107 protein-coding genes are annotated in these 115343 nt (G+C 37.3%); 39 read left to right on the top strand and 68 right to left on the bottom strand.

Annotation, left to right across the window (positions count from 1 at the left end; genetic code table 11):
• Window positions 1–81: 81 nt before the first annotated feature.
• Genes GQO80_RS00525 through mnmA form a run of 3 tightly spaced genes read right to left on the bottom strand, consistent with a single transcriptional unit; the run spans window position 82 to window position 3853 of the window.
• A complete protein-coding gene (locus tag GQO80_RS00525; protein ID WP_157206248.1) occupies window positions 82–1023 on the bottom strand; it encodes an NAD(P)H-dependent flavin oxidoreductase in 942 nt (313 codons plus the stop codon).
• Window positions 1024–2640, bottom strand: a complete 1617-nt coding sequence (locus GQO80_RS00520; protein ID WP_157206247.1) for a S8 family serine peptidase — start codon at window positions 2638–2640, stop codon at window positions 1024–1026.
• 25 nt (window positions 2641–2665) lie between these two features.
• A complete protein-coding gene (gene mnmA / locus GQO80_RS00515) occupies window positions 2666–3853 on the bottom strand; it encodes a tRNA 2-thiouridine(34) synthase MnmA (protein ID WP_157206246.1) in 1188 nt (395 codons plus the stop codon).
• A 178-nt stretch (window positions 3854–4031) separates the two neighbouring features.
• Here mnmA and GQO80_RS00510 point away from each other — a divergent pair, with 178 nt between their 5' ends.
• Window positions 4032–4994, top strand: coding sequence for a fasciclin domain-containing protein (locus GQO80_RS00510; protein WP_157206245.1), 963 nt, complete (start codon window positions 4032–4034; stop codon window positions 4992–4994).
• 78 nt (window positions 4995–5072) lie between these two features.
• On the opposite strand, the gene GQO80_RS00505 is transcribed toward GQO80_RS00510, so the two are convergent.
• From GQO80_RS00505 to GQO80_RS00475, 7 genes are all read right to left on the bottom strand, one after another.
• Entirely contained in the window at window positions 5073–5774 is a 702-nt protein-coding gene (locus GQO80_RS00505; protein ID WP_232333083.1) for a toxin-antitoxin system YwqK family antitoxin, read from the bottom strand.
• Window positions 5775–5879: 105 nt separating this feature from the next.
• A complete protein-coding gene (gene yidC / locus GQO80_RS00500; protein ID WP_157206244.1) occupies window positions 5880–7778 on the bottom strand; it encodes a membrane protein insertase YidC in 1899 nt (632 codons plus the stop codon).
• A gap of 79 nt (window positions 7779–7857) precedes the next feature.
• A complete protein-coding gene (locus GQO80_RS00495) occupies window positions 7858–9498 on the bottom strand; it encodes a CTP synthase (protein WP_157206243.1) in 1641 nt (546 codons plus the stop codon).
• Window positions 9499–9761: 263 nt separating this feature from the next.
• A complete protein-coding gene (locus GQO80_RS00490; RefSeq protein ID WP_157206242.1) occupies window positions 9762–10511 on the bottom strand; it encodes a phosphatase PAP2 family protein in 750 nt (249 codons plus the stop codon).
• Between the two features lie 224 nt (window positions 10512–10735).
• Complete coding sequence (locus GQO80_RS00485; RefSeq protein ID WP_157206241.1) at window positions 10736–11563, bottom strand: mechanosensitive ion channel family protein; 828 nt, start codon at window positions 11561–11563, stop codon at window positions 10736–10738.
• A gap of 12 nt (window positions 11564–11575) precedes the next feature.
• Window positions 11576–11764 carry a hypothetical protein gene (locus GQO80_RS00480; RefSeq protein ID WP_157206240.1) on the bottom strand — a complete coding sequence of 63 codons (189 nt, stop codon included), beginning with the start codon at window positions 11762–11764 and terminating at the stop codon, window positions 11576–11578.
• On the bottom strand, window positions 11764–12336 hold the full coding sequence (locus GQO80_RS00475) for an RNA polymerase sigma factor (protein WP_157206239.1): 573 nt from the start codon (window positions 12334–12336) through the stop codon (window positions 11764–11766). The genes GQO80_RS00480 and GQO80_RS00475 overlap by 1 nt, the downstream gene beginning before the upstream one ends.
• Window positions 12337–12511: 175 nt before the next feature.
• Here GQO80_RS00475 and GQO80_RS00470 point away from each other — a divergent pair, with 175 nt between their 5' ends.
• Genes GQO80_RS00470 through GQO80_RS00460 form a run of 3 tightly spaced genes read left to right on the top strand, consistent with a single transcriptional unit; the run spans window position 12512 to window position 14573 of the window.
• Window positions 12512–13279 carry a threonine/serine exporter family protein gene (locus GQO80_RS00470; protein ID WP_157206238.1) on the top strand — a complete coding sequence of 256 codons (768 nt, stop codon included), beginning with the start codon at window positions 12512–12514 and terminating at the stop codon, window positions 13277–13279.
• Window positions 13280–13281: 2 nt separating this feature from the next.
• Window positions 13282–13764, top strand: a complete 483-nt coding sequence (locus GQO80_RS00465) for a threonine/serine exporter family protein (protein WP_157206237.1) — start codon at window positions 13282–13284, stop codon at window positions 13762–13764.
• Between the two features lie 29 nt (window positions 13765–13793).
• Window positions 13794–14573, top strand: coding sequence for a S1/P1 nuclease (locus GQO80_RS00460; protein ID WP_157206236.1), 780 nt, complete (start codon window positions 13794–13796; stop codon window positions 14571–14573).
• Window positions 14574–14737: 164 nt separating this feature from the next.
• Here GQO80_RS00460 and GQO80_RS00455 read toward each other — a convergent pair whose 3' ends face one another.
• From GQO80_RS00455 to lpdA, 3 genes are all read right to left on the bottom strand, one after another.
• Window positions 14738–15067, bottom strand: coding sequence for a HepT-like ribonuclease domain-containing protein (locus GQO80_RS00455; RefSeq protein ID WP_157206235.1), 330 nt, complete (start codon window positions 15065–15067; stop codon window positions 14738–14740).
• On the bottom strand, window positions 15036–15371 hold the full coding sequence (locus GQO80_RS00450; RefSeq protein ID WP_232333082.1) for a nucleotidyltransferase family protein: 336 nt from the start codon (window positions 15369–15371) through the stop codon (window positions 15036–15038). The genes GQO80_RS00455 and GQO80_RS00450 overlap by 32 nt, the downstream gene beginning before the upstream one ends.
• 67 nt (window positions 15372–15438) lie before the next feature.
• Window positions 15439–16839 carry a dihydrolipoyl dehydrogenase gene (gene lpdA / locus GQO80_RS00445; RefSeq protein ID WP_157206234.1) on the bottom strand — a complete coding sequence of 467 codons (1401 nt, stop codon included), beginning with the start codon at window positions 16837–16839 and terminating at the stop codon, window positions 15439–15441.
• Between the two features lie 149 nt (window positions 16840–16988).
• Between lpdA and smpB the strand changes: the two genes are divergently transcribed.
• Together smpB and GQO80_RS00435 are read left to right on the top strand one after the other, a co-directional pair.
• Complete coding sequence (gene smpB, locus GQO80_RS00440; protein WP_157206233.1) at window positions 16989–17447, top strand: SsrA-binding protein SmpB; 459 nt, start codon at window positions 16989–16991, stop codon at window positions 17445–17447.
• A 19-nt stretch (window positions 17448–17466) separates the two neighbouring features.
• Entirely contained in the window at window positions 17467–18021 is a 555-nt protein-coding gene (locus GQO80_RS00435; protein WP_157206232.1) for a hypothetical protein, read from the top strand.
• A gap of 118 nt (window positions 18022–18139) precedes the next feature.
• Here GQO80_RS00435 and GQO80_RS00430 read toward each other — a convergent pair whose 3' ends face one another.
• Window positions 18140–18781, bottom strand: a complete 642-nt coding sequence (locus GQO80_RS00430) for a protein-L-isoaspartate(D-aspartate) O-methyltransferase (RefSeq protein ID WP_157206231.1) — start codon at window positions 18779–18781, stop codon at window positions 18140–18142.
• 193 nt (window positions 18782–18974) lie between these two features.
• On the opposite strand from GQO80_RS00430, the gene GQO80_RS00425 reads away from it, so the two are divergent.
• From GQO80_RS00425 to GQO80_RS00385, 9 genes are all read left to right on the top strand, one after another.
• Window positions 18975–19937, top strand: coding sequence for a Gfo/Idh/MocA family protein (locus GQO80_RS00425; RefSeq protein ID WP_157206230.1), 963 nt, complete (start codon window positions 18975–18977; stop codon window positions 19935–19937).
• Between the two features lie 146 nt (window positions 19938–20083).
• On the top strand, window positions 20084–20974 hold the full coding sequence (locus GQO80_RS00420) for a 3-hydroxyacyl-CoA dehydrogenase family protein (RefSeq protein WP_157206229.1): 891 nt from the start codon (window positions 20084–20086) through the stop codon (window positions 20972–20974).
• Between the two features lie 57 nt (window positions 20975–21031).
• Window positions 21032–21700 carry a YggS family pyridoxal phosphate-dependent enzyme gene (locus GQO80_RS00415; RefSeq protein WP_157206228.1) on the top strand — a complete coding sequence of 223 codons (669 nt, stop codon included), beginning with the start codon at window positions 21032–21034 and terminating at the stop codon, window positions 21698–21700.
• Window positions 21701–21840: 140 nt separating this feature from the next.
• Window positions 21841–23205, top strand: a complete 1365-nt coding sequence (locus GQO80_RS00410; RefSeq protein WP_157206227.1) for an exonuclease domain-containing protein — start codon at window positions 21841–21843, stop codon at window positions 23203–23205.
• Between the two features lie 43 nt (window positions 23206–23248).
• On the top strand, window positions 23249–24079 hold the full coding sequence (locus GQO80_RS00405) for an ion transporter (protein ID WP_157206226.1): 831 nt from the start codon (window positions 23249–23251) through the stop codon (window positions 24077–24079).
• Entirely contained in the window at window positions 24079–24993 is a 915-nt protein-coding gene (gene miaA, locus GQO80_RS00400; protein WP_157206786.1) for a tRNA (adenosine(37)-N6)-dimethylallyltransferase MiaA, read from the top strand. Before GQO80_RS00405 ends, miaA begins: the two co-directional genes overlap by 1 nt.
• Before the next feature lie 178 nt (window positions 24994–25171).
• Window positions 25172–25726, top strand: a complete 555-nt coding sequence (locus tag GQO80_RS00395; RefSeq protein WP_157206225.1) for a DUF2911 domain-containing protein — start codon at window positions 25172–25174, stop codon at window positions 25724–25726.
• Window positions 25727–25815: 89 nt separating this feature from the next.
• A complete protein-coding gene (locus GQO80_RS00390; RefSeq protein ID WP_157206224.1) occupies window positions 25816–27795 on the top strand; it encodes an LTA synthase family protein in 1980 nt (659 codons plus the stop codon).
• Between the two features lie 3 nt (window positions 27796–27798).
• Entirely contained in the window at window positions 27799–28692 is an 894-nt protein-coding gene (locus GQO80_RS00385) for a diacylglycerol/lipid kinase family protein (RefSeq protein ID WP_157206223.1), read from the top strand.
• On the opposite strand, the gene GQO80_RS00380 is transcribed toward GQO80_RS00385, so the two are convergent.
• Window positions 28689–29258 (bottom strand): phosphatase PAP2 family protein, encoded by a 570-nt coding sequence (locus GQO80_RS00380; protein WP_157206222.1) that lies wholly within the window; start codon window positions 29256–29258, stop codon window positions 28689–28691. The two genes, GQO80_RS00385 and GQO80_RS00380, sit on opposite strands and share 4 nt — an antisense overlap.
• 160 nt (window positions 29259–29418) lie before the next feature.
• The gene (locus tag GQO80_RS00375) at window positions 29419–31494 is read right to left on the bottom strand and encodes a hypothetical protein (RefSeq protein ID WP_157206221.1); all 2076 of its coding nucleotides are present in this window, start codon (window positions 31492–31494) and stop codon (window positions 29419–29421) included.
• Between the two features lie 360 nt (window positions 31495–31854).
• Between GQO80_RS00375 and cas1 the strand changes: the two genes are divergently transcribed.
• Window positions 31855–32739, top strand: a complete 885-nt coding sequence (cas1, locus tag GQO80_RS00370; protein WP_157206220.1) for a type II CRISPR-associated endonuclease Cas1 — start codon at window positions 31855–31857, stop codon at window positions 32737–32739.
• Window positions 32730–33059: a CRISPR-associated endonuclease Cas2 gene (cas2, locus tag GQO80_RS00365; RefSeq protein ID WP_157206219.1), complete on the top strand. Its 330-nt coding sequence runs from the start codon at window positions 32730–32732 to the stop codon at window positions 33057–33059. Before cas1 ends, cas2 begins: the two co-directional genes overlap by 10 nt.
• A 5-nt stretch (window positions 33060–33064) precedes the next feature.
• Here the strand turns inward: cas2 and GQO80_RS00360 are convergent, their stop codons facing one another.
• The 7 genes from GQO80_RS00360 to GQO80_RS00335 all read right to left on the bottom strand — a co-directional run bounded on the left by GQO80_RS00360 (window position 33065) and on the right by GQO80_RS00335 (window position 42400).
• Window positions 33065–33616 (bottom strand): transposase, encoded by a 552-nt coding sequence (locus tag GQO80_RS00360; RefSeq protein WP_157206218.1) that lies wholly within the window; start codon window positions 33614–33616, stop codon window positions 33065–33067.
• 820 nt (window positions 33617–34436) lie between these two features.
• The gene (gene cas9 / locus GQO80_RS00355; RefSeq protein WP_157206217.1) at window positions 34437–38750 is read right to left on the bottom strand and encodes a type II CRISPR RNA-guided endonuclease Cas9; all 4314 of its coding nucleotides are present in this window, start codon (window positions 38748–38750) and stop codon (window positions 34437–34439) included.
• A 477-nt stretch (window positions 38751–39227) separates the two neighbouring features.
• On the bottom strand, window positions 39228–39968 hold the full coding sequence (locus GQO80_RS00350) for a hypothetical protein (RefSeq protein WP_157206216.1): 741 nt from the start codon (window positions 39966–39968) through the stop codon (window positions 39228–39230).
• Between the two features lie 457 nt (window positions 39969–40425).
• Window positions 40426–40602: a hypothetical protein gene (locus GQO80_RS15725; protein ID WP_198037700.1), complete on the bottom strand. Its 177-nt coding sequence runs from the start codon at window positions 40600–40602 to the stop codon at window positions 40426–40428.
• Window positions 40603–41031: 429 nt separating this feature from the next.
• The gene (locus tag GQO80_RS00345; RefSeq protein WP_157206215.1) at window positions 41032–41472 is read right to left on the bottom strand and encodes an SRPBCC family protein; all 441 of its coding nucleotides are present in this window, start codon (window positions 41470–41472) and stop codon (window positions 41032–41034) included.
• Between the two features lie 48 nt (window positions 41473–41520).
• Window positions 41521–41964, bottom strand: a complete 444-nt coding sequence (locus tag GQO80_RS00340) for a VOC family protein (protein ID WP_157206214.1) — start codon at window positions 41962–41964, stop codon at window positions 41521–41523.
• Between the two features lie 19 nt (window positions 41965–41983).
• Complete coding sequence (locus GQO80_RS00335; RefSeq protein WP_157206213.1) at window positions 41984–42400, bottom strand: VOC family protein; 417 nt, start codon at window positions 42398–42400, stop codon at window positions 41984–41986.
• 207 nt (window positions 42401–42607) lie between these two features.
• Here GQO80_RS00335 and GQO80_RS00330 point away from each other — a divergent pair, with 207 nt between their 5' ends.
• On the top strand, window positions 42608–43579 hold the full coding sequence (locus GQO80_RS00330) for a GlxA family transcriptional regulator (RefSeq protein WP_157206212.1): 972 nt from the start codon (window positions 42608–42610) through the stop codon (window positions 43577–43579).
• Between the two features lie 60 nt (window positions 43580–43639).
• Here the strand turns inward: GQO80_RS00330 and GQO80_RS00325 are convergent, their stop codons facing one another.
• Complete coding sequence (locus tag GQO80_RS00325; RefSeq protein WP_157206211.1) at window positions 43640–44275, bottom strand: peroxiredoxin; 636 nt, start codon at window positions 44273–44275, stop codon at window positions 43640–43642.
• 241 nt (window positions 44276–44516) lie between these two features.
• On the opposite strand from GQO80_RS00325, the gene fumC reads away from it, so the two are divergent.
• The gene (fumC, locus tag GQO80_RS00320; protein WP_157206210.1) at window positions 44517–45914 is read left to right on the top strand and encodes a class II fumarate hydratase; all 1398 of its coding nucleotides are present in this window, start codon (window positions 44517–44519) and stop codon (window positions 45912–45914) included.
• A 152-nt stretch (window positions 45915–46066) separates the two neighbouring features.
• On the opposite strand, the gene GQO80_RS00315 is transcribed toward fumC, so the two are convergent.
• Together GQO80_RS00315 and GQO80_RS00310 are read right to left on the bottom strand one after the other, a co-directional pair.
• Window positions 46067–46651, bottom strand: a complete 585-nt coding sequence (locus tag GQO80_RS00315; RefSeq protein WP_157206209.1) for a Crp/Fnr family transcriptional regulator — start codon at window positions 46649–46651, stop codon at window positions 46067–46069.
• Between the two features lie 229 nt (window positions 46652–46880).
• Window positions 46881–47765 carry a chromosome partitioning protein ParA gene (locus tag GQO80_RS00310; protein ID WP_157206208.1) on the bottom strand — a complete coding sequence of 295 codons (885 nt, stop codon included), beginning with the start codon at window positions 47763–47765 and terminating at the stop codon, window positions 46881–46883.
• A 116-nt stretch (window positions 47766–47881) separates the two neighbouring features.
• Between GQO80_RS00310 and GQO80_RS00305 the strand changes: the two genes are divergently transcribed.
• Complete coding sequence (locus tag GQO80_RS00305) at window positions 47882–48901, top strand: formimidoylglutamase (RefSeq protein ID WP_157206207.1); 1020 nt, start codon at window positions 47882–47884, stop codon at window positions 48899–48901.
• A 12-nt stretch (window positions 48902–48913) separates the two neighbouring features.
• Here GQO80_RS00305 and GQO80_RS00300 read toward each other — a convergent pair whose 3' ends face one another.
• On the bottom strand, window positions 48914–49498 hold the full coding sequence (locus tag GQO80_RS00300) for an NUDIX domain-containing protein (RefSeq protein ID WP_157206206.1): 585 nt from the start codon (window positions 49496–49498) through the stop codon (window positions 48914–48916).
• 241 nt (window positions 49499–49739) lie between these two features.
• Here GQO80_RS00300 and GQO80_RS00295 point away from each other — a divergent pair, with 241 nt between their 5' ends.
• The gene (locus GQO80_RS00295) at window positions 49740–49985 is read left to right on the top strand and encodes a hypothetical protein (protein WP_232333081.1); all 246 of its coding nucleotides are present in this window, start codon (window positions 49740–49742) and stop codon (window positions 49983–49985) included.
• 60 nt (window positions 49986–50045) lie between these two features.
• On the opposite strand, the gene ettA is transcribed toward GQO80_RS00295, so the two are convergent.
• Together ettA and GQO80_RS15720 are read right to left on the bottom strand one after the other, a co-directional pair.
• Window positions 50046–51737 carry an energy-dependent translational throttle protein EttA gene (ettA, locus tag GQO80_RS00290; RefSeq protein WP_157206205.1) on the bottom strand — a complete coding sequence of 564 codons (1692 nt, stop codon included), beginning with the start codon at window positions 51735–51737 and terminating at the stop codon, window positions 50046–50048.
• A gap of 50 nt (window positions 51738–51787) precedes the next feature.
• Window positions 51788–51964 carry a CAL67264 family membrane protein gene (locus GQO80_RS15720; RefSeq protein ID WP_198037699.1) on the bottom strand — a complete coding sequence of 59 codons (177 nt, stop codon included), beginning with the start codon at window positions 51962–51964 and terminating at the stop codon, window positions 51788–51790.
• Between the two features lie 469 nt (window positions 51965–52433).
• Between GQO80_RS15720 and GQO80_RS00285 the strand changes: the two genes are divergently transcribed.
• Entirely contained in the window at window positions 52434–54161 is a 1728-nt protein-coding gene (locus GQO80_RS00285) for a glycoside hydrolase family 10 protein (RefSeq protein WP_157206204.1), read from the top strand.
• 118 nt (window positions 54162–54279) lie between these two features.
• Here the strand turns inward: GQO80_RS00285 and GQO80_RS00280 are convergent, their stop codons facing one another.
• The 4 genes from GQO80_RS00280 to GQO80_RS00265 are packed head-to-tail and all read right to left on the bottom strand — an operon-like array spanning window position 54280 to window position 56297.
• Window positions 54280–55002 carry a pirin family protein gene (locus GQO80_RS00280; protein WP_157206203.1) on the bottom strand — a complete coding sequence of 241 codons (723 nt, stop codon included), beginning with the start codon at window positions 55000–55002 and terminating at the stop codon, window positions 54280–54282.
• Between the two features lie 28 nt (window positions 55003–55030).
• Complete coding sequence (locus tag GQO80_RS00275) at window positions 55031–55468, bottom strand: MarR family winged helix-turn-helix transcriptional regulator (RefSeq protein ID WP_157206202.1); 438 nt, start codon at window positions 55466–55468, stop codon at window positions 55031–55033.
• Between the two features lie 9 nt (window positions 55469–55477).
• Window positions 55478–55765, bottom strand: a complete 288-nt coding sequence (locus GQO80_RS00270) for a GNAT family N-acetyltransferase (protein WP_157206201.1) — start codon at window positions 55763–55765, stop codon at window positions 55478–55480.
• A 1-nt stretch (window position 55766) separates the two neighbouring features.
• Window positions 55767–56297, bottom strand: a complete 531-nt coding sequence (locus GQO80_RS00265; protein ID WP_157206200.1) for an NADPH-dependent FMN reductase — start codon at window positions 56295–56297, stop codon at window positions 55767–55769.
• A 146-nt stretch (window positions 56298–56443) separates the two neighbouring features.
• Here GQO80_RS00265 and GQO80_RS00260 point away from each other — a divergent pair, with 146 nt between their 5' ends.
• Window positions 56444–58072, top strand: a complete 1629-nt coding sequence (locus GQO80_RS00260) for an acyl-CoA carboxylase subunit beta (RefSeq protein ID WP_157206199.1) — start codon at window positions 56444–56446, stop codon at window positions 58070–58072.
• Between the two features lie 71 nt (window positions 58073–58143).
• The gene (locus GQO80_RS00255; protein ID WP_157206198.1) at window positions 58144–59010 is read left to right on the top strand and encodes a hypothetical protein; all 867 of its coding nucleotides are present in this window, start codon (window positions 58144–58146) and stop codon (window positions 59008–59010) included.
• 37 nt (window positions 59011–59047) lie between these two features.
• Here the strand turns inward: GQO80_RS00255 and GQO80_RS00250 are convergent, their stop codons facing one another.
• The 10 genes from GQO80_RS00250 to tilS form a co-directional block, all read right to left on the bottom strand.
• Window positions 59048–61360, bottom strand: coding sequence for a VWA domain-containing protein (locus GQO80_RS00250; protein WP_157206197.1), 2313 nt, complete (start codon window positions 61358–61360; stop codon window positions 59048–59050).
• 87 nt (window positions 61361–61447) lie between these two features.
• Window positions 61448–62545 (bottom strand): AMP-binding protein, encoded by a 1098-nt coding sequence (locus GQO80_RS00245; RefSeq protein WP_232333080.1) that lies wholly within the window; start codon window positions 62543–62545, stop codon window positions 61448–61450.
• On the bottom strand, window positions 62529–63485 hold the full coding sequence (locus GQO80_RS00240) for a CPBP family intramembrane glutamic endopeptidase (RefSeq protein WP_157206196.1): 957 nt from the start codon (window positions 63483–63485) through the stop codon (window positions 62529–62531). The genes GQO80_RS00245 and GQO80_RS00240 overlap by 17 nt, the downstream gene beginning before the upstream one ends.
• Window positions 63486–63489: 4 nt before the next feature.
• On the bottom strand, window positions 63490–64527 hold the full coding sequence (locus GQO80_RS00235) for an o-succinylbenzoate synthase (protein ID WP_157206195.1): 1038 nt from the start codon (window positions 64525–64527) through the stop codon (window positions 63490–63492).
• Complete coding sequence (locus GQO80_RS00230; protein ID WP_157206194.1) at window positions 64528–65205, bottom strand: metal-dependent hydrolase; 678 nt, start codon at window positions 65203–65205, stop codon at window positions 64528–64530.
• A gap of 41 nt (window positions 65206–65246) precedes the next feature.
• A complete protein-coding gene (menA, locus tag GQO80_RS00225; protein WP_157206193.1) occupies window positions 65247–66149 on the bottom strand; it encodes a 1,4-dihydroxy-2-naphthoate octaprenyltransferase in 903 nt (300 codons plus the stop codon).
• An 86-nt stretch (window positions 66150–66235) separates the two neighbouring features.
• On the bottom strand, window positions 66236–67075 hold the full coding sequence (locus tag GQO80_RS00220) for a 1,4-dihydroxy-2-naphthoyl-CoA synthase (protein WP_157206192.1): 840 nt from the start codon (window positions 67073–67075) through the stop codon (window positions 66236–66238).
• A 99-nt stretch (window positions 67076–67174) separates the two neighbouring features.
• A complete protein-coding gene (locus GQO80_RS00215) occupies window positions 67175–68134 on the bottom strand; it encodes a YheT family hydrolase (protein ID WP_157206191.1) in 960 nt (319 codons plus the stop codon).
• Window positions 68135–68228: 94 nt separating this feature from the next.
• Complete coding sequence (gene ade / locus GQO80_RS00210) at window positions 68229–69854, bottom strand: adenine deaminase (protein ID WP_157206190.1); 1626 nt, start codon at window positions 69852–69854, stop codon at window positions 68229–68231.
• A 49-nt stretch (window positions 69855–69903) separates the two neighbouring features.
• The gene (gene tilS / locus GQO80_RS00205; protein WP_157206189.1) at window positions 69904–71214 is read right to left on the bottom strand and encodes a tRNA lysidine(34) synthetase TilS; all 1311 of its coding nucleotides are present in this window, start codon (window positions 71212–71214) and stop codon (window positions 69904–69906) included.
• 236 nt (window positions 71215–71450) lie between these two features.
• On the opposite strand from tilS, the gene GQO80_RS00200 reads away from it, so the two are divergent.
• A complete protein-coding gene (locus GQO80_RS00200) occupies window positions 71451–72143 on the top strand; it encodes a hypothetical protein (RefSeq protein ID WP_157206188.1) in 693 nt (230 codons plus the stop codon).
• Here the strand turns inward: GQO80_RS00200 and GQO80_RS00195 are convergent.
• Window positions 72140–73453, bottom strand: a complete 1314-nt coding sequence (locus GQO80_RS00195) for an anthranilate synthase component I family protein (RefSeq protein WP_157206187.1) — start codon at window positions 73451–73453, stop codon at window positions 72140–72142. The two genes, GQO80_RS00200 and GQO80_RS00195, sit on opposite strands and share 4 nt — an antisense overlap.
• 74 nt (window positions 73454–73527) lie before the next feature.
• Between GQO80_RS00195 and GQO80_RS00190 the strand changes: the two genes are divergently transcribed.
• Both GQO80_RS00190 and GQO80_RS00185 read left to right on the top strand, forming a co-directional pair.
• Window positions 73528–74415, top strand: coding sequence for an aldose 1-epimerase family protein (locus GQO80_RS00190; protein WP_157206186.1), 888 nt, complete (start codon window positions 73528–73530; stop codon window positions 74413–74415).
• Between the two features lie 41 nt (window positions 74416–74456).
• A complete protein-coding gene (locus tag GQO80_RS00185; RefSeq protein ID WP_157206185.1) occupies window positions 74457–75800 on the top strand; it encodes a DEAD/DEAH box helicase in 1344 nt (447 codons plus the stop codon).
• 44 nt (window positions 75801–75844) lie between these two features.
• Here GQO80_RS00185 and GQO80_RS00180 read toward each other — a convergent pair whose 3' ends face one another.
• The 6 genes from GQO80_RS00180 to bshC form a co-directional block, all read right to left on the bottom strand.
• A complete protein-coding gene (locus tag GQO80_RS00180; protein WP_157206184.1) occupies window positions 75845–76657 on the bottom strand; it encodes an alpha/beta hydrolase in 813 nt (270 codons plus the stop codon).
• 127 nt (window positions 76658–76784) lie between these two features.
• Window positions 76785–77012, bottom strand: a complete 228-nt coding sequence (locus tag GQO80_RS00175; RefSeq protein WP_157206183.1) for a DUF3820 family protein — start codon at window positions 77010–77012, stop codon at window positions 76785–76787.
• Window positions 77012–78940 carry a LysM peptidoglycan-binding domain-containing protein gene (locus tag GQO80_RS00170; protein WP_157206182.1) on the bottom strand — a complete coding sequence of 643 codons (1929 nt, stop codon included), beginning with the start codon at window positions 78938–78940 and terminating at the stop codon, window positions 77012–77014. Before GQO80_RS00170 ends, GQO80_RS00175 begins: the two co-directional genes overlap by 1 nt.
• Window positions 78941–79181: 241 nt before the next feature.
• A complete protein-coding gene (guaA, locus tag GQO80_RS00165) occupies window positions 79182–80717 on the bottom strand; it encodes a glutamine-hydrolyzing GMP synthase (RefSeq protein WP_157206181.1) in 1536 nt (511 codons plus the stop codon).
• 62 nt (window positions 80718–80779) lie between these two features.
• Entirely contained in the window at window positions 80780–82150 is a 1371-nt protein-coding gene (locus GQO80_RS00160; protein WP_157206180.1) for a pyridoxal phosphate-dependent decarboxylase family protein, read from the bottom strand.
• A 4-nt stretch (window positions 82151–82154) separates the two neighbouring features.
• Entirely contained in the window at window positions 82155–83747 is a 1593-nt protein-coding gene (bshC, locus tag GQO80_RS00155) for a bacillithiol biosynthesis cysteine-adding enzyme BshC (RefSeq protein ID WP_157206179.1), read from the bottom strand.
• 184 nt (window positions 83748–83931) lie between these two features.
• On the opposite strand from bshC, the gene GQO80_RS00150 reads away from it, so the two are divergent.
• Window positions 83932–85191 carry a carboxypeptidase-like regulatory domain-containing protein gene (locus GQO80_RS00150; RefSeq protein WP_157206178.1) on the top strand — a complete coding sequence of 420 codons (1260 nt, stop codon included), beginning with the start codon at window positions 83932–83934 and terminating at the stop codon, window positions 85189–85191.
• A 53-nt stretch (window positions 85192–85244) separates the two neighbouring features.
• Here GQO80_RS00150 and GQO80_RS00145 read toward each other — a convergent pair whose 3' ends face one another.
• The 5 genes from GQO80_RS00145 to ychF form a co-directional block, all read right to left on the bottom strand.
• On the bottom strand, window positions 85245–87899 hold the full coding sequence (locus tag GQO80_RS00145) for a DNA gyrase/topoisomerase IV subunit A (RefSeq protein ID WP_157206177.1): 2655 nt from the start codon (window positions 87897–87899) through the stop codon (window positions 85245–85247).
• Between the two features lie 188 nt (window positions 87900–88087).
• Window positions 88088–89950: a DNA topoisomerase IV subunit B gene (locus GQO80_RS00140; protein ID WP_157206176.1), complete on the bottom strand. Its 1863-nt coding sequence runs from the start codon at window positions 89948–89950 to the stop codon at window positions 88088–88090.
• 167 nt (window positions 89951–90117) lie between these two features.
• A complete protein-coding gene (locus GQO80_RS00135) occupies window positions 90118–91017 on the bottom strand; it encodes a DMT family transporter (protein WP_157206175.1) in 900 nt (299 codons plus the stop codon).
• A gap of 352 nt (window positions 91018–91369) precedes the next feature.
• Complete coding sequence (locus tag GQO80_RS15825; RefSeq protein ID WP_232333079.1) at window positions 91370–91567, bottom strand: SRPBCC family protein; 198 nt, start codon at window positions 91565–91567, stop codon at window positions 91370–91372.
• 152 nt (window positions 91568–91719) lie between these two features.
• Window positions 91720–92814 (bottom strand): redox-regulated ATPase YchF, encoded by a 1095-nt coding sequence (gene ychF, locus GQO80_RS00125; RefSeq protein ID WP_157206174.1) that lies wholly within the window; start codon window positions 92812–92814, stop codon window positions 91720–91722.
• A gap of 230 nt (window positions 92815–93044) precedes the next feature.
• Between ychF and GQO80_RS00120 the strand changes: the two genes are divergently transcribed.
• The gene (locus GQO80_RS00120) at window positions 93045–93998 is read left to right on the top strand and encodes a phosphatase domain-containing protein (protein WP_157206173.1); all 954 of its coding nucleotides are present in this window, start codon (window positions 93045–93047) and stop codon (window positions 93996–93998) included.
• Window position 93999: 1 nt separating this feature from the next.
• Window positions 94000–94896, top strand: coding sequence for a diacylglycerol/lipid kinase family protein (locus GQO80_RS00115; RefSeq protein WP_157206172.1), 897 nt, complete (start codon window positions 94000–94002; stop codon window positions 94894–94896).
• 131 nt (window positions 94897–95027) lie between these two features.
• Here the strand turns inward: GQO80_RS00115 and GQO80_RS00110 are convergent, their stop codons facing one another.
• From GQO80_RS00110 to rpsF, 7 genes are all read right to left on the bottom strand, one after another.
• Complete coding sequence (locus GQO80_RS00110; RefSeq protein WP_157206171.1) at window positions 95028–95285, bottom strand: DUF6952 family protein; 258 nt, start codon at window positions 95283–95285, stop codon at window positions 95028–95030.
• Window positions 95266–95580 carry a thioredoxin family protein gene (locus tag GQO80_RS00105; RefSeq protein WP_157206170.1) on the bottom strand — a complete coding sequence of 105 codons (315 nt, stop codon included), beginning with the start codon at window positions 95578–95580 and terminating at the stop codon, window positions 95266–95268. The genes GQO80_RS00110 and GQO80_RS00105 overlap by 20 nt, the downstream gene beginning before the upstream one ends.
• A 6-nt stretch (window positions 95581–95586) precedes the next feature.
• Window positions 95587–96231 carry a peroxiredoxin gene (locus GQO80_RS00100; protein WP_157206169.1) on the bottom strand — a complete coding sequence of 215 codons (645 nt, stop codon included), beginning with the start codon at window positions 96229–96231 and terminating at the stop codon, window positions 95587–95589.
• 225 nt (window positions 96232–96456) lie between these two features.
• Complete coding sequence (locus GQO80_RS00095; RefSeq protein ID WP_232333078.1) at window positions 96457–97704, bottom strand: glycosyltransferase; 1248 nt, start codon at window positions 97702–97704, stop codon at window positions 96457–96459.
• A 206-nt stretch (window positions 97705–97910) separates the two neighbouring features.
• Window positions 97911–98357: a 50S ribosomal protein L9 gene (gene rplI / locus GQO80_RS00090; RefSeq protein ID WP_157206168.1), complete on the bottom strand. Its 447-nt coding sequence runs from the start codon at window positions 98355–98357 to the stop codon at window positions 97911–97913.
• A gap of 15 nt (window positions 98358–98372) precedes the next feature.
• Window positions 98373–98669 (bottom strand): 30S ribosomal protein S18, encoded by a 297-nt coding sequence (gene rpsR / locus GQO80_RS00085; protein WP_157206167.1) that lies wholly within the window; start codon window positions 98667–98669, stop codon window positions 98373–98375.
• A gap of 2 nt (window positions 98670–98671) precedes the next feature.
• Window positions 98672–99010: a 30S ribosomal protein S6 gene (gene rpsF / locus GQO80_RS00080; protein WP_157206166.1), complete on the bottom strand. Its 339-nt coding sequence runs from the start codon at window positions 99008–99010 to the stop codon at window positions 98672–98674.
• Window positions 99011–99219: 209 nt separating this feature from the next.
• On the opposite strand from rpsF, the gene GQO80_RS00075 reads away from it, so the two are divergent.
• Complete coding sequence (locus tag GQO80_RS00075; RefSeq protein ID WP_157206165.1) at window positions 99220–99915, top strand: LytR/AlgR family response regulator transcription factor; 696 nt, start codon at window positions 99220–99222, stop codon at window positions 99913–99915.
• A gap of 77 nt (window positions 99916–99992) precedes the next feature.
• On the opposite strand, the gene priA is transcribed toward GQO80_RS00075, so the two are convergent.
• The 3 genes from priA to nadC form a co-directional block, all read right to left on the bottom strand.
• The gene (gene priA, locus GQO80_RS00070; RefSeq protein ID WP_157206164.1) at window positions 99993–102443 is read right to left on the bottom strand and encodes a replication restart helicase PriA; all 2451 of its coding nucleotides are present in this window, start codon (window positions 102441–102443) and stop codon (window positions 99993–99995) included.
• 3 nt (window positions 102444–102446) lie between these two features.
• Complete coding sequence (locus tag GQO80_RS00065) at window positions 102447–103388, bottom strand: YihY/virulence factor BrkB family protein (RefSeq protein ID WP_157206163.1); 942 nt, start codon at window positions 103386–103388, stop codon at window positions 102447–102449.
• 105 nt (window positions 103389–103493) lie between these two features.
• Window positions 103494–104351: a carboxylating nicotinate-nucleotide diphosphorylase gene (gene nadC / locus GQO80_RS00060; protein WP_157206162.1), complete on the bottom strand. Its 858-nt coding sequence runs from the start codon at window positions 104349–104351 to the stop codon at window positions 103494–103496.
• Window positions 104352–104479: 128 nt separating this feature from the next.
• Between nadC and rlmH the strand changes: the two genes are divergently transcribed.
• Complete coding sequence (rlmH, locus tag GQO80_RS00055; protein ID WP_157206161.1) at window positions 104480–104953, top strand: 23S rRNA (pseudouridine(1915)-N(3))-methyltransferase RlmH; 474 nt, start codon at window positions 104480–104482, stop codon at window positions 104951–104953.
• Window positions 104954–104974: 21 nt separating this feature from the next.
• Here rlmH and hpf read toward each other — a convergent pair whose 3' ends face one another.
• Complete coding sequence (gene hpf, locus GQO80_RS00050) at window positions 104975–105274, bottom strand: ribosome hibernation-promoting factor, HPF/YfiA family (protein ID WP_157206160.1); 300 nt, start codon at window positions 105272–105274, stop codon at window positions 104975–104977.
• Between the two features lie 257 nt (window positions 105275–105531).
• On the opposite strand from hpf, the gene GQO80_RS00045 reads away from it, so the two are divergent.
• Window positions 105532–107433 carry an Eco57I restriction-modification methylase domain-containing protein gene (locus tag GQO80_RS00045; protein WP_157206159.1) on the top strand — a complete coding sequence of 634 codons (1902 nt, stop codon included), beginning with the start codon at window positions 105532–105534 and terminating at the stop codon, window positions 107431–107433.
• On the opposite strand, the gene GQO80_RS00040 is transcribed toward GQO80_RS00045, so the two are convergent.
• Together GQO80_RS00040 and GQO80_RS00035 are read right to left on the bottom strand one after the other, a co-directional pair.
• A complete protein-coding gene (locus GQO80_RS00040) occupies window positions 107367–108275 on the bottom strand; it encodes a hypothetical protein (protein ID WP_232333077.1) in 909 nt (302 codons plus the stop codon). The two genes, GQO80_RS00045 and GQO80_RS00040, sit on opposite strands and share 67 nt — an antisense overlap.
• Window positions 108244–108477 (bottom strand): helix-turn-helix domain-containing protein, encoded by a 234-nt coding sequence (locus GQO80_RS00035; protein ID WP_157206157.1) that lies wholly within the window; start codon window positions 108475–108477, stop codon window positions 108244–108246. Before GQO80_RS00035 ends, GQO80_RS00040 begins: the two co-directional genes overlap by 32 nt.
• Window positions 108478–108761: 284 nt before the next feature.
• On the opposite strand from GQO80_RS00035, the gene GQO80_RS00030 reads away from it, so the two are divergent.
• The 6 genes from GQO80_RS00030 to GQO80_RS00005 all read left to right on the top strand — a co-directional run bounded on the left by GQO80_RS00030 (window position 108762) and on the right by GQO80_RS00005 (window position 114947).
• A complete protein-coding gene (locus GQO80_RS00030) occupies window positions 108762–109334 on the top strand; it encodes a non-canonical purine NTP diphosphatase (RefSeq protein ID WP_157206156.1) in 573 nt (190 codons plus the stop codon).
• A 71-nt stretch (window positions 109335–109405) separates the two neighbouring features.
• A complete protein-coding gene (locus GQO80_RS00025) occupies window positions 109406–111625 on the top strand; it encodes a RelA/SpoT family protein (protein ID WP_157206155.1) in 2220 nt (739 codons plus the stop codon).
• A 26-nt stretch (window positions 111626–111651) separates the two neighbouring features.
• Entirely contained in the window at window positions 111652–112104 is a 453-nt protein-coding gene (locus GQO80_RS00020; protein ID WP_157206154.1) for a Fur family transcriptional regulator, read from the top strand.
• A 12-nt stretch (window positions 112105–112116) separates the two neighbouring features.
• Complete coding sequence (locus GQO80_RS00015; RefSeq protein WP_157206153.1) at window positions 112117–113394, top strand: adenylosuccinate synthase; 1278 nt, start codon at window positions 112117–112119, stop codon at window positions 113392–113394.
• A gap of 360 nt (window positions 113395–113754) precedes the next feature.
• Window positions 113755–114567, top strand: a complete 813-nt coding sequence (locus GQO80_RS00010) for a helix-turn-helix domain-containing protein (RefSeq protein WP_232333076.1) — start codon at window positions 113755–113757, stop codon at window positions 114565–114567.
• Window positions 114568–114641: 74 nt separating this feature from the next.
• Window positions 114642–114947 carry a hypothetical protein gene (locus GQO80_RS00005; RefSeq protein WP_157206151.1) on the top strand — a complete coding sequence of 102 codons (306 nt, stop codon included), beginning with the start codon at window positions 114642–114644 and terminating at the stop codon, window positions 114945–114947.
• The last annotated feature ends 396 nt before the right edge of the window (window positions 114948–115343 follow it).

Genomic DNA, 115343 nt, shown 5'->3' with positions numbered 1-115343 from the left:
TCTTCCATACTAGTTATTCCAATGGGTAACGAAATCTGGTTATGGAAGTTTCATATTATGCAAAACCAGATAAGTAACTGTTTATATTTTAGAAATTTGTTGTTTTGCCATTTCAAACTCCTGTACCATATCCGCAACAATTTGAGCAACTGGTTTAATATCGTGTATTAACCCTGAAATTTGTCCTATTTCCAGCTCTCCTTCAACCAAATCACCTTCAAACATCCCTTTTTTGGCACGTCCCCTACCCAACAGCTCCTTTAATTGCTCGGGCGTTGGTGTTTGTTTATAAAGTTCCTGCACATCATTATAAAATTTGTTTTTCAATAATCGTACTGGCGCTAATTCTTTTAAAGTAAGTTGCGTATCGCCTTCTTTGGCTGCAACCACCATTTTTTTAAATGCTTCGTGTGCCGAACTTTCTTCACTAGCCACAAACCTACTTCCCACTTGTACCCCATCTGCTCCCAACACCATGGCTGCCAACATGGCTTTTCCGGTAGCAATACCACCCGCTGCAATTAACGGAATATGTATGTGCTCCCTCACCATAGGTATCAAGGTTAAGGTCGTAGTTTCATCGCGCCCATTATGGCCACCGGCCTCAAACCCTTCGGCAACAACGGCATCAACGCCCGCTTCTTGGGCTTTTAGGGCAAATGCAACACTACTAACAACATGAACCACGGTAATACCGCGCTGTTGCAACCACGTTGTCCACGTTTTAGGATTTCCTGCGGAAGTGAACACAATCTTAACGCCTTCTTCAACAATAATATCCATAAGTTCCTGAACGTTTGGATACAGCATAGGTACATTTACCCCAAACGGGTTCTCGGTAGCTTTTTTACATTTTTGGATGTGCTCGCGCAGTACTTCCGGATACATGGAACCGGCACCTAATAATCCTAAAATGCCCGAATTGCTTGCTGCCGACGCCAATTTCCAACCACTATTCCAAACCATACCTGCTTGGATAATGGGATATTTTATATTGAATAACTCCGTAATTCTATTGGGCATTTACTGTTTGATGATTTTAAACGTTGCTGCGTTGTTTTTTGAATGAATTTTTAAAAGATAGAGTCCTTTTGAAAGGGATGAAACATCTAATTGATTGGTAACGGCATCCACAGAATGATGCAGAACCTGTTTCCCAAGCATATCAAATACCATAACTTTTAAGAACGTTTCATTTGAAGGCATTTTAAAATACAGATGCTCTTTTACTGGGTTTGGAAACACCTTTACACTGGTGTTGAAATCATCGCCCGCAACGCCTAATGTTAAATTGAGTGCCAATTGCAAATTTGGAATACCATAACCCAAAGCATAAGTGGGATAGCTAAATATTGAAGCCGACTGACGTACCAACTGCATGATTTCGGCATTTGTTTTATTGGGTAGGGCTTGCCATAAACAAACCATACCTCCAGCCATAATTGGCGCACTAAATGAAGTACCGCTGCGTGTTTCGATAGCGCCATTTTCTAAAATAACGTAACTTCCCTCCCCTTGGGCTACCACATCGGGCTTGTGTACAGATTGAAAGGCACTTCCAATTGAACTAAAGGTTGCATAATTACCGGCTGCCGTTACTGCGCCTACTGTAAAAACTCCCGCTGCATCGGCAGGCGCACCTACTATTTGCCAAGGTTTATTGCCATCATTCCCTGCCGAATTTACCAACAACATCCCTTTTTCAAAAGCAATGTTAGCGCCTTTGGTTATAAAGGTGGTATTGCCATCCATATCGGCAGTTGTGTGGTTATAATTTTCATTGTCAAAAGTAGTATAGCCCAAAGAGGTGTTAATAACATCTACGCCCAAACTATCGGCACGTTCAGCGGCTTCAACCCAATAACTCTCCTCTACGGGGTTTTCGCTATCATCATCCTCGGTTACAAATAAATAATACGATGCATCTGGAGCGGTGCCAACGTATTGATTTTCAATGTAACCTGCCATGGTGCTTAAAACCAAAGTACCATGACTGCTGGTAGTATTGGTATAAACATCTTCATCTTTACCAACAAAATCGTAGGTGCCCATTACCTGTCCAACCGTTCGCAATCTTTCAAAAGCACTTAGGGTGTTTACCCCGGGAAAGCCACTGTCCATCACAGCAACCGTCATGCCCGCACCTGTGTAATTTGACAAATGCAACTGGTTGGCATGAATCATTTCCACTTGATTGGCAGCAGTACCATAATTAAATGTTTCGAGGGTGCTTTCTGTTTTTGTTGGCGTTTTTTGCTTAACGGGTTTATTAAGGTTTAAACTTTTGTTGGCAAAATCGATGCGCTCTATAAACGGAAAACTGCTGGGTAAATTTTTAATATCGGTTTCGCTGCCCCTAACGTGTACCGCATTGAACCATTTCGATTTCGCCATTACGGTAATGCCAGTTGCAGATTTTAGTTGTGAAATGTACGCAGGATTTACTGGAATATCGCGATCGTCAATAGGGACATTATGGGCATTTTTTCTCGCTATTGCTTTTGCGGTTAATATATCTGTTAAACTAGAAATATTGGCAATGGTTGTTGCTTTATCTTTTAAATAAACCCAGGCATCTTCTTGCGCTAAAAGTGTGAAATGAGAGCACACGAGCATAACTAATAATAATCTTTTCTTCATATTATAGCAATTTTAATGGCCTAAGTTAGTAAATTACACCAGATCCAACTAATTCATCCTCTAAATACCATGCCACGAACTGTCCTTCGGTTATGGCAGATTGTAAAGTTTCAAATTCTACATATAATCCTGAAGCTACTTTATGCAACAGGGCTTTTTGCAGGGGTTGCCGATAGCGGATTCTTGCCATAACATCCATGGTTTCGCCTATTTGTAAAGCCAAATCCTCACGAATCCAATGTAATTCTTCGTTGGCAACAAACAGGGCTTTTTTTAACAATCCAGGATGTTCCTTACCTTGGCCCGTGTAAATAACGTTTTCCTCAACATCGGTATCAATCACAAAAAGCGGTTCTAAAGTGCCGCCAACCGCCAACCCTTTGCGTTGCCCTTTTGTAAAATAGTGGGCACCTTGATGCTTTCCTACGATGGTTCCGTATTCCATTTTGTAGTCTAATTTGCGCGACAAATAGGCAAGCTCATCTTCTTTGGAACTGAACTTGATTGAAACCTTGTTGTATATAGGATGGTTTTTGGGTATTTCAACAATATCGCCCGTTTTTGGTTTTAATTGCTGTTGAAGGAAATCGGGCAACTTTACCTTACCAATAAAGCATAGGCCCTGTGAGTCTTTCTTCCCTGCCGTAACCAAATCCAGTTCCAGTGCAATGTCGCGGACTTGAGGTTTGGTTAATGCGCCTATTGGAAATAAGGATTTAGCCAATTGTGATTGCGATAATTGACATAAAAAATAAGATTGATCTTTATTGTCATCAACGCCAGCAAGCAATTGGTAGAATACTTTCCCTTCTTTTTGGATGATGCCCTTTCTACAGTAATGGCCCGTAGCCACATAATCGGCTCCAAGTTCAAGGGCAATATCCATAAACACATCAAACTTTATTTCCCTGTTACAGAGCACATCGGGGTTTGGCGTTCTGCCCTTTTCATATTCCTTAAACATATAATCGACAATGCGCTCTTTATAAGCTTCGCTTAAATCGACTGTTTGAAACGGAATTCCCAACTTTTCCGCAACCAGCATGGCATCGTTACTGTCTTCCAACCACGGACATTCATTTGAAATAGTAACCGTATCATCGTGCCAGTTTTTCATAAACAAACCAATCACCTCGTACCCTTGCTGCTTTAATAAATAAGCTGCTACACTCGAATCAACCCCTCCTGAAAGTCCTATTATTACCCGTTTCATTATATAATTTATTGTGCAAATATATAAATTATATAGGATGAAATAGGTTAAGTTTCAAAGGGTTTTAAGTATAGGATTTTATATTGTTTAATTTTTTTAACAAAACTTTAAACAAAAATTTGATATTTTGTTTAAAGTTTTTGTATTTTTGTTAAACAAATTTATAAAACTATATAAAATGAAAAAGATCAAATTTATCAGTAAGCTCTCATTAATTGCATTTGCTTTGTTTGCAACAGTATCATGTAGTGATGATGACGACCCCGTAAAACAACCAGAAACCATTGCAGAAATTGCTGCTGCAACCCCTGGATTTGAAACCTTAGTAGCGGCCTTAGATCGTGCAGGATTGGTAGAAACTTTGGATAGCCCTGGTGCCTATACCGTATTTGCGCCTACCAATGCAGCATTTCAAGCATTTTTAACAGCAAACAATTTTGCAAACTTGAATGCTGTACCGGTAAATGTTTTAAAACAAGTATTGTTAAACCATGTGGTTGCTGGTAAAAACATGTCTGCTGGTTTAACCACTGGTTATGTAAATACCCTGGCCACTTATGGCGATACCCAATTAAATTTAAGTATGTTTATTAATACAACAGGTGGTGTAAATTTGAATGGTGTTTCAAAAGTAACAACTCCAGATATTAATGCTACAAACGGTGTAATACATGTTGTTGATGCCGTAATAGGTTTACCAACCGTAGTAACCTTTGCAACCGCCGATCCATCGTTCTCTACACTAGTTGCGGCTTTAACCAGGGAATCCTCATTTACTTATGTTAGTACCTTGTCTAAATCTGTCGCTCCTGCGCCGTTTACAGTGTTCGCGCCAACCAATGCAGCGTTTGGAAGTTTATTAACCGAACTAGGTGTTGCTAATTTGGCCGCCATACCAACGGCTACTTTATCGGCTACTTTAAATATGCACGTTGTTGCAGGGGCCAATGTACAGTCAACTGCCTTAACAAACAATATGGCCATTACAACTTTGGGTGGCGTAATAACCGCTAAAACTACCGGAGGTGCTACTTTAACCGATGCCAACAATAGGGTGAGCAAAATAGTTGCAGTAAACGTGCAGGCAGCTAATGGCGTGATACACGTAATTGATAAAGTAATCCTTCCTAAATTGAATTAATTTGTTTTGTTTAGATAGATTAATAGCAGTAGTCAATTTCTAATAAAAATTGTCTATGAAAAAGGGCTCCTTAAGAAATTAAGGAGTTTTTTTTATGTATTTGGGCATATTTGAAAAGTTTTTTTCTTCGGTGGGCCGGCCATTTTCATAATATTTCCAAACACCTTCTTTCTTACCGTTTTTATAAAGACCTTCCGCAACCAATTCACCTTTTGGTGAGAAGTATTTTGAATATCCATGCAATTCATCATTTGCATACACTACTTCACTTAGCAACACTTTTTTATCAGAAAACACTACGGAAACCCCATCCAATTTGCCCGCTTTATAAAATTGTTTCTCGGCTATTTCACCGTTTGGATAATACACCAACCGTTCGCCATGTAAGTTTCCAAAGGCATCATAATGCTCGAGCGTTAATAGTGCATCACTGTCTTTTTGGTAGTATTTCCAGGTGCCAATATATTTTTTACCATCCATGGTTCCTTCACTGATAAGTTTTCCCGTAGAGGCAAAAAACTTAACATAGGCCTTGGAATTTTTTTGGTCAAACTCTTTTGTAGCCGTTAAAACCGCTTTATTGTTTAGGTTTTTATAAAATTTAAAAAGCCCTATTTCCTTTCCGTGAAAAAATGTGCCTTCATATCTTAAAATAGGACTGTTGTCGAAGGTTTTTTTCCAGATACCATGGCGTTTACCGTTGGCATCTATTTGATTGGTCTCTTGTGAAAAAACCATTGTAGAAACGACTAGCAACAAAAAGGTACTTACAGTTTTCATAAAAAACGTTTGTTTAAATTGATTTCTTTTGATCATGACTATATAAACGTCATTAAAAGCTTCAAATTGTATATAAAAAAAGCTGCCAGTTACGGCAGCTTCAAACTATTTTTTCTTTTTTTGTTGGGCTTGTTTTTGTAGTTCTGCCTGTTCCATCATTTCAGCCATTTTTTTCTGGAAACGGTTTTCCTTTTTGGGCTTCTTCTTATTTTCTTGAATTTGGGCATGGATTTTATCTTCGTCAAGAATATAATTTTTAATCACTAAGATGATTCCAATGCTAATTAAGTTTGAAATAAAGTAATACAAACTCAATCCAGAGGCATAATTATTAAAGAAAAACAACATCATAATTGGCGAAAAGTACATCATGTACTTCATCATTTTAGCCATATCGGGCATGCCATCTGCTGTTGGTTGCGAAGCCATTTGGTCGCCTGTTGTTAAGCGCATGTAAAAGAAAATGGCCACCGATGCCAATATGGGGAACAAACTTACGTGGTCGCCATAGAATGGGATTTTGAACGGTAATTCCGCAATAGTGTCATAGGACGACAAATCCTTAACCCATAGGAAGCTTTTTTGGCGCAAATCGAACGCCGATGGGAAAAACTGGAACAGCGCATAAAATACGGGCAATTGTACCAATGCAGGGATGCAACCTGCCATTGGGCTTGCGCCCGCTTTTGTTTGAAGCGCCAAGGTTTCTTGTTGCGCTTTCATTTTATTGTCTTTATGCTTCTCGCGAATGGCATCCAATTCTGGCTTTAAAATTTTCATTTTCGCTTGCGATAAAAACTGCTTGTATTGCACAAACGACATTAATAATTTGATCAATATCGTCATAACAATAATGGCGATGCCGTAAGGTAAAAAGCTTCCTAGGAAAGCGAACAAGGGAATGAACATGTATTTGTTTATCCATCCAAAAATACCCCAACCCAAAGGCACTACTTCATCTAAATTTCTATCGTATTTGTTTAAAATCTTAAAATCACTGGGGCCATAGTACCAATCCATTGATTTGTTAATTTCACCACCTGCAAGCTCTAACGGGAACTTGGCCGAAAATGCCTTGGTAAAAAGTGTATCGACATCTTCATTCTGTACTAAGTTCTTCGACTTAAACGTTCCTGTTTTAAATGGGGTGTCGGCCAATAAAATAGAGGTGAAAAAATGCTGTTTAAAGGCAACATAGGTTACCTCATTTCCGGTATCTTCAGATTCGGCACGTTGCCCCAAATAATCGTCCTTACCACCCTCATATTCAAAAACCACTTCGGTATATCGGTTTTCATACGAAATGCTTTGGGCATGACGGTAGGTTTTCAGGTCCCAGTCTAAATTAATGGGCTGCGAACTGTTTAAAACATCGCTCAATCCTTGGGACCGCACGGTGAAGCCCATCATATAATCGCCCTGTTTCAATTCATAACGGTATTCCAAAAATTTGGTTTCAGACACTTTCAATTTCATTGAAACCACCGTTAAATCGCCATTTTTGGTTACGGTTGGTTCAAAATATAAATCCTTGGTATTGAGAATCCTGCTATCGGTTGTTCCGAAATTAATGTTGAAGGAAGCATTGTTATCTTTAATAAGATAGATGGGGTTATCATTAAAATCGGTATGTTTTTTTAGTTTTACTTCTGAAAGATACCCGCCTTTGTTATTAAATGTAAGCTTTAGCAAATCGCTTTCAACCACGGTCTGGTTTGGCGATGCTTTGGATGCAGCATAAGCAAAGGCGCCCCATTTGTTTTTTAAATTTGCTAATTTCAATGAATCGGTCAAGCCAGTTGCAGAAAGGTCTTCTGGAGTAACAACCTTGGTTTGGTCTTGTTTAGTAGCTTTACTTTCTTTTGCAACCTGTTCCTGTTTGGCCTTTTCTTGCGCTTTTAGCTGTTCGGGCGTGGGTTGGTTTTGCCAGAGCATGTACATTAAAATACCGAAAATAAGCACAAAACCTATTACCGAATTGATGTCTAATTTTTTTTCTTCCATAGTTTATTTATTAAGACCCCACCGGTTTATAAACCAGTGAGGTCTGGGTCGTGTTAGTAATCAATTAATTGTCCAAAGTTTAATTTTGTGCCATTCTGACACTTGTTTTCTTTTTTTTGAAATTTAGGGCCGCTTTTACAAACGCCACAAATAACGGGTGCGGGTTGGCCACCGTACTTTTATATTCTGGGTGAAATTGCACACCAATAAACCACGGATGAGATGGCACTTCAACAATTTCAACCAACCCCGTTTCTGGGTTCAAACCAGTAGCCACCATGCCGGCAGCTTCCATTTGGGCTTTGTATTTACCGTTAAATTCGTAACGGTGCCTGTGGCGTTCCTTGATGCTTTCGGCTTTGTAAATATCGCGAACGGCACTTCCTAATTTCAAATCGCAATCCCAAGACCCTAAGCGCATGGTACCGCCTTTATCGGTTATGGTTTTTTGGTCTGCCATCAAATCGATAACAGGATTACTGGTATTCGGATTCATTTCGGTTGAATTGGCATCCTTGATATTAAGCACGTTTCTTGCAAATTCTATAACCGCCATTTGCATACCTAAACAGATACCAAAAAATGGCATGTTGTTTTCGCGCACATATTGAACCGCATCAATTTTCCCTTCAATACCGCGCTCACCAAAACCTGGGGCCACCAAAACACCGTCTAAATGACCCAGTTTTAGTTTTACGTTATCGGCATTTATATATTCGGAATGAATGGACTCTATAGTTACCTTCACCTCATTAGCAGCTCCTGCATGGATAAAGGCTTCCAATATGGATTTATAGGAATCCTGCAACTCGACATACTTCCCAATCAACCCAATGGTTATTTCGCTTTTTGGGTTTTTATGTCGGGTTAAAAACTGGTTCCATTTGGTAATATCGGGCTGTGAACTTTTAAGCCCCAATTTTTTAAGCACTACTTTATCCAAACCTTCTTCAAGCATCAAATTTGGCACATCGTATATGGTGGATGCGTCGATGGATTGAATAACGGCCTCTTCCCGTACGTTGCAGAATAGGGCTAGTTTTCGGCGTAGATCTTTTGGCAAATCGTGCTCGGTTCTGCACACTAAAATATCGGCCTGCACACCACTTTCCATGAGGGTTTTTACGCTGTGCTGTGTGGGTTTTGTTTTAAGTTCGCCAGCGGCCGATAGATACGGCACTAAGGTTAAATGGATAACCAAACCGTTTTTTTCGCCCAAATCCCAACGCAGTTGACGTACCGCCTCGATATACGGTAACGATTCTATATCGCCCACAGTACCACCAATTTCGGTAATGATAATGTCGTAATCGCCAGATTTACCAAGCAGTTGTACGCGGTGTTTAATTTCGTCGGTAATGTGTGGCACCACCTGCACCGTTTTGCCCAAAAACTCGCCACGGCGTTCTTTTTGTATCACGCTTTGGTAAATACGCCCCGTGGTTACGTTGTTGGCTTGACTGGTTGGCACGTTTAAAAAACGCTCGTAATGGCCTAGATCCAAATCGGTTTCCGCGCCATCCTCGGTTACATAACATTCGCCATGTTCATAAGGGTTTAACGTACCTGGATCGACATTGATATAAGGATCTAATTTTTGAATGGTAACCCTGTAACCTTGAGCTTGGAGTAATTTTGCAAGGGATGCGGCAATAATGCCTTTTCCTAAAGATGATGTAACGCCTCCGGTTACAAATATGTATTTTGCTTTTGCTGTCATTGTTGCGCTTATAAACGCAGGCAAATTTACAAAATTAAAATAGTTATTACAGAATAAGTTTTTAGTTATTTAAACGGAGTTTTTAACAAGATGTTGGTAAGGCTTTAGGTTGTTTTATGAATGACTATTTTTTTTCTTATAACGTTTCCAAAAAGCGAACCACCGTTAAAAAAAAATCATCTTAAATGCCAACATTAACACCCAAAACCCAAATTAGCATAAAACATTTAAAAAAACAGTTCCGTTAACGCAGAAGTTGCCACTTAAAAGGCAACGACAACACCCAAACCACTTTGCTTACCGTTATAAAAAGGCATGACCATTCCGTTTACGGATGCTTTATCCTTAAAAATATGCTTTGCAATAAACGGATGTACCCAATAAGCAATTTTGGTGCTTAATATCCCTATACCCGCACCGGCTGCCACATCGGTAAGCCAATGCCTATCGTTATACATTCTGAAAAAACCGGTACCGGTTGCAATAACATACCCCGTTATACCATATAAAATGGAGACCTCTTTATATTCCTGATATAAAAATTCGGCACCCATAAATGCCGTGGCCGTATGCCCCGATGGAAATGAGTTTGTTGATGTACCATCGGGCCGTTCTACTGGGGCGGTATGTTTTAAAACATTCACAGTTCCTGCCATTAAAAGGTAAGCGCTACCTAAAATAATGGTGCGATCCTTAAAATTGTGCTTACCTTGGATACCCAATGAATTTAGGGCATAGACACTTAAAAAAGGGGTGTACTGCGCTATATCATCAATCGTAAATTTATCGTCAATATGTTCGTGCACTTCTTCACTTATTTCCGCATTTGCACTTTTAAGGGCATGACTTTCAAGCCCAACTACGCCATAACCTATCAATAGGGTTGGTATGATGAAATCTTTGGTCTTGATTGCTGGGTTTTTAACATGTTGAAGAGAATCTGATGTGGTATTTTGACTGTTTGAAAAAAACGTGGCTAGCAGAATAATGCTTAATAAACAGGGGTATCTCATTTAGTTGGATTGGTTGGCAACATTGTGCGTGTTATGGCATTTATTAACGCTTAAACGAAACTATTGTTTTTTTATTTGAAAATAACTTAACTATGCGCTTTTTATGGGCAATAAAAAAAATCCCTGTTTCATCCAGAAAACTATCAAGATGGAAAAGGGATGATAAGATGTAGAGAGCGGTTCGAGATGCAAGGTAACCAACCAAATTTAACCCTAACTTAAAGTTAATCCTGCACACGTACTTGGCTCTCTACAATATCTTTAATAGGTACAATAAATTTACCTTTTTCGGTTTTTAAGGTTACAGTAATCCCATCAATAGATTCCACTTCACCCTTTACACCATTGAATTCAATTATCTGTCCAATTTCGTAGGTTTTACGGGCATAAAATGTTCTTAATAAATCGCCTACCACTTTTTGGGCACCAAAACCAAATGCCAGTGCAAATGCCAAAAGAAAGGCTGCCAGAATCATGGTTACATTGCTTGTTATAATCTGGGTATCTATTCCTGCCTGATTTAGGGCGGTTATAGAAATAAAAATCAGAAGTATAAAAAACACAATTTGGCTAATGATTTTTGAACCCGACAATTCCATCGATTCAAAAAATGATTTTAAGCTTTTCTTAATGAAATTGGCTGCCAATAACCCAATGGTAAATATTACAAAAGCAGCGAACAACTTAGGCAAATACCCTAAAAAGTCGCTTATTTGCTGTGATATTATTTTTAAGCCCAAGATATCGGATGCCATAATTAATAGCATGATATAAATAAGCCACTTTACAAAAAGTGAAACTATTTTAATGGTGTTGAAGTTTAGTTTTTTGCCTTCAACAATCTCAATGTCGTTAATTTTTTCATCCAGTTTATCGGCCTTGGCTAGGGTAAGCACCTTTTTAATAAGCCGTACCGCCAATTTTGCAAATAACCATCCAAAAAATAAAACAACAAGCGTTCCTATAATATTTGGGAATATGCTTGATATTTCAAACCATACTTTGGTTAAGGATTCCATTGCTATTGCTTTCCACTGCGTTGCTTTTTCCATGTTAATGTAATGTTAGGGTTGGTTGTTTTTATTTTTTCTACTATTAATAACTGAATCAATAACGTGGCCGATGTTGTATGAAAATAACGTCGCCAAATCCATAAGCAACTTAGCCATGGCAATATCGTGCATGACCTTAGCCTTAAGTTCTGGTGGAACCTCTTTAAGGGGCTGGTTTATATGTTTAAACGGATTTTCCATTAGTTATACATCTCGTTATATACAGCAATAAGCTTGTCTTTGGCACGCTTAAGCCTCATTTTAACAGCACTTTCGCCAATACCCAAAACACTCTCAATGTCTTTTACCGAAAGAAAATCTTGGTATTTCAACAATAAAATCATTTTATCGTCGGGCGGTATCAGTTCTAAAGCTGCCTGTAATTTATCTACTTTCATGGTTAGAAAATTACTTTCGTCCTCTACATCCGAAAGGTCTTCTATGTCGGTATAGTCAACCGATTGCTTCTCAATTTTTTTAGCGGTGTTCCTTGTAACATAATTTACACAATGGTTATAGGTAAAGGCATACAACCAAGTAGAAAATTTAGCGGTTCCCTTAAAGCTTGCCAACTTAACAAATAGTTTTAAAAACACATCTTGCGTTAAATCTTTGGCTTCGTCTTCATCTTTTGCAAACCCATAACATTTATTAAACACCAATGTGGCATACCTATCGTACAAAGTCTCGAAAAGCAAGGTATCGTTCGTGCTTACGATCGCTTTTACCAAGTCTTCATCGGTCAACCTGTTGTTGTTATTGAGGGTTTTCAAAGGTAGCTTGCGCTAGTTTAGTTGTTAATATTATTTATGACCCTAAATTTTGTAAGAAGTCACAAATAGTTAGCAAAAATAGCAAAGTTTTTCACTTATAAATTTTTATGTTGAAATGTATGGGTTTTAAACGTTGAAAGGGTTAAATTTGCGGCTATCATTTGCGTTTAAAATTATGGATTCTTCAAAAGAATTAATAAAGGCCACCAACCTGCTTTTAGAAACGGCTTCGCTGCTTATGGTTTCTGGCGCCAATACCATTCGGGTAAACTTAACCATCAATCGTTTTGCTTCTGTACTTAACTTTAAAACATCCTGTTTCATAAGCCATAAAAGCATTATCATGACCTTGTATGAAGAAGACACCACCCGAACCTGTACACGGGTTAAGAACATTCCGCCACATGCCATAAACTTTTCCATCATTTCTGCCATTAGCAAAATAAGTTGGGATGCCGTAACCGAAGATTGGACCCTGGAACATATTGAAAAAGAACTGGAGGCCATTAAAAACCAAAAACGCTATTCAAAAATAACGGTACTGATAGCCGTAAGTTTAGCGGGTGCTGGTTTTTGCAATATTTTTAAAGGCGATTATATAAACATGTTGGTAGCGTTTATAAGCACATTTATTGGGTTGTTGATTTTTCAATTAACCCACAAAGAAAAATTCAATGTTTATATGCGCATTGTTTTGGGGTCGTTTATTGCCTCATTAATTGCTGGTTTTGGCGTGCTGTTCCAAATTGGTTCGCACCCGCAATCGGCCTTGGCTACCTCCATTTTGTATTTGGTGCCCGGTGTGGCCTTAATAAATTCGTTCACCGATTTGTTGGACAACAACATTATAAACGGCATGGTTAGGTTTACAACGGGCCTTATGACGGTTCTTGCCATTGCCTTGGGGCTATTTGTAACCATGCTTATTTTTAAATTAAATTAATAATGATGTACGTGCATTTAATAGAAGTTGCCATTTGGTCGGGTATCGCCGCTTTAGGGTTTGGCATTTTGTTCAACATTCCAAAAAGCACCATAGTTACCGTATTTGTTTTGGGGTTTTTGGCTGGTTTAATAAAATTCAGTTTAATAAAATTGGAGGTGCACATTGTATTGGCAACGTTAATAGCCGTACTTTTTGTGGCCGTGGTTAGCATGCCTACTGCCCATAAAATACACCATCCGCCCGTGGTATTCTGTATTCCGCCGGTTATCCCCATGATTCCCGGATATTTTGCCTATGAAACCGTGTTATCGGTCATGAATTTTATTTTCATTGAAAAGGACCCCGCAAAAAAATTACTGCTTATCGATTCCATATTTTCAAACGGTTTTACCATGTTTTTTATATTAATTTCCATAGCCATAGGCATTTCACTGCCCATGTTGGTATTACGAAAAAGCACTGTAAAGAAACTGGATAATTAGCTCAAACCATAAATTCAATATTTTTTAAAATGAAACGATTATTTGTTATTGCCATGATCCTTTTGGTATCATCCCCTTTACAGTTACAGGCTTCGGAAGATTGGAGCGCAACCGGACACCGTGTGGTTGGAAAAATTGCTTCCCAATATTTAAAATCGAGTACCAAAAGAAAAATAAAGAAACTACTCAACAACCAATCGCTCGATTTTGTTTCCACGTATGGTGATGAAATAAAATCGGATAAACGTTATAACAAATTCTACACCTGGCACTATATAAACATACCTTTAGAATCGGACTATGAAACTTCTGAAAAAAACCCTAATGGCGATTTGGTAACGGGCATAAACCATTGTTTGGAGGTTATTAAAAATGATGCGTCGAGCGATGATGATAAGGCATTTTACCTAAAATTACTGATTCATTTTATGGGCGATTTACACCAGCCCATGCACGTTGGTCTAGCAGAAGACAAAGGCGGAAACGACTTTAAGGTGCAGTGGTTTTATAAGGATTCCAACTTGCACGCTGTATGGGATGGCGACATGATTGATAGCTATGGCATGAGTTACAGCGAACTTGCAAACAATGCCAATGCACTAAACAAAAACCAAGTAAAAGCCATACAAAAAGGCACCTTGGTTGATTGGGTGAACGATACCCACCAACTAACCCGAAATGTATATGCCAACGTTAAACCTAACGAAAATTTACGTTATAACTACAACTACGACAACTTTGAAAATCTTCGCACCCAACTGCAAAAAGCAGGCATACGTTTAGCTAAGGTTTTGAATGAGTTGTTTTGAAAGCGGCAAGCGGTTTTTCTACTACGAATGAAGCTCTCGACGACGTTACAGGCAGAACAGTGGTTATTACTATTTTCAGCCTATTTTTGTAAACTTTAAGAAGATTTCCCTAAGAAGCCAAAAAAATCAATTGATTATTCAGGGGTTTGATGACTTTAGGTTTTTTATTCCCATGCTTTTATTTCTTCTTTTAGCTTTTTCAAATGGCGATATATAATTGCCCAAACTATTGAATTATCGATGCTATCGTATGCATGAATCAATCTATTTCTAAATCCAATTATTTGTTTGTCATTGGCAATTTCTAAATCTGTTTCGGTTTTTTTAAGTTGATTTAAAGCTTCTCCAATAATTGCTAATTGTCTTTCTACAGCGCTTTGGGTTTTTAAATCCGTTTGGTACGTGTCAAAATCTGGAATGTCAACTGTGAAGTGTTCTATCAAGTCGATAGCCATTAAAATATCAGATAGATATTTTTTGCTCTTTTCCATCATAAATTAAAATTTTTGTAGAATCAATACTTTTTCTTAGAATAGGATTCTTAATGGAAGTAGTCGTCAATAAATCTACTTTTCTTTGAAAGAACTGCTCAAACTTATCCCAAATATTCATAAGATTTTCCCCGCGTTCAATGGGGTCGTCATAATCTATTTCAATCAGTAAATCTATATCGCTAGACTGTTCATTGAACTTATCGGTTATGGAAGACCCAAAAGCATATAATTTACTGACATTGTGCGATTTACATAGCATCAAAAAATCTGCCATTTTATGTTTTATGGAGTCCTTTAAATTCATAATGCTAATGTAAGTTTTTTTTTTGAATTTAGCTTTTACGTTCAATTCCCGTCGCCGCAATAATTAATCAAACATGCAACGCCCGATCGCCTGTGGCCGCTAAAGCAGCTTCTTTAATAGCTTCCGTAAATGTTGGATGTGCATGACTTATACGCGATACATCTTCGGCAGAGGCTCTAAACTCCATGGCAACAACAGCTTCTGCAATCATATCGGCAGCTCGTGCGCCAATCATGTGTACGCCCAAAATCTCATCGGTTTGTTTGTCTGCCAAAATTTTAACAAAGCCATCCAAATCCATACTGGCACGACTCCTGCCCAAAGCGCGCATGGGAAAAGAGCCTACCTTGTACTCTATTTTTGCTTCTTGAAGTTGTTCTTCGGTTTTACCTACGGCAGCCACTTCTGGCCACGTGTAAACCACACCCGGAATTAAATTATAATCGATATGGGGTTTTTGTCCCGCCAAGGTTTCGGCAACAAATACGCCTTCTTCTTCAGCTTTGTGGGCCAACATCGCGCCTTTCACCACATCGCCAATAGCGTAAATGTTTTTGGCCGTGGTTTTTAAATGGTCGTTCACCTCAATTTGGCCTCTTTCAGTTATTTTTACACCCGCAGCTTCAGCGTTTAAACCATCGGTAAACGGTTTTCTGCCAACGGATACTAGACAGTAATCACCCTTAAATTCGATTTCATTGCCTTTTTTATCATCTGCCTTTACGATAACTTCATCGCCTTTGCGCTCAACAGATTTTACTTTATGCGATGTATTGATGCTGAACTTTTGTTTCTTTAATACTTTGGTAAGTTCTTTTGAAAGTCCGCTATCCATCGTTGGAATGATGCGATCCATAAACTCGATAACCGATACCTCGGCGCCCAAACGTTTGTAAACCTGCCCCAATTCCAAACCAATAACGCCACCACCAATAACGATGAGGTGCTTGGGGATTTCGGTTAGTTTTAAGGCTTCGGTTGAAGTGATAACCCGTTCTTTATCAAGCTTAATGAACGGCAGGCTTGAAGGTTTGCTTCCAGTAGCGATAATGGTGTTTTTTGCTTCAATTTCTATGGTCTTTTCACCAGAAATGCTTATGTGTGTAGCATCTTTAAAGCTTCCCAAACCTTGATAGACATCGATGTTATTCTTCTTCATTAAAAAATCGATACCGCCAGTGGTTTGGTCCACTACGGCCTGTTTACGGGCAATCATTTTCTCTAGGTTCACTTTTATATCCCCAGGAATTTCAATACCGTGTTCCTCAAAATGCTTTACCGCATCTTCATAATGGTGCGACGAATCTAAAAGTGCTTTACTAGGGATACAGCCCACGTTTAAACAGGTACCGCCAAGGGTGCTGTACTTTTCTATAATGGCCGTTTTCATGCCTAATTGTGCGCAACGAATGGCTGCAACATAACCCCCAGGGCCCGAGCCTATTACGGCTACATCGTATGAATTCATAATATATTTTTGAGATTCGTTTATCAATTTTGAACCTCAAAAATACAAATGTTTTGTTTGAAGTCAATAAAAACACTGTTTTAAATTGGCAAGGAGCAATTGTTAATTATTATTGTTAATTGATAATTGTTGTTGTAATTTTGTGCGGCATGCAAAAAAACATCAACATACAGAATAAAAAAGCGCGCTTTCTATTTGAGATTTTAGATAAGTACACCGCTGGCATCGTGCTAACGGGTACCGAAATAAAATCGATACGAAGCAGTAAAGCCTCCATTGCCGAGAGCTTTTGTGAATTTAACGAAAAAGGCGAGCTTTTTGTTATTAACGCCACCATCGAGGAATATGCGTTTGGCAATTATTACAACCACCGCCCAAAGGCAGAGCGCAAGTTGTTGTTAAGCAAACGAGAGCTTAAAAAGCTGCATAAAGAAGTTCAGAGTTCTGGGCTTACCATTATTCCGTTGCGGCTGTTCATAAACGAAAAAGGCTTTGCTAAATTGGATATTGCCTTGGCAAAAGGCAAGAAATTGTTCGATAAACGCGAAACCATAAAAGACCGCGACAACAAACGCGATTTGGACCGCGTTAAAAAAAACTTCAAATAAATTTCAGCATCAATACATTATGAAGAAAACCTTGTTGGCCATTTTAATTGCTCTTATAAGCATCTCGAACCAATCGCAAGAAAAGAAAAAAGATAATGAACCCGCAAAAGACTATTCGGAAAACGTAGCGAGTATAGACGCTACCATCCAATCGTTTTACACAGCAATTTCGGGCGAAAAAGGCAAAAAAAGAGATTGGGCACTATTCAAGTTGTTGTTTCATCCTGAAGCCAAATTGATTACGTCTGGAAAAGATGATGAATATAAGTTCCAGGTTCGCTATATGAAACCAGACGATTATATTAAAAGTTCCGGAAAATGGATGACCGATATGGGGTTTATTGAAAACGAAATACATAGAACGGTGGATGCGTTTGGTAACATTGCCCATGTATTTAGTACGTTTGAAGCGGTCCATAATAAAACCGACGCCGAACCTACCATGCGCGGTATTAATAGCTTTCAGCTGCTTAACGATGGCAAACGCTGGTGGATTATATCCATTATTTGGGACAATGAAACCTGGAGGAACCCCATTCCAAGAGCCTATTTACCACATGGAAATAAGCAGTAGGGATTGATTGACGATTTATGGTTAACGATTAACGAACTCAGAAATTTGAACTTGAAACCTTAACTTCTAACCTCTAACTTCTAACTTCTAACCTCTAACTTTCAACTTCAAAAGTTCCCTAATTCTTATCCTCAAGTAGTGGCACAAACCTAAATTCGCCAAATTCATGTTGCTCAAATTCCTTGTCGCCGTTCCTAATAAAAAGCGTCATAATTTGCACCTCCTCGCCTACCGGAATCACCAACCTACCCCCAATTTTCAACTGGCTCAACAGCGGTTTTGGCACATAAGGTGCGCCCGCGGTAACAATAATACCATCAAAAGGGGCTTCTTCCTTTAAACCTTTATAACCATCGCCAAAAATAAGTTTCTTGGCCCGATACCCTAATTTTGGCAAAAACACGCTCGTTTTTTTAAACAGCTCCAGTTGCCGTTCAATGCTATAAACCTTAGCCCCTAACTCACACAACACGGCCGTTTGATAGCCACTTCCCGTGCCTATTTCAAGAATTTTATCTTCTTTTTTAACCTTTAGCAGTTCGGTTTGAAACGCTACGGTATAAGGTTGTGAAATGGTTTGGTCGGCAGCAATAGGAAAGGCCTTGTCTTGGTACGCATGGTCCAAAAATCCCGAATCCATAAACAAATGCCGTGGCACGTTGCCAATGGCGCTTAACACATGGCTATCGGTTATTCCCTTGTTTTTCAATATGCTAACTAACTGTTGCCGTAATCCTTTATGTTTAAACGTGTCTTTCAATGGTGGTGTGGTTTGTATGGCTAAAATTAGTCAAACTATATGAAGTACAAAATGAAGTGGTTTAAACTTTTTTCATTTGTTGAAACATTCCTGTTTTTCATCACATTTAGTCCTTTGCTATTTTCTATTTTCTTAGGTCTAATTTCTTAAATCTAAAACTAAAATCTTATTTTTGTTGAAAACAGAAACAATTATGTTAAAAGCTGGTGTACTTGGTGCTGGCCACCTTGGTAAAATTCATTTAAAACTCCTTAAACAATCGGAAAATTACAATCTCATAGGTTTTTACGATGCCGATGAAGCCAACGGAAAAAAGGTGGAGGCAGAATTTGGCTATAAATTTTTCAATTCCATTGATGCCCTTATTGATGCGGTTGATGTGGTTGATATTGTAACGCCCACCCTATCGCATTACGAGTGCGCAAAAAAAGCCATCGCAAAAGGAAAACATATATTTATTGAAAAGCCCATTACCAATACCGTTGAAGAAGCAGAACACATACGCGAACTGTTGGCCAAACACAATTTACGCGGTCAAGTAGGTCATGTTGAACGTTTTAACCCGGCATATTTGGCAGTAAAGGATGAAATAAAAAGCCCGATGTTTATCGAATCGCACCGATTGGCAGAATTCAACCCGCGCGGTACCGATGTGCCCGTGGTTCTGGATTTAATGATACACGACATCGACATTATTTTAAGCGTCGTAAAGTCGAAAGTAAAAAACATCAGTGCCAGTGGGGTCGCTGTTATAAGCAATTCACCCGATATTGCCAACGCCCGAATCGAGTTTGAAAACGGCTGTGTGGCCAACCTAACGGCCAGCAGGATTTCACTTAAAAAAATGCGCAAAGCCCGTTTTTTTCAAAAAGATGCTTACATCTCGGTAGATTTTCTGGATAAAAAATGCGAAGTGGTTAAAATGAAAGATGCCCCAGAAAACCCGGGCGATTTTGATATGGTGCTGCAAAATGCCGAAGGCGTGAAAAAGCAAATCTATTTTGACAACCCCGATGTGGCAAACAATAATTCCATTTTAGATGAATTAAACGCCTTTGCCGATGCCATAAACAACAATCGAGCACCCGTGGTAACACTTCACGATGGCACTGAAGCATTACGCGTTGCCACACAAATTATCGCTTGCTTTAAATAAGAATAACGAACAACGATAAATGAACAACGAATTTGTAAAACTTTGAACTTGAAACCTAAAACTTTTAATTTAATACTTTTTACTTCAAACTTTTAACTTCGTACTTCTAACTTCTAACTTCTAACTTTTAACTTTAATCTTATCACATGAAAAACATCGCAGTTATTGGTGCAGGCACTATGGGAAATGGTATAGCGCATACTTTTGCCCAAAACGGATTTAAAGTAAATCTTATTGATGTTAGCGAGGTTTCACTAAAAAAAGGCATTGAAACCATCACAAAAAACCTAGACAGAATGGTTGCCAAAGAAACCATTTCCGAAGTACAAAAAAAAAATACGCTTAAAAACATTTCAACGTTTATCAAGCTAGATGATGGCATAAAACATGCCGATTTGGTCGTGGAAGCAGCTACCGAAAACAGCGATTTAAAACTAAAAATTTTTAAGCAACTTGATGATGTTTGTGTTAAAAACACCATTTTAGCCAGTAATACTTCCTCCATTTCAATTACCCAAATAGCAAGTGCAACAAAAAGGCCAGAACGAGTTATTGGCATGCATTTTATGAACCCCGTTCCCATAATGCCATTGGTTGAAATTATACGGGGTTATAATACCAGTGATGAGGTAACCAAAACCATCATGGAACTATCAAAAACATTAGGCAAAACGCCTGTTGAAGTGAACGACTACCCTGGGTTTGTGGCCAACCGCATATTAATGCCCATGATAAACGAATCGATTGAAACGCTTTACAATGGCGTTGCAGGGGTTGCTGAAATTGATGCTGTTATGAAATTAGGAATGGCACACCCCATGGGCCCATTGCAACTGGCCGATTTTATTGGGCTGGACGTATGTTTATCCATTTTAAATGTGATGTACACTGGTTTTAAAAACCCAAAATATGCCCCCTGCCCCTTGTTGGTAAACATGGTAACTGCCGGTAAATTAGGCATAAAATCGGGGGAAGGTTTTTATGATTATTCTGAAAGCCGAAAAGCGGAAAAAATGGCGAATCAATTTATTAAGTAAACAGTAGCGGTCGCAATTTTTAGCTTTGCGATTACTACTACGATTGAAAACGAAACTATGAGTATAGCACAAAACCTTCAACATATAAAATCGACCTTACCTAAGCACGTTACACTGGTTGCCGTTTCAAAAACCAAACCCATTAGTGCCATATTAGAAGCCTACCATGCGGGTCAGCGTGTTTTTGGTGAAAATAAAATACAGGAAATGGTCGATAAATATGATGTGCTGCCAAACAACATAGAATGGCACATGATTGGGCACGTACAAAAAAACAAGGTAAAGTACATGGCATCGTTTGTAAGCCTTATCCATGGGGTTGATGACTATAAACTGTTGGAAGAAATAAACAAACAAGCAAAAAAAAACGAACGCATTATTAATTGCTTGCTTCAAATAAAAATAGCTTCGGAAGATTCTAAATTTGGAATGACTGCTGAAGAAGCTTCAGGGATTATTCAATCGAAAGCCTTTTCAGAATTAAAACATGTCAAGATTGTAGGCGTCATGGGCATGGCAACCTTTACCGATGACCAGGTTCAAATTAAAAAAGAATTTACCCTGTTAAAATTCATTTTCGATGGTTTAAAACCTTTAAAAACTTTTAACTTTCAACCAGAAACCATTAGTATGGGCATGAGTGGCGATTACCAGTTGGCCATTGCAAGCGGAAGTACCATGGTGCGGTTAGGAAGCAGTATTTTTGGCGAACGGAATTACAATTAAAAACGTTGGGACAATTGTCGCGGAATTGTTAAGTTAAAAAAACAAACAACCCAACAACAAACACCTTAACAACAAACAACTCTACAACAAACACCTCAACAACAAACACCTCAACAACAAACACCTTAACAACAAACACCATTTACGCAATACTAGACATAGAAACCACGGGCGGAAAGTACAATGAAGAAGGTATTACTGAAATTGCCATCTATAAATTTGACGGACATCAAGTTATCGATCAGTTTATCAGCCTTATCAATCCGGAGCGCGACATACAGCCCTTCGTGGTAAACTTAACGGGCATTAACAACAGCATGCTTCGCCATGCGCCAAAATTTTATGAGGTTGCAAAACGAATTGTTGAGATTACCGAAGATTGTATTTTAGTGGCCCACAACGCCCAATTTGATTACCGTATTTTATGTACGGAATTTAGGCGTTTGGGGTTTGAATACGTGCGTCCGTCGCTTTGTACGGTCGAACTATCAAAAGATTTAATTCCCGGACAAGATTCCTACAGTTTGGGCAAGTTGGTACGCGCACTTGGTATTCCCGTATCCGACAGGCACCGTGCTTCGGGCGATGCCTTGGCAACCGTAAAGCTGTTCCAAATGCTGTTGGCAAAAGATACTTCAAAAAACATCATTAAAGAATCCATCAGGTTAAATCCGAAGCTTCAAATGGAACCTAAACATTTGGACATTATTGCTGGTTTGCCTTCCATAACAGGCGTTTATTACATTCATAAAGAAGATGGCGAGATTATTTATATTGGCAAAAGCAACAACATAAAAAAACGCATCAACCAACATTTTACGAGTACCAATCAAAAATCAAAAAAAATACAAGCGCTCGTTTCAGCCGTAACCTATGAAGCAACGGGCAGTGAATTGGTAGCACTACTAAAAGAAAGCGAGGAAATAAAGAAGATAAAACCCATTTATAACAGGGCGTTGCGCCGCACTGTTTTCACCCATGCTTTGTATAGTTTTATGGATGAAAAGGGCTATATAAACCTAAAAATGGATGTGGCCGATTTACGCAAAAACCCCATAACCACCTTTACCACCAGGGACAGCGGAAAAAGTTTTATAATAAAAGCTGTGGAAGATTACAAGTTATGCCAAAAATTAGCAGGTTTGTATAAAACCAAAACAAGTTGTTTTAATTACGATATAAAAACCTGCGATGGGGCCTGTATTGAAAAAGAAGCACCTGAATCGTACAACGGCCGTGTTCAAACATTAATCAATAAACATAGTTTCAGAAATAAAAACATGGTTATTATTGATAGAGGGCGCGATATTGACGAGCGCAGTGCCATTTTAATAGAAAACGGCGTGTTTAAAGGCTTGGGATTTTTCAATTTGAATTATCAAATAAATAATATCGAGGTTTTGGAATCCATCATCACGCCCATGCAAAACAATAGGGATACACAACACATCATCCAAAGTTATTTAAGGCGAAACAAACAGGTAAAAGTTATCAGTTTCAATTAATTAAAGCCATTGGATAGTAAATCTTTCACTATTTTTGCAACTTATGAAATCACCAAAAAAATTAAGCTCATGGCGAGCTAAAATACACGAAATCATTTATGGCACCCATACGCCAGCAGGAAAACTATTTGATATCATCCTGTTGTTCGCCATCATTTACAGTATTGTTATTGTGATGCTTGAAAGTGTAAAATCACTGGATAATAAGTATCATGATTTTTTTAATATTTCAGAATGGGTCATAACCATCTTGTTTACAATTGAATACATTTTAAGAATTATAAGCGTTAGCAAACCAAGAAAGTACATCTTTAGCTTTTATGGCATTGTCGATTTACTTTCTACACTTCCAAAATACATTTCTTATTTCATTGTAGATACTCATTTTTTATCGGTTTTTAGGGCGCTAAGGCTTTTACGGGTTTTTAGAATCCTGAAACTTATTCGGTTTGTTGGCGAATCGAACAACCTTGTTAGAGCACTCAAAAACAGTCGTTCAAAAATATTCATTTTTATATTTTTCATATTTATTATTTCCATTATACTGGGCACGGTTATGTACCTTATTGAAGGGCCAGAAAACGGGTTCAAGAGCATTCCGCAAAGTATATATTGGTGTATCGTAACACTAACAACGGTTGGTTTTGGCGATATTACACCACAAACCACCCTAGGGCAAATACTCGCAACGTTTATTATGATTATTGGTTATGGCATCATTGCGGTGCCAACGGGTATTGTTTCGGCAGAATACACGGCTTCAAAAGAAAAAACACCCAATTTAACAAACAGTGCCTGCGAAAATTGTGGTGCCGATATTATTTTGAGCGATGCGGAATATTGCCGAAAATGCGGCCATAAATTACATAAATGATGCCTGAAAATATCCTTATTTCCATTGTAGGCCCAACATCTATCGGGAAAACGGCACTAAGCATCAAATTGGCGCATTATTTTAATACGGAAATCATTTCGGCCGATTCCAGACAGTTTTTTAAGGAAATGCACATTGGAACAGCGGCTCCAACAGCCGAAGAACTAGCGGCAGCAAAGCACCATTTCATCCACCATAAATCCATCCAGGAACTTTACAGTGTAGGTGCTTTTGAAAAAGATGCCTTGGATATTTTAAAAGAACTGTTCAAAAAACACCCAATAGTCATCATGGTTGGCGGTTCAGGACTGTATGTTGATGCGGTTACGAAAGGATTGGACGATTTTCCTGAAATTGATGCATCCATTCGTGAAAATTTAAACACGCAATTAGAAACCGAAGGCCTTCTTCACCTACAAAACCAATTGAAGATTTTAGATAAAACCTCGTTTAAAAACATCGAAATTGCGAATCCGCATCGGGTTATCCGTGCTTTGGAAATTTGCTTAGGAACGGGAAAACCGTATTCATCCTTTTTAAACAAAAAAAGTACATCACGAAATTTTAAAACCATTACCGTAGGATTAACCGCCGAAAGGGAAACCATTTACAAGCGCATCAACCAACGTGTTGATTTGATGATGGAAGCAGGTTTGCTGGATGAAGTCAAAAAATTATTACCCCACAAAAACCTAAATGCCTTAAATACCGTTGGTTACAAAGAATTATTCAATTATTTAGAAGGTGAATGGACTCTCGATTTTGCAATTTCAGAAATAAAAAAGAATTCGAGGCGCTTTGCAAAACGCCAACTCACCTGGTTTAAAAGAGATGAAAACACACTTTGGTTTGATTATGAAACGCCCCTAAACCAAATAATTGAAGCGATTACGGAAGAAATAAACACAGCCTAACATTAATTAACCCATTGGCATTAAATTTAATAAATGCAAAAAAAGCGTTATATAAAGAAAGATGTTGCAAAAAATATATTTATTTTGAGCCAATAAAACAAAACGATGCAAATGTTCGTTTGCATTTTTAGAAATTATTACTTTTAAAGTATCTTTATACCCTAATAACCTCGAATTTATGAACACCTTTTTAAAACGTACCTTAATTCTTTTGTCCATTTTTGCTTTAGGCTTGTTTTTATACTCTACGTTTGTTGAAAATATTTTTGAAACACGGTTAAGTCCAAAAGACACCGTAAAATTTGAACTTAACGATTTAAAAATGAAGGTGTTCTATAACCGGCCCTTCAAAAAAGGACGCGTAATTTTTGGTGGTTTAGTGCCTTACAACCAGGTATGGCGTACCGGTGCCAACGAAGCCACCACTTTTGAGACCAACAAACCGCTTTCCATAGAAGGCAACCCCCTGCCCGCTGGAAAATACACCTTATGGACAGTGCCCAAAGACAGCGTATGGACCGTAATCTTCAATTCAAAACAATATCCGTGGGGGGTAAATTCGGAAATGAAGCCCATGTGGGACCCCAACTACGACGTGATAGACATTGATGTTCCTGTAAAAAAATTGGATACCCATGTGGAACAGTTTACCATAGCTTTTGATAATTCAACCGACAGTTTAAAATTAACCATGGCTTGGGACAACGTAAAAATTGCTGTACCCCTTAAATAATTTTCACACTAAATTTACAAGTTTTAACAAGGAAGCCTAGTAAATTTGTGATGTGCTCATAAAAACCCAACAACACTAAACCCACGACCATGCGGAACAAAATTTTCCCTAAGCGTTTCAAATTACTCAGGGCCTTTATTTTAACATTTCTCCTGTTTTCATTCATAATCAGGATATACTTTTTACAATCAAGCTTCCACGAAACAGACAATTCCTTGTTCGTTTTGGCAAACACCTTCATCATTGGGCTCTTGTTCGATTTAGGTACGGTTTCTTTTTTTGCACTGCCCTACGTTATTTATTTATTGCTCGTTCCAAAAAAACTTTATGGGTCTCTTTTCGATAGGCTCATCACCTATTTTGGTTATGCGCTGGGGTTGCTTATTTTCTTGTTTTCGTTCTTTGCCGAAATTACCTTTTGGGACGAATTCCAAAGACGCTTCAACTTTATAGCAGTCGATTATTTAATCTATACCTTTGAAGTGGTTAAAAACATTAATGAATCGTACCCCATTCCTTTATTGTTAAGCGCTATTTTGGTGGTGCTTTCATTATTGCTCTTTATTACCCACAAACAACATATTTTTAAGGACACGTTCAATAATGAAACTGTTTTCAAGGAAAAACTAATCCCTTCAGCCTTCATTATTGTTATTGCTGCCATTTTTGCCCTATTTGTAAAAAACGAAGATGCCGAACAGTTTAAAAACCGATACAACGACGAAATTGCAAAAACGGGCATTTATTCTTTTTTTGCGGCTTTTAGAAGCAACCAACTATCGTACACCGAATTTTATAAAACCATCGATACCAACAAGGCCTTTACCCTAGTTAAACAAAAACTGGAAACCCCAAATAGCGAATTTATAAATCCTGAAAACAAGGATCTTTTTAGAACCATCACCCATTCCGATAGCATTTTGCGCCCCACAAAAAAACCCAATGTTATTTTTATTTGCATTGAAAGTTTAAGTGCCTCTTTTCTTAATTCGTTGGGGGGCGATTTGAATGTAACGCCCACACTCGATTCCTTGTCCAATAAAAGTCTGTTTTTCACCAATTTGTACGCAACGGGCACACGCACCGTACGGGGCATGGAAGCCATAACCCTTTCCATTCCACCAACCCCGGGAAGAAGCATTGTAAAACGCGACAACAACACCAATTTATTTACCATTGGCGAAATATTCAAGGAACAAGGCTACGAACGCAACTTTTTTTATGGGGGCGATGGTTATTTTGACAATATGAATACCTATTTTGGCGGCAACGGCTTTAATATAATCGATAGAGGCAGAGGTTTTTTATTGGATTCCAGAATTAAAACGAAACGTACCAATATCAATGATGATGAAGTAACCTTTGAAAACGCTTGGGGCGTTTGCGATGAAGATATTTACAATAAAGTGCTGAAAGAAGCCGATAAGGCCGCTCTTAACGAAGCGCCGTTTTTCAACTTTATTATGACCACTTCAAACCACCGACCTTTTACCTACCCCGAAGGCAAAATTGACATTCCATCGGGCTCGGGCAGAAACGGTGGCATTAAATATACCGATTACGCCATTGGCAACTTTTTAAAGCAAGCCAAAACAAAACCTTGGTACAACAATACCGTTTTTGTGATCATGGCCGACCACTGTGCCAGTAGCGCAGGGCGATGGAGCCTGAACATTGATAAATACCGTATTCCTGCCATGATCGTGAACCTACAAAATGTGGCACCACAAAAAATAGAAAAGCTAAGTTCGCAAATAGACATGTTCCCCACTCTTTTTGGCCTTTTAAATTGGGATTATACCTCTAATTTGTTTGGCAAGGATATTATGCAAATGCAAAAAGAAGACGAACGCGCCTTTATTGGCAATTACAGAAATCTGGGACTCTTAAAGGATAAAAAATTAATGGTACTTAGCGACCAGTTTATTGCCAATTATTTTGTGTGGGAAACAGATAACGACAACTTAATATCCAAAGACATCGATACAAAAATGCTTGAAGAAACCATTTCTTTTTACCAAGTGGCCGATTATATGTATCGAAACGGAGGACTTAAATTAAAAAGATAACTATTGAAACAAATACATTTCATTTTAAATCCTATTGCTGGTAAAGGCAATAATAGCCTCGATTTATCCATACTAAACAAGTATTTTAACAAAGAAGATTACACTTTTGTTATTAAACCAACCTGCTATAAAAAACACGCTATTGTACTCACAAAAGAGTCCATTCTTGAAAAGGCCGATGTTATTGTGGCCTGTGGTGGCGATGGTACCATAAACGAAGTGGCATCTTGTTTGGTAAATAGTACGATTCCTTTAGGGATTATCCCCATTGGTTCTGGAAACGGACTGGCATCCAATTTGAACATCCCTAAAAACATCGATAAAGCCATCGAATTAATAAAAAAACAGGACACCAAACAAATTGATGTAGGTAAGTTAAACCAGCACTATTTTTTCAGCAATACCGGCATTGGTTTTGATGCCCAGGTAATAAAAAACTATGAAGCTTCCAACGAACGAAACATTGCAAGCTATATTAAAGCCACAATAAAATCACTTAAAAACGCAAATAGCAAACTTACTGAAGTGGAAACCAACCTAAACGGTAAAACCTTTATACACAAGCCTTTTTTAATTTTTATTTCAAATTCAAATGAAATGGGCTACCATGTAAGTTTAACGCCAAAAGCACTACTGGATGATGGTAAACTGGACATTCTAATCGTGCCGAAACTAAGCAGTCTTAAAATTGTGCTATTCACATTGTTAATGTTTATAAAACGCCATACCTTCTTAAAAGAGGTTAAAACCTATCAATCAAACCATGTGAAAATATCAAAAGACAAACCTGTATTCCAAGTTCAGATTGACGGTGAATTTTTAATTATAAAAAATAAAATTATTGATATTTCGGTATTAGAAAAAGCCTTATCGGTAATCTGTTTAGCGGCCATTTAAGCCCTAGCATAACGCCCATTAAAATAGTTGGCCACTCTGTAAAACAAATAGCCCGATAATGCCCCGAACATAAAACCGCATAAAATATCCAACGGATAATGCACCCCTACATAAATTCTGCTGTATGCTACCATAGCACTCCAAAAAAGCAAGATAAATATCAGGTTCTTATAGTAAGGGCGCAACATTAAACCCGCAAAAACAGCCGTAGCCATAGAGTTTGAAGCATGCCCGGAAAAGAATCCGTACTTTCCACAATGCCCAACCACAAACCGTATGTTATCGGCCAACTCGTTAACGCCGCAAGGGCGGGTTCTTTCAAAAGCACGCTTAAAAACATTGGTTATTTGGTCGGTAAACGTAATCATAACCGCAATAACCACTACAAAAATAAGCAAGCTTTTTAGGCCATATTTTTTGTATAGCAAGTACAATAAAAAAACATATAGCGGAATAAACGTAAACCGGTACGTTACCACCAACCAAAAAGCATCCCAGGTGGGCGAACCCAAGTTGTTTAAAAACAAAAACAATTTTGTGTCGTACTGTAAAAGTTGTTCTATCATTTTTACTAAATAGGTGTTAAGGTATTGATTGATGATGCTCCAAATTTAAGCGGTTTTTGCAGGCATCCTGAAAATTTCCATATAAATCAGGGGTTTCATGTGCTTCAGTATTTTGTACTGCGTATTGTTTTTAATTAGGAACTGGCTTTCGGAAAATCGCTTAGTTATTCAATAATTTGGGATGACCGAGAATCAATTCTATCTTTTTAATGATGATGGTAATTTGGTTCATTTGAGTTTCAATATTTCTAAAAAACAGGCTTATATCGCGGTTTACCCAACTTTCGGAAATAACCCTCGCACCCAAACTTATTCTTAAAATAGCACTTTCAACAGCATTATTGTATTTTACGTTTACCGCCTGACCAATATGGCATTTTTGGGCAGCAAGCCTCACGATTTCTAAAGGAGCATCCTGAAAATGTTCGGATAAATCGGAATTTAACAGTGTATAGAGCTTTTTTACTTCGTCAACCGAAAGTACTTTGTTGTTCTTTAGGATAAAAAAAGGGAAAATGGTACGGATGTTCCTTAATCCAAATTCTTTACTATGATAGTTATCCGTTTTTGCTTCATCAGCATAAATAGGTTCTAAAAAAGTGGCATCGTTTATGGAATCCTCAACAAAATTACAGAACATTTCAATGCCCATGTTTCTATATAAAATAGGTGTTCTAAAATACCGTTCCATTTCAACAATGGCCGCGTTCCAACGCATATAGGAGCCAAAATTATAGCCTTCGGATAAATTATTTGAACAGCACCACGAGGTTGGCCAATCGGAATGATTGTAATATTGGGTTAAACCTTCTGGCAAGGTATTTTTTGCCGAACGGATTAATTTACTAACACTTTTGGGCAAAATTAATGCTCCCGAATATGGAGGCCCTGTAAAATATTTGCTTCCCGTAATGCTTACAATATAGCCTTTGTTCAAATACTTTTGTATGTCGGCCGGGTCCAGTCTAAGTTGTGCGGCATCAACAATAACTTGTATGGATGCGTTTTTTTGTTTGCCTAAAGTTTGCATCAATTGTTCGCTGGGAGATTGATAGCCTAACTTCGATTGATCCATGGTATGCAGCACCACGTGCCTACCCAAGGCATACGTTTTTGAAATGGCATTAAAAACCTCATCATCCAATTGACGGGTGGTTTTTAAAGCACCGTTTTCATCCCTAAAAGGAATTTTTATCAAATCGATATCCCGAAAGCCCTCAATTTTATCGCCCTTTTTAACCGGATAATTTAAAGCCGTTGTGTTTTCAAAATGACAGCCTTTTAATGCTGCGGGCACACCGCTACCCGTTTCATCGGAAGCAACTAAAACGTGCGTAATGTCCTTTTTTGAAATTATTTGGGTAATGGCCGCAATTTGAAGGGAAGAATCGGTGCCGGATGGTGAAAAGATAATTTCACACTCATCATTCAACCTCAATATTTTTTTTAGGGTATCTTTTAGTAACTCCGAAAATTCGATAGTAGCATTTTTAAAACCGTTTTTTAGGCTGTTTCTAATTAATATGCTTCTTACTTTATCAGTTTTATCGAACGCGAAATTGGACACGCTGGTGGCTGTTGATGAGGCGAAGGTAAAAGCATCGGGCCTAGGGAACGGCCTGCATCCATATTTGTTCAACAGTTCAATTTCATCAATATTCAACCTCAAATCGCCCCCAGACATAAGTAAGTATTCGGTTGGTTTTGCCAAATTTTCAATAATGGGTTTCCAAGCGTCGTTAAACACATTGTGGGCACTGTTTAACCCATGGAAAGCCTGCAGGTCGTTGTGCTTTAATACATATTCCGCAGTAAAATCGTTGTTATTTTTTATTAAATCAATTAAAAAATAATGGAGGTTTTCCAGCTTTTCTTTATCGGTTTTAGGCAACAATCTATAAAAAATACGGGTTACCTCAAGGGCAGCCAAATCGCATAAAACCGTATGCTGTTTTTCGTTGTTTAAAGCTTTGTACCACAGTTGCCATTCTATACCATACCGAAGATAAACCAAGGCCAATACCGGTTGCGCCAAAAATAACGAACCAATTACAATCGATTTATTTGGCACGATTTTAAACACATTAGGCTCGCTGGTTGACGTAATAATATTGATGTTGTTTACCTTAGGAACCGTATTGAATCGTTTTAAAACACGCACTAAATAATTAACGTTTTCTTTTTCGAACAAGCTGGTTCTTCTATATTGATTTTCAATAAGTGCGTTATTTGTCATTGGTTTGCTATTTAAAATGTTCGTTGGTAGGTGGTTCTTTTGAAGTAAAAATATTATTTACCAACGAAGTTCCAAATTTAAGGATTTAGTAAATACTCAGTCCATTTTTTATGGTAAACTGTTCATTTTTTCAATAAAAAACCCGTTTGTTATCCTTCTTAATTGTGTGCAAAACCCATTCAATTGCCATATTACACGCATTTTAAATACAAATTGAGGTAAAAATGTAGGTGCTTCTGATTACTTTATATTAAAAACATTTCATTTTTCAACTTATATAGCAAGAATTTTATTATATTTAAGTGTTCCTGCTGCATTTATATTCATTGGGAAATCCATACCTAAATTTAAGAATTAACCATGATCAAAAAGACACTCTTTTTCACGAATAAGTGCGCTATAACCACTTCCAACGAGCAACTTGTAATTTCTTCTGAAACCAAAAACAGAACCATCCCCATAGAAGATATTGGATATGTTATAATCGACCATCACGAGGTTTATATAAGCATGCCGGCACTCAACAAATTAATCAATAATAATTGCGCTTGTATTTTTTGCGATGAAAAACACCTTCCCAATGGCATGTTATTAAATTTAAACAGCCACCACATCCAACAGGAAATTTTTAAGTACCAAATTGATGCCAGTGTTCCTTTAAAAAAACAATTATGGCAACAAACGGTTATAGAAAAAATAACAAATCAAGGCTTGCTTCTTAAAACCATTACAGGTACCGAAAATAAATTTGAGTATCTGGCCAGTAAAGTATTAAGTGGCGATTCCTCAAATATGGAAGGGGTTGCTGCCAGTTTTTATTGGAAATCGTTTTTTGAAACAGACTTCAAAAGAGAGCGCCTTGGCGATTATCCAAATAATTTCCTAAACTACGGCTATGCCATATTAAGGGCTGCAACCGCCCGTGCCCTATCGGGCAGTGGTTTGTTAAACACCTTGGGCATTCACCATAAAAGCAAATATAATGCCTTTGCCTTGGCCGACGACATTATGGAACCCTTTAGGCCCCTGGTTGATGAAGCGGTTTATACCATCATGCAGCATTATGACGAACAAGAATTAACAACCGAAATAAAATCTATGTTGTTGGAAGTACTTACCAGAACCGTATATTTTAAAACAGAAAAAAGTCCGTTGATGGTAGCGCTACAAAAAACGGCTAGTTCACTGCAACAATGCTACAGTGGCGAGCGCAAAAAAATCAAGTATCCAAAACTATGGAACTAAATGGGTATAGGATTATGTGGTTATTTGTTTTTTTTGACTTGCCAACCGATACCGCCAAAGATAGAAAAACGGCTTCAGGCTTTAGAAAAAACCTGTTAAAGGATGGTTTTGCCATGATGCAATATTCTGTTTACATACGGCATTGTGCAAGTGGCGAAAGTGCCGATGTACATGAAAAGCGCATTAAAAAATTATTGCCTCCTCTGGGAAAAGTGAGCGTTTTGCGCATAACCGACAAACAATTTGGACACATCATGAATTTTTGGGGTCGTGCAGAAGTGCCCAAAGAAGCGCCACCAACCCAATTGGAATTGTTTTAATAAATTCAATTTTGATTAAAAAAAACATCTTTATACCAGTTTTTGGCGTTTAGGCTTATGTAATTATCTATATTTAAGTAGGATGGTTCGTTTTTTACAATATGATCGTGAAAGGAACGCTGCCAGCTGAAATCATTTAAACCCTTCAAATGAATTTCCTTTGAAGAAGTGGTTTTTAATGCGCCAATTATGCTTGATAGCGATTTAATTTTCACATCTAAACCACTAATTTTTGTGCTGTTAATTTCCAATAGAATGTGAATATGATTTGGCATAACAACATAATTATGGATTTCAACGTACAGATAGTGCTGTTCTAACCAATTTATTTTTTCTTCAACAATTAATCCGAATTGATTTAATTGCATTTTATAATTTTGTGGCAAATCATGGGGATTTTTATCATGGGGATTTTGTACGGACAGGTCGCGACCTGCCCCTTCGGAAATTACGGAACCAAAACAACATAACCTGTTCTGAACACAAACCGTAACGAAATAAACATGATTGCTGGTATAATCAAAACCTGCCATTCGATTTCTTTTCCTGTTTTTCATTATTTATTCAAAAAATTATAATGATTGATTCTGTACGGACAGATCGCGACCTGTCCACCCACCCGAATCACATAAACAAAACATCAATCAATCCTGTACGGACAGGTCGCGACCTGTCCACCTACCCGAATCACAAAAACAAAACATCTAATATCCACGTACGGACAGGTCGCGACCTGTCCCTACAAACACAAAAATTAACGAAAAAATTTAATATTAAAATAATTTAAAAATAAAAAATGCCTCAATCTTGCCTTATCATTGCAAAAAAGAAGCATTTTTATCACGATATTTTGACAATAAACACCTAAATATCAGAAGGTAACACACCAACTAATATCGTGTTTTCTAATCTTTAATCAAACCACAACGCCTTTCTGCTGGTTGTGTAGTCCATAGTTAATATCGTGTTTTCTAATCTTTAATCAAACCACAACGATTATTATTGATTTTTTTGTTTTAAGATGAATATCGTGTTTTCTAATCTTTAATCAAACCACAACAGGACATTAATACAGTACCATGGACGGTATAATATCGTGTTTTCTAATCTTTAATCAAACCACAACGGAAAATCCGTTGTCAGAAAATCGGAAGATTTTCCGTTGTGGTTTGGTTGTTTAAGATTATGAAAATTTTATGTCAAAGAACTTTTTCAAAATTTATTTCAATCCTAATTTTCTTTTTATCTCAATTAAAAGTTACTCTTTAGTTTTAGTACTAAAACCAATTTTCTCAACCTTATCCAATTTTGTTAGGATTTTTTATATTTGTCCTTTTGCCAGTTTTGATTCATTCATAATTTACAAATGTAAGTTTTTTAATTATTTCTTGAATTTATAAAATCTTTACTAAAAGTTACATCTAATTTACCTAAGGCATCGATTTTTGCAGGTATAACTCGTAAAGAAGATACACTTTTTCTTAATACAACACCTGATAAGTTATACAACTCATTTTCAGATGTAGAAATTGCAGAATCTACATCACCTAATGCATAATTATGTCTTGAAAAAATTATTTGTTTTATTTCTCCTTTTTCTTTGTCTTCTGTAAACTTAACAACTTTAAATAGCCTATGTTGTAAATCTATATTATTATTCCATTCAATTTCTTCAGGATTATTATTAAAAACTATAAACATATCACCTTGATGCAATGTGAAAATTGGCTTATTTAATTCTACTGGGAAATCATTTTTTACAATATTATAGTTATTTATAAGATTTGAATTTCTATTTGTAAATGGTGTCTTTTTTCCGGGCTTATCAGGAATTAAATCACCATAAATTCTTGCTTCATAATTTGTATAAGAATCCTTGTCGAAATAAAAGTCAAATTTATGACCATATTTCAACTTACCATATTTATCTATAGTTTGATTTCTATCTATTTTCCTTACTTCTTTATAATTTTTTAAATTTGATTTTGATGATTTTAATCTCAATCTTTTAATAATCATTTCACTAATATCTTTATTCTTTTCTTCATCATAATACTTTGGAAGAATTATATAACCCAACTTATTACTTTCTTTAACAAATTCCTCTATATTAAAATCTTTTGTAAAATTCAAGATTCGTTTTTTTATTCCTTCATCAACTATATTTTCTTGAATATCTTTAACTGTTATATTTGAAACCTTTTCTCTTTGTGCAAAAATTAACTCACCATCCTTCTTAATATGTGCATATGGGTTTTGACTATTGAGTCTTCCTCTTAAATTTAATTTTTTTGTATTTTCTTTTTGAGCGTTTATTAAGAGTGGTTTAATTCTATCGGTTTGTTTGTGATAAACCAAAACTTCTTTGTGCAAATTCTTCATTCGCTCAACAAAATTTTTCATTGGTTCCTTTGAGCTAATTCTGGGATTAGAATTTCCCCTAAAATAATCATTTTCATATTTGTGATATAATTCAGAAATTCTATTTGAAGTCCCTTTCTCTACACAAGCTACCACAATTGCGTCAATACAATGATGGATATGATTACTCCTATCTTTAACATCTTCTTCTCCTTGAAGTCCCCAAATTTTTCGCAGAGTGTCTGTTATTTTTCCATTAACTACATTTACTTTATTGAAATAGGAGTTCAAATATGCTCTAGAGTATTTTGTGATTATTCTTGTATCAACAAGGTTCGCATTTGTAAATTGATTATTGATTTCTTCAATTTCAAAATTTCTATATTTTTCTCGTAAATAATCTAATTTCATTTTGGTGTAATGAGCCATTTTCATTACCTCATCATGAGCAACTGCATCAGTTATAGCTTTTGCTGCATTTTTGAATTTTTTATATTCAAATTTTAAATCACTTAATGAAACATTCCATACAATATTCATGTTTGGTTTTTTCCCAACAAAAGAATATGATTTTAAATGCTCGTTTCTGTTTAATAAAATAGTTTCTTTATAAATTTGCTCACCTTTATAATTTACATTTATCAAACCTGGAAGAATTGCTTTTTTATAATTCCTGTTGAAATCATAATTTGCTAAGGTTTTATTTTTTAAAGAATTATCATTGTTTTTGCTTCTTGGAATTGTGTGCTCAATATCATAAATGGTTTGTTTATTCAAAAAATCTCTTGGTGTAATTGTTTCAGAAGTATATAAACATCTTCCATTTTGCTCACTATATAAAATATATTTAGCTACTTCAGTATCTGTTGGTATTTTATTTTTTCTATCTTCTTCTGGATAACATTCAATAATTTTTTCTCTAGCCCAAGTTCTTATTTCTTCTTGTTCTTTTTGCCAAATAGTCAAAGCTCTTCTGTAACTTGCACTATTAATTTCTCCTGCAACTTCAAGATTAACTTCGGTTTCTTTATCTACCAAACCTTTTCTGATTAATTCATTGCATAGTCGCTTAACTTGATGCATTGCTCTATCAAAAACAGGATTTTTTATTGAGGTTATTTCAGGATTACCTAATTTTTTTTCTGCTTTTGGATATGCTTCCATTGCTGATGGATGATATAATTTAGTAACATCAATTTTATCGTTTGGAAAAACTCGTCTTAATCCTTCTTCAATAAAAATTGGAATTGTTTTCGCTGTGAGATAGTTTACATCTTTAGGTAATTTATCGCATGCAGCTTCAAAAAACAAGTTCCAACAAGTTTCCGTAATTTTTGAAACTTCTTCTTTTTTCATTGAACCTAATTGAACTTCTCCAATCCAATTAGCAATTTCATAATCTAATTCCTTTTTAAAAGCATTAATGCTTAATTCATTGTTTCCTAATGAATTTTCTCGATTATCTTTAAATTTGGAAATGTAATTATTTACAATTCCTTTATTTTGTTTTTCTATTCTGAAATTCTCTAATGATTTTTTAATGATTTCAGAAACTTGATTTTGTTCAACTTCTGAAATTTTTCTTCCTAAAACTTCTGTAATATTAGCCAAGAAAACCGCATTTGTATAAATTTCACCTTTTTCCAAAAAAGGAATTATTTTCTTTATAGCAGATTTGCTTAAACTTCCATAACCTTTGACTAATTTTATCTTTACAAGATTTTCAATTCCTTTTTCATCAAGTTGCAAATGATTTTTTGCAAACTCTTCTCTAACAGTTTTCTTATCTTTTGAACCAAAACTATCCATTTGTAAACAATGCCAAACATCTTCAATACTTATTTGCTTCTTTCCTTTTTCATCTTTATGTCCAGAATTTAAAAGTGGCATTGTGCTATATTTTTCGGCACCAATAATTTTCTTTAAAGCTGAAATAGTTGGACAAGCAGAAAATTTCTTATCCATCGGAAAATTAAAACTTATAACAGCTTCTATTTCTGAATCTTTGTCGGTTTTTCCTTTTATAAAAACTTCTTCTGGTCGTTTAATATAATTATAAGGCAGTCCATTGCTTAATTTATTTGCAATTTTACCAAACTCAAAATCGGTTATTTGTGAAAACTCATTTTTTATTAGTTCTTTTTCTTCTTTATTTAGAAAATCTAATTTATCATCAAATTCTCTTTTAATCTTGATTCTATTAATGGATTCCCACATTCTAAACTCTTCGAATAATGGATGCGATAAAGCAATTCTTTTTCGTTTGGGTTCTAGTGTACATTTTGCTACTAATCCTTTTTGACTTTTTAATGGTCTTTGATAAAAAATAGCATTATGTAATTTATCTTTTAAATCTCCTATAATTTTTTGAATTTCACATATATAATTAAATTCTGCTTCGTAATGATCTTCTCTATGTGTATATCTTCCTCTAATTCTATTTATTAATCCCGTATCTTTATTTATTCTATTGTAAATTGAATAAAAATAACACCCCATTGTTGGAAATCCTTTCATCTCTTTTGAAAGTTCTCCAATTCCTGCCATTACTTTTCCTAAATTTTCAGGTTTTTCAAATTCTGATTTGACAAATGATTTTATATTTTCAAAAACAATTTCTTTTTTTAGTTCTTTATTAATAACGTTGTTTAAACTCTTTACTTTTTTATCATTCTTATATTGGTCAAATATAACTTCTAACTCTTCTTTAAATGATACAGAATTAGCAACTTTTTCAAGTAAGTTTAAAACACCTGATTTAAACAAATCAATTTTATCGTCAGATTGTTCTTCTTCTGAATTGGATAAATAACCTCTTCTTTGAGATAAATGATAAAAAGCTCTGCCAAGTTGCGATTTTCCATCATTTGTATCCATCATTCCTGGTTTAGTAGCAGCTAAATACCTTAAATAATAAGGTTGTCTTAGTTTCTCTGTTTGGCTGTTTCCATTCTTTTTTCCAGTTCGTTGCCAATCAATAAAATCACCATTTTCACAAGGATAAATTTTCTTATTTTTCCATCTATTTAATTCACCAGACTTAAATTTTGGACACAAACCAAATTCGTCAAGAACTTTCAAAGTGGCAATTTTCCTCAAACGAATTCTATCAATTCTTCGTCTTGCACCTCTGAATCCTCGCCTTTCAGAGGCTTTTGAGTTTTCATTTGCGTCAACGCTTTTTGAAAAAATATAACTGCCTTTAGATGGGATTAATTCTCCATTTTCGTCTTCTTTTTTAAAAAAATCATATACTCCTTCTTGTTTTTCTAAAACTGACCAACCAATACTATTGGTTCCTAAATCTAAACCAAGTTTTATTCTATTCATTTTTATATTTGTATCAATTATTTTTTTACATTTGCTTTAATCAAATCACAATAAGGTCCTTGTTATCAAGTGAACCGTGGGATTGAACCGAAAGGTGACCTAATTAGAGCCTCCAATTTTATTGGAGGTTCGTTGTTTTAAGGAATGGTTTAACCTTAAATCCTTGTCAATTTTGTCAATTTTTCAACAGACATAAACTTACAAAAAAGCAAATTATTTTCTTACTTTTTTGTTGTATTTATTCAAATTTTATTATATTTGTTTTGTGAAAATTTTATTCTAATCTTTAATCTTATCACAATAAGGCTATATGCCGTAGATGAAAATCTTTAGTCCTGCTTCGGTGGGACTTTTCATTTTATATAACTCAGAAACCAGAAAATGAGCAGTAGATCATCATCATTTTTGTTTGGATAACTTTATAAACCCAACAGCAGTAAAAAATGGATACGGACTGGTTAAAAAATTTAGAGAAGCCTACACCACCACAAACCCTAGGGCATTTTTAGCTTGTAAATCATACAAAACCCCATCAATGGCTTGATAAAAGCGCACGCCCAAAACGCTAAGAGGCGTCCCAATACCAAGGGGCAAGCTGTTGGGTGTTAATAATACATTGCTAATATTGGCGTCTTTATCAAGTACCACCGGTGTAGCCAAATGCAAATCAAAAGCTAGTGTGTCGAAATTAAAGTCCAAAACACCATACATGAGTTTTATATGGGTAGCGCCTGCAATAAATTTAACGCGCTTACCATCAAATTCAGAAATGCTTAAAGCAAAGGTATTTGCGGCTACGGCAAAATTAAAAGGCAAAACCTGGCGCACATCGCAATCGGGCGTATAATGAAACTGTTTTAACACGATCGCACCCTCAGCAGTGTTTAGCCCCATCGCTACCACACGGTTTCCACGTTCATGTATAAGGTCCAAATCCTTTAATGTGGTAAACAAGCCCATCAGCCTACTATGGAAATGTGTAAAGGTATATCCTATATAAAAAGGTCTTAAAGCCTGTCTAAAAACCTTATTGACTCCAGAACAATGTCCAAACTCACGCCCGTTTTCGCGTACACGTTGCATACTGGCTTTTGTTTTTATGGCCTTACCACTAAAGCCACCTCCTGATTTTCTGGCAACAGGTTTTCCATTCAAATAATAGAAATTAATGCCTCCAAGGGTTCCCACCAATGGTAAAATGCCTTTTTGCTTTGCCATAATAAATAATTTTATACCTGTTTAACATCATGCATGACTACAACCGTAACTCGCTTTAAGATACTTGCTAATATATAAAAAATTGATAAGGTTATAGCGTGGTTATAACATGTATGTACCATGGTTATAATATGGTTAACAAATACATACAGCGATGGTAAATTATCCCTACCAATAGGGCGTTAAATAAATAGTGTGTTAGCAACAAAAAAGTTGGACAATTAAATGCGAGATTTAAGCGGCTGGAATTTAGCTACACATTTCTGTTTCTAATTCGTTAATGGTTTGATGCCCCAAAGTAAAAACTGTTCTTTCCATAATCCTGGGATTCCAGTTGCCAACGATGAATTATAAAATGTTTTTGAAAAAAACCGGCAACCATTTTCAACCAGATTACCATAAAAAAAAAGGGAAACTAAATTTTAGCTTCCCTTTTTTAAATATCTATTTATTTTCTTTATGAATTTTGACGTTTGGCCTTTTTTTCTGCCCTAATCTCTTTTAAACGCTCCATCAAAGCACCTCCAATCCAATAAGGTATTACAAAGGTTATTAAAAAAATCATTAACCAAAACCCAATGGTCAAGATGGTTAAAAAAGCTAAGAATCCTAAATATTGGTCAAAATCAAACATTGTTGTAAGTATCTGTTAAAAATATTAAGCAAATATAATGCAAAGCTTCTTGTTACACAATATCAAATTAAAATTTATTAACATAGTTTTTAAGATTTATTAGGGCAAGGGCTCGCAATAACATCCTTTATTGTTAACTATACCTATCACCAAATCGAGGTTTACCTTGTTATTTTCAATGCGCAAAATACTATCGCAATCTTCTAAATCAAAATTGATTTTCGAGTGGGGCATATACAATGTTAACTCATATAACACTGCATTGGCCAATAATTCGTTATCAATATTAGTTTTAAAAACCTCAACCATAGCATGTTATTCGCTTGGAAATTTACGTTCATCCATAAAAAAAACTTCACATTGGTGGCCGTCTAAATCTTCAACCCCAAGATTAACAAAAAGTTGGTGTACCATTTTCTTAGTTTTATGTTATTGTTCTGCTAATTGTTTAACCAATTGAAGGGCTTTCGGGAAGGTGTTACTAAAATAGTGTTCAAATTCTTCATCCGAATCCAAAAGAACCTCAAGAATGGTAACACCGTCCTTTTCGGTTAGCGTATAATCTTCCCGAGCTCCAGCCCAGGTTTTGGTGAATTCATCTTGTGGTTGTTCTTCGTTATTTTTAATAATTCCCAGGTGCTCAAACCCCATAAAGGCATGTGGTATGAGTTTGTGGATTTTACTGAACATCCCACTACCGTTACCATCTAAAAACAATACTTTGCTTCCTTCTTTCCAATTTGAAACCGCATGTGAACCTTCGCTAAAAGCACTGGTCCAAGCACGATAGGTCGCATCGTCCCAAAGAATATTCCATGTTTTTTCTGCTGAAGCCTTAATACTTACTTTGAAGTGGATTTTTTTTAACATCTGCTGAAGGTTTTAATTCTTTATTGTAATTCCTCGTATATAAGGTTATTACGCTGGTATTTGATAGTCTTTATTGTAGCTTATCATCCACTCAATTCCAAATTGGTCTTCGGTCATACCAAAGTAATCTCCCCAAAAGGTATCTTGCATGGGCATGGTTACTTTTCCTTTTTCAGAAAGGCCCGCAAACAACCTATCGGCTTCTGCCTTGGTATCGGTTGTAATGGAAATATTTACGTTTTGTCCAACAATGGCTTCACCCATACTTGGGTTGCTGTCGCTTCCCATAAGACTATTTTTCCCTATTGGCAGAGATACATGCATAATGCGGTTTCCAAATTCGTCTGGCATTGGTTCAGCGCAACCGTCTTCTTTTGGCATCTCGCTAAAACGCCCGATATGGGTAAAATCGCCCCCAAAAACAGATTTGTAGAAAAGAAATGCGGTTTCGCAATTTCCATTAAAGATAAGGTACGGATTGATAAATAACATAGTTTTAAAGTTTTAAGGTTTATTGTTTTGGCATTTTTGTTATATCCATGTGCAGCATGACCCAACGGTGTCCATCTGGATCCATAAATCCTAAACCGTACATCCAGCCATCAACCTCGTTGGGTTGGGTATAAACCGTTCCGCCTGCGCTTTCTACGGTTTTTACCATGGCATCTACTTCTTCTTTGGTTTGTGCATCAATGTTAAGCAATACTTCAGTGCTTTTGGTGGTATCGGTAACGGGGTTTGCTGCGTAATGCTGTATATCGGCTTCAGGAAACAACATCATTACGGTTTTGTTATCATCTACATAAAAACTAGCCAAATGGTTTGCATCTTTGTGCATCTCGTTTTCCTTAAAACCAATACCTCTATAAAATTGCTTGGAACGGTTAATATCCTTTACTGGAAGGTTGAACCAAAATTGTCGTGCCATAATGATTTATTTTTTGTTGTAACTATTTTAATTTATTGTTCTAACCTGAAAAAAGGCGAGATGTTTTTCAATGAAACGTCTTCACCAACTGCTTACTTACACAAAGTTAGCAATATACCTTTTAGACCGAATGTGTAAATGCGACAATATAAAGGGTTGATTGCGACAATTAAAAAGATTAGTTTTGATAAAAAACAAATCGCTATTATGAAACATATTTCAATTTATGTTCCTAAAGGACATTATAGTATGGTAAATATTGAAGGCGCCTACCAAATGTTCAACTGGGTAAACAGTTATTACCAGCAATTGGGCAAAACACCGCTATTTGATGTAGAACTTGTGGGCATTGAACAAACTTCCACCCAAACAAACGGACTGTTTAGTATAAAGCCGCAACGTTTAATTAAAGATGTTGAACATACCCATTTAATTATTATTCCTGCTATTCATGGCGATTTGGAAGCGAATTTAAAAACAAACGCCGAACTATTGCCGTGGCTAATAAACCACTACAACAAAGGTACCGAACTGGTTAGTTTTTGCATTGGTACGTTTTATTTAGCCGCATCTGGTTTACTTAACGGAAAACCTTGCTCGACACATTGGCAGTATGCGAATGAATTTAGGGCAATGTTTCCGGAAGTACTATTGATGGACGATAAGATTATAACCGAATCTAACGGTATCTATACCAGTGGTGGCGCCTATTCATTTACCAATTTAATGGTGTATTTAATTGAAAAATATGCGGGTAGGGAAACCGCCATTATGGCATCGAAAGGGTTTATGATTGATATTGATAGAGAAAGCCAATCGCCTTTTATGATGTTTAAAGGACAAAAAGCACACGAGGATTTAGAAATTCTTGAGGCCCAAAACTACATTGAAAAACATTTTAATACAAAAATAACCGTTGATGCGCTTTGTGAAAAGTGCAACCTTGCACGACGCACGTTTGAACGTCGCTTTAAAAAAGCAACATCAAACACTATTTTAGAGTACATTCAGCGCGTAAAAATTGAAGCGGCCAAAAAAGCATTGGAACATGGCAGAAAAACCGTAAACGAAGTAATGTATGATGTTGGTTACAACGACACGAAATCGTTTAGGGATGTTTTCAAAAAAGTAACCGATATGACACCTGTCGATTACAGAAACAAATTTTTATCTGCATAAAAAAAAGCATCATAGCAATAACTGCTACCATGCTTTTAATTGTCTTAAATATAAACCTATTTAATTAGGTTGTGGCGTCATTCGTAAATAGGGTTTTATTTCTTTATGCCCTTTTGGGAATAACGATGGGATTTGCTCGTTGGTAACCGCAGGAGCGATCACAACATCGTCACCGTTTTTCCAGTTTGCGGGAGTTGCTACCTTGTGGTAGGCCGTAAGCTGTAAAGAATCGATAACCCGCAATAGTTCATCAAAATTCCTGCCTGTTGAAGCGGGATAGGTAATTATTAGCTTTACTTTTTTATCATCACCAATTACAAAAACAGAGCGAACGGTAAATTTATCGCTGGCGTTTGGATGAATCATATCATAAAGTTCGGAAACCTTTTTATCTTCATCGGCAATTATCGGGAAATTAACCGTTGTATGCTGTGTTTCATTAATATCCTTAACCCATCCGTGGTGCGAATCAACCCCATCTACACTTAACGCAACAACCTTTACGTTCCTTTTATCAAATTCAGGTTTATATTTTGCTACCGTTCCCAATTCTGTGGTACATACTGGGGTGTAATCCGCTGGATGCGAAAACAATATCCCCCAACTATCTCCTAACCATTCGTGAAAATTAATAATTCCTTCGGTGGACATTGCCGTAAAATTTGGTGCCGTGTCCCCTAATCTAATTGTTGCCATAGTGATGTAATTAAAGTGTTAAATAATTGATTTTCAATAAGTGCTAAGTTAACCATTTTTTGGAGGTTATTAAAACATATAGCTGTTAAAAAACTTATAAAAACTAACATATATCATAATAATAAACATATCAAAACAACTAACTTTGTAACTTTAAAAAATAGGCCAATAAAATCTCAAGATTATAACAAAAAGTACATGCAGTACAAGCCACAATAAACAATAAAAACAATAAGAATATATGGAATTTAGAATAGAAAAGGACACAATGGGCGAGGTTAAGGTACCTGCCGATAAACTTTGGGGCGCACAAACAGAACGCTCAAGAAACAATTTTAAAATAGGGCCTTCAGCCTCTATGCCTTTGGAAATTATCTATGGTTTTGCCTATTTAAAAAAGGCGGCCGCTTATACCAATTGCGAATTGGGCGTTTTACCTATTGAAAAACGCGATTTAATAGCTGCCGTTTGCGACGAAATTTTAGCGGGCAAACACGACGACCAGTTTCCGTTGGTTATTTGGCAAACGGGCTCTGGCACGCAAAGTAACATGAATGCCAATGAGGTTATAGCCAACCGAGCGCAACAGCTTGCGGGCAAAAAAGTGGGCGAAGGTGAAGAAGTAATTAAGGCCAATGATGATGTTAACAAATCGCAATCGTCCAACGATACCTTTCCTACCGGCATGCATATAGCGGTATATAAGAAAATTGTAGAAACAACCATTCCAGGGGTCAAGCAATTACGCGATACCTTGAAGAAAAAATCGGAAGCCTTCAAATCGGTTGTTAAAATTGGACGCACACACTTAATGGATGCCACACCACTAACGCTCGGACAGGAGCTGTCTGGTTATGTGGCGCAATTGGATTATGGATTAAAAGCGTTAAACAACACCTTGCCCCACTTAAGCGAGTTGGCATTGGGCGGAACCGCCGTAGGTACCGGTTTAAACACTCCCAAAGGCTATAGCAAACGGGTAGCGGAATATATTGCCGAATTTACAGGACTTCCTTTTGTGTCGGCACCCAACAAATTTGAAGCCTTGGCAGCACATGATGCCCTGGTTGAAACACACGGTGCTTTAAAACAACTGGCGGTTTCTTTAAATAAAATAGCCAACGACGTTAGAATGATGGCATCGGGCCCACGAAGCGGCATTGGTGAAATTATCATTCCTGCCAACGAACCCGGTAGTTCCATCATGCCCGGAAAAGTAAATCCAACCCAATGTGAGGCGTTAACCATGGTTTGTGCCCAGGTTATTGGAAACGATGTTGCCATTTCGGTGGGCGGTTTGCAAGGCCATTATGAACTCAATGTATTTAAACCCGTTATGGCCGCCAACATTTTGCAATCTGCGCAACTTATAGGCGATGCCTGCGCTAGTTTTGATGAACATTGTGCCGTTGGCATAGAACCCAACCATGAGGTTATTAAAAAATTATTGAACAACTCCTTAATGTTGGTAACGGCCCTAAACACTAAAATAGGATATTATAAGTCTGCCGAAATTGCTAATACCGCACATAGAAACGGCACTACCCTGAAAGAAGAGGCCGTAAATTTAGGCTATGTAACTGCGGAAGATTATGATGCTTGGGTAAAACCCGAGGATATGGTTGGTAGTTTAAAATAAATCTAACAAAAAACCATAAATAAAAAAACAGGTAAAAATATTTACCTGTTTTTTTTTTGGTTAGTTAGCTATCAATCCTTCTTAGTTTAGTTAAGATTTACAGGAAATCGGTCAAATATATAATTTATGTTTTTTTTTGATATTAACATTTGTTAACACCCATCTATTTTTTTTCTAATCCTACTTAATTGTACCGGAGTAATCCCTAAATAGGAAGCTATATGGTACTGCGGAATAAGGTCGTCAATTTGTGCTATTTGTTTTCGCATTTCCAAATAACGTTCGGTGGCATCTAAGGAAATTAGCTCTATGAGGCGTTTTTCATAAGCTACATATACAGATTCTAAAACCTTGGAGTACAGCATATTGACCGATTTATGTTTCTTGCTTAAAAGCATAAGCTTGTCATAATGAACTTCATACACCCGACAGTCAGAAAGCGCTTCAAAAACAAATAAAGACGGTTGTTTTTTTAACAAGGCCGTTAAGGAACCGAAAAAACTAATTGGCAGAAAAAAATTTTTATTAAACTCTTTGCCCGATTCGGTGCTCAAATAGCATCTAACAATACCAGAAACCAACATATACACCTTTGAGGGCGTTTCATTTAATTTTACTATTTGGGTGTTGGCTTTATAATCCTTTAATTTCGCGATTTTTAAAATCTCTGAAAAGGCATCTTCTGGAATCGTGCTTATACCGTTCAAAAAATGGGCGTGGTACTCGGTTTCGGTCATAAAATAACAACTGGTTTAGCAACCAAAACTACGGCTTCTTCACTTTTGGCAATTAAATTATCCATCATTTGCAGATAAATTTGTTTAGTTGCAATAAAAAGCAGCAATAAGTCCAGAAATACCAAGCAATTTACCCGAAGCACAAAAAAAAAGCCACTAAAAACCTTAAATACAGCAAAAAAAAAGCCCCAGGTAACAACCTGAGGCCTAGCAATAAGTGTTATATAGTTTACTTTAAAGTGAACTCGGAGGTAGCAACCAAATCTTTGGCGTTAAAAACGTTTACAATATAACGTCCTTTTTGAAAATCGGCTTTTCCTTTATGGCTAACAAACTCACAAATATCCAAACTTGCATTTTCATAATTAAACTTACTTACAATGCTATAATTTAAGGTTTTATCGCCAAATCGAACCTGTTCGTTCATGCCTAGGGTATTGTTTTTTGGGTCTATAACCTGTACATATAATTCTTGGTCGCCCGATTTAACCAATTTATTTTTAGGAACCGTAAAGCAAACCCGAATTTTATCGGTACGTCCTGCCCTTTCTGTTGGAATAAATTTACCCGAGGTTCTTTCAATAACCCCAAAACCTTTCATGTTTACAGCACCCAGTACCGCAGCATTTGAAACCACTTCGGCCAGTGCATTGTTTTGTATTAATAACGAATCGGTAAAAATGGTGCGCTCTTCCAAACGTACCCGTGTACTGTCCAACGAGGTTGCCAAGTATGAGTTCTCTACTTTCAGCTTATCATTTTCAGCTAGCAAAACATCCATTTCTTTTTGTAGCGAAATAAATTTTTGCTTGTAGCTCCATAAGCTTTTTACATTGGTTTCAGAAATTTTTAATGAATCTATCAAGTCCTGAATACGGGCTCTGGCCTCGATTAAATCCTTATTGGCAACGTCATTTTCGCTTATGGCAATATCGTATTGTTTTGCCATCGCGTTCAAATCGTTCATTACCAATTGTTTTTGTTCTGTTAGGTCGTTTTGCACTTTTTCACTGCTTTTGTACAAATTCATGGTGTAAAATGCAGTGCCTAAAAATAGAACCAATGCAATTCCCAATGCCACTTTTAGGCCCATACTGTTTTTGTTGTTTTCCATAGTTACTTGTTTTTAATCTTTTTTAAATGTTTAATGTTTTGTGTAATACTTTATTATTTTTAATGCCATAAATAAATAATGATGTATTTTTAATATTCAAAATTTATGTACTCTTTATGGATAAACTGGTTTTATTTAACAACACTACGCTAAATGCACTATTAAACAAACGCCCAGGCGAATCCAAATTTGGTGAACATATTAAAATATTAACCAGCATTTCACATATATACGACCAACTTATTAATTTGGATGTTACGCACGTTATAATTGGCTTGCCTGAAGATGTGGGCGTGTATGCCAACTACGGAACACAAGGCACCTCAAAGGCATGGGAAGCTACGCTGAAGGTACTATTGAACATACAGAATAACGAATTTACAAGGGCAAACAAGGTGTTGGTTTTAGGCCATCTGGATTTTAGCGAAGAAATGCAGATGGTTTCAGAATTAGACAAAAACGAACCAAAAAGCATCAAAAAAGCCCGAAAAATTGTTGGCAAAATTGACAAACACGTTACTTACATAGTTGAACAAATTGTTTCGGCGGGAAAAATACCCATTGTAATTGGAGGTGGCCATAATAACGCCTACGGTTGCATTAAAGGCACCAGTTTAGCCTTAAAAAAACCCATAAATGTTATTAATTTTGATGCCCAACCAGATTTTTATCCTGAAGAAGGACGGCATAATGGCAACGGTTTTAGTTACGCATACGCGGAAGGATTCTTGAAAAATTATTTTGTTTTTGGGGTGCACAAAAACTATACGTCGGATAAATTGTTTAAATCGCTGAAAAAATTCAAATTAGTTAAGTACACCTTGTTTGAAGATTTGGAAGTGGGCAAAGAACTAAAATTTAAACAAGAATTACAGCGCGCCCTAAAACACATGAACGGTACCCCTTTTGGTGTTGAGGTTGATTGCGATGCCATTGAAAACATACCCAGTAGCGCCATGACCCCCAGCGGGTTTAGCGTTAATAAAGCTCGCAGTTTCGTTAACTTTTTTTCAAAACAGGATACCGTTCACTATTTGCACATTTGTGAAGCCGCACCAACCAAAGAAAACGAAGAACAAATAGGAAAGCTTATTACTTATTTAATAACCGATTTTATAAAAGTGCACAACTCATAAAAGGCTGTGTGCTCAACCCAACAACTTATGTATTTGGGCATATTGCAATAAAATAATGGTTCGCGCATCGTGTATTTGCCCGTTATTAAGCATCGAAACCGCTTCTGTAAAAGGCAATTCCAAAACCTCAATGTCTTCATGCTCACTTTCCAAACCGCCGCCTTCATGCACTTTCATGGCATCGGTATATTCGCCAATAAAAAAATGCATCTTTTCTGTTAGTACCCCAGGCGATGCATAAGCTTCAAATACTTTTTTTACGGTTTTCAGCCTATAACCAACTTCTTCTTCCGTTTCTCTAATAATGCAGGCTTCTGGGTTGTCCTTATCCAACATGCCTGCGCAGATTTCAACCAAAAAACCGCTTTTGTTATCATTTAAAAAGGTAGGCATTCTAAACTGACGGGTTAAAACAACGGTGCCTTTTTGTTTGTTATAAAGCAAAATACCGGCCCCATCGCCCCTATCATAACATTCACGTATTTGGGTTACCCATTTACCGTTTCGGAGTTTATAATCGAAGGTTACTTTTTTTAGGATGTAATAGTAATTGGAAAGAAGTTCGGTTTTTATGTTTTTTAAATATGTTAAGTCCATAATGGTTATTTAAAGGCTTTCAAACTGGTAAGGCAATGTCGTAAAAATTATTATTAAAATGCACTTAGGCACCTGTAACTTATCAACTAAATTGTTCAATAAATACATTCAGGCAGTAAGTTTATAAAAAGTAATTTTCTGTGCAATTATCTTACAAAACACTGTTTAATATTTTCATTTATAATTGCTTACTAAATAAAATATAGTATATTTGAATTGCTATTAAACAAATTTTGCATTCATGATGCCTTTACTACCTATCTCCTTAAATCAGCTATTATCGTTTTTTCTTATAAGCCAGAAAACGATTGTAACCGTACTAATAATTGTAGTGGTGTTTTTTTCGATACTCCTTATTTTGGGCGTTATAAAATCATATAAACTGAAAAAGGAAAACGAACGCTTGGATAAAATAAGCGAAGACATGGCCAAACAGGTGGATACTTATAAAGATTTCACCGAAGGCCACATGTACGGCGACCAATAATTTAAACATAAAAAAGTCCTGCAAATAAGCAGGATTTTTTCTTTAACCTTTCACGGAACCTTAGCGAACCAATTTTTTATACTTAATGCGTTTTGGGGTTAAATCGCCACCCAAACGTTTCTTTTTATTTTCTTCATATTCGCTAAAGCTACCTTCAAAGAAATATACTTGCGAATCGCCTTCAAAGGCCAAAATATGTGTACAGATTCTATCTAAAAACCATCTATCGTGCGATATCACAACCGCGCACCCTGCAAAGTTTTCCAAACCTTCTTCCAAGGCACGTAAGGTGTTTACATCTAGGTCGTTGGTAGGCTCGTCTAAAAGCAATACGTTACCTTCTTCTTTAAGTGTCATGGCCAAATGCAACCGGTTACGCTCGCCGCCAGAAAGCATTCTTACTTTTTTGTTCTGTTCGCCGCCCGAAAAGTTAAATCGGCTTAAATACGCTCTGGAATTTACTTCCCTGCCACCCATTAAAATAAGTTCTTGCTCGTCGCTAAAATTTTGCCAAATGGTTTTTTCGGGATCAATATTGGAATGTGCTTGATCTACATAAGCTATTTTTGCCGTATCGCCCACAATAAATTCGCCTTTATCGGGGGTTTGTTCGCCCATAATCATCCTGAAAATGGTTGTTTTTCCAGCACCATTGGGCCCAATAACACCCACAATACCTGCTTGTGGCAATTTAAAGTTTAAATCTTCGTAAAGCAACTTATCTTCAAAGCCTTTGCTAACACCAACAGCTTCAATAACATTGGTGCCCAAACGAGGGCCGTTGGGAATGTATATTTCCAATTTTTCGTCCAGCTGTTTTTGGTCTTGGCTTAACAACTTATCGTAATTTTGCAAACGTGCTTTTTGTTTGGTTTGGCGACCTTTGGCGCCTTGGCGTACCCATTCCAGCTCGCGTTCCAAGGTTTTTTGACGTTTGGAGGCGGTTTTGCTTTCCTGCGCCAATCGTTTCGATTTTTGGTCCAACCACGATGAGTAATTTCCTTTCCACGGAATGCCTTCGCCCCTATCCAACTCTAAGATCCAACCCGCCACGTTATCTAAAAAGTATCTATCGTGGGTTACGGCAATTACCGTTCCTTTGTATTGTGCCAAATGTTGCTCTAACCAATGTACCGATTCGGCATCCAAATGGTTGGTTGGCTCATCCAACAATAACACATCGGGCTCTTGAAGCAGCAATCGGCATAAAGCCACACGACGGCGTTCACCACCCGAAAGCACACTTATTTTTTTATCGCCATCGGGTGTTCTTAGGGCATCCATGGCAATTTCCAGTTTGGTATCTAGCTCCCAGGCGTTGGAGGCATCAATTTTATCTTGAAGTTCCGCTTGACGGTTCATCAACTTCTCCATTTTATCGGGGTTGGAATACACTTCTTCCAAACCAAACATATCGTTTATTTTGTTGTATTCATCAAGAATGGCAACGGTTTCCGCAGCACCTTCCTTTACAATTTCCATAACGGTCTTACTTTCATCAAGATGCGGTTCCTGCTCCAGATAACCAACGGTGTAGTCTTGCAAAAACGTGACATCGCCCTGGTAGTTTTTATCAATTCCAGCAATTATTTTAAGCAAGGTGGATTTACCGGAACCATTTAGCCCCAAAATGCCAATTTTGGCTCCGTAAAAAAAACTTAGATAAATATTTTTTAAAACGGGTGTATTGGCACCCTGGTACGTCTTGGTTAAACCAGACATGGAGAAAATTACTTTTTTATCGTCGGACATAGTGATTTTTTTTGATTTACGAGTTACGAGGTATGAATTACAGGAATTCGCTAAACCCTTCCTTTAAGGGCATTAAAAACCCAGGCCACCGATAAGAAACCTATGCCCACGGCCGCAAAGCCATAACCGGCCACTTCATAATACCTAAAAGCGCCTAAGGCTATCAAGCCCAATCCTACAAATACCATAATCCAGGTTGCCCATGCTAACACTGTGTTCTTGTTCATTGCCATAATCCGTTATTTTTTAATTTTTTGGGCGCATCCTTGAAAACAAGGTCGGGCTTTTCGCTATATCTTTTTTATGTGTGGTGTTTGTGGTTTTACATTAAACGTTTGTAACACACATAAAAAAGGATGCCGCTTCAATCCCTTGCGCATATTCACAGCACAAATATCGTATTTTTAAATAAAAAAGTACTGTTTTAAAATGTAATTTTGAAATGGTACTAAAAACCATGAAACCCCTAAAAAATAGTAAATCCGTAGATGGAAGATGCCTTTAATCCGAAAAATACGCTTTTAGTCTATACTTTTTTTATCATTCCATCCTTTCGTATGTGTAAATTATATAAATTTACGCTTTGTTATCGATTTTTCGGTTTAAAAATCAATAAACACCTCGTAAAACAAGGGAGTTTCAGCAGTAAATTTGGAAATTGAAAAATGATAGCAAAAATTTATTTTTAAAATTAACATGAAAAAGTTTGCCCCATACTTTCTGCTTTTTTGCATTACGTTACACGCGCAAGTAGGTAAAGGCATTACGGCGCCCCTACCTGCCTTTAACCTGATTGAAAAAGCAGTATCTAACAATGCATTGGTTGAAAATCCTGGAACAGATGCTACCAATTTAAAAACAACAGCCTTTCATGGGGCAGCATTTAAAAATCCAACCCCAAAAGTAGATTTAAGAGGTGTTTTTTTGCCTTCGGTATCCAATTTGTCCTGGCCTACAAACCGTCATGCCTCACCCGCTGCCCAACAAGCAGAGTTATTGGCCATTTTAAACGATATAAAAGCAAACGGTTACAATACCGTGTTCTTACAGGTTCGACCAGAGAGTGATGCCTTATACGCCTCTACAATCGACCCCTGGTCGTATTGGTTAACCGGCACACAGGGAACCGCGCCCACCCCATTTTGGGACCCCTTGGAATTTGCCGTTAAAGAAGCCCATGCCCGTGGTTTGGATTTGCACGCTTGGTTAAATCCGTATCGAGTGAAGCAAACCCCAACCATGGATTTAGCTCCAAATAACGTGGCCAATTTGCACCCAACATGGACGTTCCAAGCGCGATTAAATGCCAAGGACAAGGCCTTATCGCTAAAAATGCTAAATCCGGGTCTTCCGGAAGTTAGAAATTATATTGTAAGGGTTGTGCAGGACATTGCCAATAGATATGATGTAGATGGGATTCACTTTGACGATTATTTCTATCCCTATTCAGGTATGGAAGTAACACCGCAAGATGCTAAAACCTATTTAGAAAACAATCCAACAAAAATTGCAACCATTGAAGATTGGCGCAGAAACAATGTAAACTTGATGATTGGAATGGTTTACGATGCCATACAAACCGTAAATATAAGCCAAAATAAAAACATAGTTTTTGGTGTTAGCCCTTTTGGAATCTGGAAATCTGGCACACCTACCGGTATTTCTGGAACTTCTTCGTTCAGTGCTTTGTATTGCGACCCAATTGCTTGGTTACATTCAAATAAAGTAGATTATTTGGCACCTCAACTGTACTGGAAAATAACCAAGGCTCAAGATTATATGGCGCTTTCAAAATGGTGGAACGACCAAGCAAAACTATATGGCAAGCAATTGTATGTAAGTCAGGGCTATTATCGTATGGATTATACCAACCCATGGGAAACAACGGAAATACAAAACCAAATAAACCACAACAGGTTGGCGCACATGGATGCTACCTTTGGCCAAATTGCGTACAGCTATACCACTATAAAAAAGAACTCGAAGGGGTTAAACCAAGTACTAAACAACAAGCAGCATAAATACAAATCGTTTGCGCCCCCTATTTTAGGACCCACTAAAGATTCCATTGGCCCAATAATGCCCGCCAACATTAGACTTGAAGCCTCAAAAATTTTATGGGATACCCCAGAAGCAGCTTTAGATGGCGATTTACCCGTAAAGTATGTGGTTTACGCTTTTGATAATGCCGAAGAAGCCATCTCAAAAAAGAATGATGGCTCCAAAATACTTGATATTGTAGCAGGAAATGAATTGACTTTGACCAAAACGCAGTGGTCAACTAAGGTTTTTGTAGTAAGCTCTCTGGACAAAAACAATAATGAAGCCGGCGATTTTACAAAAACACATTCCATACGGGCATTAAAATCAAAACACTGCGAACTGGCCATCAATCCTACAAACGAAGCCGATGCCGTAAATTAGGGGAATCTGCCATCAATTTAGCATCATACACTATTTTTCCTTCACACTATATTAATAACCAATACCATAAGCTAGTCGAGCGGCATTAAGAAACCCTTTAATTAAAAATAGTGCCTTTTTAAAATTCCATAGGAATTTCAATAAAAAGCAAACTAGAGGCTTCATTCGTTTTAATTGTAAAAACATTGGTTTCATAAACACCAGCGGCATCCCTACTTTCTAAAACATGGTTGTTAATAGTTATATTACCGTGAATGGTCATCACATAAACCCCGTGATTTTCGCTTTTATGAGTGTAATCAAACGTGCGGTCTTTATCCAAATCGATTCTTGAAATGATGGCATCTTGATGAATTTTCAAACTCGTTTCATGGGCTTCATCCATAGATGTAACCAATATTTGAAGCTGGTTTTTGCGTTCACTGGCATCAAATTTTTTTTGGTCGTAGCGTGGAGCAACGTTTTGTTTGTTTGGGAAGATCCAAATTTGGAACAAACTTAAATATTCATCAACCGATCCATTTATTTCAGAATGTTGCACGCCCGAACCGGCACTCATAACCTGTACTTCACCGGGTAACACAGGTATCCATGTGTCGCCCATATTGTCGCGATGTTTTAAAACACCCTGTAACGGAATGGTAATGATTTCCATATTATCGTGCGGGTGCGTTCCAAAGCCCATTTTGGGAGCAATAACATCATCATTTAGCACACGTAATGCTCCAAAATGCACCTTTTCGGGGTTGTTGTAACTGGCAAAACTAAATGAATGGTTGGCCTGTAACCAACCATGGTTTGCAAATCCTCTTTCACTTGCTTTATGTATAATTGTTTTCATCTTTATTTTTTCTTTTTAATTAATATTTCTAACGCATTTTATCAAGCAAATTGCTTAATTGCCCTGCTTCTTCCTCGCTTAGGTTTTTTAATAAAGTATCATTAAAATTGTCAGGAATGGTAGCTAAAAGCGCATGGCCTTGACTTGTAATCGCAATTTTAACCGCGCGCCTGTCGTGTTGGCAAGGTAAGCGCTCAATATAGTTTTTGTCGCAAAGTTTGTCCATTAACCGTGTGGCATTTGGCGAGCGCTCAATCATTCTATCTTTAATAACTTGAACGTTCATGGGCTCGCCCGCACCTTTTAATATCCTTAAAATATTATATTGTTGCGGAGAAATTCCGTAGGTTTTAAAATAGTCGTTCTGAAAATTTGAAATCCAATTGGCGGTGTACAAAATATTCAGTAATGCCTTTATTTTGTTGTTGGCGAATTTTGAATGAATGGCTTTTGATAAATCTCCCATTGGTAGCTTTTATTGAGTTAAAATATCGGCAAATTCCTCCTGCCTCTTTTTAAAAACCGCCTGAGCATAGGAGCATATTGGAATAACTTTCAGGTTATTAGAGCGCACATATGCAACCGATGCTTCAATTAGTCTGTACCCAACACCCTGCCCTTTAAGCGCATCGTCAACTTGGGTGTGCTCAATACAAATTGCATGGGGGCTTTGGTGCAAATAGGTTATTTCGGCCATTTTCTTACCTTCTATTTCAATAAAAAAAATGCCCTTTGTTCCATCATCAGTATGTTTTACGTCCATGTTATAAATGTTTTTGTAATTGTTTAACGGCCTCTTTTAATTGTTTATCAAAATCGGCATGAACAATCTTGCCTTCCGAAAAATTATTTCCAAAAAAGGGCAAGGAAAAAACCGCCACAATGTTTCCATCATGAAAAGGGAATCTGGCCTGGGCCATTTCCAGAACAGATGCCCCACCCCTGCCTCCGGGCGATGTTGCCATTAACAACATGGGCTTGTTAAAAAACAGTTTACCTTCAATTCTCGATAGCCAATCCAATAGATTTTTAAACACCGTGGCGTACGCTCCATTGTGCTCAGCCAATGAAAGCAGGATGCCATCGGCGGATTTTATGAGTTCCAAAAACTTATGGGCATTTTCAGGAATTCCGTGTTTTTGCTCCAAATCGACGCTAAAAAGTGGCAATTCAAAATCATTTAAGTCCAAAATGCTTGTGTTTACGTGTTCAACGCTATTGGATGCATAAGTAACCAACTGTTTGTTAATAGATTGCTTGCTGCTGCTGCCCGCAAAGGCTAAGATATTTTTCATGCTTATAGTATTTGTTTGGGCAAAGATATAAATAAATTATTTATTTTTCTAGGAATATATTTCCATGTAATATTTATTAATAAAACATTAACAAAAACTAACAGGAAATTGAAACTTTTGTATTTTAGCTTCCAAAGAAAACAGCAATGGACTTAAACTTCAACAAAAACGAAGATTACAATAAGCTCTTAATATCCGAACTCAACAAACGCTTAGGCAAAATACGCTTAGGAGGAGGAAAAAAGAGCATAGAAAAACAACACGAAAAAGGAAAGCTAACGGCACGCGAACGCATAGACTATTTATTGGACAGCCATTCAAAGGCCATTGAAATTGCCGCATTTGCTGGCGAAGGCATGTATGAATCGCATGGTGGGTGTCCATCAGCGGGCGTGGTTGTTAAAATGGGCTATATTAAAGGGAAACAATGCATTGTAGTGGCCAACGATGCTACCGTAAAGGCCGGGGCATGGTTTCCTATTACCGCAAAAAAGAATTTACGCGCACAGGAAATTGCCATCGAAAACCGCTTGCCTATTATTTATTTAGTGGATAGCGCCGGGGTGTATTTACCGTTGCAGGACGATATTTTTCCTGATAAAGAACATTTTGGGCGCATTTTTAGAAACAACGCGGTTATGAGCAGTATGGGCATTACCCAAATTGCTGCGGTTATGGGAAGCTGTGTTGCTGGTGGCGCTTACTTGCCCATTATGAGCGATGAAGCATTGATTGTTGATAAAACGGGCAGTATTTTTTTGGCAGGAAGTTATTTGGTGAAAGCCGCCATTGGTGAAACCATTGATAACGAAACATTGGGGGGCGCAACGACCCATTGTGAAATTTCGGGCGTTACCGATTATAAAGCGAAAAACGATCAAGATGCTTTAGATACCATTAAAAGTATTGTTGATAAAATAGGCGATTATGATAAAGCAGGGTATAACCGAAGCGAGGCGATAAAACCTAAGGAAAATCCGGAAGATATTTACGGGATTCTGCCAAAATCGAGAGCAGACCAATATGATATGTACGCCATTATAAAGCGGTTGGTTGATAATTCTGAATTTAATGAATACAAGGCCGGTTACGGTAAAACCATCATAACCTGTTATGCCAGAATAGAGGGTTGGGCCGTTGGCATTGTGGCCAACCAACGCAAATTGGTTAAAAATGCCACGGGCGAAATGCAATTTGGTGGCGTTATCTATAATGATAGCGCCGATAAAGCCACCCGTTTTATAGCCAATTGTAACCAAAAAAAGATTCCGTTGGTGTTTTTACAGGATGTTACAGGCTTTATGGTAGGAAGCAAAAGCGAACATGGTGGCATTATTAAAGATGGTGCAAAAATGGTAAATGCCGTTAGTAATTCGGTGGTGCCAAAATTCACCGTTATTATTGGAAACAGCTATGGGGCAGGTAATTATGCCATGTGCGGAAAGGCATACGACCCCAGATTGATTGTGTCGTGGCCAAGTGCCGAACTTGCGGTGATGAGTGGAAATTCTGCCGCCAAGGTACTGCTTCAAATTGAAAAAGCGTCGTTGGAAAAACAAGGTGAAAAAATAACCAAAGAAAAGGAAGAGGCCTTATTCAATAAAATAAAGGATCGTTACGATGCCCAAGTATCACCTTATTATGCAGCTTCACGTATTTGGACCGATGCCATCATTGACCCCTTGGAAACCCGAAAATGGCTAAGTATGGGTATTGAGGCCGCTAACCACGCCCCTATTGAAAAAGCTTTTAATTTGGGGGTTTTACAGGTTTAACAATTAGGAATTAGAAATTAACAATTGTAATTTCTTAAATAAAAATATTAAGAACTCATATAAAATTACCTATGAAAACAAACATACTTTTCTGCTTAATTTTTAACTTTATTTTTTCTTTAAGTTTTTCACAAAATCCTGATAAAAAAGTTGAACAAAGACATTATACTTCACTGAAGTATTATAAATTAAAATATAAAGAACCGCTTACAAAAGAAGATTCATTAAACTTTCAATATAGAAATAATGATACACTAGTTCTTATTAAAAACTATTTAGAACCAAAAGGTGTTAGAGTTCCATACGAATTTAAGGATTCTACTTTTCTACATTATTATAAAAAAGTAGCTTTCAATCATAAAAATAATTTATATAGTACTAAAACGTCAATGAAATATTGGAAAGAAGATATTCGAATTTTCTTTTCTAAAAACATTAAAAAAAGTACAAAAAAAGATTTTATTCCCTTTGTAAAAAATATATCTGATCAAGTTGATTCTTTAAATATATTCATAGTAAAAAAAGCTAAAGACGCAAACTATTTTATTTATAATGATGGGGATTATGAATATGAAGAAAATCTTAAAAACAATAAAAACACAAATTATTATATTTATTGGAAACAAAACAAAATATATAAAGGTGCTATTAAATTATATCCTGATGACATATCATTGGAGGATAAGATGAAAGATTACTTCATCCAATCATTAGGATTTTTTAAATTAAGTAATGAATTTGATTGTAACAGTTATTTTTCTAACTGTGCTTCAGAGAAAAAAACATTAACTAATTTAGATTTGGAAATTATTAAATATCATTACTCTTATGGTATTTGTAAAGGAACTAATCTAGAAACTTTTGAAAATCAACACAAAAAAGCTAAAGCGCTTTTAAAAGAAACAGGACATAAATTATATTTTTTACATGTAGATTGATTAAAAAAAGCGACCCAAATTGGTCGCTTTTTTTAAATTACAAACTTTGATACGAAGAAACTAACCTCATAAACTCTGAGCGATACCCGTCCGTATCATCGCCCCTGCCCGATGTTGCCAACGCTAAAACATCGTCTGGTGTTGAATGGTTATGAAATTTTGAATGTCGAATTTGCATCCCAAATAAAGCAACGGCCGACGCAAATTTAAAATCTTCTGAAGCCTCTAAAACGTCATCTTTTTGCACATGAACCATTTCGATACTTTTATCGCCATCTGGTTTTTTGTACCTAAATTTTACCGTAAACAGTTCATCTGAAAATTTCGTAGCTGTGGCTGTTTTTGTGTATTTCAAATCATCAACCGCTTTTAAATAATCGCTTTCAACGCCCACGGGAATAAGTTCATACAACGCCGTTACGGTATGCCCGCTGCCTAATTCGCCGGCATCTTTCGTGTCGTCAATAAAATCTTCATCGGCAAGCATCCTGTTTTCATAGCCAATCAATCGGTATGCCTGTACTTTGTTTGGATTGAATTCAATTTGAATTTTCACATCTTTGGCAATGGTGAACAAGGTACCGCCAAATTCTTTCCCAAACACTTTTTGGGCTTCTTGCATGCTATCGATATATGCATGGTTTCCATTGCCTTTATCGGCTAAAATCTCAAGTTTTGAGTCTTTATAGTTTCCATAGCCAAATCCCAATACCGATAAAAACACACCCGATTTACGTTTGTTTTCTATCAATGTTTCCATCGCTTTATCTGAAGAAGCTCCAACGTTAAAATCGCCATCGGTTGCCAAAATCACACGGTTGTTCCCGTTCTTTTTAAAGTTTTCTTCGGCTAATTTATACGCCAATTCTATGCCTGCGCCACCTGCTGTTGAGCCACCGGCATCCAAATTATCTAATGCTTTCATTATTTTTTCTTTATGCTTGCCCGACGTGGGTTCCAACACCACACCCGCAGCACCTGCATACACCACAATGGCTACTCTATCCTGTTCGCGCAATTGATTTACCAATAATTTAAAAGCCGATTTTAGCAACGGCAATTTATTTGGCGAGCCCATTGAACCCGAAACATCAATTAAAAATGTGAGGTTTGATGCGGGCAAAGCGTCATTCAAATACGTTTTTCCTTGTAAACCTATTTTAACAATTTTGGTTTGTTGGTTCCAGGGCGTTTTGGCCACTTCTGTATGAATGGAAAACGGATGGTCTCCTGTTGGTTGTGGGTAGTTATAGTTGAAATAATTAACCATTTCCTCAATTTTTACGGCGTCGGGTTCAATGGGCATGCCACTATTGATCATGCGCCTGATATTACTGTACGATGCTTTATCCACATCAATTGAGAACGTAGAAAGCGGCGAAAGCGAGGTTCTTTCAAACGAGTTTTCTTCAATAACGGCATAACTTTCTTGGTTGTTCAGCCTGAAATTACCTTGATGCGTGGTAATAACGATGCAGCCCTGGTTTGCAATGGTTCCAAATTTGGTTTTTGCTTCCGCTTTATCATAGCTTTTTTTGGTTTCTATATCCGATTTTGGCAAGTTTTCAACAATATGATTGTGCTCTTTTTTGATAGGTACACCATCCACAATATAAAGCGGTTCATCAACAACCTTTGTATTGTTTTTTGTTGAAATGATGATAACACCATCACGAGCCTTATTGCCATAAATAGCGGTGGCACTGGCATCCTTCAATACAGTAATGTCGTTTATGTGCTGCGGGTTTAAAGTTTCGATGCTGTTGTAGGGCACTATTTTACCATCAACCACCACCAAGGGTTGTTGCTGATTGGAAAGGGTTGCGGCACCCCGAATAACAATATGGGTATTGGAACCTGTATTATTTATGGCGACTCCTGCCACTTTACCCTGCAACGCTTGGTTTGTGGGCGTTGACTGCATTTGTGCTGCCAATTGGTTATGATAGGCTTTTTGGTTTTTTCGTTGTAGTTGTGAATTGGAAATTTTAGCAACGGCTCCTGTTGCATAGCTTCGTTTTTGTGTGCAGTAACCTACTACTACAACTTCATTCAATGCAGTCTTATCGGCTTGTAAGGCTAATGATATGGTGTGTAATGTGCCCACCACACGTTCTGCTGGAACATATCCAAGATATGAAAACACCAAAACATCGGTATCATTTGCCATTATTTGATAGAGTCCGTCGAAATTGGTGGTCGTTCCTTTTAAAGTGCCTTTTACAACAACGTTAACCCCAGGAAGTGCTAACCCCGTTTCATCGGAAACTTTACCAGAAATGAATCGTTCTTGGGCGTGAAGGGGCATGATAAATAACCATGCAAAAAAGAGGTTTAATAGTGTTTTCATAATTCGCGATTTTAAAGTTTAGCATAAAACTAAACCCAACCACCAAAAAATAAAAACGCTAATGAGTGAAGTGCCCTTTTGGGCGAGTTAAATCCCTTTTATTAGTTCAACGGTTTTTTTACGCTGAATTTTGCCCGATTTGGTTTCGATAAATTTAGGAAGCGCAAAAATAGCCTTGGGCTTTTCATATTTTGCCAACCCTTCAAAAATGCTGGTATCCAAATTATTTTCACCTTCAATAACCAGAATTACTTTTTCACCTAGGGCATCATCAGGCAAGGAAGCGATGAAAAACCGTTGGTTTAGGATGCCTTTCAGGTTTTTCTCGATTTGCTCTGGATACAATTTAATCCCTCCCGAATTGATGACATTATCAAAACGACCCAACCATTCAAAACTGGTTTCAGAATGAATGGTAACAATATCGTTGGTTACTATTTTTTCGCTCGATAGATAGGGCGCATCAATTACCAAACAACTTCTATCGTCGGCAGACACCGTAATATTGGGCAATGTTTTAAAATGGGAACGCGTATAAGTATCCCCTGCATTAAAATTATTTAATTTTTTTACGGCAATATGTGTTACCGTTTCGGTCATTCCATAAGTTTCATAAACTACCGGCTTTTTGTCTTTTATCATCTCAATAATGGCGTCGGACACTTGACCACCGCCAACAATGGCGACTTTAATGTTTTTTAGGTACTTAGCGAAATTTTTAAGCTGCATGGGCGTAAAAGCACAAAACGCATAGTCTTTTTCGTAATCGATTAGGGGTAATGCCGATGGCTCGACCATATCCAATTCAAGCCCCAGCACAATGGCCCTCACAATCATCATTTTACCGGCAATAAAGTTGGAAGGCAGGCAATGCAGTACTTTATCGCCCGGACTTAAATTAAAAAAGTCGCCAGTTGCTATGGCCGATTGAACCATGGCTTCCTTCTTTATTGTAATTTTTTTGGGTTTGCCCGTAGAGCCCGAGGTTTGTGCCGTAACATAATCGTTATCATCCAACCAATCCAACAAAAAATTACCCAGTTCCTGTTGGTAGGCATCACCTTCCTTCACATAACTATAAGCAACTTCCATTAAATCTTCGTGCTTATAGCTTACGTTATCTAACTTAAATTTAATATGTACATTGGTGTAATTCGGTATCATGGTGCTATGCTTCAATTTCATGGTTTTCGTTTGCTGGTTCTTCAACCGTTCCTAATAATTTTTCTTTCCAGTTGGTCCATTTATACACTTTTGAAAGTATGAACAAAAGTATGGGAAATACAATAAATACGGGGAAAAATATTTCGCCAAGGGCCATTTCTGTTGGATCGGACATGTCTTTTAAAACGGAATGGGTTTGAAACGCAGTCCAATCGGCAGTTACCAAAAGTGCGGTAAACAAATTGTTGGCAGCGTGAAAGCCCAAAGCGAGTTCCATACCTTCATCCATAAGCGTTAAAATACCTAAAAACAAGCCTGTACCAATGTAATAAACCATAATAACATGGCCTAGTTTATCAACCTCCGGATTGGCAATGTGCAATAACCCAAAAACCAACGACGTAATTATTAACGGTACCCATTTGTTTTTTACAATAACCCCAATGCCCTGCATTAAATAGCCCCTGAATAAATATTCCTCAAAACTGGTTTGCAAGGGCACAAAAATAATGGCAATAACGCACAAAATTAAAAAAGGCACGAGGTTGAAATTAAGTACATAATTTGCCGGCGATGTAAAATAATCGACCAAAACCATGCTACTCGAAATGGTGCCCCAAACAAAAAAGATGAGCCAAAAACGTTTCCAATCTATCGTTTTTCTGGAGGTGGTTAAACTGGTTATGGTTTGCTTGTGCAAATATTTTACCGCCAAAAGCAAGCCCAAAAGGCCAACCGCAAACGATAACAACATTAAAAACAGATTCAAATTGGGTTCTAATAGCGACAACATTTCGGTTTGTTCCATGCCTATTATGCTATCGCCGTTTCTAAACGCTTTAATAAATACAGCTACGGTTAAGGGTATTTGCCCTATGGTAACTGCCACAACAACAATTAATAATCCTAATAAATAACGCCACCATTCGTGCAATCCTTTAAATGCTTGAGCTATGTACATGTTTTTATAAATTAAAGTTCCAACCCATTTTTTTGTTGTACTGCAAAGTACCGTTATTTACTTGTAATGGGCAATCAAAATTATTGGTAAATAAACTACCCGTGCCCAATCCTTGGGGCATTTTGCTGTTTTTAATATAGGTGTATTGCGCAATGGCATTTAATCCAATATTACTTTCCAGTGCACTGGTAAGCCACCAACCCATGTTGTTTTTCGCTGCAATTTCTATCCAGGAATCGCTTCCTTTAAAGCCGCCAATTAAACTTGGTTTTAAAATAATGTATTGTGGTTGAATGGTTTGCAGGAGTTCTTGTTTTTTTTTTGAAGAAAAAATGCCTATTAATTCTTCGTCCAGAGCAATGGGCAACGGGGTTTCGGCACATAGTTTTGCCATTTCCTGAATCTGGCCTTGCTTAATGGGCTGTTCGATGGAATGTAAATCGAAATCGGAAAGTATCTTTAGTTTTTCAAGGGCTTCGGAAGCCGAAAATGCACCGTTAGCATCAACACGCAATGCGATGTTTGCTGAAGTAAATTCCTTTCTGATGGATTTTAACAGGCCACATTCTGTTTGAAAATCGATAGCGCCAATCTTCATTTTAAGGCATTTGAAACCCGCTGCAATTTTATCATGGATTTGTTGTTTCATAAAGGCTTCCGTTCCCATCCAAATTAAACCGTTAATGGCAATGGCAGCTTCACTTTTTGTAAATTTTGAAGGAAATAATTCAAATGTATGGTCACTTTCCAAAGATTTAAAGGCCGTTTCCAATCCAATTTGAATACTTGGAAATTCTATTGTTTGTTGCAACAATTCATCTAAACCAAGATTTATATTTTCGCAAACCCAGTGTAGTTTGTTTTCGTAATCGGGTCTGTCGTCAACAGATAAACCGCGAAACAAACCACATTCGCCAATGCCTTTTTTTCCTTCGGAACTTAAAATAAGAAACCAGGTTTCCTTCGTTCTTAAAACACCCCGCGAGGTGCCACTGGGATTTTTGAAGTTTAAGATGTATTTTTTATAGGAAGCTTTAATCATTTACAATTCAAGACTTTCGCCAATTTCAAGCAGCATTAAATCTTTGTTTTTTTCAAAAAACTTGCGTTTTGCCTCTTCGTGGTCAATTTCTATATAGCCAAACGTATCGAAATGGTAACCCAACACCTTATCGCATTTTACAAAATCGCTGGCAATAATGGCATCTTCGGTTCCCATGGTAAAATTATCGCCAATAGGTAGAATGGCCAAATCCAATTTGGTGTGCATGGGAATCAATTTCATATCAAAAGTCAGCGCCGTATCACCTGCAATGTATATGTTTTTATGTTCGCCTTCAATCACAAAACCACCTGGTTGTCCGCCATATTTCCCGTCGGGAAACGAAGAGGTGTGAATGGCAACCACATATTTTAGGGTACCAAACTCAAAATCCCAACTACCTCCATGGTTCATGGGGTGGCCTTCTATACCCATATTTTCAAAATGCGAAACAATTTCAAAATTAGAAATGATGATGGCATTGGTGCGTTTTGCAATGGCCTCCACATCCAAAATATGGTCTTGGTGCGCATGTGTAAGCAAAATATAATCTGCTTTTAAGGTTTCTATGTTAATATGCGAAGCTTTGGGGTTTGCCGAAATAAAAGGATCGACCAAAATATGCACATCATTAACCTGTATGCCCAAGCTTGCGTGACCGTAGTATGTAATTTTCATATAAAAACTATTAAAAATTAATAAGGTAAATTACAAAAATTTCACAACAAATGCCCTATTCCCATTAGTATTGCTAAAAGTACCGTAGTTAAAGCGACCTTTTTTAATTCTGGATCGAGTAATTTAGCATCGGTGTTATGCACCACTCTTTTGATATGGCTTACCAACGGAATATAGGCAATAACAAAAATTAAATTATAAATAGACGTATAGTACAAAATGCCGAATAAAAATGAAAATACCATGGCCAAAACAATAAGGGCAATGTGGTATTTTTTTGCTTTTGAAATGCCTAACGACACTACTAAGGTTTTTTTATCAGACTTTTCATCCGAAACTATATCGCGCATGTTATTAAGGTTCAAAACCGCGGTACTTAATAAACCAATGGTCAACGCCGGTAAAAACACCACATGGTCTAGTGTTTTGGCATACAGTACATAGCAGCCTACCACACTTACCAAACCAAAAAACACAAATACATAAAAGTCGCCCAAACCCCTGTAACCATAGGCACTACTGCCCACGGTGTAACGAATGGCCGCCACAATGGAAGCGATACCCAATAAAAAAAATACAACCGTTAACAAAAAATTTTTAACGCCAAATGCGGTAAATATTAAAAGACAGGACAGTACTATGGAAATGAGCACGTTTATTTTAATGGCATTAAACATTTCCTCCGGTGAAATGGTACCTGTTTGTATGGCGCGTTCTGGCCCAATACGCTGGTTATTATCGGTGCCTTTTATACCATCGCCATAATCGTTGGCAAGATTTGAAAGGATTTGAAAACTGAGCGTTGTTAAAACGGCAAGTACGCACACCAACCAATTAAAATAACCATTATAAACAGCAAAACACGATGCTAATATAATGCCAGAAATGGACAAAGGCAGCGTTCGTAAACGCATGGTTGAAATCCAGATTGAAACTTTTTTCATTTGTAGATCATTTTTTTTCAATGAAAATATGCCATTCACATAGCTTAATTAGTGGTTACGACCACCTTTTGATGATGCCTTTTATACTACGGAATCCATTTTTTTACAAAATTCGGCTTGCGCTTTTCCAGAAAAGCGTTTCTGCCTTCAACAGCTTCATCGGTCATATAAGCCAAACGGGTAGCTTCGCCTGCAAATACTTGTTGACCCACCATGCCGTCATCGGTTAAATTCATGGCAAATTTCAGCATTTTTATAGAGGTTGGCGATTTCGCAAGAATTTCCTGTGCCCACTCAAAAGCGGTTGTCTCCAATTCGGCATGTGGAATTACGGCGTTTACCATCCCCATATCAAAAGCTTCTTGAGCCGAGTAATTTCTTCCTAAGAAAAATATTTCGCGTGCCTTTTTTTGGCCCACCATTTTAGCCAAATAAGCCGACCCATAGCCACCGTCGAAACTGGTAACATCGGCATCGGTTTGTTTAAAAATAGCATGCTCTTTGCTTGCCAAGGTTAAATCGCACACCACGTGCAAGCTGTGGCCGCCGCCAACCGCCCACCCCGGCACCACGGCAATAACTGCCTTGGGCATAAACCGAATTAAACGCTGTACTTCGAGAATGTTTAAACGGTGGTAACCATCTTCACCCACATATCCTTGGTGACCGCGCGCTTTTTGGTCGCCCCCAGAACAAAAGCTCCAAATACCATCTTTAGTTGAAGGCCCCTCGGCAGATAGTAATACCACGCCTATATTAATATCTTCATTGGCATCATAAAATGCGTCGTAAAGTTCGCTGGTGGTTTTTGGCCTAAAGGCATTGCGCACATTTGGCCTGTTAAACGCAATTCGGGCAACACCTTGGCATTTTTTGTAGGTGATGTCTTCATATTCTTTAACCGTTTTCCATTCAATAGGTTTCATTTTCTTTATTTTGTTCAAAAATAATTCTTATTTCATTAATTAGCTTCTTCATTTTAAAAAATAACGTGCCGTTTAGTTACAATTTATAAAATTAATTAGCTACGCGTGTTCCTTTATAAATTCTAAAGCCCTTTTTTCGTTATAATAACAGTTATGCTTAGCGATAAAACCCATGTGGCCGCCATGTTTGGGCATTTCCAAATAAAGATTTGGGTTGTTTTTGGCTTCTTTTACGGGGTAACATTCGGGCGATAAAAACGAATCGTTAAGCGCATTGATTATGAGGGTGGGCGTTTTTATATTTGGAAGAAATTGTAGGCTACTGCAGGCTTCATAATAAGCCTCGGCGTTTTTAAACCCATGGGCTTTGGCGGTGTAAACATTATCAAAATCGTACAAGGTTTTTATGGAAGCAATGGCTTCAGCACTCAATTCGTTAGTGAACTTTTTTTGCTTAATTTTTAACCTGTTTACCAAATGCCGCTTGAAACGGTCGTGGAACAATGTGTTTTTGAAAGCATGTAATTCTTTGGCAGAACCGTACAAATAACAAGGCACGGAAACGGCAATGGCTGCCTTTATTTCTTGCGGAAGGTTGTTGCGCTCGCCCAAATATTTTAAAATTAGGTTACCGCCCAAACTGATGCCTTTTAAGTAAATTTTTGAATAGTTTTTGTTAGAGATGGCATGGGTTACCACCGCTTCCAAATCGTCGGTAGCTCCAGAGTGGTAACTACGGTACAATAAATTATCTTCACCGCTACACCCTCTAAAATTAACACAAACAGCATCAACCCCATTCCCATTAAACAATTTGGCTGCAGCAGTAACATACGGACGTTGCGCATGACCTTCTAAACCATGAAGCAGAATGATGAGTTCGGTTGCTTTTTCTTTTGAAAAACTCCAGTCCAAATCCAGAAAATCGCCATCGCTTAACGTGATGCGCTCCCGCACTTGTTGTAACGCCACCTTACGGAATAAACCTGAATACACGGTAGCAACAAAACCGTTTTTAAAAAAGAAAGGAGGCTTGTAAGTAGAATCTAGAATGGGCATTATTTAGTGGACAGTTTCAGTCTTGGTTTTCAGTTGGGTTAGCACTCATTTTTTCGTTTTTCACTTTCAATTTTTTATGCTTCATTTTTCATTATTAATTATCAACGGCCAACGCCGTAAATTTAAAATCTTTGCCGTTAAAAAGGCCTTTATCGCTTAGTTTTAATGCTGGAATAACCAACAATGCCATAAACGACAAGGTCATGTAAGGTGCGTTTAAGTGGCTTCCCAATTGTTTTGCCATCTGGTCCAATGCAGCATAGTGTTTTCCAACGGTTTCACCATCTTGATCGCTCATAATTCCTGCAACTGGCAATGGCAATATTTTTTCTTTTGAATTGGAAACCGCACAAATACCGCCTTTGGCTTCAATCAATAAATTAACCGCTTTGCAGATAGCGTCATCGGAAACACCCACAGCAATAATATTGTGCGAGTCGTGAGCAACCGACGATGCGATGGCACCTTCCTTCAATCCAAAATTTTTAATAAAGGCCATGGCTGGTTTTTGATTTTTATAGCGATTAACGACCGTTATTTTTAAAATATCCTTTTCGGGGTTTGAAATGCTATTGCCATCTTCAATAAAAGCCGCTTCAATCAATTCATTGGTCACCAACTGCCCTTCCAAGGCTTCAATAACCCTTATTTTTTTTGCTGAAGATGCTACTCTAAAATCGGCAACATTTTTTTTATTGCAGTTGAAATTATTCAGATTTTTAAAAGGAACCTGCTTGATTAACGACCTACCGTTATCGAACACCAAAGCCCCGTTTATATAGGTTTGAAGGGTTTTGAAGTGTATTAAATCTTCTACCACAATACAATCGGCAGCATCGCCTATTTGTAACAATCCCACATTCAAATTATAATGTTTTACGGGGTTGACGCACGCCATTTGCAACACCTTAAACACGTCGATACCTTTGGAAATGGCGCGTGCACACAGATTGTTGATGTGATGCAGCAGTAAATCGTCTGGGTGTTTATCGTCGCTGCAAAGCATCATGTTTTCAAAATGTTCTGGCGCTAAATCGATTAAGGCCTCAAAATTTTTAGCGGCACTTCCTTCCCTAATCAGGATTTTCATGCCTTTTTGCAACTTCTCCAGGGCTTCATCATAAGTAAAACATTCATGGTCGGTTGTGATACCTGCCTTGATGTATTTTGAGATGGCATCGCCCCGTAACCCTGGCGCATGCCCATCAACCGGCTTATTGTAGTGTTTTGCCCACGCTATTTTTTTTAGCACCTCGGCATCGTTAAAAAGCACGCCCGGGTAATTCATCATTTCCGTTAAATAGCTAATATTCGGGTTTTGAAGAAGTAATTTTATAGCTTCGGAATCCAAAACAGCTCCGGCCGACTCAAACGTAGTGGCAGGCACACAGGAAGGGGCTCCAAAATTGAATTTAAACGGTACTTTTTTGCCGTTTTCAATCATAAATTCCACGCCTTTTACACCCAGCACATTGGCAATTTCGTGCGGGTCGGAAACCGTTGCCACCGTACCATGCCTTACTGCCAAACGCGCAAATTCACTGGGCACCAGCATAGAGCTCTCAATATGGATATGCGCATCAACAAAACCGGGAAGAATGTAAGCTTCAATGGCATGTTGTTTTTCAATGATGTTTGCTATTTTGCCGTTTTCAAAGGTTACTTCGCCCTTAAAAATGCGTTTGTTGGGTATATCGACTATGTTGCCTTGTAGTTTCAAATTGTTGTTTTAGTAGATGAGACACTCCGACTGTGCGCAGTGAAACAATTTATTTCAATTCAATTTTTAATATCTGTTTAGTATGTTCAGTAACCCGAAATCTATTATCTGCGCGTTTGCCAATAACCCAAACTATGGCAGTTTGCGTGCATAACAACCACGTATTTTCCTTATCCAGTAACGAAAATTTTTCGTCCTTGAAATATTTGCTCAATTTCTTTTTACCGGTCATACCTGCGGGGTAAAACACGTCGCCTTTCTGCCATTTTCGGATGGTTAACGGAAAACGCAATGCTTCTTTATCAACAAAAATAAGCGATTTGCCGGTTTCCGCCACCGCATCCACTTCAGATAAAAATAAGGTACCAAAAGGAGTATCAATAAAGTCATCCGCTTCAAAAACGGTCATGGTTTCCGCTATTTCTTTAGGGCGTTCGCTTAGCAATAAATAGTTTCTATCCTTAATCAATCGCCATGTTTCCGAAAATACTTGTTTTCCAGATTGGGCGTTCAATAAATTGGCCACATCGTTCCATTCGGTAAATCCATACGCTTTAAGCAATTCAAAAAGATAGGCTTTTGGATTGTTCAACTTTTTAAATTCTGAAATTTTGAATTTAATTTGATGGTTATCCAATGTTTCTACAGCGCGGTCTGAAACTTTTTTTATGCTTTCATTTACAATGGAAGCCGTATCGTTCAAGTTATTCATGGTATTTTGAAAACTGAGCAACAAACTTGGATTGATCTGTTTTAAAACAGGAATCACATCGTGCCGTAATTTGTTACGCACATATTTGGTGGAAGCGTTGCTAGTATCATCGCGCCAAGTAAAATGGGATTTTTTAGCAAAGGCCTCGATAGTTTCCCTGGAAAAAGGCAACAGGGGACGAACCAATTTACCCTGAACCTCTGGAATACCGGTTAAGCCCTCCAAACCCGTTCCGCGAGTCAAGTTTATTAAAAAGGTTTCCAGATTGTCGTCTGCATGGTGAGCGGTTAAAACATAGTCGAAATGAAGTTGTTCGGCCAGTGCTTCAAACCAGTCGTACCGCAATTTACGTGCTGCCATTTGAATGGACAGTTTCTGTTCCTCAGCAAAAATGTTCGTATCAAAACTTTCAACAAAAACCTCTAAATCCAGGTCTTCTGCCAGTTGCAGCACAAAATGTTCATCGGCATCACTTTCGTTTCCGCGCAGGTTAAAATTACAGTGCGCCAAGGCCATTTTAAAGCCCATGTTATGGCATAACCTAGCTAAAACCACGCTATCCATACCGCCAGAAATGGCAATAAGCAGTTTGCTTTTTTTAAGAAAAGGCAGCTTCGCGTTTATATGGTCTTGAAAGGCGTTTTGCATCCTTCAAAGTTAAGGTTTATTTTAATGTTGAAACAGCGTTGGATGAACAAAGTTAAAAGTTAGAAGTAAAAGTTAGAAGTTAGAGGTTGAACTTTTTTGTGTACTAACAAAAGGGTGAATTGTATTTTGTAAACCTACAATATCTACTCTACTTTGCACATCGTAATTCGTAAATCGTCACACATTATTCAATAAAAATTTTGTAAATTTAGAAATGTAATGCAAAATCATAAATTATGAGCTCAACCGATAAATTAAACCAAAAAGAAACACAAGCTGCGTTTGATAAAAAGGTGGTCGCCGTGTCGCAACAACTGCATCCTTATATAAAAAACCGACTTTATATTGCAGAATCAATGGGCATTATACCAAAAAATATGTACGATTCCATGGGGGTTATTGATGAAAGCATTGCGAAATTTTACGAAAACGGTTTTGATATTGATATGACACCGAATGCCTTAAAATTGAAGCTGTTCAAATATGCCGACGATGAACTGAATGTTCTTTTTAAAAAAGAAGCATTCCATAAAAATACGGTAAGTACCCATGAAATTTTAGAAGAGGAATTGGATGCTCTGGAAGAAAAATATACCATTGACGATGGTTTTGATTTTGTAATGAATGAGGAACTAAACGATATTTCATACCAACAAGACCATAAGCACAAGCACTTATTTTTATATGATGAGGCCGACAATACCTTTTTATCGGCTTTTGAAATTGAAGATTTATCAAAAAACAAATCAAGATCCCTTTTAGGAAGCCTTTACAGTTGGTTGCCCTTAAATGTATCGAGCATTATTGATTTAATGGTATTTGGAAAATTAAGTTTTGAAGACATAGCCAAGGTAAAATCGATGGAAGTAAAACGTGTTGAATTTATTTATGAAGAGGTAAAAAACAAATTCAAGGACCATTTAGATTAATCTTCCAAAACCTGGCGCATCGCCTTGGCTTTTAACAAACACTCCTCGTACTCTTTTAATGGGTCGCTTTTTGCGGTAATGGCACTGCCCACGGAAAACGACACATAGCGACGCGTTTGGTTGTACAAAATACTGCGTATAACCACATTAAAATCAAAATCGCCCGAAGGCGTAAAATAACCTACCGCCCCAGAATAGAGTCCGCGTTTGGTTTCTTCCAGGGCTTCAATAATTTTCATGGCCGCTATTTTTGGAGCACCCGTCATGCTGCCCATAGGGAACGTGGTTTTTATAACCTCTATGGGGTTGGTTCCGTTAGCAACTTCGGAGGTGATGGTAGAAATCATATGGTGCACTTGGCTAAAGGTGTAAATTTGGCACAGTTCCGCCACGGCAACTGTACCTTTTTGGGCGGTTTTTGCCAAATCGTTCCGCACCAAATCTACAATCATAATGTTTTCGCTGCGTTCTTTACTGCTTTGTTGCAAATCGTGTTTTAACTTTGCGTCTTCTTTTTTATTTGAAGAACGCTTCGCAGTGCCTTTAATGGGTTGCGAAATGATGGTGTTTCCTTGCTTTTTCAAATAGCGTTCTGGGGAAGCCGACAATAAAAATTTGTCGCTACATTTTAGAAAGGTTGCAAACGGCGGATTAGAAATAGCGTTGAGCTTATTGTAGGTTTCCAACGGATTGATGGCAGTGTTTTCGGCATAAAACTCCTGACAAAAATTAGCTTCATAAATATCGCCCCGATGGATGTGAGCGAGCATGTAGTTAATTTTTTCAAAGTAATCGTCTTTGTGAATACGGAGCTTGATTTTAATATCATTCGAGACCTTTCTACTGCGCTCAGGGCGCCTTTTCAGTTCGAGGGAAATCGATTTTAAATCACTTTCAAATTCATTGGCAACGCCATTCAAATACTGTATTTCAACATGATTTCCTCTAAAAAAAAAGAGTTTTTTGGGTTGAAAGAAGTATAAATCAGGAAACTGAAGGCCTTCGAAATTTTGGGATGTTAAGTGTTCAACGGCATTTTTTAAATCGTAGGTCAAATAACCAAAAATCCAATCGTTCGTCGTGGTTTGGTATGCTTTTAATTGTTCAAAAGCTTGTGTGAAATCGGTTTTGATACGTGTAGAAGCATCCACCGCCAAAACCGCATCGTAGTTGGAATAGGCTTGTTTGTCGCCATAACTCTCAGGATTGGAATCCAACCAAACAACATCATCAAACTGTTGTGCCCATTGCAAGAGCTGTAGCTTAAATATTTTGGTATCGTTTGTTGTATGGTTAAATGTTGTTCTCAATTTTAAAATTTAAAGCGTAAAGTTAGTTAGTTTCCCTAAAAATTCACAAGTTTTGTATTTTTAAAACAACCGTTATGCACACCCTAGAAAACAATCAACTTAAAATAGCGATCCATACCGTAGGAGCCGAATTATGCAAAATTACATCGGTTGCAACAGGAACCAATTTTATGTGGCATGCCGACCCAACAATTTGGGGAAGCTTCGCCCCTAACCTGTTCCCTATTATTGGTGCTTTAAAAAACGACACTTATGTTTTTGACAATCAACCATATAACTTACCAAAGCATGGTTTTGTTCGCAACAACAATGCCATGGTATTGCACGACCAAACCCCGGATAGTTTAACCTTCCGACTCTCTTATAGTGATGAAACCTTAAAAATATATCCATTCAAATTTGAATTTTTCATCACATATACGCTTACCAATAATTGTATTGAAGTGCTGCATACCATTAAAAACAGAGATAGCAAACCCCTGTACTTTTCACTTGGTGGGCACCCTGCTTTTAAATGTCCGGTATTTGAAGATGAAGCTTACGAAGATTACTCATTGGAATTTGAACATACCGAAACCTCTCAATCACATCTTATCAATATGGCCAATGGACTTATTTCATCTAAAACAAAACCTATTTTAAACAACACCAATAGTTTGCCGTTAACACACGAGCTATTTAATGCCGACGCCCTAATTTTTAAAGACTTACGTTCTAAAAAGGTCACTTTAAAAAGTAAAAAACACGGACACATCCTTTCGGTACACTATCCCGATTTTCCCTATTTGGGTATTTGGGCAAAACCCTCTGGCAACTATGTGTGTATTGAACCTTGGTTGGGAATTGCCGATAATGAAAATACCGATCAAGAGTTCACAACCAAAGAGGGCATTATAAAATTGGCGGTCAATAGCACCTTTAAGGCAAGCTATACCATTGAAATAGGGACACCTTGCCCCTGAATAGAATAATAAATGTAACTTTGCAAGCTTAAACAACAATCGTGACCTTTCAAGACCTAAACCTAAATACGCCTTTGTACAATGCCCTAACCGATTTAGGCTTTACAACACCTACGCCCATACAAGCCGAAGCATTTAATGTAGTGGCCTCGGGAACCGATATGGTTGGGATAGCACAGACCGGTACGGGCAAGACTTTTGCCTACATGTTGCCAATTTTAAAAAACCTTCCATTTTCCAAACAGGAAAGTCCGCGCATACTCGTTTTGGTACCTACGCGCGAACTGGTGGTACAGGTAGTTGAGGAAGTTGAAAAACTAACCAAATACATCAATACGCGGGTGTTGGGAGTGTATGGCGGCACCAATATCAATACCCAAAAACAAGCGGTAGCCAATGGCGTTGATATTTTAGTAGCAACCCCGGGGCGTGTTTATGACCTGGCATTAAGCCGCGTACTGCAATTAAAAACCATACAAAAACTGGTGATAGATGAAGTTGATGTGATGCTCGATTTAGGGTTTAGGCACCAACTAATCAATATTTTCGATTTCTTGCCCGAAAAACGCCAAAACATCATGTTTTCGGCAACCATGACAGAAGATGTAGATGTATTGATTTCTGATTTTTTTAAAAATCCAGAGCGCGTTTCCATTGCCGTTTCCGGAACACCGCTTGAAAATATTTCGCAAGTTCGGTACAATGTTCCTAATTTTTACACCAAGGTTAATTTACTGAAACATCTTTTAAGCAACGCAGAAATATTTACAAAAGTACTGGTATTTGTATCCAACAAAAACATGGCAGACCGCTTATTTGATAATTTAGATAGCACGTTTCATGACGAATTGTGCGTGATACACTCCAACAAGACCCAAAATTACCGTTTACGCAGTATTGAACAATTTAGAAATGGCGTTAACCGTATTTTAGTGGCCACCGATGTTATGGCACGTGGTTTGGATATTGAGAATATTTCGCACGTAATTAATTTCGATACGCCCCATTACCCAGAAAACTATATGCACCGCATAGGTAGAACCGGACGTGCCGAACGCAAAGGGGATGCTATTTTATTTTCTACGGAAAATGAACAAGAATCGGTTGAAAAAATAGAGGGCTTAATGCACATGGCCATTCGCTTACTGGAACTTCCTGATGCGGTTGAAGTATCAACCGATTTGATTGAAGAGGAACGTCCGCAAATAAAAGAACGCAACAACCCTGCAAAGCGCGATGACGCTATTGGTGCAGCCTTCCATAAGAAAAAAGAAAAGAACCAAAAAGAAAACTTGGGCGGTTCGTATAAGTTTAAAATAGCCGCCAAATACAAAAAACCTAAAACACGCGGCGATAAAAATTATAATAAACGGAACAAGAGATAACTAGCCGCTTCGCATCAAAATAGGTTTAAAATCTTTTTGATTTTTTATTCGTTTAAAGTCCAAATAAGTGCTTTTTCCTTTGTTGCCCTAAATATGGTATTATGCTTTTCTTGGGGCTCGTTGGAATAGTTCCATTGTAGATTTTTTGGCGCATTTTTTTGAAGCGTTTTCTCCAAACTTTTGGTGGACACAGAAATATCTTCTGCGCTCGAACCCGCAAACCACAGTTTAATATCTTGCTTAGGAAAATCAGTTAATAAAGCATCGGCATTTTTTGTTAAATACTGGTTGTTCCACCAAAGGGAAGGGTCCATGGCGATATAAAAATTGAAGGTTTCGGGTTTTAAGAAAAAAGTTTCCATAACAAAAAGTCCTGCCAACGATTCTCCTATAATGCCTTTTTTGCTTTGGGTTCTGTATTTTTTGTTTATTTCAGGAATTAACTCTTCTGCAATAAAGGCCCTAAAATCTTTGGCACCATCGGTTACTGGACAAAATTGCTTATCGTACTCTGCTTCCGAAAAACCGGTTAAGTCTCTACCGCGTTGGGTATTTTCAATCCCAACCAATATAAATGGTGGTATCTTTTTTTCTTCCAACAAGGTTGTCAAGGTATTTGCGATATGCGGAAAATCCTCTTTAATACCACCATCGGGCATATATAAAACAGGGAAGGTTTCGGTTGATTGTTCATACTGGGGCGGCGTCCAAACATTAATGATGCGCTCTTCATTTACGAATTCCGACTTTATAACTAAGCGATCGTGTTTTGGCACCGGGTCGGAATAGACCATTTTATTGGTTTTACAGCTTATTGCCAACAGGCCAACAAATAAATAAAAACTTATTTTCTTCATCTTTTTATGTAAATTATAACTGTAATTGGGTTGCACATTTAGTGAAAAGAACAACGACCATTTACTTTTTTTAGTTCCAAATGCAAAAGCACTAAAACCTAAAAAATAATAACGCAAAATAAAAAAATTATTTAGGATATTGCTTTTTAATATTCCGAATCAAATCTTCCAAACCATTTAATTTCAGTTCGTAAACCTGTTTGAGCATATCGCCCAATCTGCCTTTGGGAAAGCCTTTTTGCTGGTACCACACCACGTAATATTCGGGTAAATCAATTAAATAGCGGTCTTTGTACTTGCCAAAAGGCATTTTGGTATGGGCAAGGTCGATTAAAAATTGCTGGTCTGGTAACATTATTTTACCTCCACAATTGCTAAATCCTCATATTTTACCAAATATACCGCATCGTTGTAATAGCCACCTAGCAATTTCTTTTTATAGGCAAATTTGTTTTCGACATATTCGGTAAGGGGCGATTTATTCACCGATTGGTATAGATTTTCAGAAGACACCAAACGCAGTACCACGTCCATCGTTAAGTCAAATCCTTTTATGGCCCGCTTGTTTGGGGTGGTACTGAAAGTTTTTGTATAATTTTTTACAAAGGTGTTACCACCTACTTCATTATAGTTTTTTGTAGCAGATGCAAAATGGAACTGCAATTTTGATAATTGGGCGTTTGAAACCTGATCGCTTTCAAAAGCGGGATTAAAATTGGTGGTTACCAAAATTATTTCAATCACATCTGGGTTATCGGCATCTGCACTTTTTTGGTTCAAGGAAGCCAGTACACTAATAACGTTGGAAGCAAATCCTTTGTTTTGGGTTTCTAAAAACACGTAGTTTTTGCCGGGTTTCAAGCTACCCCGTATATCATCAACATACAGATAGTTAATGTCCTTTCCTTCTTTGTTTTTTCTGGAATAAACAGTTTTAGCCGAACTAAATTCCGTTTTAAGTTCGTTCACTATATCGATATTTTTGGTATCGGAAACAATGAGCACATTTTTATTGGAGGCATCGTTTTTTATATAATTCACAATTTTTGTTTTCAGCAAATCATCGGATGGTCTGGATTGAAAAACGTTTTCGTACAAGTTTAAGTTGGTTCCTATTGGAGAAATTACGGGTATATTGTAGTTTTTTAATGCCACGGCGGCGGCTTCAAAGGTTTCGGGAGTTAATGGCCCAATAACCGCATCAACATTTTTAAAATTGTTATCGCGGATAATTCTTGCAACTTCACTAACTTGGTATTGGGTATCATAAACATCGACATTAAGTGAAATGCCCAAAGTTTTTAAGGAATCCAAAGCTGTTAGAACGCCTGTATAAAAATCAAGCGATGCATCGAGGTATGGGTCTTTTTTTATGCTATTTCTAATATCGGGAACCGAGTCAAAATTTACCCTGTTCATTCGGAAGGGCAGCATAATGGCGATATGTTTGGTCTCAAAATTTGTAATGCTATGGGTTAAGTTCGATTTTTTGGTCACTTCTTCCCCAATGGCATCTTTATTATTTGAAAACGGAATTTTTAGCACCATGCCATCTTTTAAACCTGTTTCTTTCAGTTCGGGGTTTAAGGCTTCAAGTGTTGCCTGGTCTAGGCCTAATTTTATCTTCAAACGGTAAAAGCCTTCTTTGGGCAACACACTGTAATAGCTGTATTTTTCATCAATTTCCTTCACCTTTTCACCATCCAGATTTGGTACATTTATCTGTTGGCCATCCTGCAAAGTATCGCCCAAACCTGGGTTCAGTGCTTCCAGTTCCTGTACGGTAATGCCAAATTTGTACGCAACGCGCCATTTACCCTCTTTTGGCTGTACGGTATATGTTTTGGTTGCGGCCCTTGGTTCTTCCTTTGTGATCGTAAATAGGGGTATTTGCAGCTTGTCCCCTTTTTGTAAGGTGTTGGCATACAAAAATGTGTTGTACTTTTTCAGGTCGTCTTCGGTAACGTCATACTGTTTGGCAATGCTGTACAAGGTTTCCTTTTTACTGGTTTTATGTTCTTTAAATCCTTCTAATTTTTTAGTGGGAACTCCTTTAGGTTTTGTTGCTTTTGAAATGGGAATGATTAAAATGGTATTCGGTTTTAATTCTTTTTTAGCATCGGGATTGATGTTGTATATATCTGAAATTGTAACGCCATATTGATCGGCAATACCCGTAATGGTTTCCCCTTTTTTAACCTGATGTGTGCTGAAATTTTGTGCCTTAACGGAAGAAAAACCAAGGGCCAAAAACAAAATTGATACTAAGAATAATCTATTCATGTTGTTGATTTGTAATGGATAAATATAATAAAACACCACTAATTTTAATTGATATACGTTATTTTTTATGTTAAGGACGGTTGTCTTAAAATAAATTCAGTAGTAACAAAGCATGTTTTGTGCCAAAATAAAAGTAGGGCATTAAAAATAGATTCGTGCTTATGGACGGTTCTCGGGCATAAAACTGGTTATCCTGAGATTTCTGTCTGGTTTTTTATGGAGTGGCAACCAAGGCAGGACGTTATTCCCACTCAATGGTTGCCGGGGGTTTTGAACTGATGTCGTACACCACCCTATTAACGCCTTTTACTTTATTGATAATGTCGTTTGATGTTTTTTGCAGAAATCCGTAAGGTAAATTTACCCAATCGGCCGTCATGCCATCGGTACTTTCCACGGCTCTTAGTGCTACACATTTTTCGTAAGTACGCTCATCGCCCATAACGCCCACACTGTTTACGGGCAACAACATGGCGCCTGCTTGCCAAACTTTGTCGTACAAGCCCCATGCCTTCAACCCATCAATAAAAATGGCATCTACTTCTTGTAGAATACGCACTTTTTCGGGCGTAATATCGCCCAAAATACGAATCCCTAGCCCAGGCCCAGGAAATGGATGGCGCCCCAAAAGTTCGGGGTCTATGCCCAAAGTGGCACCTACGCGACGTACTTCATCTTTAAAAATGGCACGCAGGGGTTCTACAATTTTAAGTTTCATAAAATCGGGCAACCCACCCACGTTATGATGACTTTTTATAGTTGCCGATGGCCCACCAGTTGCCGAGACACTTTCAATCACATCGGGATAAATGGTACCTTGTGCCAACCATTTTACATCGGTTAGTTTGTGGGCTTCATCATCAAAAACTTCAATAAAGGCATTTCCAATGGCTTTACGCTTTAATTCTGGGTCTTCAATACCTTTTAAAGCATCCATAAACCGTTGTGATGCATCAACGCCTTTCACATTCAGTCCCATACCTTTATATTGGTTCAAAACATTTTGAAATTCGTTTTTACGAAGCAGCCCATTGTTCACAAAAATACAGTACAGGTTTTTACCAATGGCTTTATTTAAAAGTACGGCGGCAACGGTAGAATCCACTCCGCCCGATAAGCCCAAAACCACTTTATCGTTTCCTACTTTTTCTTGAATGGCGGCAACGGTTTCCTCAATAAACGAATCGGGTGTCCAATCTTGGTGAAGGCCTGCTATACTTACCAAAAAGTTTTCCAAAATTTGTTTTCCGTCGGTTGAATGATAAACTTCTGGATGAAACTGAATGGCATAGGTTTCTTCTCCGTCAATTCGATATGCGGCATTTTCAACATCGTGCGTACTTGCTATCAAAACGCCGTTTGTTGGTAAATTTTTAATGGTATCGCTATGGCTCATCCAGACTTGGCTCCCGGTATGGACATGCGCAAAGAAAGGTTCATTTTTTTTGATGAACGATAAATTGGCTCGACCATACTCGCGTGTATTGGATGGTGCCACATTGCCCCCAAAAAAATGCGCCAAATATTGGGCACCGTAACATACTGCCAATAGTGGTTTTTTACCGCGAATTTGGCTTAAATCTGGGTGCAAGGCCTCATTGCCCCTAACGGAAAAGGGACTTCCCGAAAGAATTACGGCTTTGTACTCCTGTAAATTTGTTGGAATTTTGTTGAATGGATGAATTTCGGAATAAATGTTGAGTTCCCTAACCCGACGTGCAATAAGCTGTGTGTATTGCGATCCGAAGTCTAAAATAAGTACCTTGTCATGTTGCATGCGCAAAAATAGGAATTGATTTTTGATTGACGAATTACGCTCTACAATTTTTTAATTAATTTTTAGCGCATGGAATTTAAAATCATTTGAATGTCTTTTTTGGTAGTGTCTGGGTTGATGAAGCAAAACCGCGAAACAGTTTCAAACGTGTTACCTGTTTTCCATTTGGTTGGGGTTACCAAAGCGAATCCCTTTAAATGGTTTTCATGCGTCCAATGTGTATAATCTTCTGGTTTCCAACCTATTCGTCGGTATAATACGCACGATAAACTAGGGGCTCTAACCAATTCCACATGGGGCGTTTCCTCAATTAACTTTCCTGCAATTTGCGCTAATTCCAAACCACGTTCCACGGCTTGCTTATAGCGTTTTGTACCGTGCATGGCCAATGAAAACCATAAAGGCAACCCACGAACACGACGGGTTAACTGTATTTGATAGTCGGATGGATTAAAGCCAAGGGCACTTTCGTCTTTAAAAATATCGAGGTACGAACCTTCTTGGGCATGCGCTTTTCGGGCCAAATCTGGGTTTTTATAAATAACCGCCCCACAATCGTAAGGTGAAAACATCCATTTATGCGGGTCGATGGTGATGCTATCGGCCTTTTCAATGCCATCGAACAAGTGACGCACCGAATTGGCAACCAAAGCGCCACCCCCATAAGCGGCATCAACATGAAACCACAGGTTTTCTTTTTTGCATACTTCAGCAATCCCAAGCAAATCGTCTATAATACCCGCATTTGTTGTGCCTCCAGTAGCCACAACCGCAAATAAGCGTTTCCGTTGGCTCGCTTCTAAACTAGCAATGGTTTTTTGCAATGCAGGACCCAATAATTTGTCTTCCGTATCCACCAATAGCACATCCACATCAATAACCTTGGCCATGGCCTTTATGGAAGAATGGGCGCCAATTGAGGTAATAATAAGCCCTTTTTCAGCTTGATAAATGTGGTTTTCGCGCCAATGCTCGCGAGCCGTTACCATAGCCGACAGGTTAGCTGCTGTACCACCGCTGGTAAAAACCCCAAAAGCACCTTCTGGCAGGCCTGTTAGGGACACAATCCATCTCATGGCTTCATTTTCACAAAAAATACCGCCGGCACCTTCCATCCAATAAGCACCGTGTATGCTTGATGCCGATGTAACCAAATCGAACATAATGGCGGCTCTTGTTGGCGATGCGGGCACAAAAGCCAAATGCCGCGGATGGTCTATCGATACATTGGCTTTCATAAGGTGTTTTTTCCAAAGGTTAAAGGCAAACTCGCCTCCTATGCCTTTTTCGGTTATGGTCTCGCCTACCAAGGCCTTCAGTTCCTTTTCACTTTTAGGCTTCCCTATTTTATGTTTTTTTGACGACAATCTATCGATAACATATTTCATGATATCCATAGACATTTCAACCAATTGGATGTCTGCTTTGTGCATAAATCTATAATTTTAAAATAAGGAACTCACTTTGGAATGGGTCTAAATTTTCAATCAGTTTTGGAATCAAGGCATCGCCATATTCCAGATATAACTCAGAAAAATTGGTGTTACGCTCTTGCAAACCTTCATTTGGAAATAATTCGTTTTGAAGCGCAATCATTCTGGATACTTCTTCTGAAAGTTTTCTTTTTTGGGCCTTTAACAATCGCTTTTCCAAGGCGTCCAAACCTTTTAGTTGCTTTGCTTCTTGCGCCTTTACAGCACCTAAAAATGATTTATCGGTTTGAGCCGCAAGTTGGTACAAACCGTCAAACTGCTTTTTTAGAGCTTCTTTTTGGGATGAAAAATCGATTTCGATGTTTGAAATTTCCCTTACTTTTTTATTGATGAAACTAGCGCGCTTTAAAAAAATATCTTCGTTTGAAATGTTTAGCTTCCGAAGTTTTTCCGATTGGTTTTCAGATTGAATAAGCACCGAATTGCGCAACATCAACATAGGGAAAGGCTCTTCGGCTTTTTCAAAATTATCTTTCAACTGGAACCAATAGGCCAACTCGCCGCCGCCGCCAATATAGCACAGATTGGGCAGCACAACTTCTTGGTAAAGGGGGCGCGTAATCACGTTTGGACTAAAACGTTCTGGAAATTCCAAAATTTCTTTTCCAATCTCGCCTTCCTCCCACACAATGTTGGTGTTTAGAACCTTATACTTACCATCCTCAAAAACAATACGTTCGCGCACGGAATCGGTTAAATAGAAAAAATTTATCTCGCGTGGGTTGGCCTGTATGCCATATTGCCTAGATAGGCCTTCATTGGTTTTGGTGATGCATTTATGGGCCGTTTGGTTTAAAATATCGTCGGCAATAAAAGGGATGAAATGCTTTTTTAGTACCTGTTCATCTCCATCAATAATTACCAAGCCGTAAGGTTTAAACAGTTCGTTCACCAAAAAACGGGTGGCATCTGCTAAATTATCATGCTTTAAATAGGCATTTTTAAAAAGTGATTTTAAGGTTTCGGCATTCAAATTGCTTCCTAATTCTTTGGAAAACAAGTTAAAGACCGCTTCTAAACCTTCGGTTGCTATTTTACCAACCGCACCAGAGGTTTTTTTATTCCATTGTATTTTTTTTCCTTTAAAATTAAAATGGTTTATTTCATCAAAATCATGGTCTTCGGTAGCCATCCAGTAAATGGGCACAAAATTATATCGCGGATATTTTGCTTTAAGTGCTTTTGAAAGGTTGATGGTCGATACTATTTTATACAGAAAGTACAAGGGCCCTGTAAACAAATTTAATTGATGGCCCGTGGTAACCGTAAATGTAGTATCGTAATATAAATAATCAATATTCTTAAGGGTTTCTTTTGAAGTTTTTATATTTCGGTATTGCTTTTCCAGGCTTTGCCCCAAAATGGTTCTGGACCAATTGCTAAAACACGACCGTTTAGTTTGTAGCTGTTTTTCAAAATTTTGAAGCTTGGGATAGCGATTATAATAGGGACGCAACCCAAGTTTTTCATCCAGATAATCACAAACAATAGGAGAAAAATAGCCGGTTTTATTAAACGGAATATAATCTTTAGGCATAAAAAAAACTATAACAAATTAAAATGTAAATATACAGTTATCTGTTTTTAAAGTCTAAAAAAATCGATAAGATTTGTAGTATAAATTTTTAAAATAACGAATGAAAAATTAACATTTAATTATAGTTAACTTATGTGCTAATTTTGTAACTTAAAGGCTGTCAAACATTTAGTTCCCTTATGTTATGAAAACAAAAAAATTACTATTAATTGTGCTCATCCACGTTCTCTTTGTATTCGGCATACATTCTGTACAGGCGCAAATTATGGGCGCATTTAAAGAAATAAAGGGAAAAATTATAGATGAAAGCTCGAAAGAAGCACTTGTTTTTACTGATATTTTGATATCAGGATCAAATATTAGCACCATTACCAATTCGGATGGCGAATTTGTTTTGAAAGTGCCGGATTCGCTCGTTACTAAGTCCATCATCATTTCCAACTTAGGCTATCAAAAAAAAGAGACGAAAATTTTAGACCTGGACGATTATACAAAAATAACCCTAAAACCTGCTATTACAGAATTGAATGTAGTTGAAATTAAAACGTTTAAAGATGCCCGAGCCTTGGTTCATGAAACTTTGAGCAAAAAAAGCAGCATGTACAACCCGAACACCGCTTTAATGACCGCGTTTTATAGGGAAACCATAAAAAAAAGGCGGAAAAATGCTTCATTATCCGAAGCTGTTGTGCACATACACAAGCAACCCTACAATAATTTAAAAGATGATGCCATAGCCCTTATTAAGGCACGAAAAAGCACCAATTATACCAGATTGGATACGTTGGCACTAAAACTTCAAGGTGGCCCATTTGGTAACTTATACACCGATATCATAAAATATCCGGAATATATTTTTACCGATGAGGATTTACCTTTGTACGATTTTAGTTTTGATGCATCCACACAAATAAACGCAAACAAAGTTTACGTTATTAATTTCAAACAAAAACCAACCATTAAAGAACCTTTATATTTTGGGAAATTATACATAGATGCCGAAACTTTGGCCTTAACCAATGCCGTTTATAGCTTAAATGTTGAAAACAGGGTGCTGGCAAGCCAAATGTACGTGCGCAAAAAACCAAAAAAAGCAGAGGTGTACCCTACCCAAGCAACCTATAGGGTTAATTACCGCACCCAAAATGGCAAGTGGCATTTCGCTTACAGTAATATTTTATTAACCTTTAAGGTAAATTGGGAAGGAAAGTTGTTTAACAGTATTTATAGTTTAAATAGTGAAATGGCCATTACCGATTGGCAGCTCATGGACCCCAAACTGGTACAACCTAAAGAAAACATATTAAAACCTACCACGATTTTGGCAGATGAAGCTTCCGGATTTTCCGATCCAGCATTTTGGGGCGAATACAATATTATTGAACCTGAAAAATCCATCGAATCGGCCATCGATAAAATACGCAAACAATTGCAACGAACGTAAAGCTCTAAATTAGGCTGTTACAACTATTTAAGCGCATTTACTAGAGTAATCATCTAAAACAACTTCGTCTGTCCTTTGTCGTCTAGTTTATCAGTGTCCATATCTTCGGAAGTTTGCTCATTGGTGTCCATTTTTTTTTCGGTTTCCAATGAAACGTCCTCTTCGTCAACCACTTCCAGCTCGTCGGCATGCACTTCCTCGGGCGCTTCATAGGGCAAGGGTTCCAATAGGCTAATTTGATTGACTTTTTCCTTCGTTAATTGGTTTCCTAAAGCATTGATGCCTTTTACGGCTATAAACGCTTCCAGGTTGATTATTACATTTTCCTTGCGTTCCTTACCACGTTCTTTTGTGAATTCAATTTCGGCGGTAGGTATCCAATCGGTCGAAATAATTTCCAAATGCGATTTTTCATGGTTGGTAATAAAGCACTCTTCCTTATTTTCGTTTTCAACTAAAAAACGCTTTACAAAATAGCGTTCCTTTTCGCCATCAAAGTAAATAGCTGAAATGGGTTTTTTGGGAATCCATTTTTCCATTACAATCATATCGCTATCAAAATGAGCGGTCACTTCTGGAATTATGGTTTTTACGATGCCTTTTTGGTTAATAATCAACAGCCTGTCCTCGCCCCTAAATTCACCCAATAATTCACCCCTGCCATCAACATTTAGGCGTTGAACCGCTTCATCAAACCAAATTTTTCTGGGTTTTAAGGTTGAAATCCCTTTTTCTTTAAGCTCAACCTTTTTAATGGAATATTTGGTGACCAAATTCCCTTTGGAGTTTCTTCCTTTAATGATGATGTCGGCAAAATCAATGTCCCATTTTAATTTTTTGATGCTTCCAGCTTGACGCAGCAATATGGTTACCACTTCGGCCTCCCCATTTGGGTTTGCTGAAAAATACAGTACCGTTGAGTTTTTATTTCCATTGGTTAAATCGTATTCTTTATCGCGGGTAATACCGGTAACCGCAAAGCGCTTGATATAGGACGGGCCACTTTTTCCATCACGATAAATCATGTTGTAAATGGTGCGGTTATCTTTTTTATCGAATACCTCAACGTTAATAATGTCCTTGCCTATAAAGGTTTTGGCATCTACTTTTGTTACCATCATTTTACCTTCTCGGGTAAACACGATAATGTCGTCGATATCGCTACAATCGCAAACATATTCATCCTTTTTCAAGGAGGTGCCCACAAAACCTTCCTCCCTATTCACGTATAGTTTGGTGTTTCTAATAACCACTTTCGTAGCGTCCACATCATCAAAGGTTCTAATTTCGGTTTTGCGCTCGCGACCTGCCCCGTACTCTTTTTTTAGTCGGGTAAAATAAGCGATGGCGTAATCAATAAGGTTTGCCAGATGGTGTTTAATTTCGGCTATTTGTTCTTCAAGGGCCTCTATTTTTTGTTGTGCTTTATCAATGTCGAATTTTGAAATGCGCTTTATTTTTATTTCCGTTAATCGTTCAATATCTTCAACGGTAATGGCACGTTTTAAGTGTTTGATATGAGGTTTCAATCCGTTGTCAATTGCACTGATAACGCCTTCCCAGGTTTCTTCTTCTTCTATATCGCGATAAATCCTGTTTTCAATAAAAATACGTTCCAAGGATGCAAAATGCCATTGTTCCTCAAATTCATCCAAACGGATTTCCAATTCCTGTTTTAAAAGCTGCACGGTGTTATCGGTTGAACGCCGCAGCATTTCGGTAACACCAATAAAGAGTGGTTTGTTGTCTTCAATAACACAACCTAATGGCGATACCGACGACTCGCAGCTTGTAAAAGCATACAGCGCATCGATGGTTTTATCGGGCGATAACCCGGGTGGCAAGTGCACTAAAATCTCAACTTCAGCGGCGGTGTTATCCTCTATTTTTTTAATCTTGATTTTGCCTTTTTCGTTGGCCTTCAAAATAGAATCGATAAGGGATGAGGTGGTGGTTCCAAAAGGAATTTCGGTAATTACCAGTGTATTTTTATCCAATTGCGAAATTCTGGCACGAATACGCACGCGCCCACCACGCAGGCCATCATTATAGTTTGAAAAATCGGCAATTCCCGCGGTTGGAAAATCGGGTAAAATAAGAAAGCGTTTGCCTTGTAGGTGCTTGATGGAAGCGTCGATAAGTTCAATAAAATTATGGGGCAAAATTTTTGTTGAAAGCCCTACGGCAATGCCTTCGCCACCTTGTGCCAACAACAGCGGGAACATAACGGGCAAATTTACAGGCTCTTTACGGCGGCCATCGTAACTTGCTTGCCACTCGGTAATTTTAGGGTTATACACCACATCCAAGGCAAATTTGGACAGGCGCGCTTCAATATAACGCGATGCAGCGGCGCTATCGCCCGTTAAAATATTTCCCCAGTTGCCTTGGGTATCAATCAACAGATCCTTTTGTCCTATCTGAACCATGGCATCGGCAATACTGGCATCGCCATGCGGATGGTATTGCATGGTATGCCCCACTATGTTTGCCACTTTGTTGTAACGCCCATCATCTAAATCCTTCATGGAATGCATGATACGGCGCTGCACGGGTTTAAAACCATCTTCAATGGCAGGTACGGCACGTTCTAAGATTACATACGATGCATAATCTAAAAACCACTCTTTGTACATGCCCGTAATGCGGGTTATGGTTTCTTTGGGCTCGTCTGGGTTGTTAATTAATTCGTCGTCTTCCTCAATCATCAATTACTTTTGTTTTTTTTGAAGCTTGGTAATAATGTGTTGCCCTTTTTTTTGATTTTTTTTCAAATGCTCGTTGCTTTTGGGCTCTAATAAAAATGCGTAACTGCGCTTTACCTTTTTGTCTTTATTGTATAGCATAACATAGTATTTAGTTTCGTTTATTTTGAAATAATAATAAGCCGGTTTTATTATAATTTTTCTTCTTCAATCAAATCCAGTTCCACCTTTAAGTTATCTATGATGAATTCCTGACGGGTTGGTGTGTTTTTTCCCATATAGAATTCCAACAAATTTTCAATGGACATATTTTCGTCAAGCATAACGGGGTCCAAACGGATATTTTCGCCAATAAAATGCTTGAATTCATCGGGCGAAATTTCACCAAGCCCTTTAAAACGTGTTATTTCTGGTTTTGGTTTTAGTTTTTCAATGGCATTTTTACGTTCTTCCTCTGAATAGCAATAAATGGTTTCCTTTTTATTGCGTACGCGGAACAAGGGTGTTTGTAGAATGTACAAATGCCGCTCCTTGATAACTTCGGGGAAAAACTGCAGAAAAAATGTAATGAGCAACAAGCGTATGTGCATGCCGTCCACATCGGCATCGGTAGCGATAACCACGTTGTTATAACGTAAATCCTCTAAGGATTCCTCAATGTTTAAGGCCGCTTGCAAAAGGTTGAACTCTTCGTTCTCATAAACTATTTTTTTGCTCAAACCGTAGCAGTTTAAGGGTTTTCCTTTTAAGCTGAAAACGGCTTGGGTGTTTACATCGCGCGATTTGGTAATGCTTCCGGAAGCCGAATCGCCCTCGGTTATGAACAAGGTAGATTCTAAATTGCGCTCATTTTTGGTATCGCCGAAATGCACCCGGCAGTCGCGGAGTTTTTTATTGTGAAGACTGGCCGATTTGGCACGGTCTTTTGCCAATTTGCGGATGCCCGAAAGTTCTTTTCGCTCGCGTTCGGCTTGAAGGATCTTGCGCTGGATTTTTTCGGCTGCTTCGGGGTTTTTATGTAAATAGTTGTCTAAATGCGTTTTTAGGAAGTCCTGGATATAGGTTCTTACGGTTGGTAAGTCGCCACCCATATCGGTTGAACCCAATTTGGTTTTGGTCTGACTTTCAAAAACAGGCTCCATAACTTTAATGGCAATGGCACTTACAACCGATTTGCGCACATCGGAGGCATCGTAGTTTTTACCATAAAACTCGCGAATGGTTTTTACAAAAGCCTCCCTAAAAGCGTTTAAATGCGTGCCGCCCTGGGTTGTATTCTGTCCGTTTACAAACGAATGGTATTCCTCGCTGTACTGGGTTTTACTGTGGGTTAGAGCTACTTCAATATCATCGCCCCGTAAATGGATTATGGGGTAAAGCCTGTCGGATTCGTTGATGTTTTCAGACAACAAATCCTTTAGTCCGTGTTCGCTAAAATATTTTTCACCGTTAAAAACTATGGTTAGCCCAGGGTTTAGGTACACATAGTTTTTAAGCATTTTTACGATGTACTCGTTGCGGTACTTATAGTTTTTAAAAATGGTGTCATCGGGTACAAACGACACTTTTGTTCCTTTACGGCGGGTGGTATCATCCAATAATTCCTGGTTGATGAGATTGCCCTGTTCAAATTCTGCGGAAGCGGATTTATTGTCGCGGTTGGATTCGACCCTAAAAAACGACGACAGTGCGTTTACGGCCTTGGTGCCTACCCCATTTAACCCGACCGATTTTTTAAAGGCCTTGGAATCGTACTTACCGCCGGTATTCATTTTAGAGACCACATCGACCACCTTTCCCAACGGAATCCCGCGCCCATAATCGCGTACGGACACTTTATTGCCCTGAATGGCTATTTCAATGGTTTTGCCTGCTCCCATCACGTATTCGTCAATAGAGTTGTCCAGCACCTCCTTAAGCAGAATGTAAATACCGTCATCTGGCGAAGAACCATCACCCAATTTACCAATATACATTCCCGGACGCATACGGATATGCTCTTTCCAGTCTAGTGAACGTATATTATCCTCGGTGTAATTGGTTATTTCAGCCATAAAATTAAGTAGATTTTTGTGATTGGACGCTAATATAATACAACCCTATAAAAAATGAAACCGACATGGCACAAAGTAATTAACAATGTTATAAATAAGTCGCAGGGTACAGTTGCAGTCGCAGTTTTCAGGAGTAAAATTAGCCATTATTGTCCAAGAATTCGTGTCTATTTGTTCTTTTTTAAAGACACCAGCAAGATACCAAAAATTACAACCAATGCGCCAAATAATTGCAACAAAGTAAGCCTTTCATTTAAAAAAATACCTGCTAAAATAATGGTTGAAATAGGCCCAAAACCAGCAATAACCGCAAAATTTGAAGAACTGATACGATTGATGGATTCTGAAACCAAAAATGAAGGGATAACGGTGGCAAAAATGGCAATAAGAAACCCTAGCACATAGACCTGCCACGAATAACTAAAAAGACTGATTTTTGAAAACAGACCATAATGTATAAATACACAAATGCATGAAATAAGCATGGCATAGGCCGTAAATTTTACAACGCCAAATTTAGGAATCAACCAACCACTTCCCACCAAATAGGTGGCGTAGGTGATGGCACAAAGCAAGATGAAAAAACCGCCCAAATAGGTGTCGCTGCCGGAAATAACCACTTCGCCCCAAAATGTAATAACGATACCAATATAGGTTAAGAAAATAGCGATTGCCTGCGTAAAAGAAATGGGCTTTTTAAGAAACAATTTATTGAAAATAAGGATGAGTGTTGGGTACAAAAACAAGATGATGCGTTCTAAACTGGCCTTGATATAAACCAAACCAACAAAATCGAAATAACTTGACAGATAGTAGCCTACCATGCCAAAAAATGCCAACCAAACATAATCGTTTTTTACTATAACCCCCGGGTTTTCCTGCTTGCCGTAAAAAACGGCGATTACCAAGTAAAACGGAAAAGAAAACAGCATGCGCAAAAACAAAATGCTTAAGGCATCTACCTGGTATTGATAGGCCAACTTGACCATAACCGCTTTTGAGGAGAACAGGACAATACCTAAAATACCCAATAAAATTCCGGAAACAAACGTTTTCTTAACATGCATAAAACGAAGGTAAAACCAGAAAAACGTATTTTGGTGTGTTGTTCATTAAAATTACGATGTTCAACATAAAAGAAGCATCATGGCACGCGGTTGGTTTAAACAAAACTTTCCGCCCTGTTTTTTATAAAACTATTTCTTTTTTTCAAAAGATTTTCCATGTAGCGCCTAAGGAACAGTGTGTTAGCTACATGGCCCACAACCCCATAAGGCGATTCAAAGTACAAAACATCTGTCATCACCGTTTGGTCGCCATTTTCACGAAAAATATGTTTATGCTTAAACAATTTGAAAGCACCAGAAACCATTTCATCTACAAAGCATTTGGAAGGTTCAAATTTGGTAACTTTAGAGGTTAAATGCTGAACAAAACCAAAATGTTTCGCCTCCCAGGAACCGTTTCTCCCAATTCGATTAAACCGGTTATTTTTCCGTAAATAGCTATTTCTTGTGACTGTTTTAAGGATTCTTGGTGCACGTCGATACTACGTGCCAAATCAAAGCATGTTTTTACATCTGCTTTAATGATGGTTTGTGTTTTTATAAGTGGCATTGTAAATAAGAGTTTGGGGCATTAGTATTACAAGACGCTCCAAAAATAAATATTTGCCTACAATAATTTAATTAATAGTGAAATTATTTCGCGAAAAAATTAAAAAATTGCATTTTGTCGATTAGTCAACTTTGAATTTTAGGTGTTGAAGTTTATACGTTGAACAAGAAATGCATTACATCACCATCTTTAACGATGTAATTTTTTCCTTCCACACGCATTTTGCCCGCTTCCTTAACTTTAGCTTCGCTACCAAACGCCACATAATCATCGTAAGCAATAACCTCGGCACGGATAAAGCCTTTTTCAAAATCGGTATGGATAACGCCGGCCGCTTGAGGTGCGGTTGCGCCAACATCAATGGTCCATGCGCGCACTTCCTTAACGCCCGCGGTAAAATAGGTTTGCTGTTTTAAAAGCTTGTAGGCTGCTCTTATCAGTTTTGCTGAACCAGCTTCATCAAGTCCAATATCTTGAAGAAATAATTGGCGTTCATCGTAATCATCCAATTCGTTAATATCAGCTTCCGTACCAACAGCAAGCATTAAAACTTCGGCATTTTCATTTTTTACGGCCTCTTTTACCAACTCAACATAGTTATTGCCGGAAACCGCCGAAGCCTCGTCCACATTACAAACATACATAACAGGTTTTTCGGTAATGAACTGCGATGGTTTTACAAAATCGGCATAATCTTCTTCGCTAAATTCTAAAGCACGCACAGAAATGCCGGCTTCCAATGCCGACTTGATTTTTAGTAAAACGGCTTCTTCCTTTTGGGCCTCTTTATTACCGGTTTTAGCGGCACGCTTTACCTTTTCAAGTTTTTTATCGACCGTTTCCAAATCTTTAAGCTGCAGTTCCATATCGATGGTTTCCTTGTCGCGAATAGGGTTTACAGAGCCATCAACATGTACAATGTTTTCATTATCAAAACAACGCAGCACATGCAAAATAGCGTCGGTTTCACGAATGTTTGCCAAAAACTGATTGCCCAAACCCTCACCTTTACTGGCGCCTTTTACCAAGCCTGCAATATCAACAATCTCTACCGTTGCTGGTTGCACGCGTATGGGGTTTACCAATTCGGTAAGTTTTTCCAAGCGTTTATCCGGAACGTTTACTACACCAATATTGGGCTCGATGGTGCAAAACGGAAAATTGGCACTTTGCGCCTTGGCGTTTGATAAACAATTGAATAAAGTCGATTTTCCTACATTTGGTAATCCTACGATGCCTGCTTTCATTTTCTTTTTTTGATCATTTAAGTTTTTACACAAAAACCAAGACCTTGATTTTTGCGAGTGCAAATATAGCTTATAAATTAGTAATCTTCTATAAAAAGATTGTTGCCCGTTTAGCATTTAGCACAATAAGGCCGTTAAACTATCATATAATTTGTATTTTTAAAAAATTTGATATAACAACAGGTTATCAACAATCCTAAATCATTTCGATACTTAAAAAATTTCATACTGTGACCCACCACAAAAAACACCCCATTATTTGGCAACTTTCCATATTGAGCATAGCGGATAACAAATCCTTTGTATCGGGTGTTATTCTTAAAAGCGACCCCGCTATTTACCATAAAAACGTTGGCTTTATCAAAAGTTTTATAAATGTGGCCACAACATATTTTATAAAACCATTGGCCAATAAAACCATTACCATTCATGCAAATAACCAGCATTTTACCACAAAAACCGACCAGCATGGTGGCTTTAATACCATTATCAATTTAAAGGTGGAAGCCCTTGTGGAAATAACCACCCCACAAACAGGCCCAATACCATTAAAGACCATTCAAAACTACCCTGTGCGTTTTTTGGAAACCCAAAGTGCTTTTGATGTAATTTCGGATATTGATGATACCATAGTAAGCTCCCATACGGCCAACACCTTTAAGCGCATCACCACCGTATCTTTTGTGCCGCCGCATAAACGAAAAGCCATCCGCTTTACGCAACATTTTTTCAGAGCCATAAAAAATGAAGGTGGGAAACTTTATTATGTCTCAAAAAGTGAAAGCAATCTGTTCGGGATGCTTAGCTATTTTATAAAATACGATAGCAACTTCCCGCAGGGCATTCTATTTCTTACACCGTACATAAATTTTTTCCAGCTTTTGTTTTCAAAAAAACCAAAAGACTTTAAAAAAGATAAAATCGCTTTTATTTTACAACATTCGGGCAGTAAAAAATTTATTTTGTTTGGCGATGACAGCCAAAAGGACATGGAAATTTATTTCGATATTGCCAATTTATTTCCTAAAAGGATTTTAAAAATCTATATTAGACAAACAAAACCAACCAGCAAGCCAAAACAAACGGAAATGTGGAAAAAACTACAAACCTTAAAAACTCCCATTGCCTATTTTAATGATGAAATGGATATTAAAAAAGAAATTAGTGCATTAAAAAACATGTAGCATGAAACTTTTATTTGTTATAAACCCCGTTTCTGGCGATGTAAACAAAGAACCGTTTTTAAACAATGCAGAACTATTGTGCAAAAAATATGGCATTGCCTATCATTTTTTTAAAACTACGGGCACAAATGATGCAGGCCAATTAAGCACCCTCTTACAAGATTTTAAGCCCGATAGGGTCGCATCGGTAGGTGGCGATGGCACAACGCTTTTTACGGCAGTGGGCTTGCTTGGAACCGCTATTCCTATGGGTATCATTCCTTTGGGCTCTGCAAATGGATTAGCAGAAGAGCTTTTTACAAATACCAACCCCGATGAAGCGTTGAAGGATATTATCATGTCCAACGTTATTGGCTCTTTGGATATTTTAAAAGTAAACACTAAACATTATGCCATCCATTTGGGCGATGTGGGCTTAAATGCCAAAATTGTTGAGGCCTATAACAATGATGAAAGCAGAGGCTTTACAACCTATGCGAAATATTTTATTAAGGAAATGGGGCATGTGGAAGTATTTAACGTAAAGGTAGCCGCAAACAATACGGTTTTTGAGGAAAAAGGCATCATGTTGGGTATTTGCAACGGAAGAAAATACGGTACCGGCATGCCCTTAACCAGCATGAGCAACCCCATGGATGGAAAATTCGAGATTGTTTTGGTGAAAAAGATGGATGTAAACACGGTTGCCAAAGCAGGACTTTCAATTTTTAATGAAGATTTTATCGATGCCGAAAACATGCAGGTTATTAGCACCGAAAAAGCAACCATAACATTTGATGAAAAAAAATTGCTTCAATTGGATGGTGAGATTATTGGCGAATTTGACACCCTTGATGTTGAAATTATAAAAAGTGCCGTAAAATTAATCACCCATAACGATAACACCTATTTATCGTAAAGCTTGAACCGTTGTTTGGATTTGCAAAAATTGTTGCGTGCCCCATCTGGGATACGTTCGTTTTAAAAACACAAGAGCCACCTCATAAGTGACGTGGCTCTCTTGTTTTAAACTCTTAATTTTTCCGTATCCTATTTGTCAATAGATCCCAACACACGCGACATAAACGCGTTCAACGCTTCCTTTTTCGGGGTACCTTCCTTTACCATTTTATGCACTTCCAAGGCACCATACATATTGGAAATAAGCTCGCCTATTACATCCAGTTCTTCATCCTTTAATGACGACACTTCCGTTAAACCTTCCAAAGTTTCGATGGTTTCGATAATGAAATCCTCATCGTTTTCTTCAATAAATTGTGTAAGGTGTTTAATTACTGGTAACTTCATCTAGTAATTCTTTTAAAACTTCAAATTTATTGGTTTGCACCTGATTTACAAAATGGCCGTTTTTGAAGGTGGCAAAGGTTGGTAAATTATCAACGGTTGCCAACTTTCGCGATTCCGGGAACTTTTCTGCATCGGCAATTACAAAAGTAATGCTTTCGTTTTCTGAAGCTAATTTTTTCACTTTCGGCTTCATAATACGACAATTACCGCACCATGTGGCCGAATATTGCACCAAAACGGTATCGTTGCTTGCTATGATGTCTTGCAAGTTATCGGTTTCTAATTCTTGTAACATGGGCTTTTAGTTTGTGTGCGTTGCTAAATACGCAGCAGTTGAGTTTCTATCGGCTTTCATAGCATCCTTGCCTTCTTCCCAGTTTGCAGGACAAACCTCCCCTTTTTCCTGAACGTGCGTTAAGGCATCGATGATGCGCAAATATTCGTTTACGTTTCTTCCTAAAGGCATGTTGTTGATGCTTTCGTGCTGAATGGTACCTTCTTCATCAATAATATAGGTTGCTCGGTAGGTAACATTGTCGCCGTCAACGGTTATCACGCCGGTTTCTTCATTGTATTGCTCGTTGGAAATATCCAAAATACCCAAAGCATTGGCTAGGTTTCTGTTGGAATCGGCTAAAATGGGATAGGTTACCCCTTCAATGCCACCGTTATCCTTGGCGGTGTTCAACCATGCAAAATGAACCTCGGCGGTATCGCAAGAGGCGCCAATAACCAGGGTGTTTCTTTTTTTAAACTCGCCCAAAGCCGCTTGAAAAGCGTGCAATTCTGTTGGACATACAAAGGTAAAGTCTTTTGGATACCAGAACAAAACAACTTTTTTCTTGTTGTTAACGGCTTCTTCTAAAACGTTTAATTTAAAAGTATCGCCTAGTTCGTTCATTGCGTTCACGTTTAAATTCGGGAATTTTTTTCCTACTAATGCCATATTGAAATTTTTAAATATTAATAATTAATTCTGATGCAAATTTAAACGGTTTACCCGCTACTTAAAAGTATTATCAATTATAAAAACTTATACGGTTATAGCTATTTTAAATTTTAACCTGTTTTGCTGATGGATGTGAGGATTTAGAGAAAATGATTGCTGTTTAAAAAGACGGATTTATGCTGAAAAAAACGCAACACCCTTCTTTATATAACCACCGAATAATTACAAAAACGGACCCTTTTTATTTTTTTCTTCTATCCATTTGCCCATAAACTTGGTGCTTTGCATGGTGTGGTGTTGCAGCATCTGACCCGTGAAGTTGTTAAGGCGTATGGTGTTTAGGTTTCGTTTGGTTTCATTGATGATTAAAGCCAATTTCTGTTGAAATTCATTTTTATTGAACCGCTTATTGATGGTTTCAAAACCGTTTTGCTGTTTTTCGTTCCAAAGGGCCTCATGTTGATAAAGTTGAACCGCTTTTTTGGCAAATTCCAACGGATGGTCTTCTACAAAACCGTTAACATCCAAATTGCCAAACATGCCTTCAGAAGCCAAGGAAGTCATAACACAGGGCGTGCCGTTTTGCATGGCATCCATCAATTTACCCTTTAAACCGGCACCAAACCGCAGGGGTGCCAAACATAGTTTAGATTGCTGCATTACTGTATTCACATCTTCCGCAAAACCTTTTATTAAAAAACCGTCCTTTTCGTTATGCAACTGATTCACTTTTTGGGAAGCATACGCACCATAAATTTGCAATTCGGTTTTAGGTAATTGTTTCTTAATCAGTGGCCAAATGGTTTCCTTTAAATACAATACGGCATTAAAATTGGGTTCGTGCAGAAAATTACCAATGGTGATAAAATGTTCTCTTTTATTAAATGATGGAATTTTTTTAATGGTTTCTTCGGAAATACCTTCCAGTAAAAACGGTACATACATTAATAAGGAAACATCTACTTTAAAATCGTTTTTCAGAATCTCCATTTCAACTTCTGAGATAATCAAGCTTAAATCGCTTCTATAAATACTGGCAATTTCACGTTTCGCAATTTCGTTGAACAAATAGGTCTTATCAAATGGTTTTCCGTCCTTTATTGCTTGGTGCCTGCCTTTTCTTAGGCAGTGCAAATCTTCGGTATCCAATATGCGAAGGGCGCTGGGGCATTGATTGGCAACCCGCCAGCCAAATTGTTCTTCCATCATAAAACGATCGAACAACACAATGCTGGGGTTTAATGTTTTTACAAACTCATCAAAACCCGCATCGTTTAATACAATGGCAACTTGCGGAATACCTAAAGCATCCAAATTAAAGGCATTTTCGGTTTTGGCACACGGACTCGCAAAAGTAATTTTGTAATGAATGGCCTGAAAAAAAGTTATGAGCTGCAACATCCTGCCACCAGCCGCAGAACTTTTGGGCTCTGGCCAAACGGAACCAATAATTAAAAGCTTTTGTTCCAATGAAAATAGGATATCTAAATGTTGTTAAGGTTCAAAATTACGCATAAACTTTAATTAGATTGGTATGCGGCACGAAGATTTTATAATACTGTACTGCTTAGAACCAAGAACATATATTCCATAAAAAAATCATGGTTTATTATAATTTTAAAGCACAAAAAAAGCCCCAACTTAGGTTGAGGCTTCTATAAAACATACTTACTGTTTTAGTTTGCTTGCGCAATCACTTCAAACGGTAAATCTACGGTTACCTCACGGTGCAAACGTACTACGGCATTGTATTTTCCGGTACGTTTTACGGTTGCAACGGTAATGAATTTTTTCTCGATAGCATGTCCTTCTTTCTCTAAAGCTTCCGCAATATCGCTGTTGTTAACAGAACCGAATAGTTTATCGCCTGCTCCTACTTTTGAAGCTATCTTGATTTCCAACGCCTTTAAAGCATCGGCTATTTTGTTGGCATCATCAATAATTTTCTTTTCCTTAAAAGCGCGTTGTTTTAAGTTTTCCGCCAATACTTTTTTGGCAGAGGCCGTAGCCATAACAGCTTGCCCTTGAGGAATTAAAAAGTTTCTACCATAACCGTTCTTAACTGTTACAACATCGTCTTTAAATCCTAAATTTTCAACGTCTTGTTTTAATATAAGTTCCATTGTTATCGGTATTTTTTATTTTAATAAATCGGCCACATAAGGCATTAACGCTAAATGACGTGCTCTTTTAACAGCCACGGACACTTTTCTTTGGAACTTTAATGAGGTTCCTGTTAAACGGCGTGGTAAAATTTTACCTTGCTCGTTTACAAACTTTAATAAGAAATCGGCATCTTTATAATCGATGTATTTGATACCCGATTTTTTAAAACGACAGTATTTCTTTTGTTTGTTTGTATCAATATTAAGCGGCGTTAAATATCTGATTTCGCCGTCTTTTTTTCCTTTGGATTGTTGTTCTATTGATGACATGATTAAGCTTTTTGTTTAAGTTTAACTCTTCTTCTCTCGGCCCAGGAAATGGCGTGCTTATCCAACGCAACCGTTAAATAACGCATAAAACGCTCATCACGTCTAAACTCTACCTCTAAGGCGTTGATCACTTCACCTGCAACAGTGTACTCAAATAAATGGTAAAAACCACTTTTTTTGTTTTGGATGGGGTAAGCCAATTTTTTTAGCCCCCAATCTTCCTTTGATACCATCTTAGCGCCGTTAGAAACAAGAAAATCTTCGTATTTCTTTACTGTTTCCTTTATCTGTTCTTCAGATAAAACGGGATTTAAGATGAAAACAGTTTCATAATGATTCATAAAAATCGTGTTTATTGTTAAAAATTGGGTGCAAAAATAGGTATTAAATACATACTACGCAACTAAAAAGTATTGTATATTTACATTATATTTGATGTGAAAAACAAATGTTAAAATTATGTTAATTTAAACAGTTTAACGATGTTTTTGGTTTTTAGCCGAATTTTTTGTACTATTGTCGATATCTTAACCGAAATAATATAAATGTTATGACTTTAAACTGTGTAGTAGTAGATGATTCAGCGATACAGCGTCTCTCTATTGTTAAGTTAGTAGAGAATCACCCCGCTCTTAACTTGATTGCAGAGTACAGTAGTGCTTTAGAAACAAAAAATGGTTTAAATACACACCAAGTTGACCTTATCTTTTTAGACATTGAAATGCCCGTGCTAAATGGATTTGAGCTATTGGACGTATTGAACAACAAACCCCAAATTATTTTTGTAACCGGTAAAACAGAGTATGCCTTTAAAGCATTTAACTATGATGCGACCGATTATTTACACAAACCCATTACTAGGGAACGTTTTAATATTGCCGTTGATAAGGCGCTTGAACAGCACAAACTAACGCAAGATTTTAACGAGGAAGAAGGCGAGCACATATTTGTGAAGAGCAACCTTAAAAAACGTAAAGTTTACATAAAAGACATTAAGTGGATTGAAGCCCTTGGTGATTATGTGAAGCTTGTTACAGAAGAAAACAGCTTGGTGGTATTATCTACCATGAAATCTTTTGAAAAAGAATTACCGGAAAATAAATTTTTGAGAATTCACAAATCATACATTGTGAATTTGGATAAAATTGACAGGTTCAACAGTAAAAATGTGGAAGTTGGCGCTTATGAAATTCCTTTAAGCAGGAACAAAAAAACCCAACTGGTTGATGCTTTGAATAATATTTAGAAACCTAGCTTCGTTAAACCGTTCCTAAAACCATTGGAGTCGTTCAATAACGAAATTTGGGAACAAATTCTAATCCACTAAAAATTATCGACATTTAAAATTACTTTAACCGACCGAAAATCTGTAATACTCAAGAAGCTGTTATTTATTTTAATAATAGCTTCTTTTGTTTTTGGCAACGATTGTTTTTTAGGGATCTTCACTAAAATATTTTTGTGGAACTGATTGCGAATCCTTCCTATTGGTGGCGATTCTGGCCCTAAAATAAAATTGCCAAAAATACTGCGCAATGCGGTGGCATACCAAATACCGGCACTTTCAACCCGCGCATACTCTTTATGCTTTAAGGTTATTTTAATCTGTTTGTAAACGGGCGGATATTTATAATTATGGCGCTCGTTCATTTGTTCCTTGAACATCCCAACATAATCGTTGGTTGAAACTTGCTGCAAAATAGTATGGTGCGGATTGTAGGTTTGTATCAATACTTTGCCCCGTTCCTCGGTACGTCCTGCCCTACCCGCTACTTGCAACATGAGCTGAAAACTGCGCTCGTGCGCTCTAAAATCGGGGAAGTTCAGCATATTATCGGCATTCATAATGCCCACCAACTTTACGTTTCTAAAATCCAAACCTTTGGTTAACATTTGCGTACCTACCAGAATATCAATTTCTTGCTGTTCTAAGGCTGTAATTATTTTTTCGTAGCCATATTTTCCGCGGGTAGTATCCAAATCCATTCTAGCTACCTTATAATCTGGAAATAACAGTTTCACTTCTTGTTCAATTTGTTCGGTGCCGAACCCTTTGTTATCCAATTCCGGACTGCCACACGCGGAACAGGTTACAGGCATGATTTGGGCAAAACCGCAATAATGGCAACGTAGTTGGTCGCGGTACTGATGGTAAGTTAAACTAACATCGCAATTTGGGCATTGTGGCGAGTGCCCGCAGGTATTACATTCTACGATGGGCGAATAACCTCGACGGTTTTGAAATAGGATAATTTGGTGTCCGTCGCGCAAGGTTTGGGACATTTCTTCCAAAAGGCGATCGCTAAAATGCCCTTTCATCAACTTTTTTTTCAGCTTTTCCTTTACGTCCACCAATTCGATGTCGGGCATCAAAACATCGTTAAAGCGTTTATTTATTTCAACAAAACCATATTTGTTCTGTTGCGCATTAAAATAGCTTTCCAGACTGGGCGTTGCCGACCCTAAAAGTGTTTTTGCTTGATGAAAGTTGGCTAAAACCACAGCCGTATCGCGCGCATGGTAGCGTGGTGCGGGGTCAAATTGTTTGAAGGATTGCTCGTGTTCCTCATCAACAATAATTAATCCCAATTTATTAAATGGCAAGAAAATGGACGACCGTGCGCCCAACACGATTTGCGCTTTCGCGGAATTATTTAAAACGTTGTTCCAAACTTCCACCCGCTCGTGCGACGAATATTTTGAGTGATATACTGCTACTTGTTCGCCAAAATAATTTTGCAAACGGGTTATAAGTTGTGCGGTTAAGGCTATTTCGGGCAACAAATACAGCACTTGTTCGCCATTTTTTAAAACATCTTCAATCAATTTTACATACACTTCCGTTTTTCCTGATGAAGTTACGCCATGAAGCAGAACAACAGATTGTATTTTGAACGATTCCTTTATTTCAAGTAAAGCCGTTCTTTGATGCTCGTTTAGGTGCTTGCTGTCTTCATTTTCATCACCCGAATATTGAACGCGATCGGTTTGAATGAAATATTCTTCAAGAATCCCTTTATCAATCAACGATTTTATAATGGCAGAAGATGCATCACTTTCTTTTGATAAATCGGCTACTTTTACGGGTTTTTTAGTGGTTGCCGAAATAGAGAACAGGGTTAAAATAACTTGATGCTGTTTGGGTGCGCGACTTAAATCATCCAATAATTTTTGCAATGCCGCTTCCGATGAAAAATGGGCATGTAACTTTACATAACGCTGCAATTTGGGTTTGTACTTTTCATAAACCTCTTCTTCAATTGAAATGGCTTCCTTTTCAAGCAAGCGTTTTATTACCGGGAGCACATTTTTTCTATCGAGGATATTGGCAATGTCATGGATTTTCAACGACGGTTGCTGTTGCAGCGCTTCATAAACCAGAAACTCATCATCCTTCAAGGTTGTTTCGTCAATGGCCTTTACATGCTTGGTAATAACGGTTTCGCTTTCCAGTATAAAGGCATTGGGTAAGGCGGCGCGCATAACATCGCCCAAGGTACACATATAATAGTCGGCAATCCAATGCCATAGCTGCAATTGGTTTCTGTTCACAATGGGGCCTTCATCCAATATTTGATGAATCTCTTTTGCTTCGTAAACCGTGGGTGCGTTAAGGTGGATATCTGCAACAATACCTGTGTATATTTTTGATTTTCCAAAAGGTACCGCAACGCGCATGCCCACTTTTAAAAAACGGGTCTCTGCCGCTGTAATACTATAAGTAAACAGCTTTTGCAGTGGCACAGGAATAATAACATCTATAAAGTATGGCATGGGCTATTTTCTTCTTCTTAGCTTATTCAATGACATATTAAGCTCAAACCCCAACAACAAAATATTGGCATTGAGCCACAAATAAAACATCAATATCAACAAGGCGCCAATAGAGCCATAAAGTTTGTTGTACTGCCCAAAATGTTCAATATAAACCCCAAACAAATAAGACAACAAAATAATTAGTAAGGTGGTAAACCATGCCCCAACCGAAAAGAACTTGGAATATTTTCCTTCCTTAGTGCCAAAATAATACAAGGTTGCCGTACCAATATATACAATAAACACAAAGAAAACAAATTTGGCTATGGCAAACCAAAATACACTTTGGTACCCTACGGCATAACCCTTGTTTTCCAATGTATCCAATACCTTTTGAATAAAATAAATTTGAAAATACCCCAATATGGCAATGGTTAAAATGAGCAGAATAGCCAATATTAATGCCACACCCAACGCATACAGATATTGACGGAACACGTTGCGTGACAATTGATGGTGGTAGGAGTTGGCAAACCCAGCAAACACAGCATTCACACCATTGGTCATTAATACTATGGATAAAATAAAAACAGAGGATAACAAACCGCCACGTTGTGATTGGTCGATGTTATAAAAAATGTTCTCGAAGAAAAAATCGGAGGTTTGTGGTGGCAAAAACGACTCTAAAAACCGTAAGAACTCGATTTTAAAATCGTCTATGGGCACATACGGGATGATGATTAAAACAAAAAGCAAAAACGGAAACAATGCCATAAAAAAACTAAAGGCGATGGCACTTGCCCTGCTTGAAAGGGCGCCTTTTACCAAACCTGTTATGTAAAGCTCCAAAAGGTCGTAAAAGGACAAGCCTTCCAAACCGGGCAATTTGGCCTTTTTGAAAAACCTTACAATGATATTAAGTACCGGAATTTTATCTAGTTTATCTTCAATAGGTTTAGTCATTGGTACCAGTTAATGGTTAAGTAAATAATTTCACTTAAACTAAAGATTAAAACTACTAAAATAAAACTTGAAAGTAGAAACTTTGAATTTAAAATTTTTGGTTTTTTATATCGCCTTTAAGCTTAGATCCATGTTATGTACCGAATGTGTTAGGGCACCACATGAAATATAGTTAACGCCACACTCGGCATAATGCCTAATGGTGGTTTCGTTTATATTACCGGAAGATTCGGTAAGGCATTTGTTGCCTATCATTTTTACCGCTTTTTTGGTATCCTCATAATCAAAATTATCCAGCAAAATTCTATGCACACCCTCCAGTTTCAATATTTCCTCAACTTCCGCCAGGTTTCGGGCTTCCACCATAATATCTAAGTCCTTGCCGGTATCCTTTAAATATTGCTTGCTCATTTCAACAGCTTTGGTAATGCCGCCCGCAAAATCAATGTGGTTGTCTTTTAGCATGATCATGTCGTACAGCGCAAATCTGTGGTTTTCGCCACCACCAATTTTTACCGCCCATTTTTCAAGCACGCGAATACCGGGTGTTGTTTTTCGGGTATCTAGAATTTTGGTTTTGGTGCCTTTCAATAAATCTACGAACATACGTGTTTTAGTGGCAATGGCACTCATTCGCTGCATGGCGTTAAGTACGGTACGTTCGGCTTTTAAAATTGATTGCGATGGCCCTTCAATATACATTACCACATCGCCATAAGTAACCTCGGAACCATCTTCAATAAGTATCTCTAATTTCAAACTTTTATCAACGTAGGCAAACACTTTTTTGGCAAAATTAACACCACCAATTACGCCCTTGTCCTTTACCAATAACTTGGCTCTTCCTTTTGCATTTTCGGGTATGCAGGCTAAGGAACTGTGATCGCCGTCGCCCACATCTTCGCGAATGGCATTGGCAATTATTGCTTTCACTTCCTGATCAAACTGCTCTTGTGTTATCATAAATTTAGGTTGATTTGCCACAAAAATAAGAAATTGATTGGCTTTATTAAATTTTACAATTGCGAATTTTTTAAATTTTTAATATTTTAATCCATTATTCATAATTACGAAGTGTTATTTTTGCCGTTATGACCATTAAACTAATTGCCATAGGAAAAACGGATGCTGAAAATTTGCAGTCGTTGATTGATGATTATCTAAAACGCTTGAGTTTTTATGTTAAATTTTCAATTGAGATTATTCCAGACCTTAAGAATGCCAAAAACCTGCGTGAAGACCAACAAAAACAAAAGGAAGGCGAACTTATATTGAGCAAGCTTAACGCGACCGATGTTCTGGTATTATTGGATGAAAATGGGAAACAGATGGATTCGGTACATTTTTCCGAGTACCTGCAAAAACAGATGAATTCCGGCATCAAACAGTTGGTTTTTGCTATTGGTGGCCCATACGGGTTTTCTGGGGAAGTGTATAAAAAAGCGAATGGGAAACTGTCGTTATCAAAAATGACCTTTTCCCATCAAATGATCCGCCTTTTTTTTATTGAACAACTTTACCGAGGCTTTACCATTTTACGGAATGAACCTTACCACCATCGGTAAAAATTATGAATTCTGAATTAACTAGTGTGTTTTATAAACCTCCTTGCGTTTTTTTAGTTGGCGCTCCAAATCGTTAATGGTTTCGCGCACCGATACCTCAAAGTTTCGCTCGTCGGAAGTTGCAAAAATACGCGGCCCGGGCAAACTCAGTTCAATGTTGCAAATTTTACCTGTTTCGTGCCTATTTTCATCTATTTTAAAATATACGGTTGCCCCAATTAAAAACTCATATTTCGTTGCTAATTTTTTTAATTTTTCTTCTGTAAAAGCAGAAAGTGTTTCGCTTACATCTACATCAACGTACTGAAAATTTACTGTCATAATTCAAAAATTTTAATTTATTAAACGTCCTGTAAATTACATCTTTTAAAACTAAAAAACGCATCTTTTCTTCATAAAAAAAGCTTAAAGATTTTGTTAATCGTAGTTTAGAGTTGGGCGCAATCCTAAAACCAATAAGGTAAAGGGCAAAAAGTTTTATACACAAAAATATAAGTCCTGGATATTTAAAAAACAATTATCTTGTACAGAAACAAAAAAGTTGTATTTTTGTTACTTAAAGTCAACATTGTTAAATAATGGAAAAAGGAATTTTAAATCAGCTCATACAAACTCACGACCTAAAAAATCTTGAGCAACATCTGATTTATTCCTACTTAACAATCAATAATATAGCCTTTAGTGAAAGCCCAATATTAGCAGATTACTTTAAAGACTTTGAACAAAGCACAACGCTTTACTTTGACACAACTGCATTAAAAATTTCTAACATTAAAGAACTAGAAAATCATTTAGAGTTAATTATTCCTGTTACTGACAGAAAATTGAACGGGGCATTTTTTACGCCCGACTATGTAATTGATTTTATTATTAATGAAATTAAACCCAAAAAAACAGACGCTAATTTAGATCCTAGTTGTGGTTGTGGGGCATTTTTAATTGGCTTAACCGATTATTACAGAAAAACATTTAACAAATGTATTCGTAATATAATTAAAGAAAATATTTTTGGCTCTGATATTTTAGAGTACAACATTCATAGAACAAAAATCATTCTAACCATTTACGCTTTACAATATGGCGAATTATTGGAAGAAACAGATTTTAATCTTTACCACCAAGACAGTTTGAAAGCTAATTGGAAATTGAAATTTGACAATGTGGTTGGTAATCCGCCTTATGTTAAATTTCAAGACCTTTCGGATGAAAATAGAAGTTATTTAGCAAAACATTGGACTACCATTGAAGGCGGAACGTATAACTTATATTTTGCTTTTTTTGAATTGGGATACAATTTATTAAAGCCAACAGGGCAATTGGGGTATATAACTCCTAACAATTATTTCACATCACTTGCAGGAGAATCATTAAGAAGGTATTTCCAAAACAAAAAATGCGTTACACGTATAGTTGATTTCAGCCACAAGAAAGTTTTTGATGCTCAAACATACACTGCAATCACTTTTTTGAACAAACAACAAAATGATTCAATTACATACGACAGGATAAAAGCTGATTACAGTCCAGAAATTTTTCTAGCAAATGCAAATGGCTCTCCCAATATGTTGGAAAACCTAAATGTTAAAAAGTGGAGATTATTGAAAGCTGATGAGCAGAAAAACATTAATACAATTGAGAATATTGGAACTCCCATTGGGAAGCTTTTTGATATTTGTGTTGGTATAGCTACTCTTAAAGATGATGTCTATTTTATAGACGGTAAAAATGAAAAAAACGGGTACTATATAAAAGAAACGTTAAATGGAAACTTTGAGATAGAAAAGGACTGTGTTCGTTCAGTTTATAAAATTTCCGATTTCAAATCACAAGAAGAAGCCGAACAAAATACACGTAAGATTATTTTCCCTTATTCCGTAGTGAAAGGAGCGGCAACTCCAATTCAAGAACAAGAGTTTAAATTGAAGTTTCCCAAATGCTATTATTATCTACTTACAGAAAAAGAAAGACTTTTGAATAGAGATAAGGGTAAAGTTAATTTTGACCCATTTTATGTTTGGGGAAGAACACAAGGGTTAACTAGAATAGGAAAAAAAATTTTGAATCCAACTTTTAGCCAAAAACCTAGATTTCTTTTGGTAAATGAAGAAGAATCCTTTTTTACAAATGGTTATGGGTTGTTTTTTCGAGAGCAGACCTCAATGGGTTTATTTGACGAACCAATTAACCCGATTACAAAATCTGAAAATAGTGATGTCGTTCAAAAAATACTAAATTCATTAGTAATGGATTACTATGTAACAAAAACAAGCGTTGCAATTGAAGGTGGGTATCCTTGTTATCAGAAAAACTTCATAGAAAATTTCACAATTCCTGAATTAACACAAGAAGAAATAAATTTGATACGGAAATTTGATAACCAAGATGAAGTTGATGAATTTTTATTAAGTAAATATCAACTCAATATTCCGGTTCCAAATCGCTTTTCATACACATCTAATAATGTTCTTGTTAATCCATGATAATTCAAATTATCCATCGAAGCTGTTGAATTTGCTGGTAACAAATTGTCGTTTATCAAATCTTGAGTAGTTGTATAAATTTTTACAGGAGATTGGGAAAAATCCACAACTACAAGAGCAACTCTTTCATATTTGAAGTCATCATCTCTTTGGTTAACTCTCAAATTTAAAGCGGAAAAACCTTTTAAATATTTTTCCAAATAATTTGCAGTTGAAGGTGTAAATGGCTTATAAACTGGATTGTTTAAAGTTACTTGTGCAGAATCAAGTTCTCTTACAGAAATTAAATAAACTTCACCTAAAACCATTTTAGGGAGTCTTCTATGTAAATTTAATGGTTCAGCATAAGTTCTTTCAAACATTGTATCAATATTGTTCGACAAACTACTTAATTGACTTCTAACATTAATCGATAGAATGTGTTCCGAAAACAATTCGCCATATGGCTCAATAGTTCCAGTATTGTAAAGCCCATTAAAATCAACATTTTCAGTTCTTGGAACTTTATTGTTTGGGAATACACAAACATCTTGTTTTTTAAATTTTAAAAATCCTGCCAAAGTTTTTTCACCCTTAGATTGCGCAATTGGTGGATGAATAAGTCGTAGGTTGACACCTTCATTTACAAGAGATGATTTCACAACTTCGTGAAGTATGTTAATAAGTTGCTGTGATGCGATGAGTGAGTTTTTTCCAGCTGGTCCAGAATGTCTTATAACATCTTCAACAGAGAATTTAATAATTTCTAGAGCTTCTTCCAAGGTAATTGGATTAGCAGCTGCTATAGAAACTCTTGCATCTATTGCTCCCTTAATTTCTTGTAACGTCCTCAAATTCGTCATTTTCAAAAAACTTTTTTAATGTTATATTTAAGGCATTAGCTATTTTTTCAATATTGACTATTGAAACATTCCGTTGTCCATTTTCAACACTGGCTATATAACTTCTATCAAGGTCAGCGGCATAAGACAAGTCCTTCTGCGACATATTTGCTACATCACGCAGTTCCTTAATTCTCTTTCCTAATTTTATTTTTACATCCACAAAACAAAAGTCTGAATATGCTGACTATAAATCAAAGACTATAAGTAACATTTACAGTTTTTATTTACATTAAAAACCAAAACGATAAATGACTTACAAAAAAGGGCAGCACCCAACAGCAACTGCCCAAAAGTGGCGGTTTGGTGTTTCAAATAAGCTTTGTAGTTCTGTCAAAATTCCTAGTTAAAAACAATGAAGTACTTCAAACCATCACCCTTCATAAAAACCATAACGCATTATTAAACATTTAGTGATATTTTTACCTTTCAAAAAATTATTTCAATATGGAACTTGTTTTCGCCACCAACAATCTCAACAAACTAAAAGAAGTACAACTGCTCATTCCTGAACACATCAAGCTTTTAACCCTAAAGGATATTGGTTGTTTTGAAGATGTTCCTGAAACGCAAAGCACCATTGAAGGGAACGCCATGCAAAAAGCGACTTATATTAAAGAACGATACGGCTACGATTGTTTTGCAGACGATACAGGCTTGGAGGTTGAAGCCCTTAATAACGAACCGGGAGTTTTTTCGGCACGTTATGCTGGCGAACAGCGCAAAGCCCAACACAATATACAAAAACTTTTAAAAGAGTTGGCCACCAAAAAAAACCGCAACGCGCAATTTAAAACCGTAATTTCTTTACAGATAAACAACACAAACTACACATTTACAGGTATTTGCAAAGGCGAAATTACAAAAACCCAACAAGGTGAAAAAGGCTTTGGTTACGACCCCGTTTTTAAGCCCCATGGCTACAACCAAACATTTGCCGAAATGGATTTAAGCCTAAAAAACACTATTGGCCACCGCGGCAAAGCCATTTTGCAATTAATCCAGTTTTTAAATTCTTGATGCATTAAAAAAATGATTGAAAAAATCAGCATCCTATTGGTTGGTAAATTTCTTTGTGCTACTTTTAAAACATGACAGAGGAAGAAATCGATATAGAAAACGCAGCCATAACCAAAGCCTACAAAGAGCTATTAAAAGTAAGCTATACCACGCTCACTTTAGATGACAAAAAACTGATTCGCAAGGCTTTTGAAGTTGCTATGGATGGCCATAAAAACCAACGCCGTAAATCGGGTGAAGCCTATATTTTCCACCCCTTGGCAGTTGCAAAAATAGTGGCGCAGGAAATTGGGCTGGATGCAACCTCTATTGCCGCGGCTTTACTGCACGATGTGGTTGAAGATAGCAAGGACTACACAATTGAAAACATAGAAGAGCTATTTGGAAAAACCGTTGCCACCATTGTTGATGGGCTCACTAAAATATCATCATTAAGCAAGGAAAAAGACATGAGCGCCTCTTTGCAGGCCGAAAATTTCAGGAAAATGTTGCTCACGCTTAATGATGATGTACGGGTTATTATCATCAAGATAGCCGATCGCCTCCACAATATGCAAACCATGGATGCGATGCGCCCCGACAAGCAAGAAAAGATAGCCTCGGAAACCCTGTATATTTATGCACCATTGGCCCATCGCATCGGGCTTTATAATATTAAGACCAAACTTGAAGATTTAGGCCTGAAATATACCGATCCTGCGGTTTACAACGATATTTTCAACAAATTAAAAGAAAGCAAAGAAGAACAAGATTTATACATTGCTCAATTTAATGAGGTTATAAAAAACTCGCTGGACAAGGAACATTTAACATACACCATAAAAGGCCGAACAAAATCCATTTTTTCCATTAGGCGGAAAATGCAGAAACAAGGGGTTTCATTCGATGAGGTGTACGACAAGTTTGCCGTAAGGATCATTTACGAAAGTGAACCTTCCAACGAAAAATTCCTTGCATGGAAAATCTATTCCATCGTTACCGATCATTTTAGGCCAAATCCCATTAGGCTGCGCGATTGGATTTCATCACCAAAATCAACAGGCTACGAAGCGTTGCACATAACCGTAATGGGGCCCAAAGGCCGTTGGGTTGAAGTGCAAATTAGAAGCGAGCGCATGAACGAAATAGCCGAAAAAGGCTATGCGGCCCATTACAAATACAAACAGGAAGGCGAAAAAGAAGACAATCTGGAAGACTGGATTAACAAGTTGCAAGAAGCACTTGAAAACCCCGAAACGAATGCGGTTGACTTTGTTGAACAGTTTAAACTGAACCTCTATTCAAAAGAAATATTTGTTTTTACCCCAACGGGCGAATTAAAATCGTTGCCCAAAGGTGCTACCCCACTGGATTTTGCCTTTAACATCCATACCGAAATAGGCATGAAAACCCGAGGTGCCAAAGTAAATGGCAAATTGGTGCCGTTAAGCCACGTGCTTCAAAGCGGCGACCAAGTGGATATTTTAACTTCGGAAATAGCAAAACCCAATCCAAACTGGTTAGATTACGCTACTACGGCACGTGCCCGAAGCAAAATAAAATCGGCTTTACGAGAAGACAAAAAACGGCTTGGTGAAGAAGGCAAGGAAATATTGCGGCGCAAATTAAAACAACTTAAAATAACCCTTAACGAGGCCTCAACAAACGAGCTTGTAAACTTTTTTAAGCTTAAAACCAGTCTTGATTTATTTTACCGTGTAGGCATAGGTTCTATTGACAATAATATGCTGAAAGACTACGCATCCTCGAGGAGCAATGCTTTAATGACCTACATAAAAAGCAAAATTTCAAGAAAAAACCAACTCAAAAAAGAGGAAATTGAAAAAGAAGAAATTACCTCCAACTACGATTCGTTGGTTTTTGGAAAAGAAGAGGAAAAACTAGACTACAAACTTTCCAGTTGCTGCAACCCTATACCCGGTGATGAGGTTTTTGGATTCTTAACGGTATCCGAAGGCATCAAAATCCACAAAAAAACATGCCCAAACGCTTTAAGTTTACATTCCAATTACGCATACAGGATCATACCTGCAAAATGGGTAGATTCATCACAACAAGAATTTTTGGCACAAATTACCATTTCTGGCATTGACCAAATGGGATTGGTAAACGAAATAACCAAAATTATTTCAGGAAACATGCACGTAAACATGAAAAGCATTAGTTTTGAAAGCGATGGCGGCCTATTTTCAGGAAAAATAAACCTGGTTGTAAAAAACAATACCCTATTAAAAAAGCTATTGGAAAAGCTAAAAAAAATTAATGGTATCGATAAGGTTACAAGAGTGTAAAAAAAGTGTAAATTTGCGACGAAATTATGAATGCAAACGCAGAGACAAAAAACCAAGAAACAGTAAAAAAAGTTTTTACTAGCTTTTTAGAAAATAACGGACATCGCAAAACGCCCGAACGCTACGCTATACTGCAGGAAATTTATAATTACAAGGAACATTTCGATATAGAATCGCTATATCTTAGCATGAAAAATAAAAAATACCGCGTTTCGAGAGCCACTCTTTACAATACCATCGAATTGCTTCTGGAGTGTAAATTGGTACGAAAACACCAATTTGGGCAAAATCAGGCACATTACGAAAAATCATATTTTGATAGGCAGCACGACCACGTTATTTTAACCGATACTGGCGAGGTAATCGAGTTTTGCGACCCCCGTATCCAATCCATAAAAAAAACCATCGAAGAAGTTTTCGATATTGAAATCAATAATCATTCGCTTTATTTCTACGGAAATAGAAAAACAACTAAATAACTTATTTTTACAATGGCAGTAGATTTACTACTAGGACTACAATGGGGCGACGAAGGCAAAGGAAAAATTGTTGACGTACTAACCTCTAACTACAAGATTATAGCCCGTTTTCAAGGTGGCCCAAATGCAGGACACACCCTGGTTTTTAATGGAAAAAAACATGTTTTGCACACCATACCATCAGGAATTTTCCATGAAGGCAAAACCAATTTGGTTGGCAACGGTGTGGTAATAGACCCCGTTATTTTTAAGGGCGAGTTAGACAAATTGGAAGCGCAACAGGTAGATTACAGAAAATCGTTGGTCATTTCACGTAAAGCCCATATAATTTTACCAACGCACCGGTTGTTGGACGCTGCCAGTGAAGCATCCAAAGGAAAAGCAAAAATAGGCTCGACCCTAAAGGGCATTGGCCCTACCTATATGGACAAAACCGGTAGAAACGGACTTCGTGTAGGCGATTTGGAACTAAGCGACTGGCAAGAACGTTACAGAGCCCTGGCAGACAAGCACGAAGCAATGATTGCTTTTTACAATGTTGATATTGAATATAATCTGGCCGAATTGGAAGCCGAATTTTTTAAAGCCATCGCGGTTTTAAAATCGTTGAAGTTTATAGATTCAGAAGAATTTATTTATCAAGCACAAAAAAGAGGCGAAACCATTTTAGCCGAAGGTGCCCAAGGCTCCTTGTTGGATATCGATTTTGGCACCTACCCGTTCGTAACTTCCAGCAATACCACGGCAGCGGGCGCCTGTACAGGTTTAGGCGTTGCACCCAACCAAATTGGCGAGGTGATCGGTATTTTTAAGGCTTACACAACCCGTGTAGGTTCCGGCCCCTTCCCCACTGAATTATTTGATGAAGATGGCGCTACAATGAGTCGTGTGGGCAATGAATTTGGTGCTACCACAGGTCGCCCAAGGCGTTGCGGTTGGCTGGACTTGGTAGCGTTACGATATGCCTGTCAAGTAAACGGCGTTACCCAATTAATGATGATGAAAGGTGATGTGCTTTCTGGTTTTAAAACCCTAAAAGTGTGTACCGCTTACAATTATAAAGGAGAAGTTATATCACATTTTCCTTACAACATTGAACCAGAGAATGTAGAGCCTATTTATACCGAAGTTGATGGGTGGGCAGAAGATTTAACCGAAATGTCGGAATCATCACAGCTACCCAAAGCACTGAATGCTTACATCGACTTTTTAGAGAAAGAACTGGAAATACCAATCACGATTGTTTCTGTAGGACCAGATAGAAAACAGACTATTTTTAGGAAAAAATAAATTTTACATTTCATCTAATTTACAATTAAAAGACTACCTAATAAGTAGTCTTTTTTTTATATTTGCTGTATGAATGGGTTAAATTTAAACATTTTTAATATTATTATACTTGTAGGTATTATTCATGGTTTAGTTTTTAGCCTTGTTATTATCTTCAATAAAAAATTCCACTCAAAAACAAATTACTTTTTAGTCCTTACTACTTTAGCACTAACTTTTAGTAATTTACAGTACTGGTTTATGGATACGGAATTTATACATAGGTCAGTTTATGATAGGCACCACCTGTTGTTTATCCCTTTTGAATTCTTAATACTTCCCTTCTTTTATTTTTTCGTTAAAAGCTATATCGATAGACCAGTGAAGCAAAATGAAAAGATATTATTATATAGTCCTTTTGTTGTATGTGTTCTTTATTTAGGCACCAAAGACGCCATACAAATAGACTTAAAACTTGCAAAAATCATAAATTTAATTATTGAATATGTTTCAATAGGATTTTCAATTATCATTATTTATCTAATTTTTAAAGTTTTACAGCAATATCAAAAGCAAAAAACTAAATATCTGCTTTCCGACGTAAAGATTAAGACCAAATGGCTGAAAAATCTTTTGTACGTGGGCTTGGGCATTATTTTTATTTGGTTTGTTTCAGTTAGTCTTTTAGAAACTTCAAACATAAAAGGCTTTTATATTTTTTATCCATTATGGATTGGTATAACGCTTATTATCTACTGGATAGGTTATACTGCTATGATACAAAAACAAATTTTTAATGACAGAAAAGAAATAAGAATTAAAAAAGAAAATTCATTAAAAGTTAAAGCAAATAAAACTACATATAACAAAATTGACGACTTAATTACTAATACCAAATTGCACTTAAACCCTGCACTTTCATTACAAATACTATCCCAAGAACTTAATTTAAGTGAAGGTTATATTTCCCAACTCATCAACAAAAATTCTGGTTTAAACTTTAACGATTATATAAATTTATTAAGGGTTAATGATGCCAAAGAAATGCTTGTAAATAAAGAATATAAAAATTATACCATTGTAGCCATTGGTCTCGAAGCTGGTTTTAACTCAAAATCGAGTTTTTATACAGCGTTTAAAAAATTTACTGGCAAAACCCCTGTTGAATATAAAAAAGATGTCCGGAATCTTTAACTATATAAAAAATCAAGACTCTAAATAATGCCGCTTCGATTAATATTGTTTCATTAACCAATAATTTCAAAAACATGAAACCAACATTATTAAAAATTATACTTTTATTATTTATTACATTTTCCATAACCAATTGTGATAAAGATAACATTATTGAGAAGCAACAAGATGACATTCAACAAATAAAAAATGAATATTCTCTTGAAAACTTTAATGATATAAATATTAAAAACAATCTAAGCATTGATTGGGATGATTATATCCAACAAAAAAATCCAGAAACCAATTCTAACTCTTATGAATTCAATGGTGTTTACAGCTACAATAATTTTATTGAAAATGGAAAATTAAAATTATTTTTAAATACAAATTATTTGTAAGCAAAGATGACTCTAAACTATGGAATTTACATCTTGTTAAATTTTCCACAAATAATGAAACACTAATTCAAAATATATCATATTTTTATCTAGATAGTTTTTCTGGCACCTTATCACAATTCAACTTAAAAGGTGAAACTTTAGGAATAAAAGGTTTTAAGAACGGTGTACTTGTTAGTGAATTTGAAAACAATAAATCAAGTTCTGACAATACTAATATTTATTCAAAACAAAAAAATATAGCTGTAAATTGTTCCGATTGTTATGTTTTAGTGTAAGCTTCCCCAAAATTCGGCCATTTAAAAATAGAATTCGACAAGCGACGCAGGAGCGCGTTCAGTAAGAATTATTAAATTTAAATCCGAAAACTTATGAAGACAACCCATTTTACAGAAA

It is taken from the genome of Mariniflexile maritimum, assembly GCF_009746565.1.
GTDB classification, from domain to species: domain Bacteria; phylum Bacteroidota; class Bacteroidia; order Flavobacteriales; family Flavobacteriaceae; genus Mariniflexile; species Mariniflexile maritimum.
Note: the sequence above shows the minus strand (reverse complement) of the source record. Positions and strands in the feature narration are given on the sequence as shown.

What these genes read in the sequence shown, in the direction of transcription:
- GQO80_RS00015 (WP_157206153.1), top strand. Translation starts at nt 112,117, where the DNA reads ATGGCAGTAGATTTACTACTAGGACTACAATGGGGCGACGAAGGCAAA.
- rpsF (WP_157206166.1), bottom strand. Translation starts at nt 99,010, where the DNA reads ATGAATCATTATGAAACTGTTTTCATCTTAAATCCCGTTTTATCTGAA.
- tilS (WP_157206189.1), bottom strand. Translation starts at nt 71,214, where the DNA reads ATGCAAAACGCCTTTCAAGACCATATAAACGCGAAGCTGCCTTTTCTT.
- smpB (WP_157206233.1), top strand. Translation starts at nt 16,989, where the DNA reads ATGCAAAAAAACATCAACATACAGAATAAAAAAGCGCGCTTTCTATTT.
- GQO80_RS00110 (WP_157206171.1), bottom strand. Translation starts at nt 95,285, where the DNA reads ATGAAGTTACCAGTAATTAAACACCTTACACAATTTATTGAAGAAAAC.
- GQO80_RS00275 (WP_157206202.1), bottom strand. Translation starts at nt 55,468, where the DNA reads ATGGGAGATTTATCAAAAGCCATTCATTCAAAATTCGCCAACAACAAA.
- cas1 (WP_157206220.1), top strand. Translation starts at nt 31,855, where the DNA reads ATGATCAAAAAGACACTCTTTTTCACGAATAAGTGCGCTATAACCACT.
- GQO80_RS00135 (WP_157206175.1), bottom strand. Translation starts at nt 91,017, where the DNA reads ATGCATGTTAAGAAAACGTTTGTTTCCGGAATTTTATTGGGTATTTTA.
- mnmA (WP_157206246.1), bottom strand. Translation starts at nt 3,853, where the DNA reads ATGAAACGGGTAATAATAGGACTTTCAGGAGGGGTTGATTCGAGTGTA.
- GQO80_RS00200 (WP_157206188.1), top strand. Translation starts at nt 71,451, where the DNA reads ATGAGCTCAACCGATAAATTAAACCAAAAAGAAACACAAGCTGCGTTT.
- GQO80_RS00330 (WP_157206212.1), top strand. Translation starts at nt 42,608, where the DNA reads ATGAAACATATTTCAATTTATGTTCCTAAAGGACATTATAGTATGGTA.
- nadC (WP_157206162.1), bottom strand. Translation starts at nt 104,351, where the DNA reads ATGATAACACAAGAGCAGTTTGATCAGGAAGTGAAAGCAATAATTGCC.
- GQO80_RS00180 (WP_157206184.1), bottom strand. Translation starts at nt 76,657, where the DNA reads ATGAAGAAAATAAGTTTTTATTTATTTGTTGGCCTGTTGGCAATAAGC.
- GQO80_RS00510 (WP_157206245.1), top strand. Translation starts at nt 4,032, where the DNA reads ATGAAAAAGATCAAATTTATCAGTAAGCTCTCATTAATTGCATTTGCT.
- cas9 (WP_157206217.1), bottom strand. Translation starts at nt 38,750, where the DNA reads ATGAATAGAATAAAACTTGGTTTAGATTTAGGAACCAATAGTATTGGT.
- GQO80_RS00425 (WP_157206230.1), top strand. Translation starts at nt 18,975, where the DNA reads ATGTTAAAAGCTGGTGTACTTGGTGCTGGCCACCTTGGTAAAATTCAT.
- GQO80_RS00030 (WP_157206156.1), top strand. Translation starts at nt 108,762, where the DNA reads ATGGAACTTGTTTTCGCCACCAACAATCTCAACAAACTAAAAGAAGTA.
- GQO80_RS00315 (WP_157206209.1), bottom strand. Translation starts at nt 46,651, where the DNA reads ATGACCGAAACCGAGTACCACGCCCATTTTTTGAACGGTATAAGCACG.
- GQO80_RS00420 (WP_157206229.1), top strand. Translation starts at nt 20,084, where the DNA reads ATGAAAAACATCGCAGTTATTGGTGCAGGCACTATGGGAAATGGTATA.
- GQO80_RS00415 (WP_157206228.1), top strand. Translation starts at nt 21,032, where the DNA reads ATGAGTATAGCACAAAACCTTCAACATATAAAATCGACCTTACCTAAG.
- fumC (WP_157206210.1), top strand. Translation starts at nt 44,517, where the DNA reads ATGGAATTTAGAATAGAAAAGGACACAATGGGCGAGGTTAAGGTACCT.
- cas2 (WP_157206219.1), top strand. Translation starts at nt 32,730, where the DNA reads ATGGAACTAAATGGGTATAGGATTATGTGGTTATTTGTTTTTTTTGAC.
- GQO80_RS00455 (WP_157206235.1), bottom strand. Translation starts at nt 15,067, where the DNA reads ATGATGGAAAAGAGCAAAAAATATCTATCTGATATTTTAATGGCTATC.
- GQO80_RS00495 (WP_157206243.1), bottom strand. Translation starts at nt 9,498, where the DNA reads ATGACAGCAAAAGCAAAATACATATTTGTAACCGGAGGCGTTACATCA.
- GQO80_RS00285 (WP_157206204.1), top strand. Translation starts at nt 52,434, where the DNA reads ATGAAAAAGTTTGCCCCATACTTTCTGCTTTTTTGCATTACGTTACAC.
- GQO80_RS00240 (WP_157206196.1), bottom strand. Translation starts at nt 63,485, where the DNA reads ATGTACATAGCTCAAGCATTTAAAGGATTGCACGAATGGTGGCGTTAT.
- GQO80_RS00465 (WP_157206237.1), top strand. Translation starts at nt 13,282, where the DNA reads ATGATGTACGTGCATTTAATAGAAGTTGCCATTTGGTCGGGTATCGCC.
- rlmH (WP_157206161.1), top strand. Translation starts at nt 104,480, where the DNA reads ATGACCATTAAACTAATTGCCATAGGAAAAACGGATGCTGAAAATTTG.
- GQO80_RS00260 (WP_157206199.1), top strand. Translation starts at nt 56,444, where the DNA reads ATGGACTTAAACTTCAACAAAAACGAAGATTACAATAAGCTCTTAATA.
- ychF (WP_157206174.1), bottom strand. Translation starts at nt 92,814, where the DNA reads ATGAAAGCAGGCATCGTAGGATTACCAAATGTAGGAAAATCGACTTTA.
- GQO80_RS00295 (WP_232333081.1), top strand. Translation starts at nt 49,740, where the DNA reads ATGATGCCTTTACTACCTATCTCCTTAAATCAGCTATTATCGTTTTTT.
- GQO80_RS15825 (WP_232333079.1), bottom strand. Translation starts at nt 91,567, where the DNA reads ATGCCACTTATAAAAACACAAACCATCATTAAAGCAGATGTAAAAACA.
- GQO80_RS00340 (WP_157206214.1), bottom strand. Translation starts at nt 41,964, where the DNA reads ATGTTATTTATCAATCCGTACCTTATCTTTAATGGAAATTGCGAAACC.
- GQO80_RS00460 (WP_157206236.1), top strand. Translation starts at nt 13,794, where the DNA reads ATGAAACGATTATTTGTTATTGCCATGATCCTTTTGGTATCATCCCCT.
- GQO80_RS00220 (WP_157206192.1), bottom strand. Translation starts at nt 67,075, where the DNA reads ATGAAACCTATTGAATGGAAAACGGTTAAAGAATATGAAGACATCACC.
- GQO80_RS00505 (WP_232333083.1), bottom strand. Translation starts at nt 5,774, where the DNA reads ATGAAAACTGTAAGTACCTTTTTGTTGCTAGTCGTTTCTACAATGGTT.
- GQO80_RS00390 (WP_157206224.1), top strand. Translation starts at nt 25,816, where the DNA reads ATGCGGAACAAAATTTTCCCTAAGCGTTTCAAATTACTCAGGGCCTTT.
- GQO80_RS00145 (WP_157206177.1), bottom strand. Translation starts at nt 87,899, where the DNA reads ATGATTGAGGAAGACGACGAATTAATTAACAACCCAGACGAGCCCAAA.
- GQO80_RS15720 (WP_198037699.1), bottom strand. Translation starts at nt 51,964, where the DNA reads ATGAACAAGAACACAGTGTTAGCATGGGCAACCTGGATTATGGTATTT.
- GQO80_RS00255 (WP_157206198.1), top strand. Translation starts at nt 58,144, where the DNA reads ATGAAAACAAACATACTTTTCTGCTTAATTTTTAACTTTATTTTTTCT.
- GQO80_RS00470 (WP_157206238.1), top strand. Translation starts at nt 12,512, where the DNA reads ATGGATTCTTCAAAAGAATTAATAAAGGCCACCAACCTGCTTTTAGAA.
- GQO80_RS00325 (WP_157206211.1), bottom strand. Translation starts at nt 44,275, where the DNA reads ATGGCAACAATTAGATTAGGGGACACGGCACCAAATTTTACGGCAATG.
- GQO80_RS00160 (WP_157206180.1), bottom strand. Translation starts at nt 82,150, where the DNA reads ATGCACAAAGCAGACATCCAATTGGTTGAAATGTCTATGGATATCATG.
- GQO80_RS00170 (WP_157206182.1), bottom strand. Translation starts at nt 78,940, where the DNA reads ATGAATAGATTATTCTTAGTATCAATTTTGTTTTTGGCCCTTGGTTTT.
- lpdA (WP_157206234.1), bottom strand. Translation starts at nt 16,839, where the DNA reads ATGAATTCATACGATGTAGCCGTAATAGGCTCGGGCCCTGGGGGTTAT.
- GQO80_RS00375 (WP_157206221.1), bottom strand. Translation starts at nt 31,494, where the DNA reads ATGACAAATAACGCACTTATTGAAAATCAATATAGAAGAACCAGCTTG.
- GQO80_RS00345 (WP_157206215.1), bottom strand. Translation starts at nt 41,472, where the DNA reads ATGTTAAAAAAAATCCACTTCAAAGTAAGTATTAAGGCTTCAGCAGAA.
- GQO80_RS00105 (WP_157206170.1), bottom strand. Translation starts at nt 95,580, where the DNA reads ATGTTACAAGAATTAGAAACCGATAACTTGCAAGACATCATAGCAAGC.
- GQO80_RS00300 (WP_157206206.1), bottom strand. Translation starts at nt 49,498, where the DNA reads ATGGACTTAACATATTTAAAAAACATAAAAACCGAACTTCTTTCCAAT.
- GQO80_RS00150 (WP_157206178.1), top strand. Translation starts at nt 83,932, where the DNA reads ATGAAAACAAAAAAATTACTATTAATTGTGCTCATCCACGTTCTCTTT.
- GQO80_RS00395 (WP_157206225.1), top strand. Translation starts at nt 25,172, where the DNA reads ATGAACACCTTTTTAAAACGTACCTTAATTCTTTTGTCCATTTTTGCT.
- GQO80_RS00215 (WP_157206191.1), bottom strand. Translation starts at nt 68,134, where the DNA reads ATGCCCATTCTAGATTCTACTTACAAGCCTCCTTTCTTTTTTAAAAAC.
- GQO80_RS00490 (WP_157206242.1), bottom strand. Translation starts at nt 10,511, where the DNA reads ATGAGATACCCCTGTTTATTAAGCATTATTCTGCTAGCCACGTTTTTT.
- GQO80_RS00520 (WP_157206247.1), bottom strand. Translation starts at nt 2,640, where the DNA reads ATGAAGAAAAGATTATTATTAGTTATGCTCGTGTGCTCTCATTTCACA.
- miaA (WP_157206786.1), top strand. Translation starts at nt 24,079, where the DNA reads ATGCCTGAAAATATCCTTATTTCCATTGTAGGCCCAACATCTATCGGG.
- rpsR (WP_157206167.1), bottom strand. Translation starts at nt 98,669, where the DNA reads ATGTCATCAATAGAACAACAATCCAAAGGAAAAAAAGACGGCGAAATC.
- GQO80_RS00235 (WP_157206195.1), bottom strand. Translation starts at nt 64,527, where the DNA reads ATGATTAAAGCTTCCTATAAAAAATACATCTTAAACTTCAAAAATCCC.
- GQO80_RS00250 (WP_157206197.1), bottom strand. Translation starts at nt 61,360, where the DNA reads ATGAAAACACTATTAAACCTCTTTTTTGCATGGTTATTTATCATGCCC.
- GQO80_RS00525 (WP_157206248.1), bottom strand. Translation starts at nt 1,023, where the DNA reads ATGCCCAATAGAATTACGGAGTTATTCAATATAAAATATCCCATTATC.
- GQO80_RS00450 (WP_232333082.1), bottom strand. Translation starts at nt 15,371, where the DNA reads ATGAATTTAAAGGACTCCATAAAACATAAAATGGCAGATTTTTTGATG.
- GQO80_RS00485 (WP_157206241.1), bottom strand. Translation starts at nt 11,563, where the DNA reads ATGGAAAAAGCAACGCAGTGGAAAGCAATAGCAATGGAATCCTTAACC.
- GQO80_RS00040 (WP_232333077.1), bottom strand. Translation starts at nt 108,275, where the DNA reads ATGACGAATTTGAGGACGTTACAAGAAATTAAGGGAGCAATAGATGCA.
- GQO80_RS00100 (WP_157206169.1), bottom strand. Translation starts at nt 96,231, where the DNA reads ATGGCATTAGTAGGAAAAAAATTCCCGAATTTAAACGTGAACGCAATG.
- bshC (WP_157206179.1), bottom strand. Translation starts at nt 83,747, where the DNA reads ATGCCTAAAGATTATATTCCGTTTAATAAAACCGGCTATTTTTCTCCT.
- GQO80_RS00230 (WP_157206194.1), bottom strand. Translation starts at nt 65,205, where the DNA reads ATGAAAATTACATACTACGGTCACGCAAGCTTGGGCATACAGGTTAAT.
- GQO80_RS00245 (WP_232333080.1), bottom strand. Translation starts at nt 62,545, where the DNA reads ATGAAATTGAAGCATAGCACCATGATACCGAATTACACCAATGTACAT.
- GQO80_RS00175 (WP_157206183.1), bottom strand. Translation starts at nt 77,012, where the DNA reads ATGTTACCAGACCAGCAATTTTTAATCGACCTTGCCCATACCAAAATG.
- GQO80_RS00435 (WP_157206232.1), top strand. Translation starts at nt 17,467, where the DNA reads ATGAAGAAAACCTTGTTGGCCATTTTAATTGCTCTTATAAGCATCTCG.
- GQO80_RS00350 (WP_157206216.1), bottom strand. Translation starts at nt 39,968, where the DNA reads ATGGCAAAGCAAAAAGGCATTTTACCATTGGTGGGAACCCTTGGAGGC.
- GQO80_RS00190 (WP_157206186.1), top strand. Translation starts at nt 73,528, where the DNA reads ATGCACACCCTAGAAAACAATCAACTTAAAATAGCGATCCATACCGTA.
- GQO80_RS00405 (WP_157206226.1), top strand. Translation starts at nt 23,249, where the DNA reads ATGAAATCACCAAAAAAATTAAGCTCATGGCGAGCTAAAATACACGAA.
- GQO80_RS00335 (WP_157206213.1), bottom strand. Translation starts at nt 42,400, where the DNA reads ATGGCACGACAATTTTGGTTCAACCTTCCAGTAAAGGATATTAACCGT.
- GQO80_RS00020 (WP_157206154.1), top strand. Translation starts at nt 111,652, where the DNA reads ATGAATGCAAACGCAGAGACAAAAAACCAAGAAACAGTAAAAAAAGTT.
- priA (WP_157206164.1), bottom strand. Translation starts at nt 102,443, where the DNA reads ATGCCATACTTTATAGATGTTATTATTCCTGTGCCACTGCAAAAGCTG.
- rplI (WP_157206168.1), bottom strand. Translation starts at nt 98,357, where the DNA reads ATGGAACTTATATTAAAACAAGACGTTGAAAATTTAGGATTTAAAGAC.
- GQO80_RS00305 (WP_157206207.1), top strand. Translation starts at nt 47,882, where the DNA reads ATGGATAAACTGGTTTTATTTAACAACACTACGCTAAATGCACTATTA.
- menA (WP_157206193.1), bottom strand. Translation starts at nt 66,149, where the DNA reads ATGAAAAAAGTTTCAATCTGGATTTCAACCATGCGTTTACGAACGCTG.
- GQO80_RS00140 (WP_157206176.1), bottom strand. Translation starts at nt 89,950, where the DNA reads ATGGCTGAAATAACCAATTACACCGAGGATAATATACGTTCACTAGAC.
- GQO80_RS00360 (WP_157206218.1), bottom strand. Translation starts at nt 33,616, where the DNA reads ATGAAAAACAGGAAAAGAAATCGAATGGCAGGTTTTGATTATACCAGC.
- GQO80_RS00265 (WP_157206200.1), bottom strand. Translation starts at nt 56,297, where the DNA reads ATGAAAAATATCTTAGCCTTTGCGGGCAGCAGCAGCAAGCAATCTATT.
- GQO80_RS00045 (WP_157206159.1), top strand. Translation starts at nt 105,532, where the DNA reads ATGGAAAAAGGAATTTTAAATCAGCTCATACAAACTCACGACCTAAAA.
- GQO80_RS00310 (WP_157206208.1), bottom strand. Translation starts at nt 47,765, where the DNA reads ATGGAAAACAACAAAAACAGTATGGGCCTAAAAGTGGCATTGGGAATT.
- GQO80_RS00280 (WP_157206203.1), bottom strand. Translation starts at nt 55,002, where the DNA reads ATGAAAACAATTATACATAAAGCAAGTGAAAGAGGATTTGCAAACCAT.
- ettA (WP_157206205.1), bottom strand. Translation starts at nt 51,737, where the DNA reads ATGTCCGACGATAAAAAAGTAATTTTCTCCATGTCTGGTTTAACCAAG.
- GQO80_RS15725 (WP_198037700.1), bottom strand. Translation starts at nt 40,602, where the DNA reads ATGTTTGATTTTGACCAATATTTAGGATTCTTAGCTTTTTTAACCATC.
- GQO80_RS00380 (WP_157206222.1), bottom strand. Translation starts at nt 29,258, where the DNA reads ATGATAGAACAACTTTTACAGTACGACACAAAATTGTTTTTGTTTTTA.
- GQO80_RS00025 (WP_157206155.1), top strand. Translation starts at nt 109,406, where the DNA reads ATGACAGAGGAAGAAATCGATATAGAAAACGCAGCCATAACCAAAGCC.
- yidC (WP_157206244.1), bottom strand. Translation starts at nt 7,778, where the DNA reads ATGGAAGAAAAAAAATTAGACATCAATTCGGTAATAGGTTTTGTGCTT.
- GQO80_RS00075 (WP_157206165.1), top strand. Translation starts at nt 99,220, where the DNA reads ATGACTTTAAACTGTGTAGTAGTAGATGATTCAGCGATACAGCGTCTC.
- GQO80_RS00005 (WP_157206151.1), top strand. Translation starts at nt 114,642, where the DNA reads ATGAAACCAACATTATTAAAAATTATACTTTTATTATTTATTACATTT.
- GQO80_RS00270 (WP_157206201.1), bottom strand. Translation starts at nt 55,765, where the DNA reads ATGGACGTAAAACATACTGATGATGGAACAAAGGGCATTTTTTTTATT.
- GQO80_RS00065 (WP_157206163.1), bottom strand. Translation starts at nt 103,388, where the DNA reads ATGACTAAACCTATTGAAGATAAACTAGATAAAATTCCGGTACTTAAT.
- guaA (WP_157206181.1), bottom strand. Translation starts at nt 80,717, where the DNA reads ATGCAACATGACAAGGTACTTATTTTAGACTTCGGATCGCAATACACA.
- GQO80_RS00480 (WP_157206240.1), bottom strand. Translation starts at nt 11,764, where the DNA reads ATGGAAAATCCGTTTAAACATATAAACCAGCCCCTTAAAGAGGTTCCA.
- GQO80_RS00115 (WP_157206172.1), top strand. Translation starts at nt 94,000, where the DNA reads ATGAAACTTTTATTTGTTATAAACCCCGTTTCTGGCGATGTAAACAAA.
- hpf (WP_157206160.1), bottom strand. Translation starts at nt 105,274, where the DNA reads ATGACAGTAAATTTTCAGTACGTTGATGTAGATGTAAGCGAAACACTT.